The following is a 115,343-nucleotide window of genomic DNA, read 5'->3' on the forward strand; positions in this document are numbered from 1 at the left end:
CCTTTGGTTTACACATTTTCTTTTTGTGATTGTGTAAACTTTTTTCAGTACAAATCATTAACATCAGGCATCTTTTACAGAAATATCAAAATAAAAACCCCAAATCCCTGTATTCAAGAATTTGGAGTTTCATTATTAAAAATTCATTTGTTCCATTTACATTACAGGAGCGTCAGGAACTATCCTTTATAAAAGATATTATTATCAGACCAAATAAACGAGCACAAAGAACAATTAGTATCAATAAGTTAACTATATTTGCTGTCTGATAAAAATTACGCGACACAGATATGAAACAATTTTTTAAAATGATGTTTGCCTCAGCCTTAGGAGTTTTCGTTGCTGTTGGCCTGATTTCCATTGTATTTGTATTTACTCTGATTGGTATTGCCACCAGTATGAGCAGTACACCTGAGTATACTCCCAAAAGTAATACCGTTTATAAATTAACGCTTGACGGCAACTTATCTGATAATATCCAGGAAAACCCTATCGCTATGCTGATGGGTGAGACAGATAAAACTCTTTCTTTAAAAGATATATTATCTACAATCCAAACAGCTAAAGAGAACAAAAATATCAAAGGTATATATATAGAAGCAAAATCGTTGAGCACAGGTTCAGCCAGCCTTGAAGCCATTCGCAGAGCTTTAATCGATTTTAAAGATAGCGGTAAGTTCATTGTCGCTTATTCCGACAATTACACACAGGGTTGTTATTACCTTTGTTCTATCGCCGATAAAGTATTCCTGAATCCTCAGGGTACTTTGGGATTGGTCGGAATGGCATCACAAACAATGTTTTACAAAGAACTGCTCAAAAAAGTAGGTGTAGATATGATGATCTTCAAAGTCGGCACTTATAAAGGAGCTGTAGAACCTTTTATGCTTGACAAACTGAGTGATGCCAATCGCGAACAAATCCAGTCATACATGGGCAGTATCTGGGAAAATGTAACAAACGGCATTGCCGAAGCCAGAAATATCCCGGTAACCGATATTGATAATTTTGCGAACCAGGGTTATGCATTCGCTGCTGCAGAAAAGACAGTAGAATGCGGATTAGTAGACGAATTAAAATATCGTACCGAAACAGAAGAGTTTGTTAAAGAACTGGCAGGCCAAAGCGACAAACGCCTGCAAACGGCAGATATATCCAAAATCAAAAGTATTAAAACGATCGATCGCGAAAAACCTAACCGTATTGCAATTTTATATGCAGAAGGAGAAATCAAACCGGAACTGCCTTCTTCGCCTTACGATACAGAACAAGCTATCACAGAAAAGGTAGCCAACGAACTGATCAAACTAAAAAATGATGAGAACGTCAAAGCGGTTGTTTTCCGCGTCAACTCTCCGGGTGGTAGTGCTTTTGTATCCGAACAAATCTGGCACCAGGTGGTAGAACTGAAAAAGGTAAAACCGATCGTTGTTTCCATGGGTGACGTTGCCGCATCCGGAGGATATTATATTTCATGTGCTGCCAGCAAAATAATAGCTGAGCCTAATACGCTAACCGGATCGATCGGTATCTTCGGTATCTTCCCGAATGTAACGGGTTTATTCAATAAATTATCTCTTACAACGGACATTGTAAAAACCAATACTTATGCCGACCTGGGAGATATGAGTCGTCCGATGCGAGAAGATGAGAAAGTGCTGATCCAGTCGTTCGTTGAAAGAGGATACGATACATTCCTTACCCGTTGTGCCAACGGTCGTGATATGAACAAAGAAGCAATCAACGAAATCGGACAAGGACGCGTCTGGACAGGCGAACAGGCCAAAGAGCGCGGATTAGTCGATGATTTGGGAGGTATTGACAAAGCGATCGAAACAGCCGCTACATTAGCCGACCTCAGCGATTACAGCCTGACCTACGTTTCCGGCTCGAAAGATTTCTGGAAAGAATTTATCGAGAAACAGCTGGGAGAAGTAAAAGTATCCATCGTAAAAAATGTGCTGGGTAACGAATATGAGTATTTCAAAACTCTGAATAATATAAAATCGACAACAGGAATCCAGGCAAGACTTCCTTACGATGTTAAACCTTTATAATCCGAGATGCCGACAGAAAACGACATAAAAATACATCCTCTGCTTTCTCCCCTCTCCTTCTTATACGGACTGGGGGTAAGATTCCGTAACCAGCTTTTCGATTGGAAATGCTTAAAATCGGAATCATACCCGATACCTGTTATCTGTATAGGAAACCTGGCAGTGGGAGGAACAGGAAAAACACCTCATACCGAATACATTATCCGGCTATTGAAAGATGACTACAGGATAGCTGTACTCAGCCGGGGATATAAGCGAAAAACTACGGGATTCATTTTAGCAAACGAACAAAGCACCAGTCTTGAGATCGGAGACGAGCCATATCAGATGAAACATAAATTTTCAGATATTCTCGTAGCAGTAGATGCCGACCGTCGTGGAGGTATCGATAAGTTGCTGGCGCTTCCCAAAGAATTACGACCAGAAGTGATCCTACTTGACGATGCCTTTCAGCATCGTTATGTCGCCCCTTCCTTTGCGATCGTACTGACCGACTATCACCGTTTGTTCTACAACGACAAACTGTTGCCGACAGGCAGGCTACGTGAACCGGCCAGCGGAATACGCCGTGCAGATATGGTGATTGTCACAAAATGCGAAGAAGATATGAAGCCCATTGAATACCGTATTATAGAAGAGAACATGAAACTGCTGGCACACCAGTCGATTCATTTCACTCATATAGCATACGCTGATATTAAACCGGTATTCGACAGTCATGCAAAGCCTCTTTCCCGGAATGATATCCGTAAAGAAGACGAACTATTGATTCTATCGGGTATCGCATCTCCTGACGGATTTATCAGAGAAGCCAGGAAACTATCGGAAAAAGTAACCCCACTGATCTTTTCCGATCATCATACTTTCGAAAAATCCGATATCCGCCGTATGAAAAATGTATTCGACAAAATGAGTTCAACCGGCCGATATATCCTGGCTACAGAAAAAGATGCTGCGCGGTTAATAGACAATCCATATATTCCTGAAGAATGGAAAACATGTATGTATTATCTGCCGATCACGATAGAATTCTGTCTGGACAAAAAATTCGATGATGAAATCAAAAAACATATATCAACATTCCATAAAGATAAATTGTTACGATAAATAAAAGATGAACAAAAGAACAGAAATAGGAACATTAGGCGAGTTTGGTTTAATCCGCCACCTTACAGAGAAAATAGAGTTAAAAAACGAAAGTACGGTAAAAGGCGTAGGTGATGATGCCGCAGTACTCGATTACAAAGAAAAACAAGTATTGGTAACAACCGATCTCCTGCTTGAAGGGATTCATTTCGACCTGACTTATGTCCCCTTAAAACATCTGGGATATAAATCGGCTGTTGTCAACTTTTCCGATATTTATGCAATGAACGGAAAACCGAAACAAATGACTGTTTCACTCGGTATATCCAAACGTTTCTCGGTAGAAGACCTGGATGAATTTTATTCAGGACTTCAACTGGCATGTGATATTTATGGAGTTGACATTGTCGGGGGAGACACTTCTGCTTCATTGACAGGCCTGTGTATCAGTATTACCTGTATTGGTGAAGGCGAGAAAGATAAAATCGTCACTCGCAGCGGAGCCAAAGACACTGACCTGGTCTGCGTATCCGGCGATCTGGGAGCTGCATATATGGGTTTACAGCTTCTTGAAAGAGAAAAGAGAGTGTTTAAAGGAGAAAAAGAATTTACTCCTGATTTCACTGGTAAAGAATACTTATTGGAACGTCAGTTAAAACCGGAAGCCCGTAAAGATATTATCGAATCACTCGACAAAGCCGGTATTGTTCCTACTTCCATGATGGACGTTTCCGACGGACTTTCGTCTGAATTACTCCATATTTCAAAAGAAAGTAATGTAGGTTGCCGTATATACGAAGACCGTATTCCTATAGATTATCAAACAGCTGCTATGGCAGAGCAGTTCAACATGAATTTAGTGACTGCAGCTTTGAATGGTGGTGAGGATTATGAACTTTTGTTCACCGTTCCTCTTACCGACCATGACAAAGTTTCTGAAATAAAAGGAGTTAAAGTCATAGGCCATATTACTCGTCCCGAACTGGGTAACTATCTAGTAGGCCGTGACGGTGGAGAAGTTGAACTAAAAGCCCAGGGATGGAATTCACTTAATGAATAATTTTTGGTATTTTTCTTCACAAACTCTTGCATATTTAAAAAAAGTCCGTATCTTTGCACCCGTTAAACAAAACAATGGTACCATAGCTCAGTTGGTAGAGCAAAGGACTGAAAATCCTTGTGTCCCCGGTTCGATTCCTGGTGGTACCACTGAAAATAAAGCAGTTACATTCAATTGTAACTGCTTTTTTGTGTTAACTCTTCTATATTTTCAATGGTCTATTTAAACCATATTTGCACCAATTATCAAAAGGACTATATTATCACGAATATGGAAATAAATATCAACAATCCTATTTTTTCTGTTGAATTTAATAAAACGACAAAGTATATTGATGTAGATGAACTTAACATAAAAATGCAAGAGTTTTTCTATGACAAATCATATTCTAACAATGTTAAAGAATACTTTATCGGATTGATTTGTGTCAGTCCCGGTTTTGATGAGTTCTTCAAGCCAAAACGTCCTAGATATTATGAAGACAAAATCTTAAAAGCAAGAGGCCTTCCAAGGCCGGAAGATATTCATCTAAAACATCGTTTTTCTTGCGAATTAAAATTGGATTATTCAATTTACTACCCTTCAAATAAGGAAGAAGGATATGATATAATAGCCAAATTCCTTTTGGAATTCCTCGAAGTCTTAAAATACCCATCTGCTATAAAAACTTTCGATAAAAAGAAATTTAATGAGGATATGAAGACTTTTTTTATTCAGGTAGGTTGTTCCTTTTGAAAAATAGTTCATTCTACAAATCATAAAAAGAAAATCGCTATAGCTAATCTAACAAGGCTACAGCGATTTTCTTTTTATACGGGGTTATTAAAGGGCTTACTATTCTAATAAGAAGATATGTATTTTTAAATGTAAACTAAAACAAAGAAAGCTGACCATTGATAAGACTTTTCATCTCTCTATCTTTCACAATATCTCCCTCTCTTACATCACCAATCAGCATAGGGGAATTCTTATCATGTTTCCTGCTGTTAAATTCGGCAGTATTATAGTTTCCCTTAATGGCATAGCAATAAACGCAACCGTTAAGACAGCTTTCGTAAGTACCGATGTCGATACTCTCTATACAATTACATATACTTCGCTGGTTTTTATCTTTCCGGGCAGAAATAGGATAACCGCAAATATTCTCTATCAGCTTTTTATCGACACACATTCCACCAGGTATTCCCAGATGAGTAAGATCTACTTTATTTGTACAGGTATCGAACTCTATGGTAGAAAACTGATCCATAGTCTGCTTAAAGAATACAGCCATTTCCTCTATCTCTTCTTTCTTTAAAGGATGAATATCCAATTTACCGACTTCATTACGAATATGTTGATAATGATCGATAAATCCGAGCATACATCTATTCGTATGATCTTTGAGGGCATAAGCAATCTCTGCAAATGCTTCTTTATGAAAAGAAATATCATACTTTTTATTAGTCAATAGAGGATCATATCGCCAGATGACTTTCTCTTTTCCTATCTTATCTGAAAGCCGCTTAAAAATTTCAATCCGTTTCTGTACGGCAGGTATATGGTTTTCAATATCTTCCCCATAAGGATTCAGGGTAAACTGAAAATAATATTTATAATCCTTCAATCCATCTAACCGATCTATCAAAGGATCCGGATTTTTTGTCCAAAAGACAATACAATCAATAACAGTCGGACTTAAATCTATCCTACTGACCATTTGGGGATTATACGGATTAGGGACTAATACATATTTTTCTTTAATCCTATTAAAAAACCATTCCGAATAAAAGGCCGGAATGTCCGTCCGCCTACTTGCACTTATGATCATACACTCGCTCCATATCAAATAAATTAGTTATGTTTGCAAAGCTAAATAAACAACTGTAATATAAACTATCCGGTTCTGTTAATTTATTGGATTTATAATCATATCCTATGAAATCTACTGATATTACCCGCGAAGAATTGTGGGCACAGCAAAACTTATCTGCGACGGAGATCGACTATTCTATCTGGGAACGTGACAGGTCTATGCTTCATCAAATGTCAAAGGTCAGTCACACTTGCACATTTGTTGTCGATGTATATAAATGTAAATACACCTTTGCCTCTTCCAATTTTGTTGATTTATTAGGATACGACAGCCACAAAATAGCCACTCTGGAGAAACAAGGAGATTATCTGGAATCACGTATTCATCCCGATGACCGCCAACAACTGGCAGACCTCCAAGTTCGGCTGGGACAATTCATCTATAGCCTTCCCGTCGAAAAACGAAATGATTATTGCAATATATACAGCTTTCGTATCCGCGACACCCGGCAACAATATATACGTGTCAGCAGCAAACAACAGGTTCTGGAACAAAGTTCCAGCGGAAAAGCATGGCTCATACTGGGAAATATGGATATATCTCCCAACCAGAAAGAATCCGGACAGGTGGATTGTTCCGTTATCAATCTCAAAAACGGAGACATATTCTCCCCTTCCCTGTTAACCCGTCCGCACACAGACCTTACTTCACGGGAAATAGAAATATTATACCTTATACAACAAGGTTTTTTGAGTAAAGAGATAGCCCATCGGCTTTGTATCAGTATCCATACCGTCAATATCCATCGGCAGAATCTTTTACGCAAATTAGGAGTACAAAATTCTATAGAAGCGATAAAAGCGGGAATAGAATCCGGCTTGCTTAGTTAGAACAGATCTACTGCAGCCTAAAAATAAACGGATATTTTACGGCATCCATTCTACAACCCCTGTTACCGGATGCTGTTTTCTCCATTCTTGAAAATCTGCATAATTCCTAATCCCATCCCGAATAACAGCTTGATAATACTCCACACCTATTATCTTTTCAGTCTCAGGCGTTTCATCTTTCAATTGCAAAATGGCCCACCTTGTTTCATCAGTCAGAAGTAACCCGATCCGCTCAGCTACTTTTTCAAAATAACCGTCATAACGGGAACCTTTCCGAATGTGGATCATATCGATCTGCCAAAGTTCATCATCGGGTTCCTGATACCAGGCATGCCACTCTACACATTCCTCAATAGTATGAAGCAGGTTTACACATTCTATTTTCCTGATAAACGGATTTTCTGCCAACTTAGCCATCGCCTGAAAACTACCGGACAAACTCAATGAAGAAGAATAAATATGAAAATCAATATCCCGGTGTTTCATTAATAAACCAGTACGCAAGGACCCTACCAGATTAACTTCTGCTCCTATGCTCTCCCATGCCTGGATAATACCACTGTTTTCTACGATTTTCCAGGCTTTTTGTTGGTTCAGCCGCGCTATGTCGAGAATATTCATCTTTCATTTTTTTTAATCAGCATGTAAAAGTAAAAAAAAGCCTTGATATATAGCTATAAATAACTATTTCATACCCGGAGATCCCGGACTAACTTTGCCCACCCTTTCGAATTTTTTTTAATGTAAAATGAGACAGTTATGATATTCAACAAAACAGAAGAACAGGAAAAACAATATCTACAACAGATGCTGGAGATCATTAACGATACGATCAACAACACGGATAAGTCGGTTAAAGAACACATTGACACCCTACAGGAACATAAAGACTATCTATGGTCGAACAAAGATATCGACCCTCACGAAATCCGCTCCATGAGAGAAAGTATCCTGAATCATTTTGCCCTGGGCGAGAACGTGATCAATAAACGTAAACGATTGAGTAAGATACTGGACATCCCTTATTTCGGCCGGATAGATTTTTGCGAAAAGAAAGAAGGAAAGCTAACCGCACCTATTTACATAGGAATACATACCTTTTACGATCCTCTAAGCCGTACCAACCTGATATACGACTGGAGGGCTCCGGTCTCAAGTATGTTTTACGACCATGAATTAGGAGAAGCATCTTACATCTCCCCGTCCGGTGAAGTTTACGGCGATATGTCACTCAAACGCCAATACCGTATCCGTAAAGGACGGATGGAGTTCATGATTGAAAGTTCTTTGACCGTTCACGATGATATACTGCAGAAAGAACTCAGTGCTAACGCAGACGACAAAATGAAAAACATCGTCACCACCATCCAACGTGAACAAAACCGGATCATCCGAAATGAAGATGACAACATACTTATCATACAAGGAGTAGCAGGTTCGGGTAAAACTTCCATCGCATTGCACCGTATCGCTTATTTACTCTATGCGTTAAAAGGAAATATTTCATCAAAAGATATTCTTATTATTTCCCCCAACAAGGTTTTTGCCGACTATATCTCCAATGTTCTTCCCGAACTTGGCGAAGAGACCGTACCGGAAACCAGCATGGAACAAATCCTTTCCAGCATACTTTACAACAAATACAAATACCAAAACTTCTTCGAACAAGTATCGGAACTGCTGGAAAGACCGACTCCGGATTTTATTGAACGGATACAATACAAGTCTTCACCAGACTTCGTTCTACAACTGGACAAGTTCATCCTTCACATAGAAAACACTTATCTTCATGCTACAGATGTAAAGCTAAACAGGTACATCACCATCCCGGCTGAATTCATAAAAGAACAGTTCAGACGATTCAACCGTTACCCGATGCGCCAACGTTTTGAGACGATGACGGAATATATTCTGGGAATGATGGCCATTCAATATAACTTCAGTGTAACTACTGCAGAGAAAAACCTGTTGAAAAAAGAAATCAAAAAGATGTTTGCCGGAAACAACGATCTGCAAGTATATAAAGACTTCTTTGAATGGGCCGGAAAACCAAAGATGTTCAAGACACGCAAAAACCATACACTGGAATATACAGACCTTGCCCCGCTTGCCTATCTTCATCTGGCATTGGAAGGGTATCCTCCCTATTCTCCAGTTAAACATCTGCTGATAGATGAGATGCAGGATTATCCCCCCATACAATATAAAATAATCCAAAAACTTTACTCCTGCCGGAAAACAATCCTTGGTGATACATGCCAATCAGTCAATCCCTACGGATCATCGACAGCCGAAATGATTCGAAAAGTATTTGCGACAGGAGAAATTATGAAACTTTGTAAAAGTTATCGTTCCACCTTTGAAATAACAGCTTTTACACAAAACATCCGACCGAACACAGACCTGGAACCTGTTGTACGTCATGGGGAACACCCCCGAATACTCCGGTTTCAGAATTCTGAAAAAGAGATCGACGGCATTACCGAATTGATCTCCCTATTCAGGAAATCCAAATACAAATCACTCGGAATCATCTGCAAAACAGAAACACAAGCCAGAGAAATAGCCGATAAGCTTCTGAAACATACAGATAATATTTACTTCCTGTCCAGTCAAAGTTCTGCTTTCGTGAAAGGCATTATCATCACTTCCTCCCACATGGCAAAGGGCCTGGAGTTCGACGAAGTGATCGTCCCCCAGGCTAATAATAAAAATTACTGCTCGGAAATTGACAAAAGCATGCTCTATGTGGCAGTAACACGGGCAATGCATAAATTAACAGTGACGTATTGGGGTAAACCCTGTGATTTTATCTATATTTCCCCAACACTAAAATCTTCCGACTTGAACCCACAATAATATCTTCCTGAAAAGGCGGTGAACTTCAAGACACAATAATCAGGATCGGTGACACCTTCTTTATAATACATCGTGTCACCGGGTTCCCAAATCATTTCCTTGCTTGCCGGATCTGTCAACACTTCAACCGTACCTTTCAACATAACTCCCCTGAAAAAACGTCTGTCACAAAAGTAAATACTGGCACGATTATTTTCCCGGAACTGTGCCACACGCATAGAGGAAGTATTGGTTGAAAAGTAAAATATCCGGATTCCTTCCCGGTTACGGGGCTGTAGCATCGCTTTGATATTTGGAAATCCTTCCCGGTCGACCGAACCGAGGAATGCCACTTTTTGTTTATCGACGAGGTTTCCTATCGTCTTCTCTGAATCTCTCATAATTAAATTATTATTTGTTCTTGATATGGCAAAGGTATGGTAATGAGACTTTCGGGATACAACACAAAAAATGGAAGAAATGTCACTTTTTACGGTTTATACGTTTTACGATATACCAAAGGTGTTTGGCCGGTATGTTCACGAAAAGAACGGACAAAATAGGAAACCGTATCATAATTAAGTGAAATGGCAATCCCGGATACAGGTATATCTGTATAGGTGAGCATTCTTTTTGCCTCTTCCATTACTTTGCGATGGATATACTGTTTGGCACTTACCTGCAGGGAAATCGTAACGATCTCATTCAGATAATTCGGAGTGATACATAACCTATCGGCATAATATCTGACAGAACGATGTTCTTTAAAAGACTGCCCGACATAATGAATGAATCGGCTGATATGAAGGTTACTGCTTTCTTTAGGAATGCTTTCCTTCGTACCTTTTTCAATATAGATCCTGTCGAGCAGCATAAGTATTTCGTATAATTGCGCCCTCAATAAGTGATCTCCATGACGACCATACAAACCGATCTCTTCTTTTATATTGCCTACCAACTGCAGCAAACGCTTGAAAAGAGATTCTTCCGGATGAAGCCTGGCTGCTATTTTTCCTGGATTGAAATACGAAAGATGCTGGACAAACAAATCATCTTTAAAGAAAGAAGACAAAAACTCATTTTCAAAAATCAATGCATAACCATTCATAATATGATCTTTGTCCCAGTTACGTATTTCGCCGGGTTTAGAAAAAAACACATCACCGGGGCAAGCTTCGTACAGCAGATTGTCGATAGAGAAATCACCTTTCCCCTCGGTAATAAACGTAATATCATGGTAGGTCAGCGTATGAATAGTTCCGGTTTTCAGAAACTTTTTGATATCTTTTAGCTGGACAACATCTATCAATAGCTCACTACCATATTTATTTTTATAGAACGTATATCGTGATATTTCATTTTTCATGATGCCATAGCTATAAAACCAGTTCATAAAGTTGAAACCATTTCAGATGCTCATAAGGCAAACCCAGATCGACTGTACCGACATATCGATAACCAAGTTTTTTATACAGACTTATGCCCGGAACATTATTAACCGATACATCCAAACGGATCGATCTCATTTGGCGGCCAACGGCATATTCCTCAGCAAACTTCATCAGAGAAGTACCAACCTGCCGTTTCAAAAACGAAGGGTGCACAACCAACGTCCGTATGACAAGAATATCTTTATAATCAGCCTCTACCAACCAACTAGCCAACTCATAAGCCTCCTCCGGTTCATGATTAAGAATGACACTTCCCGCAATAACACCGTTCTCCCTGGCAACAAACAGGCTTTCCTCTTCGATTCCCTGCCTAGCAGTCTCCCTCACCGGGTACACATCTTTGATCCATCCCGGATAATTCACCGTAGCTGAAAGATAATCATTTAACCCGTCATAAAGGGATTCCAGTTCATCCAGATGATGTATTGAGCCTTGTTCTATAATCATTATAAGATATTTCTTTTTAATCCGGTATCTGTTTCAAAACAAATTTACAATCGCAAATATACCTATTTATCAATATCCGACGGTTTCTTTGCCAACAAATACTAACTTTATCGCGTTATAATAAGAAAAGATTGAAGGATGATTGTCAGGACGATATTAGATACAGACCTCTATAAGTTTACGACCTCGTATGCTTATATCAAACTATTTCCTTATGCGATGGGACGTTTCAGTTTCAAAGACAGGGACGAAACAGAATATACGGAAGAGTTTCTGGAAAAACTTAAAGCGGAGATCGATAACCTAAGCCGGTTAATACTCACGTATGAAGAACTGGAGTATATGACACGCAGCTGCCGGTTCTTACCCCGTGTTTATTGGGAATGGCTTTCCTCCTTCCGTTTCGATCCCGGAAAGATCGAAGTCTATCTGGACGAGGCACATCACCTGCATGTCGAAGTCGTAGACTATCTTTATAAAGTGACGTTGTATGAAGTTCCTCTACTTGCAATCATCTCCGAAATAAAAAATAGTTTTTCAGGAAATATAGCAGACCCTGAACTTATCTTTTGTAAGCTCTCCGAAAAAACAGAACTCTCCAATGAACGGCAATTACCTTTCTCGGAATTCGGTACGCGCAGAAGATTTTCATTCGATGTACAAGAGGCAGTGATCGGTTATCTCAACAAAAATGCCCGATATTGTACCGGTACATCCAACTGTTATTTCGCCATGAAATTCGGGATGAAGATGATGGGAACGCATCCGCACGAATGGTTCATGTTTCATGGAGCACAATTCGGTTATAAACATGCCAATTACATGGCGCTTGAAAATTGGGTCAATGTGTATGACGGTGACCTGGGAATCGCGTTGTCCGATACATATACTTCCGATATTTTCCTATCCAACCTCAGCCGCAAACAGGCAAAATTATTCGATGGCGTCCGATGTGATTCAGGAAATGAATTTGAGTTTATCGACAAACTGACAGCTCGTTATAAAGAATTCGGCATCGATGCAACCACCAAGACGATCGTATTCAGTAATGCACTCGACTTCGGGAAAGCGCTTGAGATTCTCGACTATTGTCATGGAAAGATCAGATGTGCTTTTGGCATCGGAACGAATCTTACGAACGATACTGGTTTCAAACCGTCCAATATAGTAATGAAATTATCCCAATGCAAAATGAATGTCAACCAGAAATGGCGGGAATGCGTCAAGTTATCGGATGATGTGGGCAAACACACGGGAAATCCACAGGAAGTACAAGCTTGCCTGTACGAATTAGGATTATCCTCCTCTCCAAATTCATAAAAATAGTAAAAAGCGTTGAATATTGGTAGCTTTAGTTATCTCATAAGAGATGAAATATCAAAAATAAGCATTTAATTTGTAGCCACATTGAGGGTAATATTTTGGCTATATAATTTGATATGATCAAAAGCTACATTTGGCGGATACATTTCCGCATAAGCAGACCTGCATTATTAGTCTATCTGATACTGGCTGCTTTTATTTTTACAGTTGAGTTTCCTCTGTATGCAGAAAACACAATTGGTAAAAAGGATATAGAATTGCTGGAAGACAGCCTGGCCAAAGAACTTGATGCCATGCCACGCGATAGTTTTTACCTATATAAAATAACAGGACTGGAACTACTGTTGTTTGATTCTCCCCGTTTCCTATACTATGCGGAATTAAAAGAAAAGGAGGCCTGGCGGCAAAATCGACTGGGTTTCGTATGTGAATCGTTCAGTGACAGAGCTATCTATTATGTAAATAAGAATAATATAGATTCTTTTTATTTCTGGAAAAACAAAATGGACCCTTTGGCTTTGGAAAATAAAGAATACAACTATTATTTCTATCTGGCGAACCTGGAAGTTCAAATGTTACTTGAACAAAAACAAATCCAACAAGCGATCCGGACCGCCCAGAAAATGTATGACACAGCCAGGCAGTACGATAGCCTGGAGGGATTGGTTGCATCCAATATGGGACTTGGATCGGCAATGAAAGAAGCAAAAAGGTATAAAGAGGCAATGGCATCTTTTGAAACAGCCTTCTCACTAATCCCTCTCGAAGAAACCCGGTGGAAAGCCTGGAAAATGGATATCTGCCAGAATCTGATCACAATTTGTAGTATCACCAATGAATATTCAAAGGGATTGGAATTTATCAGGAGCAATGAAGAACTGATAGAATTCATTAGGAAACAAAAGGTTGACAATAGTGAAAAAAAGAGCTTTCTCATGAACGAATGGGTAGATTTACAAATATGGAAAGCTAAATTCTATACCAAACTCGGAAAGACTTCCGATGCATTGAACATTCTTGATGAGATAAAAAGAAATTATCCGGATATAGCAAACCAAAAACAGCAGAATTACTTTTTGGCGATGACCGATTATTTTGAAGCAACCGGCCAATATAACCAAGCCCTGGACACATTCCAAAAAGCTTGTGAGTTTATGAAGCAGACAAACTCCGATCTCAATCCTGCAATCCAGGAACAAAAGGCCAGACTACTGGGTCTTGCCGGATTCCAGAGGGAGGCTATTGAAGAATACCAGAAACTGAATGTTTTAAAAGATTCAATCAATAGTGCATGGCTGGACTCACAGCTGAATGAATTCAGGACAATCTATGAAACAGATCACCTAAAGCTGAAAAACAATGAGCTTGAACTTAAATTCAAACACAATCAATTGACAACAAGCTACGTTTTACTTATTGTAGTAATTATAGCCTTGTTATATATATCCATACTTTACCTTCATATCGCGCGGACGAAAAAGAAACTTGAGAAATCAGAAAGCGAACTGATACAGGAAAAGAAAGAACTGATCAAGTCAAAAGAAAGTTTGCGAATTGCCAAGGAAAAAGCCGAGGAAATAAGAGATATGGCCCTCAAAGTTGAACGAAAAGAGTCATTCTTCGCCAATATGAGCCACGAAATACGTACGCCATTAAATGCAATCGTCGGTTTTTCAAACCTGTTGGCATCCGATGAAGAGATAGATCCGGAAGAACGAATATTATTCATCAATACGATCAACCAGAATTGCGAGTTATTGCTGAAACTGGTAAACGATATACTCGACTTGTCACGCATGGAGTCGGGAAAGATGTCTTTCTCATTCGAAAACTACAATTTATCTCAACTATTATCGGAAATATACAGTGCACATCAGCTCTCTGTCCCCCGGAATCTGGAATTCATAAAGTCTATTCCGGAAAAAGCGATATTCGCCCGTGTGGATAAAACAAGATTAAGGCAGGTTATTTCCAATTTCATTAACAATGCTGTCAAATTCACACAGGAAGGACATATAAAGATCGGTTATCAGCTGGAGGAAATAAACCAAAAGATCGTATTATTTGTAGAAGATACCGGACAAGGAATTCCTGAAGAACATCAAAAAAAGATATTCGAACGTTTCTACAAAATGGACGATACCGACAAAGGGACCGGATTAGGTTTGTCGATCAGCACGGTCATCGCCGAAAAACTCGGAGGTCATCTTGAACTCCGTTCGAAAGTCGGTGAAGGAAGTTGTTTCTCCATCGTACTACCATACGATAAAGAATTAAATATTAATATCTTCCGGTAGGCAGCGTAAAGGTTTCTTTATCCGTCAGATAACCATCCGCAGATTTCAGTCGTACTGAAAGGACTATCTCACCGGTTTTCAATTTTGGAGAAGCATGCAATGTGATCGTATAGCTCACCCGCTTATTCGGTTGTAACTGGCGGATCATAACAGGTTTGGATAGTTTCACATATTTACTGCCCTGCTCTATCTTAATAACCGGTTCGACATTATAAGCCGTCTGTCTGCCTTCATTAGACAGGATAAACGAAATACGACAAGTTTCTCCCGCATCTACGATCTGGTTATTGTTCCTGTCTTCCAAATAAATATCTTCTATAACGACATAAGGTAGTTGATACTCCCTGGCACTTGTCGTGCTTCTGCTATTACGCTGATTTTGAGAAGCAGCCGCAGTAGCACCCAAAACCGTACCTCCAACCGAGCCCACAAACGACCCGATCGCTTCCCCGCGATATCCTCCGGCTGCATGACCGATCACCGCACCGGTAACCGTCCCAGCCAGCATCCCGACTTGAGAACCAACGATCGTCCTCGATGTCGGATCCATTGTCGCACATCCCGTACAAAGTACGGAAGCCATCAGTAACAGGATATAATTCTTCATGCCCATACAAATCAACGTTTTATTTATCCGCTAAAATACATATATTCAGGGAATAAAGCCTAATCAAAAACACGATAATATTCGTCTAAACAGAAAACAGGAGCTTGTATTTACCAACGATTGAAATGAAGAATCTCCGGTTTATACTTATTTTTCGGAGTGTCGTCGTGTAAAGGATAGCCTATCGGAATCAGATTCAGCGGAACGATCAATTCCGGTAAAGCCAATTGCTTACGGACAATCTCAACGCGATCTTCCTCCGGATAAACAGCAGTCCAAACAGCACCTAAGCCCATTGCCTCAGCCGCTATCAGTAAATTTTCCGTTGCAGCAGAACAATCCTGAATCCAGTATTCATCCTCCAAACCATTATAAGCTTTACTCAAATCACCGCATACAACAATTGCAGCAGATACCTTAGCAGCCATTTTCGCATAAGGTAATAGAGCCGCAAGTATGTCGAGCGTAACCCGATCGTCGATCACGACAAATGCCCAGGGTTGTTTATTGACCGCCGAGGGTGCAGACACGGCAGCCTTCACCAATATTTCGAGTTGTTCCCGGCTGACCGGCTGGTCAGTATATTGGCGAACACTTTTACGGCTCATTATCGATTTAAGCACAACATCTTGTTCTGATTTCATAAGATTTGTATCCATACAATTATTCTTTATTACAACTCAACTAAGATCACTATATAGATAAAACGCCGGGAAGACTAATTTTGTTTTGTATCAACCAAAATCAATCCAGCGTCAGGTTAAACTCATCCTTCAACTTGGCAAGAACCGGATTCACGCTTAACAGATGTTCAAACTTTTCAGTAGAAGTATAAGCCAGATGCTTCTCATTGGTTTCCACAATCCGTACATGCATCTGTATACGTGTATTCTTCAACTGGATACGCAGGTAGTTCAATAGATCCACACAGCCATTGCTCAACTCATCCTGCTGGCCCGGATTATGAACACCCACTTCAAAGAAATAATTCTCCTGCAAAACGGGCTTGCAATTGATCATGGTATTTTTCAGGTACACCTTCTTATCAATCATCCCACTAGCAGCATAAGCATCCCAATAATGAACCAGATCTTCTTGCGAAAAAGGGTTTACCATTTCCTGTACGGTCCGGCTCTCTTGCTGCGTCATCTGGTTTTTCGGTTTTTCAACACCGATTTCTTTCAGGGAAGTACTCAAATGAGGCGGACGTGACGTTTTTTTAGGAGAAGAAGCCGAAGGTCCTTGCGGAATAATGGTTGCCGATGAAGGCATGTTCGTCGTTATCACCTGCCCATTACCGCCATTCATTCCGGCAGTTTGCTGAGGCATGTGATTAGCCATTTGCCCGGGCTGAACCTGCTGACGCATCGGCTGTCCCTGAGAGACTGGCTGCGCCCCTTGAGAAACAGATTGTCCGGGAGCACCGGAAGCGATCGGTTCAATTACTCCTTTTTTTTTATCATCGACAGCTTGCCCGGCAGAACTTAACTGGCAAAGCTGGATAAGTGTCAATTCTAGCAACAAACGTTTATTGCGGCTGGCACGATAATTCAGATCACAGGAGTTTGCCAGTTCGATCGCTTTAAAAAGCAATTGATCCGGACAACGTTTTGCCATCTCCTTATATCGTTCGCGGATAGAGGCACCGACCTCAAATAATATCAGTGTCGCTTCATCCTTACAGACCAGCAGATCGCGAAAATGAGCCGCCAGACCGGTTATGATATTCTGCCCGTCGAAACCTTTGCTTAATATTTCATTCAGTATAAGAATAGATGAACGGACATTTCCAGCCAGAATAGCATCGGTAAGACGGAAATAATATTCATAGTCAAGCACGTTCAGGTTGTCGATAACAGCCTGATAAGTAATATTTCCGTTGGTAAAACTGACCACCTGGTCAAAGATAGACAAAGCATCACGCATACCTCCGTCAGCTTTCTGGGCAATCACATTCAATGCTTCCGGTTCCGCCGTTACATTTTCCTGTGAAGAGACATATTCGAGATGCTCCACCATATCCGTTATTGAAATACGGGAAAAATCATAAATCTGGCAACGCGACAAGATGGTTGGCAGCACTTTATGTTTTTCGGTAGTAGCCAGAATAAACAAGGCATGATGAGGCGGTTCTTCCAACGTCTTCAAAAAAGCGTTGAAGGCCGCCGAACTTAACATATGTACCTCATCGATAATAAAAACCTTATATTTCCCGATAGCGGGCGGAATACGCACCTGATCGATCAGCGAACGGATATCGTCCACAGAGTTATTGGACGCGGCATCCAGTTCGTGGATGTTATAAGAGCGTTGCTCATTAAACGCCTGACACGATTCACATTCGTTGCAGGCTTCTCCGTCGGCTGTCGGATTCAGGCAGTTGATCGTCTTAGCAAAGATACGTGCACATGAAGTTTTCCCGACACCACGCGGTCCGCAAAAAAGATAGGCATGAGCGAGCTTGTTACTTTGTATTGCATTTTTTAGTGTAGTGGTAAGAGACTTTTGCCCTACGACACTACGAAAAGTAGAGGGGCGGTATTTTCTTGCCGATACAATATAATTGTCCATTCTTTGCTTTTTTATTAACAACACAAAGATATACAAAATAATTCATTTATCTTTGCGAAAACGAAGTTCCATGTCACGCATAAAAGACTTTTACAACAAGTATCTATCCAGGATAAATGCCTATTGGCTGGTTATCATCGGATTTCTGATCCTCACTTTTACGGTGGGCGACAGCAATTTGTATAAGCGGTATACGTATGACGAAAAGATCCGCAGCCTGGAAAGAGAGATCAAACATTATCAGAAAGAAATTGAGATAAACAGTAAGAAACTGAACGATCTTCACACTGACAAGGAAGGTCTGGAACGGTTCGCCCGTGAAGAATATTTCATGAAGAAACCGAACGAAGACGTCTATATCATCAAAAAGAAATAATGAATCAAAAAGCAAGAACAATCATTTTCAATATTGCCGGTTTACTGATACTGGCAGGTGCCGTTTCATTCCTCACCAAGTGGTTTCTGGCACCCTATCTCTTCGCTCTAGGTGCCGCCGGCATGGCGGTCTGTTTCCTGACATTGTCCACTAAAGAAATGGAGTTTCGCGAACGTCGTCTGCACCGCTTCAACATAATCGCTTCCGTTCTGATGATCTGCGCCTCCGGGCTAATGTTCAAGGATATGAAAGAATGGGTGATCTGCCTGACAATTGCCGCCGTCCTGTTACTTTACTCGTCATTCGTATCCGGAAAAAAGAAATAAATCTCCAATTTTTCCCCACAACATTTTTTCATGTGGGGACTTTTACCCACTGCAATGGGGATAAAGCCCCACCCCGGTGGGGGAAACACCCCACATGTGTGGAACATTTTCTTTACCTTAGCAGAAATAACACGTAAATACATAAAAAAAGCCGTTACAATATGCAACAGCTTTTTCTATATATTATTTTAATCTCTTACTTACTTTCCGCTGGAATAGCTCTTATTCAATAAGTCGATCAATTCGTTTGTGATATCGTAAGCATCGCCGGCCAATAAAATATTATCTTCTGCCGTATTGCTGAAAATTACCTGATATCCTTTATCCTTATTATATACTTTCAATTTTGAAACAACAGTATCACGAAGCTGTTCGTTCAATTTCTGACGTTCCAACAATAAATCCTGTGATAATTTAGCATCCAGATCTTTCAGTTCCTGTTCTTTTTTCATCAAACGTTCCTGTTCCTGTTGTGCTCTTTCACGAGTAAGGAAGGCATTATTTTCCATTTTACGATAGAACTCCTGCACTTCGGTTTGTAAGGTACGTGCCTGCTGCGTTACATTTGCACGTGAATTTTCTTCTTTTTTCAGGAGCTGTTCGTTCAGATCCTTGAAATAATTATAATTAAGCAAAAGCGAATCGACATTCACATAAGCGATAGGGAGCAGACTGGTAGTATCACCATCTCCGGATGCAAATGTTTTTGTTACTGTCGATTCTTTCTTGTCGGAAAATTGCATTATGAACAATATCACGACAGCCACCGCGAGCACACCATTAATTACGTAGTTAATGTTCTTCATAAAGTGTAAATTAAATCCTTATTTTATTCTTCTGTTTCTTTTACTCTATCATATAGATTCCTTTGCCTGGCCTGTTCCCGGTCTTGCGTCTTGGCACAATGTATACCTTTTTTACCTAGTGCTCTGTTACCTCCCACATGCGTATTCGGGAACCTTCCCCCTTTCTTGAATATCACTTTTATAGCAAGTAACACAACACAAATAACAAGAATTATGACCGTAAGCAATATCGTTGTAAGCATTTTCTCTATATTTGTGGACGCAAATATAAGAGTTTAAGTGATTATAAAGTATCTTTTTGGTATTTAATTCTACTTTTTTTCATACATAACTCAGAAAACGATCACATTATTAACTATAGAGTAACATCTGTAATATATTGTAACATTATGAAGATTACTGACTTAAAGCCTGAAATCGTTTGGAAGTTCTTCCATCAGGTAACACAAGTGCCCCGCCCTTCAAAGAAGGAAGGCAAAATGATCCAGTATCTGGAATCGTTCGCTAAAGAGTATAAAATCGTCCTGAAAAAAGATACAGCCGGAAATATCCTGATGTCGAAACCGGCAACGCCCGGATATGAAAACCTGCCGGTCGTTATCCTGCAGTCTCATATGGATATGGTTTGTGAAAAAAACAACGGAACAGTCCACGACTTCGACAACGATCCGATCGAAACAATCGTCGACGGTGACTGGCTGCGTGCCAACGGAACGACACTGGGTGCCGACAACGGCATCGGTGTAGCTGCCGAACTCGCCATCCTGGCTTCCGACGATATCGAGCACGGACCGATAGAATGCCTGTTCACTGTTGACGAAGAAACAGGTCTGACCGGAGCAAAAGCACTTGAAAAAGGATTCATGACCGGCGATATCCTGCTGAACCTGGATAGCGAAGACGAAGGGGAAATTTTCATGGGTTGTGCCGGAGGAAAAGACACACAGGCTGTGTTCCATTGCGAACAACGTGCAACCAATCCTAATATGTTATATTTCAAAATCAATATTAAAGGATTGAACGGCGGACATTCCGGAGGTGAGATTCATAAAGGATTGGGTAACGCCAATAAGGTATTGGTTCGCTTCTTATATTTACTGAACAATGAAGCGGATTTCACCCTATGTTCTATCGAAGGAGGAAATTTACGCAATGCCATTGCCCGCGAAGCACACGCAGTGATCGGTCTGTATCCGGAAGATAAAGAACAGGTTCGCGTCCTGCTCAACAACTATACTGCCGATATAGAAAATGAACTGAAACATGTCGATCCGAACGTGCAGATTACCATGGAATCGACTGACCGTCCGGAATTCTGCATAAGCAATTTCGATATGGAAAAGGTTATCTGGGCATTACATGCCTGTCCTCATGGCGTGATCGGTATGAGTCATGACATCGAAGGCCTGGTAGAGACTTCCACCAACCTGGCTTCCGTAAAAATCAAACAGGATGCGGAATCAGAAATGTTCATCATCACAGTAGGAACCAGCCAACGCAGTTCCATCGAGTCATGTAAGAATATGATCGCCAACCAGGTGGCTTCCGTATTCAAACTGGCCGGCGCTGTCGTTACTCATGGCGACGGTTATCCGGGATGGGCTCCGAATCCGGATTCTAAAATCCTGAAAGTAGCACAAGATACTTATAAACGTTTATTTAATAAGGATGCCAAAATCATGGCTATCCATGCCGGACTGGAATGTGGTTTATTCCTCGAAAAATATCCTAATCTGGATATGATTTCTTTCGGACCGACATTAAGAGACGTTCACTCACCGAACGAACGGATCGAAATTAAAACCGTCGGTTTGTGGTGGGCACATCTTTTGGAATTATTAAAAAGCGTACCGGCAAAATAAATTTTAATATTCTACGTTATAGAAAGAGGATTAACACTTTAATCGTGTTTTTCCTCTTTTTTTATGTTAAGGCCTGAAAACATTCTTTATAAATCGTTTGTTTATAAAGAAACAAGAACACAAAGGCATACATTTTAACATTTAGGAAAAATGAAAAAAATTACAGCGCCGTTGCTGATCATATGTACTCTTTTACTCAACCTGTTGGCTGGATGCGACGGGCTGGACGAAAATTATTCGACCAATCCGAATCACCGGTTGAGTTTTTCGACAGATACCTTATCTTTTGATACAGTCTTTACAACGATCGGTTCCGTTACAAAACAATTCATGGTTTACAACAGAAACAACGAACCACTGAATATAGAAAGAATAATACAAGCCTCACCTGCTAGCAGCGGATTCCGTATCAACGTGGACGGACGCAAAGGGGACAATTTTGACAATGTTAGGATTGCTGCCAAGGACAGTATGTATATATTTGTAGAAGTAACTGTCAACCCTACCGGCAAAGATCAACCGTTATTAATTCAGGATTCCATACGATTCAATTACAATAGTGTGACGCAAACAGTGCTATTGGAAGCATGCGGACAGGATGTTAAACTGATCAAAGGTGGCCAGACATTGAGTGAAGATACCCAACTGACAGCAGAACGCCCGTATCTGATATACGATAGTTTGATGATCGATAAAGGCGTAACCGTAAATATAGAAGAAGGAACAATCTTTTATATGCACGACAAGGCCAAAATCATAGTCGACGGCACAGTTATCGCCAACGGCACAATAGAGAAACCGATCATCTTCCGTGGCGACCGTCTTGATTTCATTCTGGACGACCAACTTCCATACGACCGCACACCAGGACAATGGGGAGGCATCATTTTCAAAAAAGAAAGTTTTGACAATGTATTTAATAATGTAATAGTACGAAACGGAAACAACGGCATTACGTGTGAAGCCTCAGATCCCGAAAAGTCCAAATTAAAGATCAATAATTCGCAGGTCACCAATATGGACGGAAATGTTTTGACGGCTGTCAACAGCAATATAGAAGCTACGAACTGCGAGTTTACGAATGCCACAGTAGACGTCGTGCTGTTAAATGGCGGCAAATATAGTTTTACTCACTGCACGCTGGCTAACTATATATCTGCCAAAAGCAGGCATTCCACTGTTCAGGAAGGAGAACCGAGTTTTACTTTGCGATTAATAGACAATGCTGTCGATAATAAAATAGGTCCGTATGATCTATTGCAGGCCAATTTCGATAATTGTATCATCGATGGTAGTCTGGGAGCCGGTAAAGAAATTGAAATTTCATCAGGAACCAAGACTACTTTATTAAGAAATAACAATCTGAAATATCATTTCAACCATTGCGTGGTTATGATGGACCAAAACGATAGTGAAAATTTTACCGACGTCATTTTTATTAAAGGAAAAGACGACAGTAAAATGGAATACAGAATGACCGGCGGAAAAACGAACAAATTCATGTATGACTTCCGCCCCGGTAAGGATACATCTCCGGGTGTCGGTAAAGCAGACTTATTCATTTCACAAAAATATCCGATTGACCGGAACGGCGTCAACCGGTTAACGAACAACGGCCCGGATATCGGAGCTTACGAGTTTGTACCTCTGGAAGAAGATGAAAAATAAAAACAAGTATATATGACCAGAACCTTAACTATACTCATTTACGTTCTAGCCTTTCTCACCCTTCCGGCAAATGCCCAATCCGGGTTCAGAGTCATGAGTTACAACGTAGAGAACCTCTTCGACACAGAAGACAATCCGGACAAGAACGACAACGACTTCCTCCCGTCGGGCAACCATCACTGGACACGCGGACGGTATTATCATAAACTCCAGCAGGTAGCGAAAGTGATCAGTGCCGCAGGTGAATGGGATACACCCGCCTTAATCGCTCTCTGTGAAGTGGAAAATGATTCCGTCCTGACCCATTTGCTCTACCGGACACCATTAAAACTGCAACAATACCGATATTGTATGACACATGGTTCAGATATAAGAGGTATAAATTCTGCTCTTCTCTACCAACGGGACCGGTTCGGCTACATCGGTCACAAAGAACATCCGGTTATCTTTACGCACAAAAAACATAAACAAACCCGTAATATTCTCCATGTATGGGGAAAGGTCATCACTTCCGACACTTTAGATGTATTCGTCTGCCATCTCCCGTCACGCTACGGAGGTGAAAAAGAGAGCGAAGCAGACCGCTTCGACGCTGCCCGAACAGTACGTGAGCTTTGCGACTCCTTACTGAGAATTCGCACAAATCCTCAAATCCTGATCATGGGTGACTTCAACGATACACCGGAAAATACCAGTATCACACAAATACTGGCTGCCGAAAAAATCACCACAAGAACGGAGGCGAACAAACTTTATAACCTTTTCGCCGATCCCCACGTCCTGAATCATCCGGGAACACACAAATACCAGGGTGAATGGAATCAGCTCGACCATATCATTGTTTCCGGAAATCTGCTTGATAAAAATTCCACCATGCATGTTGCCCCCGGAAGCAACCGGATATTCATACCACCTTTCCTGCTTACCGAAGATAAGACCTGGCATGGCAAACGTCCTTTCCGAACCTATTATGGCTTTAAATATGAAGGCGGTTACAGCGATCATTTACCGATCATTACCGACTTTTTACTATCTTTGCCTGATAAAGATTTGAATTAAAACAAACATGCAGAAACATCATATACTGGCTGGATTTCTTTTCTTCGCCGGAATTACAAGCATTACAGCCGAAGCGCAGCAACTTCGCAAACCGATGGATCATCCGGTCTTGCTTAGCGGCAATTTCGGAGAACTAAGAAGCAATCATTTTCACTCAGGAATAGATTTCAAAACACAAGGAGTGGAAGGAAAACCGATACATTCCGTGCAAGACGGTTATGTTTCGCGCATATCAGTCAGTCCGTGGGGATACGGTAACGGCTTATATATCACACACCCGGACGGTACAACGACTGTTTACGGACATCTACAGAAATTCTCCCCGAAGATCGCAGCCTATGTTAAAAATAAACAGTATGAATCAGAGAGTTTCAATGTAAACCTGGCACTCACTCCCGATGAATTGCCGGTCAAGGAAGGCGAACTGGTCGCTTTAAGTGGAAATACCGGCAGCTCCGGCGGTCCTCACCTCCATTTCGAAGTGCGCGACACGGAAACAGAGGAGCCGATGGACCCGATCGAGTATTATAAAGAGCTGATACAGGACACCAAACCTCCCCGGATACAAGGTATTATAATCTGTCCTGTAGAAGGAAAAGGCGTAGTAAACGGTAGCCGCCGGAAACTGGAACTAAAGCCCGTCACCGCCAAGAACGGCAAACAAACATTGACAGGAAAGATCGAGGCATGGGGAGAGATAGGACTGGCGGTAAAAGGTTACGACTATATGGATAATACCTCCAATATCTACGGTGTTAAAGAAATCACGCTGACAGCAGACAGCCAGGTCATCTATCATAGCAACCTGGACCGTTTTGCTTTCGATGAAACCCGATATCTGAACAGTTTCACAGATTTTGAGGAATGGAAAGAGCATCGCTCTTTCTATATGAAAAGCTTTGTCGATCCGGGTAACCGCCTGCGGTTCATCGAAAGTATTAACCGCGGTATCCTGACGGTCGATGAACCCCGTACGTATCATTTAACCTACCGTCTGGCAGATGCATTCGGCAACACCACCCAGCTAACCCTCCGGATTGAAGGGAAAGAGCAGCCTATACCGGAAATCGACACGGATAATACCGAACTTTTCCATTGGTGGAGTGACAACCGTTTCGGAGCCAAAGGAATCCGCCTGACAATCCCGAAAGGAAATCTCTATGACGACCTGCATTTCCGCTATTCGGTAAAAGAAGACAGCACAGCATTGGGAGCCGTACATACATTACATAATAAACCGGTCGCCTTACACAAATCAGCCAAACTCTCCCTACGCCTGCAGACTGATACACTGGAAAACAAACAACAATACGGAATTATCCGCCTGCAAAACGGACGCAGGTCATGGACCGGAGGTGTTTACCGCAATGGCTGGATCGATGCAGATATACGCGAAATGGGCAGCTACACGCCAGGGCAAGACATTGTACCTCCGACTATTACGCCGCTCAATCCCGCCACATGGGTCAGCAAGCAAGCCATTTCATTCAGGTTGTCGGACAATCTGAGCGGTGTACAAACATACCGGGGAGAAATCGACGGACAATTCGTCTTATTCGAGATGAACAGCCAATCCGTTATCACTTATCACTTCGATAAAGAGCGGCTGTCGAGAGGGAAACACACATTGGAACTGGTCGTAACAGATGCCTGTGGAAATCAAACCTCTTATACTTATCCGTTTACATGGTAAGAAATAACTTGTCTTTTTTCTTGAAAATAAGGATGCAAGCCATTGTTTACAACAATTAATTTGTATCTTTGTTTTCTCATAAATTAAGAAATAACACATATATAAATGCAAGATATTTGGGTATGGAAAACAACGAACTGTTAGAAATGGTAAGAAGTAAAGCTCAAAGCTGGCTTACCAAAAGTTATGATGCCGAAACAAAAGCAAAAGTACAGGAATTACTGGACAATGAAGATCCGACAGAACTGATCGAATCATTCTACAAAGACCTTGAATTTGGTACAGGAGGTTTAAGAGGTATCATGGGTGTAGGAACCAACCGTATGAATATTTATACAGTCGGTGCCGCTACACAAGGTTTGTCAAATTATCTGAAAAAAGAATTTGCCAACCTGGATCAGATCAAAGTTGTTATCGGACATGACTGCCGTAACAACAGCCGTAAGTTTGCCGAAATATCGGCTGACATCTTCTCTGCTAATGGTATCAAAGTTTACATGTTTGAAGACCTTCGCCCGACACCGGAAATGTCTTTCGCTATCCGTAAACTGGGATGTCAGAGCGGTATCATCCTGACAGCATCCCATAACCCGAAAGAATATAACGGCTACAAAGCCTATTGGGACGACGGTGCACAAATGATCGCTCCGCACGACCGTAACACGATTGCTGAAGTAAATAAGATCCGCAACGCCAGCGATATCAAATTCAAAGGAAATAAAGAGCTGATCGAAATCATCGGTTCGGAAATCGACAACCTGTACATCGACGCTTTGACAACTATTTCCCTTTCTCCGGAAGCGATCAAACGTCATCACGACATGAAGATCGTTTATACTCCGATCCACGGTACCGGGGTAAAGATCATTCCGGCTACATTGAAAGCATTCGGATTTACCAATGTCATCCATGTTCCCGAACAGGATGTGGTAAGCGGTGATTTTCCTACGGTAATCTCTCCAAATCCGGAAGAACCGGCTGCATTGGCCATGGCTGTTGAAAAAGCAAAAGAAACAGATGCCGACCTGGTACTGGCTTCCGACCCGGATGCTGACCGCGTAGGTGCTGCCGTAAAGAACAACGACGGTGAATGGGTTTTACTGAATGGTAACCAGACTGCATTGATGTTCGTTTATTACCTGATCACCCGTTGGAAAGAACTGGGTAAGATCAACGGTAAGGAATATATCGTAAAAACAATCGTTACCACAGAGCTGATCCGTACGATCGCCGAACGTAACGGCGTCGAACTATACGACGTTTACACAGGCTTCAAATGGATTGCCGACGTAATGAAGAAAAACGAAGGAAAGAAAAACTATATCGGTGGCGGTGAAGAAAGCTACGGATTCCTTTGCGAAGACTTCGTTCGCGATAAAGATGCTGTTTCTGCATGTGCTATTCTGGCAGAAATCGCTGCATGGGCGAAAGACCAGAATATCACCATGTATCAGTTGTTACAGAATATTTATGTACAATACGGTTTCTCTAAAGAAAAAGGTATCTCTGTCGTGAAGAAAGGCAAAAGCGGTGCTGAAGAGATCGAAGCCATGATGAAGAACTTCCGCGAAAATCCGTTACAGGAAATCGCAGGTTCAAAAGTATCTTTGTTCTATGACTATGCATCTCTGAAAGGTTACAGCTATAGCGATAACGAGACAATCACTTTGGATATGCCGACAACATCCAACGTGCTGCAATATTTCACTGAAGACAATACGAAAGTATCTATCCGTCCTTCAGGTACAGAGCCGAAGATCAAATTCTACTGCGAAGTTCATTCCAAAGTAAACAGCCTGGAAGATCTGCCGGAAGCAGAAAAAGCTGCCGAAGAAAAGATCAACCAGATCAAAGCTTCTCTGGGAATCTGATCGGATAACCGGATCAAGATAAAAAACAGGGCAGGAAGTTCGACTTCCTGCCCTGTTTTTGTTTCCTTCGGATTTCTGTGGCAACAATAGGTTATTCAGTTTTTTTACCGGAGAATTGTTGTTCTTGTCTGAAAGCTTCTCTCAGTTCCTTTGGTGCCATTCCTGAATGTTTCTTCACATATTTCCCGAAAAAGGAGATATCCGGAAAATTCAACTCTATTGAAATAATCTTAATAGTTTTTGGAGTATGTTTCATCAAATACTCGATATCCTTCAGTACATACTTGTCTATCAGTTTAGAAGCCGTTTGCTCACTTACTTTTTTGCATACAGAAGAAAGATATTTAGGTGTGACATTCAATCTGTCAGCATAGAAAGACACATTCCTGCTTTTAGGATAGGAAGAACTCAATAAATCTATAAAATTCTTGAAAAGATATTCTCCTGAACTGAAAGGGCGTGGAATGGTTTGTATTACCCTATTTATAACATTCTGCATATCATAGATAAAAGCCAACATCAAAGCGTCTATTATCTTTTCCTGAGTGCCGGAAGGGAGATGAACCTTAGAACACAAAAGATCGTAATACTGACAGAAAGTTGCCACTTCTTGAGGCAAGAGCGTAGATAATGAATTCTTTTCAAAAAATATTTTAATGTCCCATGTGTTATCAGCCATTGGTAAAATCTTCTGTATATATTTAGGAGACATGCCAACGCAATGGCATTTGAAGTCAACACTCAACAAGCAATTTTCCAGTAAATTATTCGGTGAACAAATAAATATGTCATTTTTATAAGCAACATAGAGATCACCGTTAATATACAACGATGCTTTTCCTTGCAGACACAGAACAATTACATAGATTTCCATTTGGACTGATTCCGGCATATTGATATCACTGAGTTTGTCTAAAAAAGCCAAGTTTCCATTGTTGTATATCTTGATATCCCGTATGTCAGGTGTGTCTAAATTCGCTTTTGGGGCATTCATATGACTTTCTGTTTTATCTTTTGTTTTTGTAGCAAATTAATGAGATATTTAGTACAAAGCAGTAGTCAGAAGGAAGAAAAAAACAGTCCATATTTCCTATTTTACTATTTTGTTCCCAAATAAACCATTTTTGAAGCCATAGCCCTATGTCTTCGAATATAAAAACGCCCTTCTTTTGCACTCAAAATTTGAAATATAAACATTACAGGAAAATGAAGAAAATTTATTTGACGGCATCATTGTTTTCTGTCATTGTTTTGGCATCCGGCCAAAACAATGAAAAACAAGTAATAGAAAAGGAATCTGTAAAGGTTAAGGTTATGCAAGTGACTGCCAGTCAGGACGCATATTATAAGCATTTTTCGGGAACAGTGGAAGAAGAGAATGGAACTGCTCTCAGCTTCTCTGTCATGGGGACAGTAAAGACAACCCATATTTCTCTAGGACAACATGTTACCAAAGGAGCATTGATAGCTACGCTAGATCCCGTTTCCATGCAAAGTAGTTACAATGCAGCAAAAGCCGCTCTGGAGCAAGCCGAAGATGCCTACCGGAGAATGAAAGAGTTACACGACAAAGGGAGTCTGCCGGAGATACAGTGGGTGGAAGTACAAAGCAAATTACAACAGGCCCGTTCCATGGAAGAAATTGCAGGAAAGAACTTGAAGGATTGCAAACTGTATGCCCCTTTCAGTGGTGTGATAGCTGAAAAATCGATTGAAATAGGACAGAATGTGACTCCGAATATACCCATTGCCAAACTAGTCACTGCCAATCTGTTAAAAGTGAAGATTGCAGTACCTGAAACCGAGATAGCTGAAATTTCACTTGCACAAAAAGCTAAAATAGCAGTGTCGGCCTTAGGAAACAGAAGCTTTTCAGGGGTGGTTACGGAGAAAGGCATTGTTGCCAACCCGCTCTCACGTTCCTACGAAGTAAAGATACGTGTGGAAAACGCTGGAGTTGAATTGATGCCGGGTATGGTTACGGAAGTCACTTTGGAAAAGAAGGATACTTCCGTTCCAGAACAGTATATAATTCCTGCCAGTATTGTACAGCTTGATGAAAATAACCGCTCTTTTGTCTGGATTGAGAAGGAGGGAAAAGCCAGCAAATGTGTAATTGATTGCGGTGATTTCACGCCAAACGGTGTTACGGTTGTTTCCGGACTGAAAAACGGAGACCAGATTATCGTCGAAGGTCAGCAGAAGATATGTGAAGGAACTGCTCTTGTCTTTTAGAATAGAAAAGTATTTTTTTAATAGGATATACAATAATGAATACCAAAAATAAGAAACGTAATGCGGTAGAATGGGCGATGCATTACCATAAAATCGTCATCCTGCTAGTGTGCTGTCTCGTTGCCTTTGGCATATACAGCTTACCGGAGATGCGCAAGAATGAATTCCCAGACTCCACTATCCGGCAAGGCATCGTCGTGGCAGTCGTTCCCGGCAATACGGCTCAAGAGATGCTTGAGCAGGTGGCCAAACCATTGGAAGAATATATATTTACTTACAAGGAGGTGAGAAAAGAAAGGACTTTCTCGAAGAGCCGCGATGGTATTGTGTACATACAAGTACAACTCAACGATGAGGTGAACAACAAGGATGAATTTTGGAGTAAGTTCCGTCATGGTGTATCCGATTTCAAAGGACAGCTTCCTTCCAATGTATTAGCTTTGCAGGTGATAGACGATTTTGGCGATACATCATCCCTGCTTATCACCATGGAGAGCGAAGATAAAACCTACCGCGAACTCGATAATTACATGGACGATCTAAAAGGCCGTCTACGCCAGATTTCTACGATAGGACGCATGAGTACGAGCGGGATGCAGCGGGAACAGATATCCGTTTATGTAGACAATGGTCGCCTTTCCAAATACGGTCTGAATGAACAGACACTGGCTCTATCATTGATGCGAAAGGGATTCACTACCACGGGCGGACGTGTCAAGACCGACGAGTACGTGTATCCAATTTATGTAGACAAGTCGCTCAATACGGTTTATGACGTGCAGCAACAAATTGTCTACTCCGATGCACAAGGTAACAACATTCGTCTGAAAGATATAGCCCGTGTGGTGAAAGAATATCCTGTTACCGACAGCTATATCACCAACAACGGACGCAAATGCCTCCTGCTTTCTGTAGAAATGAAAAAAAAGCAGAACGTTGTGCAAATGGGAGAACACATCAACAAAGTGCTGGAAGAGTTCCAAAAGGAACTGCCGGAAGATGTGGGTATCTTTCGTATAACTGACCAAAGCCAGGTGGTAAGTGACAGTGTGGACAATTTCCTACACGAACTGGTTATTGCCGTGATCGCAGTCATTATTGTAGTGATGTTACTTCTACCCTTGCGGGTGGCATTAGTAGCTGCTTCCACTATTCCCGTCACGATATTTATTTCACTGGGACTGTTCCACGCCTTAGGTATCGAATTGAACACGGTGACATTGGCCGCCCTTATTGTAACATTAGGTATGATTGTAGATGATTCCATCGTCATACTCGACAGTTATATGGAACAATTAAGCAGGGGGATATCGCGCTGGCATGCTTCCATTAACAGTACATTATACTTCTTTAAGTCGATTCTCTCGGCTACATTAGCCATCAGCATTACGTTCTTCCCGTTTCTAATCACGACAACAGGGATGGTCAATGAGTTTTTGCAAAACTTTCCATGGGCAATAACTATTATCCTTACCATCTCACTTATAATGGCTACTTTACTAGTGCCCTTCCTGCAGTTCTACTTTATACGTAAACCGATAGAGAAAAAAGAAGGGAACAAAAAGAAGCATTTTTCTTTCCTCCGTTTAATGCAGGGCGGTTACAACCGCGTGCTCGATCGGTGCTTTGCTCATCCAAAGATAACCGTTAGCATCGGTGTACTCGCAGTCTTTGCGGGGATTGTATTGATGGGAAAGTTACCAGAGCAGCTGTTGCCCTATGCCGACCGTAACCAGTTTGCCGTTGAAATATCTCTTCCTACGGGTACCGACCTGACGCAGACAAGCCAGGTAGCCGATAGCTTGGAGCATATTCTCCGGAAAGACCCCCGTGTGGTCAGTGTGGCCTCTTTCAAAGGATGTGCTTCCCCCCGTTTTCAGGATACCTATGCGCCGCAGATAGCAGGGACAAACTTTGCCCAGTTCATAGTGAATACAAATGGTATAAAAGAGACAGTGGAGATACTTGATGAATACGCTCCCCAATATAATAACTATTTTCCCAATGCTCGTATCCGCTTCAAGCAACTAAGCTACATCGAAGCAGTCTATCCCATAGAGGTGCGGCTTGCCGGAAACAAACTGGAGGATTTGACACAAGATGCTGAAAAGATAGAGGCTTTACTGAAAAAAATGCCGGAACTGACATTGGTGCAAACGGATTTGAATGAGCCGCTGGCTTCTTCAAAAGTCGTGTTGCGTGAGGATGAGTCCACCCGTTTAGGCATCAGCAATCTGACAGTAGAGGCGACACTTGCGATGCGTTACAGCAGTGGTATCCCTGTAGCCAATATTTGGGAAGGAGATTATAAAATGCCCATCGTGTTGAAAAGTAACAAGGCAGACAGAGCCTCACTCGTCGACCTGAAAAATGAACTTATCCCTGTAGCCGGTGGATTGACTAATGTACCGTTGCGTCAGGTAGCCGATGTGGTTCCTACATGGAAAAATGGACAGATTGTACGTCGGAATGGAGTTTATACGGTTACTGTGCAAGGAGAACTGCAACGCGGAGAAAATGGTATGGTAGTTACGGCTCTTGTACAGGAAAAATTGAAAGATGTTCAGCTTTCTCCCGGTGTGACACTTTCCTATGGCGGAGTCCAGGAAGACAGTGAAGAAAAGTTACCTCCCGTTATAATCGGTTTAGCCATGTCAGCCACCATCATCTTCTTTATTCTCCTGTTCCATTTCCACAAGGTGAGCATTACAGCCCTGATTTTTTTCAGTATACCACTATGCATATTCGGTACAGCTGTAGGGATTTGGATACAAGGAGTTAATTTCAGTATTACTTGCGTGATGGGTATTGTCGGCCTGATGGGTATCATTGTACGTAACGGTATTATCATGATAGACTATGCAGAGGAACTGCGGACTAAGGAACATTTGTCGGTTACCGATGCCATTTATCATTCGGCCCGCCGACGCATGGGACCCATCTTCCTGACATCTGCTGCTGCCTCAATGGGTGTTGTCCCGATGATTCTTGGGAAAACCGGGTTATGGATGCCAATGGGTACAGTGATCTGTTACGGTACGCTCATCACGATGTTGTTCATACTGACTGTATTACCGGCCGCTTACCTGCTCATATTCCGTGGTACATCGAAGAAGCGCAGTAAGGCTGCTTTATTGGAACTGGAATAAAAACAGGGAATTATAAATCATTCGTATTTTTAAGACATATTCTTATGAAACTTCATATCAGACAGATTTTATTTATTGGGTTGGGTCTTCTGGCATACACAAGTATGTCAGCCCAACATACCTATACATTGGACGAGTGTATTGATAAAGCACTCAAAAACAACGTACGTATCAAAAATGCCGACAATGACCTTTCTGCCGCCAAGCATGGCAGCAAAGAAGCATTTACCAAATACTTCCCCTCGGTTAGTGCCACAGGGGGAGGATTTATGGCGAACAAAGGGCTGATACAAATGGAGATGGTACCAGGAACAGAAATGTCCATGTTGAAGAACGGTATTGTGGGAGGTGTTTCCGCCTCGATGCCTCTTTTCACAGGAGGACAGATAGTCAATGCCAACAAACTTTCCAAAATAAATATAGAAGTCAATCGGTTACAACGTGGTCTATCGGCAAATGCAGTACAACTCACCACGGAACAATACTTCTGGCAGATTGTCATGCTGAAGGAGATGCTAAAGACTCTTTCCTCGGTGGAAGAACAATTGGAGAGTATTCGCAAAGATGTGGAGGCATCCGTCAGTGCAGGTGTAACCAACCGGAATGAACTTCTGCAAGTACAGCTTCGCAAGAACGAGACACGCAGCAGCCGCATTTCAGTAGAGAATGCTCTCTCTGTATCACGTAACCTCCTGGCACAATACATCGGATGCACGTCCGACGGCATTGACGTCGCTTTTAGCTTTGACGAGACATTACCTTCTCATCCTGACGAACTATACCGCACTCCGGAAACCTCCCTTCAGCTAACTCACGAATACAGCCTGCTTCAACAAAATGTAAAAGCAAGTCACTTACAATACAAAATGTCCGTGGGTAAAAACCTGCCGTCCGTCGCTATAGGAGGAGGCTATATGTATGACAACCTAATGGACAAGGATCATCCGTTCTGGGTGGGATTTGCTACAGTCAGTGTACCTCTTTCCGGTTGGTGGGGAGGTTCACACGCCATGAAAAAGCAGAAGTTACAGATACGTAATGCCGAAAATCAGTTTACCGATCAGAGCCAACTCTTGATTATTCGCATGAATAATACATGGAATGATTTGACTGATGCCTACAAACAAGTAGAGATAGCTATAGAGAGCATTGGACAAGCGACGGAGAACCTCCGCCTCCAGAGCGACTACTATCATGCCGGAATTTGTACAATGAGTGATCTGCTGGAAGCACAGACCCTTTACCAGCAAAGCCGTGACAAATATGTGGAATCTTATGCCCAGTATGAAGTGAAAAAGCGAGAATACTTGCAGGCTACAGGTCGATAAATTTTAATTATCAAGGCGTCCAGTGTTATATCCTCGTTTTGGTTTGTTATATAGTAACTGCTACAGACAATACTAAATATAACCCAAACGAGGAGGTAAACTGATATCCAAAAAGAACAAATCAAAGATTATCCTTACCGAAGCAAAGAGGTAATAGAGATGCCGCACTCGGTGCCACTACCACTTCCTTCGTCCCACAAAGCAATACCTTCACCGGTCTGTTATAACGTTGTTCCGTCTCCAGCAAAACCTGGCGACAAGCACCGCAGGGAGAAATACTTTCTACCTGTTTGCCACCTGTAGACGCTGCGATAGCCAAAGCAACCACAGGTACGTCCGGATACTGATGTCCGGCATGAAACAAGGTTACCCTTTCCGCACACAGACCGGAAGGATAAGCCGCATTTTCCTGATTACTGCCCGTCACAATCGTCCCATCGGCCAACAACGCAGCCGCACCGACATGAAATTTCGAATAAGGTGCATACGATTGTCCGGTTGCTTTCAGGGCAGCATTCACTAAAGGTAATTCCTCATCCGGGACTTCGTTCAGCGAATATACTGTTATTGGGGTTTCCAGTTTGATTTCTTTCATAAGCTCAATGATTAGACAAACAAAGATAGTAAATTTGTATCTTTGTCCGATAAAATACGAATAATTCCAATCAGTATATGCAAATACCTCTGCTCACACCTCAAAAAGACCCGATGGGTGCGGCTATCGCCGATTATTTCGCTAACGGTAAAGCCAGTAAACTGCGCGTTTTCTCTTCCATGTTCGACGAAGATGAGATTCCGGTAAAACAGTTGTTCCGTAACTTCGCAGAAATGCCCGCACTCGAACAGGAAGCCCTCCGGATAAGTTGCGGTAACATTCTCGATGTCGGAGCCGGAAGCGGTTGCCATTCGCTGGCATTACAGGAAATGGGCAAGACAGTCAAAGCGATCGATATATCTCCATTATCAGTTGAAACGATGCAACAAAGAGGAGTAAAAGAGGTTAGTCTGGAAAATTTCTTTAGCGAACAGTTCCACGGTTCCTTCGATACGATCCTGATGCTGATGAACGGTTCGGGAATCGTTGGAAAGATCAGTAATCTTCCGGTTTTCTTCGATGCATTAAAGCGCCTGCTTGCTCCGGGAGGCTACGTGTTAATGGATTCCTCCGACCTGCGTTACCTCTTTGAAGACGAAGACGGTAATCTCGATATAGATATGGAAGACGACTATTACGGTGAAGTAGATTTTCGTATGCAATATAAGAATATAAAAGGCGACCGCTTCGACTGGTTATATCTGGATTTTCAAACGCTCTGCCTGCATGCTGCCAACAACGGGTTCAAAGCGGAAAAGATACAGGAAGGTGAGCATTATGATTATCTGGCTAAAATTAGCTGTATATAAACCTGCTTTTTATAGATTATTTAGAAGAATAATATATCCAGCTTCATTATCTTTGCGAAAATAAATACTTTAGAGAGCTCTTTTATGAAACTAACGATACGTATTTTTTGCCTTTTATTTTTCATTGCGACATTTGCGGAAGCAGCAACCCAGAGGAAAATACCTTCCTACGAAAAATATATAAAGACATACAGCACTCTGGCTGTGGAACAACAAAGGCAACACCGGATTCCAGCCAGTATCACACTCGCACAGGGATTACTTGAATCCGGAGCCGGACAAAGCGATCTGGCACGCCGTTCAAACAACCACTTCGGTATCAAATGCCATTCAGACTGGCGTGGCGGACGCGTATATCATGATGATGATTTACGCGGTGAATGTTTCCGGAAGTACAAACGGGTGGAAGATTCGTATGAAGACCATTCCAAATTCCTGAAACGCTCACGCTACGAATCGCTGTTCCGTCTAAAGATCACCGATTATAAAGGATGGGCGAGAGGCCTGCAGAAATGCGGTTACGCAACCGACCGTGCCTATGCCAATAAACTGATCAAAGTGATCGAGGATTACGAACTTTATCGTTACGATTCCGGGAAAATACAGAAAACGACACATCAGGAAAAGAAGAAACAAAAATATCCGTCGGTCAACTACACGATATACAGAACTTTCGGACTGTTGTATGTCTATGCAAAAGAGAACGACAGTTTCGACCAGATCGCACGCAATCTGGACTTCAGCGTCAGAGAACTGAAAAAATACAATGAGGTGCCGGAAGACTTCCCATTGCAGAAAGGCGATATCGTCTATCTGGAAAAGAAGAAGAAAAAGGCAGACAAGCCTAATTACGACCATGTTGTACAGATCGGAGAGTCCATGCACAGCATTGCACAGAAATACGGAATACAGATTAAGAGCCTGTATAAGATGAATAAAAAAGACAAAGATTACATTCCTGAAGAAGGAGATGTGCTTAAACTTAGATAAGTAACATAAAAAAATAGTATCTTTGCAGCCAAATATGTAAAAACAATGAGTGACCAACGTTACAACCTGCGCGGTGTATCCGCTTCAAAAGAAGATGTTCACAATGCGATAAAGAACATCGATAAGGGAATATTCCCTAAAGCATTTTGTAAGATCATCCCCGATATATTAGGCGGTGATCCTGAATATTGCAACATTATGCACGCTGACGGAGCCGGAACGAAATCATCCCTGGCTTACATGTACTGGAAAGAAACCGGAGATCTGTCTGTGTGGAAAGGTATAGCTCAGGATGCACTGATCATGAACATCGACGACTTGCTGTGTGTAGGCGCAGTAGACAATATACTCGTTTCTTCCACTATCGGACGCAATAAACTGCTGATCCCCGGCGAAGTCATCTCCGCCATTATTAACGGAACGGACGAACTGCTGGCCGAACTGCGTGAAATGGGCGTAGGCTGTTATGCAACCGGAGGCGAGACTGCCGATGTGGGCGATCTGGTTCGTACCATCATTGTGGACAGTACCGTTACCTGCCGCATGAAACGGTCGGATGTGGTTGACAACAGTAATATACAGGGTGGAGACGTAATTGTCGGCATGGCTTCTTACGGACAATCTACCTACGAAAAAGAATATAACGGCGGAACCGGCAGCAATGGCCTGACCTCTGCCCGTCACGACGTATTCGCCAAATATCTGGCAAGCAAATATCCGGAAAGCTATGATGCAGCCGTTCCTGACGAATTGGTTTATTCAGGCGGACTGAAACTGACCGACAAGATCGAAGAACTGGGTATCGACGCCGGAAAACTGGTATTGTCTCCTACCCGCACCTATGCTCCTGTGATCAAAGTGTTGCTGGATAAACTGCGTCCGCAGATACACGGTATGGTACACTGTTCCGGCGGGGCACAGACCAAAGTGATGCATTTTGTAGAAAACAAACGTGTAACAAAGAACAACCTGTTCCCTGTCCCTCCCCTTTTCCGCATTATTCAGGAACAGAGCGGAACGGACTGGAGCGAAATGTATAAAGTGTTCAACATGGGCCACCGCATGGAAATTTACCTATCGCCCGAACATGCAGAAGAAGTGATCGGCATTGCCAAAAGCTTCAATATCGACGCACAGGTTGTAGGCTTCGTGGAAGAAGCAGATAAAAACGAATTGATCATTGAAAGCGAAAAAGGTCGCTTCGTATATTAATCTGATAAATGGCCGATAATAATTTATTAGGAAGACTAGACGGATTAGTAAGCCGTTTTGAAGAAGTCGGGACACTGATCACCGACCCGGCAGTGATTGCCGATATGAAACGGTTTGTAAAACTCAATAAAGAGTACCGCGATCTGGAGAAGATCGTGGTTACCCGCAACGAATATGTCAATACTTTAAACGGAATAAAAGAAGCACGCCAACTGCTGGAAACGGAACAGGATCCCGAAATGAGGGAAATTGCCCGTGATGAGTTGGATGCCTGCAACGCCCGTATCCCGGAACTGGAAGAAGAGATCAAGCTATTGCTTGTCCCCAGCGATCCGGAAGACGACAAGAATGCCATCGTTGAAATACGCGGCGGAACGGGAGGCGATGAGGCCGCCCTTTTTGCCGGCGATTTATATCGTATGTACATGAAGTACTGCGAAACCAAAGGTTGGAAAGTAGCTCTGTCGAGTTGCAGCGAAGGTTCGTCGGGCGGATATAAGGAAATTATCTTTACCGTCAGCGGTGAAAAAGCATACGGTACACTTAAATATGAATCGGGTGTACACCGCGTTCAGCGCGTGCCCAGCACCGAAACCCAGGGACGTGTACATACTTCAGCAGCCACCGTGGCTGTGCTCCCCGAAGCAGACGAGTTTGATGTTGAAATTAATGAAGGTGAAATTAAATGGGATACTTTCCGTTCGGGAGGTGCCGGCGGCCAGAATGTGAACAAGGTCGAATCGGGCGTACGCTTGCGTTATGTCTGGAAAAACCCGAACACCGGCGTGAGCGAAGAGATCCTGATCGAATGTACGGAGACACGCGACCAGCCGAAAAACAAGGAACGTGCACTCACCCGCCTGCGTTCTTTTATCTACGACAAAGAACATCAGAAATACCTGGACGACATTGCCAACAAACGTAAGACAATGGTTTCGTCGGGCGACCGATCCGCGAAGATCCGGACATACAACTATCCGCAAGGACGTATCACCGATCATCGTATCAACTACACTATCTATAATTTATCAGCTTTCATGGATGGCGACATACAATCCTGCATCGACCAACTGACTGTTGCCGAAAATGCAGAACGTCTGAAAGAGGCCGAACTATAACAATTTCACTATTTGACACAAGACAAGATGAACAAGCAACAATTATTCGAAAACATTAAAAAGAAACAATCTTTCCTTTGCGTTGGATTGGATACAGATATAAAAAAAATCCCGCAGCATTTACTTTCTGAAGAAGATCCTATCTTTGCTTTTAACAAGGCGATCATCGACGCTACAGCCGACTATTGCGTGGCTTACAAACCGAACCTGGCTTTCTATGAGAGTCTGGGAGTTAAAGGAATGCTCGCGTTTGAAAAGACAGTCACTTACCTGCGTGAAAATTATCCGGACCAGTTCATTATCGCCGACGCAAAACGTGGCGACATCGGTAACACATCTGAGATGTACGCTCGCTCTTTCTTCGATCATATTAAGGTAGACGCCGTTACAGTGGCCCCTTACATGGGTGAAGACAGCGTGAAACCGTTCCTGATCTATCCGGAAGCATGGGTGATCCTGCTGGCATTGACCTCCAACAAGGGTTCACAGGATTTCCAGATGACGGAAGATGCCAACGGCGAACGTCTGTTTGAAAAAGTATTGAAGAAGTCGCAGGATTGGGCTACCGACGAACAGATGATGTACGTTGTCGGTGCAACTCAGGGGAAAATGTTCCTCGATATCCGTAAACAGGCTCCCAACCACTTCCTCTTGGTACCGGGTGTAGGTGCACAAGGAGGCAGTCTGCAGGAAGTTGCCCAGTACGGAATGAACGATCAGTGCGGTTTGCTTGTTAATTCTTCACGTGCGATCATTTACGTAGACAAATCGGAGAATTTCGCATCATTTGCCCGTGAAGCAGCACAGGCAGTACAACGTGAAATGGCAGGATATCTGCATGATAAAGGAATTATTCCCTGCAAAGCATAGGCTATCCCAATAATTTTCACCATTTTTGCAAACTGCTTTGTTCTTAGTGGAGCAGTCTCAATTCAAATACAATATAACAAAATAAGTAATGGAGTTATCAGCCCAACAAATAGCGGACTTTCTTGGCGGAACCGTTGATGGCAACCCGGAAGTGAAAGTCAGCAACTTCTCAAAAATAGAAGAAGGACAACCCGGAACACTGACGTTCCTGGCAAATCCTAAGTACGAACATTATATCTATAATACAGAAGCGAGCATTGTTCTGGTAAATAACGACTTTTCTCCGGCTGAACAGATTACTGCTACTTTAGTAAAAGTAGAAAATGCCTATTCTGCTCTTGCTATGTTACTCAATCTGGTAGAACAGTCAAAACCTAAAAAGACCGGAGTTTCTTCAACCGCATTTATCGCAGCTTCTGCCACACTGGGAGATGGTTGCTTTGTCGGCAATTTTGCCTATATCGGGGATAATGTCAGACTGGGAAAGAATTGTCAGGTATATCCCAACGCATATATCGGGGATAATGTAACTATCGGAGATAACTGCATTCTTTATCCGCACACGACTATTTACAACGGATGTAAGATCGGAAGCAACTGTATCCTGCATGCCGGTTCTGTAATCGGTTCGGACGGATTCGGGTTCGCCCCCGAAGGAGAAAATTACAAGAAGATCCCGCAGCTGGGAAACGTCATACTGGAAGACAACGTAGAAGTTGGAGCCAACACGACGATCGACCGTGCCGTAATGGGTTCTACCATCATTCATAAAGGTGTGAAACTGGACAACCTGGTTCAGATCGCCCATAATGTGGAAGTTGGAGAAAATACGGTAATGGCGGCCCAGGTAGGTATAGCCGGTTCTGTTAAGATCGGCAGTCACTGTATGTTCGGCGGCCAGGTAGGTCTGGCAGGACATATCCATATTGCCGACCATGTAGTATTCGGTGCCCAGGCAGGTGTGATCAGCGACATTAAGGAAGCAAAAACCGTTTTGGGTGCTCCTGCTATCGATGCGAAAAACTTCATGCGTTCGAGTGCCATATTCAACCGTCTGCCGGATATGTACCGCACGATGGGACAGTTACAACGCGAGATCGAACAACTAAAGAAAGAAATCAATAAATAATTATATAATATGCAGAAACAAAAGACGCTAGCCAAAAGTTTCTCGATGCAAGGCAAAGGCTTGCATACCGGACTGGACATTCAGATCACGTTCAACCCGGCACCAGAAAACCACGGATACAAAATTAAACGTGTCGACCTGGAAGGAGAACCTGTTATCGATGCATTGGCAGAAAATGTGGCCAGCACACAAAGAGGTACCGTTCTATCCAAGAACGGCATTCAGATCAGCACTGTCGAACATGCTATGGCAGCTTTATATGCCTATGAGATCGACAACTGCCTGATTGAAGTGAACGCACCGGAATTCCCTATCCTGGACGGCAGCTCACGCTTCTTCTCCGAAGAAATCCAGCAAGCAGGGATCGTTGAACAAAACGCTCCGAAAGACTTCTATATAGTAAAGCATAAGATTGAAGTTAAAGACGAAGAAACCGGCTCTTCACTCATCATCCTTCCGGATGAAAAGTTCAGCGTAAACGTACTGATCTCTTTCGATTCTCCGGTATTGTCCAACCAGTTCGCTACACTGAACGACCTGAGCGAATTTCCGGAAGAAATTGCAGCTTCCCGTACATTCGTATTTGTCCGCGAAGTTGAAATGCTCCGCCAGAACAACCTGATCAAAGGCGGAGACCTGGATAACGCGATCGTTATCTACGACAAGAAGATGCCGCAGGAAACACTTGACAAACTGGCCGACGAAGTAGGTATCCCTCATAAGGATGTACACGACCTGGGATATATCAATAATAAACCTCTGGTGTTCGACAACGAACCCGCCCGCCATAAACTGATCGACGTACTCGGCGACCTGGCATTGATCGGCAAGCCTATCCGCGGACGTATCATCGCAACCCGTCCGGGACATAAGATCAACAATCAACTGGCCCGCATGATCCGCAAGGACATCAAATTAAACGAGGTACAGGCTCCGGTTTACGATCCGAACGCCGAACCGATCATGGATATCAACCGCATCCGCGAATTACTCCCGCACCGTTACCCGTTCCTGTTGGTCGATAAGATCATCGAAATCGGCGGTAACTACATTGTCGGAATAAAAAATATCACCACAAACGAACCGTTCTTTACCGGACACTTCCCGCAGGAACCTGTTACACCGGGTGTTTTGCTGGTTGAAGCAATGGCACAGACAGGCGGTTTGCTTGTTCTCAATTCAGTAGACGAACCGGAACGTTATTCCACTTACTTCATGAAGATCGACGGCGTGAAATTCCGTCAGAAAGTGGTTCCCGGAGATACATTGATCCTACGTCTGGAACTGCTGGCTCCTATCCGCCGCGGTATTTCAACGATGAAGGGGTATATCTTCGTAGGTGACAAACTGGTTTGCGAAGCTGAATTTATGGCTCAGATCATTAAAAACAAATAATAATAAAGAAGGCAATGAATCAATCCCCTTTAGCAGTCGTTCATCCCGAAGCAAAGATCGGTGAGAATGTAACGATAGATCCTTTCGCAGTGATTGAAAAGGATGTAGTAATAGGCGACAATTGTCATATATATTCACATGCAGTCATTCTCGACGGGGCACGGATAGGAAACAACTGTTCCATTTTCCCGGGAGCTGTAATTGCCGGTGTTCCACAAGACCTCAAGTTCAAAGGTGAGCAGACAACCGCAGAAGTCGGAAACAATACGACGATTCGCGAATGTGTCACGATCAACCGCGGAACTGCTTCGAAGGGAAAAACCGTTGTCGGAAACGATTGCCTGATCATGGCATATTCCCATATTGCACACGACTGTGTACTGAAAGATCATATCATCATCGGGAATGCATCCCAGATAGCCGGCGAAGTGGAGATTGACGATTTTGCTATTGTCAGCGGCGGTAGCCTGGTTCACCAGTTTACCCGCATTTCGAAACATGTGATGGTTCAAGGCGGCTCACGTATCGGTAAAGATATTCCTCCTTACACACTGATCGGCCGCGATCCGATCGTTTACTGCGGTATCAATATCGTAGGATTGCGCCGTCGCGGATTTACCAATCAACAAGTGTTCCTGATCCAGGATATCTACCGTACGTTATATACCCGCGGTTTGAACAATACGGAAGCGTTGAAAGCTATCGAGACCGAATACGAACCCAGCGAGGAAAGAGACTTGATACTCAACTTCATCAAGACTTCCGAACGTGGTATCGTCAGAGGTTCCATCGACGAGTAAACGATAAGAAATACAAACTATTTCAAAAGGCTGTCAGCTTCTTTCAGGACTGACGGCCTTTTGTATTTATTTACTTCACGTAATATGCCTCTTTTTTTAGACTGTTATATATGGGTATTGATATTTTTTACTACTTTTGAACCAACAAAAAACTAAAAAGACTATGGTATTCAGATTCCTCATTCTATCAGATGAAGTAGATGACTTCAAACGCGAAATCAAGATTGATGCGGAAGCAACTTTCCTTGACCTGCACGATGCCATCCTGGACTCGGTTGGCTACACGAAAGATCAAATGTGCTCTTTCTTTATTTGTGACGACGATTGGAGCAAAAATACAGAAATTACATTAGTTGAAATGGACACCACTTCGGAAGTGGATAACTATATAATGGAAGAAACTCGCCTGGAAGAATTGCTTGAAGACGAGCATCAGAAACTTATGTTCGTTTTCGACTACATGACTGAACGTGCTTTCTTCATGGAACTCCGCGAAATCGAACCGGGCAAGGATCTCGACAAAGCGATCGTCAGCAAATCGATCGGCCTTCCTCCTGCTCAGACAATCGACTTCGACCAGTTCGAGACCAAGAACGGAAGCACAGAGATCGGCGAAGATTTTTACGGCGATTCAGAATACGACATCGACGAACTGGATAAAGAAGGTTTCGAAGGCTTAGCCGACGGACCGATAGATAACCCGTACGACGACGAGCGTTTTTAATAAATGAATTCCCTTGTCATATTACTCGGGCCGACAGGAGTCGGAAAAACCGAATTGAGCCTGCGTGTAGCAGAACATTTTGGTTCTCCTATTATTTCATCCGACTCCCGTCAGCTATATAAAGACCTTCCTGTCGGGACAGCTGCCCCCACTGCAGAGCTAATGGCAAGAGTCAGGCATTACATGGTCGGGACTTTAAACCTGACCGATTATTACAGTGCCAGTAACTTTGAAGAAGACGTTATCTCCCTTTTAAATACACTTCACCAGACAACACCGACAGTCGTTATGACCGGCGGGTCTATGATGTATATCGATGCCGTATGTAAAGGCATCGATGACATTCCGACTGTTACCCCGGAGATACGCGAAGCCATTTACGCTCAGTTCGAGCGTGAAGGGTTGGAAAATATTCTGCAGGAATTGCAGGAAGCAGACCCGGTGCATTATGAAGAAGTAGACCGGATGAACTACAAACGGGTCATTCATGCGGTCGAGATTTGCCGGATGACAGGAAAACCTTACTCTTCTTTCCGTACAAACAGCCGGAAAGAGCGTCCGTTCAGGATCATCAAAATAGGTTTGACACGCGATCGTGAAGAGCTATGCGACCGTATCAACCGCCGTGTCGACCAGATGATGGCAGACGGTTTATTGGAGGAAGCCCGCAAGGTTTATCCTTTCCGCCATTTGAATTCTCTCAATACAGTCGGTTACAAAGAATTATTCAAGTATTTTGACGGAGAATGGTCACTCGACCTGGCCGTTGAAAAGATCAAACGCAACTCCCGCGTCTATGCCCGCAAACAAATGACCTGGTTCAAGCGGGACGAAGAGATAGAATGGTTTCATCCGGAACAGGAAACAGAGATTATAAACTTCATAGAAACACAAGTGAAGCGATTCTGAATTAACACAGAACCAAAGTTTTTAAAATCTATCTGCCATCTGTCACATATTCTATTATCCAACTGATTATAAATTCAATAAACGTTGCAGACGACTCGTTTTATCTGCAACTGCATCTGTCACCATCTGTCACCTTGCTATCAGAATAACAAATCCCTGAACACCCATCCTTTAGCGATTGACAAACAAACAGTTAGCACCATCATCCTTATTCACTATATCTACCCTCTACATGATAGCAGAATACCCTGTACACCATAGTCGACGATTCTCTACACCTTAGACGATTACCCTGTACATCCTGGTTTTAGTAAACAAGCACCTTTATACTAATTTCAAGGTACCAGGCAGTTACTATTAAACGATGCAATGACTAATTTCACCTATATGAATCAGATTACAAAGAGAGAGTGACAGATGATGGCAGATGAATTTTGAAAACTTTGTGTTAGTTATTATAAGAAATCATATATACTCGTCCGACACCAGCAGCCTCTATAACTTCTCTATTTCCTCTACCGGTAATCCTGTACATTCAGCAATGTCGGCTGTACTTATGCCCAAACGTTTCATATTAGCTGCTGTTTGTTGTAACTTGGCCTCACCTTCTGCTTTTCCTTCAGCCAACCCTTCGATCCGGCCTTCCCATTTGGCAGTGTCGAGCACGTCGTTCTGAATCATGATTACATTCAGATGTTCATCGTATGCATGTCGCTCACTCGTAGACATCGAGTAGTATTTCAGTTTCTCGCGGGCTTCACGAAGGCCCGGCGTTGTCGTGTCCGGACGGATCGTCCCGTCTTTCAGATATTCGATCCATTCGTCCAGAGGGGTCATAGCGACTTTGTCGAACTCGTTTACACGGATCAGGATGTATTCGGGGAAGATCTCAGCCGGCAAGTGGGTGATGACGGCATCACGGTCGCGCATGTTGATTCGCAGGCGGTCACCGGTATGTACACCCGTGAAATGATTCTGCCCGTGGTAAAAATAATCCGTTCCCACACCGAGGTCGAAATAGAGGATACTGATGGAGTAGACTTTCTTCACTTTCTGATAACCTTCACCCAACGAGATATGCTCGGTGATGGCTTTGGCTACGCCGTAAAGGATGCGTTCGAGATAATGCACTTCGCGGGTATTCTGAATTTCGACGATAATGATCTCGCCTTTGCTGTTCTTCGCCTTGATGTCGACACGGTTGAACTTGTCATCGGCACTCTTCTGGTTACCTTCGCTTTCAAGGATTTCGAGGATATGAACCTCTTCGCGCAGCATGACGGTCAGGAAACCTTCGAGCACATCGAAGTTGGCCTTCTGGCGCAACAAGCGCTCGATGGCCCAATCGAAACGGATATACCGGTCCTGCAACTCTTTTCTTTCATTCTCTGCCATGACTTTCGGATCTGAATTTTTCATAATTAAGTGTTTTATGTGTTACGTAATACACAAAGATATACATAATTCATAGATAGATAGCCATTGTTCATGCAATTATTATCATACTTGATTAAACCGTTGTTTACGGTTCACTTTATTAGATACAATTGTTAAGCTTAATTCCTTATTTTCAATTAATCCCCCCATTTACATTCATTTTTATTTGCTTTTCCAAACCCTTCTCTATACATTTGCCTTTGTATTTCCGGCGAAGCGTTGCCGATCAATACATTTTATCGATAACGAGAAGCGTTTTAAAGATATTATCCTATTGTTGAAACTTCGACACTTTCATTAGATCTGGATAGTAGACAACAAAACGCTCACGTTCCTTTCCTTGTTATATATACCTATATGCATTTGTTGTATTATATGTACATTTCAAGATAAAGGGCGTGGGTTGTTGTTTATATCAGATCTAAGGGCAGTCGAAGGCCTCAACAATAGATATATCAACAGTTCCCACGTCTTCTTTATTTTATAACCATCCACTCCGGGAATTGATGGACACTTAAATCCATTGCCTATGGCTAATTTCAGAAAAAACCAATTCAACTAGAAAAGCAACATTTCTTGCTTCAGGGTGAAATTCTCCAGTATTAATATTAAACTAGACAAAATGAAAATAAAATTACAACTACTATTAGTAGCCATAATAATGACTACAAGTGCAGGATGGGCACAAACTTCGACTATTTATGTAAATGGAAGCTCCGGAAACGATGGTAATGCCGGTACCAGCACCGATATTCCCGTCCGGTCGATAGCAAAAGCTATATCATTGGTGAGTGAAGGTGGTACAATAACTGTTGCAGCCGGTCAATATACGGATGATATAGTCATTAGTAAGCCGTTGACCTTAAAAGGTGAAGGCAATAAGCCGACTAAAGAATCGGCTGCATCTTCTAATGCTTCATTTACAGGAAAAATACGAATTACCACTTTAGGGACGACTCACATAGAGAATCTGTTGATGGTAAGAGCCGAAGATGACAACAAATCAGAACATGGCAATCGTACCGCACTGGTAGAACTACCTGTTTCCGGCATTAAACTGACCATTTCGGATTGTTGTTTTATCAATAATAAGCAGGGAACAGCTAATGGAGGAGCAACCAGCAACAGCTGTATCTATGCCTATCCCGAAGTGACGGATTGTACTCTTTCCGTCAATAGCTCTGATTTTTATTTGAACAATAAATTTCAAAGGTGCTTTAATGACGGATCGCAAGGACCTGTTATCTTTAAAATGAGAGATTCAAATATCATAGGAAATGAAGAAAGCGGTAAAAGCTCATATAACCGTCCTTTAGCTTTTTACAGTAAAGGTGCATCGATGGAGATTGTAAATAGCGTGATCTCCGTTCAACATGGTTATGGAATCACATTTGCCGAAGATGAGATGAGTTGCACGATTGATAATTCTGAAATAAAAGGATATGCAGGACTGTATATATTCAATAATAAACATGATATTCAAATCAAAAACAACTCGATCATATCGGGGCGGACTTTTTATAACGGTTCATCGGATAATTTTGGAGCGATCGTATTTGAAGGCAGCCAGGAGTGCAATCTATCGGTTACCAACTCAATAATAACTAATGAATATGGGACTGGAATTACAACTTATATGTGGCCTATTTTATTTAATTCTGTAAAAGACGGGGATTGGCTGGCTGACAAAAATAAGGTTACAATAAATCATTCACGCATCAGAACGACCAGTGAAAATACTCCCTATTTGATTGAATATAATTCAAATACCGAGAATCAAATTATTTTAGGAAACGGGAATAGTTTCTCCTATAACTGGAATGGCGTGATTTCGAAAGGAAATACTCAAGCATTGGAAAAAGACAAGGAATGCATTTATGCTTTGGACAAAGATCACCATATTATCAATGCGGCAGCGAATATCAATGAGTTTTTAAGCCATGTTTCTATAGCAGATGTAGATGAAGTGATTTTCCCGGAAGGCACTTTTGTCCTTCCTTCGGCATTCACACTAGCGAAATCTCTAACAATTAAAGGTGCCGGTAAAGATAAAACCTTTATCAAAGGACATATGGTAGTTAGTCCGGAGACTGGCACAACAGCCACCCTTATAGCCAGCGACCTGACATTGGAAGGAAACAATAATAGTTCTAAACATGGCATTATCGGTATTATTGGTCAGGGTACAGGTAAAGTAGAGCTTACCGACTGTAAAATAGCAGGAGGTACATTAAAAGGACAAACTGCCGCCGTAGGTGTCAGGATGGAATCCGTTGGCGCAGAACTATCAATGACTAATACGAATATTGATGCTTATTATTATGGCATCGGCGTTCGTAATACAGATCAAAAAGTAACGATCGATGGCGGAACAATCGAAGGATGGGCAGCATTGATGACAAGTGCAGGCGGTTTAAGTACCAGCGATGGGTCATTAGCCAAGACGAACACTATAATAGAGATAAGTAATGCAACATTAAATGCCGCTACCATTTCTGATGAAGTCTATGGTGCCGTGGTTTTGCAGGAAAAATATAATGGAGTAACTCTCAGCATTAAAAATTCGAACCTGACTGCCACCGATAAAAGAAACGATGTACATGCAAACGGTGTAAAAATGTTGTCTGCTTTGGATTTGCGTTCTTACGGAAATACCATAACAGTCGAAGGTGGAACTCTGTCTTCTTCGTATGGAGAGAATACATTGGGAGGCGCCATTGTTTCATTAGGTTATAACGGTAACGACACTAACTCCACATTGGCAAACAACACAATCACCATAAACTCGGATTTAAAAAGTAAAGAGGGTGAACTTCCGGTTTACTCCAACCGTAAAGGGAAAGCAAAAGAGTACGACAAACTGACTATCAATGGGACGGACTATTCTATCGCCTCAGGATTAATTTGCTACGGGGCACCGATTACTTCCGGTGAAACATTTGAGCAAGCTATTGCCGGAGCAACGGATGGTGAAGTGATTTCTGTTTCAAAAGATATCACACTCGAAAAACCTTTGGTTATTAACAAAGCTATCACGCTTACTTCTACCAACAAATCCACCATTAAGGGGCATTTGGCAATAGAAACAGAAAACGTTACGGTAAAAGATCTGAAGTTCGAATGTAACTCTACCGGTTATAAATATAATGAAAAGAATGCCATCAGCGTCTTTGCCAACAAGGTAACTTTGACAGGGAATGAGTTTACACAGGCCTCAGGTATCGGAGAAAACTATGTAACGAATGGAATTGTACTCTATCCACAAGGACAGGGGGAAGTCGAAGCTTCGTATACCATTACCGGAAATACATTCGATGGAATTACTAAAAAAACCGAGACAGCCACTTCCACGCCGATCATTATTCGTGAGAACTTCTCAGATAAGAGCCAGTTGGGTGATAAAGGGACTACAGCGACTTTGATCGATTTTACGGAAGATACAGCGATTTCCGCACAGAACAGTTTTAAACAATGTGCCGGAGGTGAATCCTATGTAAGGATAAAAGGAGATAAATATGTATATGCTTCTTTATATAATGAAGATGACGGTAAAGGTATAACAGATGCGTTGACCGCTACGGACAAGAAAAGTATTCTCTCTATAAGCAATCTGAAAGTGAATGATTTGGCCCAATTGATAACCGGCGAATTACCAGCATTTGCCTATGTCGAATGTTCAGACGCCTGGGTTGTCGTAACTAAAGAAGCGACGGAATTGTTGCCCATAAGCAGCAAGCCGGTTGCTCTCCTGGTAAAAGGAACAGGAGAAGCAATTGTCGAATATATTACAAAAATACCTACGATCGATCTGAGTAAGTTGACGGCATCAGGAGTGGATGCCGGAAAAACAATTTCATCCTCTATCCTGAAAGGCGGCTCAGCTGTTTTCGAAGAAAAAGCAATACCCGGAACCTTTGCCTGGGAACACCCTGACACGATAGCAGTAACATCTGTCACAAACTATAACGTCGTATTTACACCATCCGACCTGACACGTTACGGAAAGGTAACGGTTAGTATCCCGGTTGAAGTTACCCGATACTGGACAGTAACAGCCGGTATATGTGATAACGGAAAGCTAACGATCCGTAATGCCAATGCCGGTAACCGGTATGTGGATGGCACCACACTTATACTCGATTATACTCCGGATGCTCATTATAAAATAAGCGCTTCTGCCCCGAAGACCGTCAAAGCAACCAAAGATCAGGAATTAACAGCAACCTTTGAACAGATCATGCATAAAGTGACAATTACATCACCTACAGGTGGAAGTCTGAAAGTGATGAATGGTGACACAGAGGTTAGCGACGGAACAAATGTAGCCGAAGGAACTACCCTTAAAATTATTGCAACTCCGGCAACTACAGGCGGAGAAGGTAATAACGGTTATAAACTGGTAACTTTGACAGCCGGAAATAATCCGGTAAGCAACAATGTCGCAACGGTGAATGGCGATCTAGTGATAACAGCAACATTCAAGGCACTTCCTGCTTCCGAATATACAGTAGGATTCGGCAATGATATCAGGAATGGCAAATTGGCAATGATGGATGCAAATGGCAATACCGTGAATGCCGGTGCTTCGGTAAAGGCCGGTACTAAACTTACTGTCATTGCTATACCTGATAAAGGGTATCTGTTATACGGTAATATTTCCACTTCCGGTTCTTCTATATCCGGTAATATCTGTGAAGTGAAAAAGAATACCACATTTAGTGCCAGCTTTACCAAGAAAACATATAAAGTAACATCTGAAGTCGGAAATAAAGGAACACTCGTTATTAGAAATAAAGAATCCGATTCGGAAATTAGCGGAGATGATTTGAACAATATTCCTTACGGTACCCTGTTAACAGCCCAAGCCACAGTTACCGATACCGACTATAAAGTAGGTCCGTTAGTCGTAAATGGCAAACAGATCGCGAACGGTGCTGAGTTTATCGTAACGGAAGCCACCAAAATAGTCGTTTCAATGATTGAAAAGGCAACTATCAATTTTATTAATCTGAAACAAACTGCAATTTATGACGGTACTGAAAAACAGTTTGTCGTGCAGTCAATCCCTGCCGGATTAGACGGATTCAGTGTATCATACGATGGTATTTCTTCCGGTTCATTACCTGTTAATGCGGCAGATAACAGAGAGAAAGAATACAAAGTAACGATCTGTAGAGATGCGGATGATGTTTATAAAGCCGTAAAAATAACAGATGCATCGTTAACGATTGAAGCAGCAGATTTAAAAGGTGTTTCGGCTCCTGTTTATGGTAGTCAAACAAAAAAATGGGCTTCTACTGCAGGAACTTGTAGCGCAAAGCAGGTGGAAAAATCAACATTCTATAATGTAACTGTTACCCCTACTGACAAAAACTATAAAAAGGCCGTCTTTAATCTACCACAAAATACAGAGGGCTTAACTGTGGTTTCTCTCGGTACATCAGGACTGCGATCTGCGTATCTTAAAAGTACCGGAGCCTCGTTGACTGTCACTGCCCACAATGGTGGTATCTCTTTATGGAACGGTGCAGAAAGACTTACATCGGCTAGTACTGTATATGCCGGACAGAAACTTACTGTGAAAGGTGAACCTGATGCAGGATATACCGATATTGTCGATTGGAGTATCAATAACACATCTGTCACTTCTGATCAGGAAAAGTCCATTACGTTGATAAATGGGAATAATTCGATTAATGTAACTTTCCCGACTAAAGTTATACCCGAAAACAAACCGACGGTAGAGAGTAAAGACTTATCATACACAGGTAATCCTATTCAGCCTGTCATTAAATTAGAGAATAGCGCTATCCTCTGGAATATCCTTGTGAAAAAAGACGGCGTAATTGTAGAAAATCCGACGGATGCAGGAACTTATGAGGTTTGGGCACAGTGTAGCGAACAGGAACAGTTTGCCGCCTTTAACGATAGAATAGGTTCGTATACGATCATCCCTCAGGAACTGGCCAAAGATATTGCTGTAACAGGAGCCACTCCTATCCTAAAAGGACAAAATATCGGACTATCGGAGTTGACCGGTAATGCGCCCGTGGAAGGCATATTCATGTGGTCAGACCCTGAACAAACAGCGGAAGGTAATAATGAAGGAGCTACAACATCAATACCATATGCAGTCACATTTACCCCGGCCAGCAGTAACTACACAGTGGCTGCCTCCATGAATTTGACACAGGCTATCCCATTCCATGCCTCCACTAAAGTAGAAATACGCAAGATCATTTTTACGGAAACGACAAACGGAACCTTTATTGTAAAGGTAAATGGCACGGAAGTAAAGAGTGGAACACAAATTACAGAAGGTGATAAGATGATAGTCGAAACATCACCGGATACGGACTATACGGCATCTGTTTCCATTAATAAGACATCAGTTAGCGGAAATGAATGGACGGTTCCGGCAGAGGGTAATGTTACGGTAGTCGTTACTTTCACTAAAAACGGTTCCGGAGAAGGTGGCGGAGAAGAACCCGAGATAATTGAAATTACCGGTATCTCACTCGCTCCTTCCTCCAAATCATTGATAGTAGGGGAAGAATTTATACTGGAAGCATCGGTTGAACCGGCTTCTGCCGAACAGTCTGTTACCTGGTCAAGCAGTGATGAAACAATTGCCTCTGTAAAAAACGGAACAGTTAAAGCACTGAAAACCGGCAAGGCCACAATCACAGCAACTGCTTCCGACGACGAACATTATACAACTTGTGAAGTGATAGTCAGCGTACCGACAGGTATCGGGAAACTATTAGCTTCAAGCCGCATTTTGGGTCGTGACGGTTGTATCATGATCGAACCGGCAACAGCTATTGAAATAGTAGTTACCGATATGACGGGAAGAATGATATATCATGACCGGATTACAGATAAAGTACAAATCTCTGTATCCGAAGGTTTATATCTGGTTCGTCTGTCGAACAATGAAAAGGCTGTTACAACAAAAGTGATAGTCAGAAAATAATCTTATCCATACAACGAACCCACCTTCAGAAATATATTCATCCAACGAATAAATTCCAAAGGTGGGTTCATCCTTTGCTATTGCTTATTTACTTCTTAAATACCAAATATACGGCCGCTACCAGAAACAAGCAAGCCAGCGCATGATTCCATTTAAAAGACTCTCCTTTAAAAGCAACCGTACTGAAAGCGACAAATACAACAAGCGTAATAACCTCCTGAATTACTTTCAGTTGAATCAAATTGAACGGTCCTCCATTCTCCCTGAACCCCATACGGTTAGCCGGTACCTGAAAGCAATACTCGAAAAAGGCCAGAAACCAACTGAATAAGATCACACCAATCAAGGGTAGGTGCTCAAACCAACTGAACTGTTGTTTCATTTTCAAATGTCCGTACCACGCACATGTCATAAAGATGTTGGATACGATCAATAAAAGAATAGTATAAAATCCTTGCATTTTCTAATTTATATAAGGGTGAGTAAAAACAAAACGTGCACCATTCGTATATTCCGGATCTATATTGACCTCACCTCCCAGGTGTTCCGCTATTATTCTGCAAATGGTAAGCCCTAAGCCAGATCCCTGTGAAAATTCATCCAGCTTTTCAAAACGTTCAAATATCTTTTCCTGTTTATCCAAAGGAATCCCCGGCCCTGTATCGGTAACAGTGAAACGAACGATACGGGCCTCTTCATCTACAAATAAGGACAAGTTGATCTCGCCTTCTTTCGTAAACTTGACAGCGTTATCCAATAAGCGTGATATCAGCTGGCTTAGTTGTTGAGATGCGGTCATTATCATAAAAGAACCTACAGAAGTATCGAATGTTAACTTTATATCTGAAGACAAATAATAACGGATATTACTCAAAGCCTCCCTGCAGCATCCTACCAACTCACAAGGTTCGATAGCCAGCTTGGCCGTTCCGGCTTCCAGACGCGAAAGATCCAGCACATCATTTACGAGGTTGAGCAAAAGGTTTGTGTTTTTACTGATAAGATTGACAAATCCGACCTTTTCTTCTTCTTCCGTTACAGGATCTGACAACAAGCAGGAAAATCCGACAATTGCGTTCAACGGAGTACGTATCTCATGGCTGATATTTGCTATGAACGCATTTTTCAATTGATTGGCTATCTCTGCATTCTTTTTCTCCTGATTCAGATTCTCTCTCGATATAATCAATGAATTGCGTTCCACGATCAAAGCATCCTTCAACTTCTGAATACGACGGTAATACAAAAATAAAACGATGAACAGAATCAGAAGGACCAAAGAAATAAGAATCACACAGGCTGAAAGACGCTGCTTCTCTTCTACCTGTATTTTGTTTAGCTGCAGTTCTTTCTCACGGACATTCTGTTCATTGATGTCATACGCAAGCCTTAAGTTATTGATCTGCCGTATCAGCGACTCATTATTATCTTTCTCTGTGATTTGGTATATCTGATTATATACGTCCAACGCTTCTTCAAATCTTCCCGTTTCAGATAAAATATTTACTTTAAGTTTCATTACTTCAAATTCGGGGTTATCAGCTAAAATGAAATCTATTAAAGCAAGTGCTTCATCATATTTTTTCAATTTCTTATAATAAAAAGCTTTTGTATATAGGAAATAGTAGACTGAGTAATCTTCATGAGGAAACATTCCTTCTTTATAAAAAGAAGAAGCTATAGCCAATTCTTTTTCTGCCTCCTCCAGTTTATCCTGATGTAAGTATAGATTCACCTGAAAAGAAGACATTAACCACTCATACCAGTTTATTTCGTAAACGATATTCTTTTTCTTATTTTCTTCATCCCTCCAACTCAGAACCTGCTCATATTTGGTCAAATATTCTTTTGCGTCATCTATATTCCCTAAACGTAAATTCAAATCGATCAGATAAGATAAAACTCTCAACTGATAGCCCGGATATTCACCCAATTTTTCCAATCCGGACAATACATCCCGGAAAGCGACAAGGGCTGCACTATCCCGGCGGCTGTACAAATAAATCAATCCAAGAATATCCGAACTACAGATCATCCCATAAACATGGTCATTTTTGTGAGCTTTATCATATAAAGATATTGCGTCGGCAATAACCTGCTCATACTGGCCGCTCTCCAACATCATATTCGCCTTATTCAGATGGGCATCATAAGAGATATCCGGATTTATTTTTTTCTCTTCAACCAATGAGTCTATATGGTCTACCCAATAATTATAACGATCCGTCATTCCATGATTATGACAATAGATCATCAACTCCGAGAGCGCCTTAAAACTAAACGTCAGGGAGTCTGCCTGAAAGCTTTCGGATAACAAAGCCTCGATATAAACAATGACCTCAGGCTGGTCGTAGTATTTATTGATATAGTTTTCAAGCTCTGTCAGCGTTTTTGCAGAACCAGCTACCGAGCGAGCATTTTGTAAGCGCAAATCGTCCTCCGATCCTTCCTTCTCTATCACAGCAAATGCGGTTTGAGAAAAAAACATCAATAAGAATAATATATATGTACAGGTACTTCTCATAATCTATACTTTATTGATTCCGGGGACATCGAACGGATGAATGAAAACAAAACGCGCTCCATCAGTATAAGCCGAATCAATGTAAACAGAGCCACCCAGCTGCTCGGCAATCATTTTACAAATAGCAAGCCCCAAACCGGCTCCCTGAACATAATCATCCAATTTTTCAAAGCGTCCGAAAACTTTCTCCTGCTTATCCGGTGGAATGCCGCAACCGGTATCGGTCACTTCAACCCGCACCTGTCGTTGTTCTTCATCTATATAGACTGCCAAATCAATTTTCCCCTGATGGGTAAACTTGGCCGCATTCGTTAAAAGATTCAGTAACATTTGCTGGAAGCGAACAGGGTCTGTATTCAAAACAAATGACTCATCCTGCATCGACAAAGTAAGACTTACCCCCTGCTCGACCCTGTGCAACACACTATCTATGGCGTCTTTACAAATGGAGTATAACCTGCAAGGCTTCAAAGACACGACCAAATTACCGGACTCCATATGTGAAAGATCCAACACATCATTTATCAGATTCAATAACAAATCGGAATTATTCTGGATGATCGATGAATATCCTCTCCTTTCGTCTTCATCACAATCCGGGTCGATAACCAAAGAGGAAAAACCGACTATCGCATTTAACGGCGTGCGTATCTCATGGCTTATATTAGCCATAAAAGCACTTTTCATATGACTGGCATTTTCAGCTTTTACTTTCGCTTTAAATAAATCGTTCTGGGATTCTATCAATAATTGCTTCTCATCCAGCAATTCGTTCTTCAACCGGCGGGAACGTCTTAAGAATTGGAGTAAAATGATAATAAGTATCACCAAAAGTATTAACACACAGCAGGAAATAACGAACAACCGCTGATTCTGCCTCACTTTCAGATGACTGATTTGAAGTTCCTTATCCTGAATATCTTTATCGTTCACATTATGCAAGGTACGGAGTTGTTCCACCTGTCTGATAAAAGCTTTGTCATTCCTTTCATCAACACCCTGAAGATATTTTTTATATAAAGCGACCGCTTCTTCATGCCTGCCTAAATGAGATAAAATATCTATTTTCTGACGGACCACATTGGGATCGTCATGTTGGGAAAGAATAGAATCGACCGCAGCCAAAGCTAAGGAATATGCACCGTTCTCACAATGGAAATAAGCCAGTTCATTAAAATAGGATAAAACGGCAATATTGAACTTTCCTGCACGCTCTATCTGACTTCCATACTCCACCATCTGTTCTAAGCTTTGTCTGGCCTTTTGCATCTCCCCCTTCTTTAAAAACAGATCCACATTAAAAGCATATGACATCCAACGATGCCAGTTAGAACGATTGACTATCTGATTTTTTCTATTTATCTCATCCTGCAGATCCAAACTGATCTCATATTTTTCCAAAGCGTCCCGTGCCTCCTCCAATCGACTGGAGGATAGTGCGGTTCTTATCATATTGGAGAGAATATAAATACGGTACTGCAAATCCCCATTCGATTCTTCCAATAAGCGCAAAGCTTCTTGGAAGAAAGAGAAAGCCAGACTATCCTGCTGGCTTGTCTGGTAAATGATTCCTAATGTTTCGGAACTACAGATTTGTCCATATACCTGCCTGCTCGCTTTTGCCTTGTTCTGCATTCTGACAGCTTCATCGACCGATAACTCTCCATCCCCCTGATATAAAAACTGCTTGCTTACAAAACTATGAACATCATAATATACATCAGGATTATCCTTTCTTTTCAAAATCAGAGAATCGATATAATGCGCCCACAACTGCAGACTATCCATATCCGGAATATTATAATAATAACGGGATAAATTCGATAAAGCATCGTAAACCATAGAGATAGAATCGACCGACGACGCCTTATCCAACATCGCTGTAAGATATTGAACTTCTACTGCTTTATCACGATTCATTGCCGCCAGTTCTTTCAGAGCCTTTAACACGCTTGCCGGATCACGATCTTCATGCAGGATATTTATCAAACTATCCGATTTATGGCTATCCTTCCCATATAGCTGCATAAATAGCATCAAAAACAATAACGGAAATATATAAATTCTTTCCTTTTTCATTTGGAATTCAAGACCTTATTAATAGTCGCAAAGATATGAGATAATTTCAAATATTGATGATTTTCAGAAAGAATACGCAATAGGGTGATAACAAAATTCTACTTATCTATTTTTTGTGGAAGATACTCTTTTTGAATATTGCTCATACTGTTCCAAATACTGTAACGTGCCTCCGGGTTGATAGCCTCCAGACGTGCCAGGACCTCTTTCATATCCGAACGGCTGGACCCCGATTCATACGGGCAGTTTTTGATCTGTTTGCGATATCCCCTCCACCCCGCTATACGGATCAGCTCTTTCTCTTCGACCAGGCACATCGGACGGATGATCTCCATGGCGAATTTATCCATCTTCAAACGCGGAGGCATCGTCCCGATCGCCCCCTGATGTGTCATATTCATCAGCAATGTTTCAAGAATATCATCCTGATGGTGTCCCAAAGCGATCTTGTTGCAGTCCTGTTTTTTCGCAATATCGAACAAAGCCTTCCGACGTGTCCAGGAACAAAGGAAACAAGGCGATTTACGCGTATCGGTAGAAGCGTCGAAACTTGTTTCATGGATGATAAAAGGCAATCCATGTTCGTCGGCACAGCTTTTCAGATATTCCAAATCCGAACTGTAAGGGATGTTGGTCATTACAATATGTGCGACAACCACTTCGAAGCGGGGATGATATATTTTGGAACGCCGTCCCAGCAGATCGACAAGGGCTAAAGAGTCCTTTCCACCCGACAATCCGATCAGGATACGGTCGCCGTCAGCAATCAGGCCATATTCATAAATAGCCTTTTTCACCTTCTCTTCTACTTTTCGGAACAGGAGCTCTTCTGCTGTCAATTTTGCCATATCTATTCTTAAATCGGGCACAAAAATAGATATTTATCCAATGAATTGTATGCTTAACTAAAAATATTATTATCTTTGAATCAGTATAATTATATTATAATAAGAGACATGAGCCGGTTATCTAAGAAACTGTTTTACACAATTGGAATTACATTACTTTGCTGCAGCCTGCAGGCACAGAGCCTGGACCAGGCAAAAAAACTATACAATGAAGGTCAATACGCCGAGGCTAAACCTGCCTTTGAGAAACTGGTGAAGCAAGCTCCCAGCAACTCTTCCTATAACCTTTGGTACGGTGTTTGCTGCTATGAGACCGGAGATATCGCCGGTGCGGAAAAACATTTGAAAGTTGCAGTGAAACGCAAAGTACAGGATGCTTACCGCTACCTGGCAGACGTTTATTATCAAACCTACCGCTTTGATGAAGCTGCCGAAATGCTGGAAGAATACATCGACCTGCTGACAAAGAAGAAACAGGATACGCAGGCTTTTGAAACCAAACTCAACCTGGCAGAGAACGCTCACCGGATGATGGAAAAAACGGAAAATGTGCAGATCATAGACAGCATCGTTGTCGACAAAGAGGATTTCCTGGCAGCCTATACATTAAGCGAAGAAAGCGGAACACTGGTTTCTTTTAAAGACTTCTTCCAGACAAACGAACCTGTCGCTTCCTCTGTTTATATGAATCAGAAAGGTGACAAGATTTATTATGCCCATGCCACGGATAACGACCGCTATTGCCTCTTCACTCAATCCAAACTGATGGACAAATGGGGAGACGAAAAACAGTTACCGATGAATATCAACAGTAATGAAGACGACAATTATCCCTTTGTCCTGTCGGATGGCGTTACGATCTATTATGCATCCAAAGGGAACGGATCGTTGGGAGGATATGACTTGTTCGTAACCCGTTATAACATCAATTCGGACACTTACCTGGCTCCGGAACAGTTGAGTATGCCTTTCAACTCACCGTTCAACGACTACATGATGGTGTATGACGAGACAAAAGAATTGGGATGGTTCGTTTCAGACCGCTTCCAACCGGAAGACAAAGTTTGTGTCTACCTGTTCATCCCGAACAACGAACACAGCCGTGTAGAAAGTGAAGACATCGAGATGAAGCGCGCCCGTGCCGCCATCACTTCCATACAGGATTCATGGAAACCGGGAAGCGATTACAGTAACCTGGTAGAACTGGCCCATAAGGAGATCCCTTACGGTGAAGTGAAGATCGAGAAAGATTTCGAGTTCGTGATAAACAACAGCCTAGTTTACTACAAACTGGATGAGATCAAGAGTCCGGAAGCCAAAAGTTACTACGGCAAAGTTGTTGCACTGAACAAACAAATAAAAGAACTGAATGAAAAGCTGGCAGACCTCAGAGCCTCCTATTCTTCCGGGAATAGTGCTAAAAAGGAACAGCTGAAACCCTCCATTCTGGAAGCGGAAGAACAATTGAACAGCTTGCTCGACCAGCCGGAAGAATTGGAAAAGAAAGCTCGTAACATCGAAATTAATTATTTAAAAAGCAACAGATAGAACACACAACTATTATGATCTGGGAAATAACCATTATTGTCTTCTTAATGCTGGTAGCCATCGTGCTTATCCTGCTGGAAATATTTCTTCTGCCGGGGATAACGATTGCCGGTGTCGGAGGATTCCTTTTCGCTGCAGCAGGTGTAATTTACGCCTATACTGTTGGTGAAATGGCGGGACATATCACCTTGTTCCTGTCGTTAACCGCCTTTGCCGCAGCTTTTGTGTGGTTATTACGCGCCAGGTCGTTCAACAAGGTTGCCCTGAAAACAGATGTCGACTCCAAACTGACGTCGAGCCGTGACCTGGGTATCGAACCGGGCGATGAAGGCATCACCCTCTCCCGCCTTGCCCCTATCGGTAAAGCACGTATCAAAGGTATTACGGTCGAAGCCAAGTCGATGGACGAGTTGATAGATGAAAATACACCGATCGAAGTGCTGCGCGTAGACGGCTACAACGTATTGGTAAAGAGAAAAGAACAAACAGATATTCACGCTTAATTTAATTTATATGGAAGAATTGAACTATTTGCCTTTTATCCTACTGGGTGCAGCGGTATTGCTGCTGGCAATTTTCTTTTACTATGTGCCGTTCCTGCTATGGATCTCGGCCAAGGTTTCGGGTGTAAACATTTCGTTGATACAGCTATTTCTGATGCGTATCCGTAATGTTCCTCCTTATGTTATCGCCCGTGCCATGATTGAAGCGCATAAAGCCGGTTTGAAAACTCTGACCCGTGATGAACTGGAAGCGCATTACCTGGCTGGCGGACATGTCGAGAAAGTGGTTCATGCACTGGTTTCAGCCTCTAAGGCTAATATAGATCTGCCATTCCAGATGGCTACTGCTATCGACCTTGCCGGTCGTGACGTATTCGAAGCCGTTCAGATGTCGGTTAATCCGAAAGTGATCGACACGCCTCCGGTGACCGCCGTTGCGAAAGACGGTATCCAGTTGATAGCCAAAGCCCGTGTTACCGTTCGCGCCAATATCAAACAGTTAGTGGGTGGCGCCGGTGAAGAAACGATCCTGGCCCGTGTCGGTGAAGGTATCGTATCGTCTATCGGTTCTTCCGAAAGCCATAAAACAGTATTGGAGAATCCTGATTCGATCTCTAAGCTGGTGCTCCGTAAAGGATTAGATGCGGGTACAGCTTTTGAAATCCTGTCCATTGATATTGCGGATATCGACATAGGTAAGAATATCGGTGCATTCCTTCAGATGGACCAGGCACAGGCTGATAAGAATATCGCCCAGGCTAAGGCCGAAGAACGCCGTGCAATGGCAGTTGCCCTGGAACAGGAAATGAAAGCAAAAGCCCAGGAAGCCCGTGCGAAGGTGATCGAAGCGGAAGCGGAAGTTCCGAAAGCAATGGCAGAAGCTTTCCGTTCAGGGAATCTGGGTATCATGGATTATTATAAAATGAAGAACATCGATGCGGACACTTCTATGCGCGAAGCCATAGCAAAGCCCGTTAATGCACCTTCAAAACCGCTTAAAGACTAAAAAGATGAGAGTTATTCCCGAATCCGAATTAATTATAAATGCAGATGGAAGCGCTTTCCATCTGCATCTTAAGCCGGAACAGCTGGCAGACAAAGTGATCCTGGTCGGTGATCCTGACAGGGTTTCAACCGTTGCTTCTTACTTCGACACGCAGGAGTGCGAAGTTTCCAGCCGGGAGTTTCATACTATCACAGGGACTTATAAAGGGAAACGTCTTACCGTTGTTTCCCATGGTATCGGTACGGACAATATAGATATTGTTCTGAATGAACTGGATGCACTGGTAAACATCGACTTTGCAACCCGGACTGTAAAACCGGCATTCAAACAATTGACGTTGGTACGTGTAGGAACGTCGGGAGGTCTTCAGCCATTCGTTCCTGTCGGTACTTATGTTGCTGCGGAGAAATCCATCGGTTTTGATGGGGTTATTTATTTCTATGCAGATACCGAACGTGTCAGGGATACAGCTTTTGAAGCAGCGTTGAAAGAACAACTAGACTGGAAACTTTCCGGTCTTTCACCTTATGTCGTTTCAGCCGATCATTCTCTGATAGAACAGATTACAGGGAACGATATTATCCGTGGCGTCACGATTGCAGCAAACGGCTTTTACGGTCCGCAGGGACGCGAATTGCGTCTGCCTCTTGCTGATCCGAAATTGAATGAAAAGATCGAAGCATTCGATTACAACGGACGGCAAATTACCAATTTTGAAATGGAAAGTTCATCTCTGGCCGGTCTCGCCGCCCTGATGGGACACCGCGCTATGACAGTCTGCTGTATCATTGCAGGCCGCGTAGACAAGAATATGAACACAAACTATAAAGGTTCTTTAACCGGACTGATAGAAACTGTACTGGACAGAATATAAATAATGTGGCAATTGCCACATTATTTAATTAGAAATGCCTGCTCTCTCTTTAAATATCTTTAATTGACGCTTTTCTCATATTTCATAAGTTTCTACCATTTGGGAATCTCCAGATTATCTTTATTGGGTAAAGATGGAAATTTAGCATGCGGCTCTGTCTGATACCAAAAAGAAGTGGAAGAAATATCCGATTTTTGGTTATTGTAGCGTCCGTCATGTCTCCAACCCAAATCTTGTATTGTCACTTTCAAATCTTTATCAAACCGGATCGGGTCCAGAATATGCCAGCGATAAAGTCCAAAAGCCGTAACCGCACGATATAAGCCATCAGGCCGGATTACCTGGTGCATCCCGGCATAAGGAGTCGTAAATTCCTGATATTGATGCGTCTTAGGATTTTCAAAATTATATGATCCGCAAAAATAATCTTCCGTTCCCGTTCCACAAATCGTCGGATTATTCTCATCTCCATCCATATAAAATTTAATCTCACCTTCTCCCCACCAACAATTATCATTTACACGCCAGGCCAGATAAGTTCCAACATATTGTCCTTTCCCTTTCACTCCGTCCAACAAAGTATGCAACGAGCCTTCCGTGGGATTTGAACGACGAAATTGAGCATGAAAGTAAGCTTCATCTTCAGGCACATCTGTCAAAGTGTAGTTTATCTGATAATACAATCTCATCTCATCACGATTATTGATATTCTCCAAAGTAATCCGTGCTTTCTTTCTAAAAGGCATTTTCCAATAACAATTAAAGGCACTTCCCGGATTTACACATACAGCTAAAGATGATAGTTGTGCATATTCATTATAAGCGCTACAGAAAAAATCACCTACCGGACACTCTACAGAAGGTTCCGTCTCATCATCCCAATACATCCTGATAATGGAAAAGCGCCAGTTTCCTGTCGGGGTCATCCAAATCTGCTGAATGGCTCCTGAACCTTCAATCTCAGCTATAGTTATCGTTTCTCCTGGTTTTACTATAATAAAAGGATTTACTTTCCATCCTTTACCTAAATCCTTAGAAGCAGCCCAGGCATTCGCTTTATTAATAACATCTTTATCTTTCAAAGGATCGGCGGTAGCTCCATTACCCTTTGCTCCTGTATAATTCTCAGGGCTTATGGAACGAGTCTTCGCATTTGATAATCTGGATAAATTTCCCATATTCATATCTAATCCGTTGAAAGAATAGTTCTGTGCATGGACAGCACACGTCAGCATAAACAAAACATAAGATAAAACACCTAATTTTCTCATTTTCGTAGTATTTAAATTATTGATATCTCAAAGTTTATGACCTTTCAAGGCAAAAAATCAAACAAATAGCATAAAAAACGATTCCCTGTCTTTTCAATATAGCAAATATAACAAATAAAACGTTTAAGTATAAGCCAATCGTTATAAATCAAGAAACAGCCTATTCTATCATATATTTAAAATAAAAATTAAGAGAAAGCAACTAAATCACGAATCATATTGTTTCATAAAAAAAGAATATCATGGAACGGGAGAAAACAATAATTAATTCGTTGGAATGGGGTAAAGAGATTTCCAACCGGGAAGAGAAAGAAAAGGTCGCCGAAAAGATTGCCTCTATGGTAACTGACAATGATATTATCGGTGTAGGCTCAGGTTCGACTGCTTATCTGGCCCTGTTAAAGATTGCCGAACGTATCCGGAACGAACAACTCCATATCCGGGCAATTCCGACTTCCCAGGAGATAAAGATGGCTTGCGCCAAACTCGGCATACCTCAAACAAGTCTCCTTGAACATAAACCCAACTGGACTTTTGACGGGGCAGACGAAATAGATTTCAGCCATAATATGATAAAGGGACGTGGCGGTGCCATGTTCAAAGAGAAGCTGCTGATCAGTTCCAGTCCGCGAACATTTATTATAGCAGACTCTTCTAAGATGGTCTCGAAACTAGGCTCCCGCTTCCCGGTTCCGGTTGAGATATTTCCGGATGCACTGGTCCATGTAGACCAAGCATTACGGTCATTAAGCCCTGTAGAAATAAAACTCCGGATGGCACAAGGCAAAGACGGTCCGGTCATCACAGAAAATGGAAACCTGATACTCGATGTCCGCTTCGACAATATCCCGGATAACCTGGAAAATGCCATCAAATCTATTACCGGTGTGATAGAAAGCGGACTTTTCATGCATTATGAAGTTCTGATATTGAGTAGCGAGCAACTATAAGCCAGGTGATCACCTTTTATTATTCACCTCGATGAACTCTTTCGGAGTACAGCCATTCTTTTTCAGAAAAGCCCGGTAAAAGCTCGTGCGGTTAGAAAAGCCTGATTTGAAGACAATCTCCTGAATGGTAAATTTGGATTTCAACAGTAAGTTTTCTGCTACTGCAAGTCTTCCGTCATATATAATTTCCTGCAGACCTTTATCAGTCACCTCTTTTAATTTACGATACAGGCTACGCACGCTCATCCCTAATTCACTAGCGATAAAATCAGGAGACAGATTCTCGTTTTGTATGTTTTTATTGATGATTGCATGTATTTTCTTTAAAAACTTTCGGTCTTCCGTATGTTGCAATTTACCCATATCCAACTCATAAACGCTTAACGGAGAAGCAAAGTAATCTTTCAAATCTTCTTTACGGTTCAGATGGCTTCTTATTGTCGTTTTAAGATATTCGCTGTCAAAAGGCTTTGTTATATAGAACTCAGCTCCCGCTTGAATCGCTTCTGTCTGTGTCTCAATATCATGTACGGCAGAAATTATGATCAAAGGGATATGAGAGGTACTTTTATCCGATTTCAACAAGGCAGCCAGCGTAATTCCGTCAATTTCTTCCATCATTATATCACATAATATGATATCAGTATGATTTTTAGACAGGAGATCAATCGCCTTAGAAGAGCTGTTTATCGGTAATACATTAAAATCAGAAGACAGGAGATCACATATATACCAAAGCATTTCCGGATCATCATCGATTACAGTGACAGTAGGCCGGTCCTCTATATATTTGTATTTTATCGAAGGTAAAACAAATTCGGGAATAAGAAAGTTACTGATCGTACCTATCCCATTATCTTTTTCTGTTTTAGTAATTTGCAACGGAGGCAAATCAACTGTAAAAGTCGTTGTTTCACCGGGAATGCTCCGGGCATTAATCTTTCCCGAGAGAAGTTTCACCATACTGGCTGTAATGGCTAATCCCAATCCATTCCGCCTCCACCCTTTTTGCTTCCCATAGTTATCCAGAATCGTAAACCGGTTAAAGATATGCCCGATGTCCTCTTCGCTGATGCCTTTCCCTTTGTTTATTACTAAGATCCTGAGATTTCCGTTTTTTGTAGAAATATCGACTGTTACCGGTTCCTCATTACTATATTTTACGGCATTTGATACCAGGTTAATCAGAATCGTAGTCAGAAATCTCTCATCGGAATTCCAAAAGAGATTAGGTTCATACTGCCTTATCACACTTATTTCCGAGCCTGATGTGTTAACCTTAAAGGCCTCGATCACCCGGTCTGCAATTTCTGAAACATTCAGGCTAGTTACCTCTGCCTGTTTATAGCCTGATTCCATCTGCTTAAAATCCATCAAATCACTGATCAACGAATTCATACGCTTTGCATTCCGGTTAATGACATGAACGTATTTTATTACCTGAGGACTTACATTCTTCTGTTCCAGGAGCAGTTTACAGGGTCCAGAAATAAGTGTCAGAGGTGTACTGAACTCATGGGCGATATCTGTAAAAAAGTCAAGTTTGGACTCATATAAGCGTTCTTTCAGTTCAGCTTCAGCCTTTGCTGTATTTACTTTTTTCAGTTCCAGGATCAGAGACTCGAATTTCCTCTTATTATATTCGGCCCGTATAAGTGTATAATAAAACAACAGGATAGGAAGACAAGCTATCACGGAAACCAGGTAATTCATGAAATAATCCGGTACATCTAACAGCCGATGCGTATAGAAAACATAAACGATTATGCCTAACACGAAATAGAATGTCCACAAAAGATACTCTTTCAAAAGACCGTTATAAAACTTATCATAATATATTTCTTTCTCTATATAGGCATGCATCCGCCAGTTTCCATAATATAATATAGGAATAGCAACGATCAGTTCCTTCAAGTGTTGAACCGGGATCATCTCCAGCTTGTTCAATGAGAAGCCGATCACCCAATGTATCGACTGCTGGCAGATAACAGTCAAAAGAATCGGCAAAATCCATTTCCGTATATCAGGCATAAAGTAGAATATCATATTTTCTACAAATGTATATAAATATCAGACTACAAAATGTAACGGAGAGTGACATTTATGTTACCATTTGCGCCAAAGCATATATCATAAATGCTCCTGCTTTTTTTATGTCAAAGACTTAAATACATTTGCACCGTAATTAATATTCAATCATTTCATTTAATAAGCAAAAGTCAACAGAGCCATGAAAACTTTAATAAAGAACTTTTTCAGTGTATTACGCCGTTTCAAGATGGCGACTATACTTAATATATTAGGGTTATCGATAGCCTTTACCGCTTTTATGATCATTTTGATGCAGTTGGATTATGACTGGAGTTTCGACAAGTCTCACAGAAAAGCCGATTGCATCTACCGTGTGGAAAGAACGTTTGGCGACGGAGTAACCATTCCTACGAACCGTCCGCTGGCGGATATCTTTTTTCAATCATCCCCACATATTAAAGCAGGTGCATTGGTTTCTCCCTGGCAAAAGGAAATCTATTTTACCATCGACAAGAATGGAGAAAAGGTCAGTTATCTGGAACCGATGATCAGAGTTTATCCCGAGTACACCGACGTTTTCGAGTTCGAGATGGTTGAAGGAACTACAAATGCGTTGTCACAACCGGAGCATGTATTAATACCGCAAAGTATAGCGAATAAACTGTTCGGAAACGAATCCGCTCTAAACAGGCAAATACAAGCTAACGACATTAATTATACTATTGGCGGAGTATACAAAGATTTCCCATCCAATACAGTGGTGACGAACAATATTTATTTTCCTATTCCCAAAGATGAAAATGCGCATGAATGGAACAATAACAACTATGAGTTATACATAAGGGTGGATGCCCCGGAAAACAGTGAGGATCTGGTAGAAAACTTTAAAAAGAATTTCGACACATCCACGCTGGGCGACGATTATACCTGGATCAGTTCCGTCGGATTACGGTTAACACCTCTCAGAAAGATTCACTTTACAACAGACACGACATACGATACTACACCTAAAGCGAGCAAGAATACACTGGCGGTTTTATTTGCCATAGCAATCATCATTATCGTTATTGCCGCAATAAATTTCACCAACTTCACCATGGCCTTAACACCTGCGCGTATCAAAAATATCAACACGCGGAAAGTACTAGGTGCCGAAGAAAGCACATTACGCCTATCGTTATTGACAGAGGCTGTTTCCGTTAGCATTGTTTCTTATTTGTTGTCTTTGATTTGGATACATATTTTGTCGTTCACATCCGTAACTACATTATTGGATGCCGACTTATCATTGAGCGCACACTTCCCTTTATTGGGAGTTACCGCTCTGATAGCCGTTTGTACAGGTACTCTTGCCGGGGTATATCCATCGTTTTATGTTACCTCGTTCCCTCCTGCACTCGTGTTGAAAGGGAGTTTCGGACTGTCGCCCAAAGGGAGGAAGCTACGCAATGCACTTGTCAGTGTACAGTTTATCACATCGTTTGCTTTAATTATCACGGCTTTGTTCATGTATCTGCAAAACCATTATATGATGAATACTCCGTTAGGGTATGAAAAAGACGAATTAATCGTGATGGATCTGAATAATACGGTACAGAAAAGCCGTGAAGCCTTTACAAACCAATTAAAAACATTCTCAGGTATAGAAAACGTAACCTATGCAGAAGTGTTATTATCCAGTTCCGACCAATACATGAGCTGGATGCGTAAATACAAAAATAAGGATATCGGATTTCAATGCTTGCCAGTCGATGTGTCATTTCTAAAAGTGATGGGTATTGATGTTCCGGAAGGACGTGACTTCAGGGAAGAAGACAAGAACACGGTAAACGGAGTTTATATATTCAATGAAAAAGCCCGCGGACAATACGAGTTGGAGATTGGTGAAAAAGTGGAGAACGGAGAAATCGTAGGGTTTATTCCCGACATCAAGTTTGCCTCTCTTCGCTCGGAAATAGCGCCGATGGCTTTTTATATCTGGGGGACAGATAATTGGGGTATAACACCCCTATATGCTTATATCAAAGTAAAAAGCGGTGCAAACCTGAAGGAATCTATGGAACATATAAAAAAAACCGCTCAATCCTTCGATCCGGCCTATCCTTTTAATATTCGTTTTTTCAACGAAGTATTAAACCGACTTTACGAGAAAGAACAAAAGACAACCACTTTAATAACTCTTTTCAGTATGCTGGCAATCTTTATATCCATTGTCGGCGTATTCGGTTTAGTTGTTTTCGACAGCGAATATCGCCGTAAAGAGATAGGAGTAAGAAAGGTGCTAGGCTCCAACACATTGCAGATAATAATCATGTTTAACAAAACTTATCTGCACATCCTTTGCCTCTGTTTTATCCTGGCTGTTCCTATTGCTTATCATGTAGTTGTCCGCTGGCTGGATAACTTTGCCTATAAAACACCGATGTACTGGTGGGTGTTTCTCATCGCATTCGCTATAGTATCGGTGATTACAGTCATTACCGTAACATTTCAAAATTATTGGGTAGCGAATGAAAATCCGGTGAAAAGTTTGAAAACAGACTAACACTGCCGTTTGATCTCTCTGACCATTTTGTAAAAAAGAAAGCCTCTTGCTTTTCGAACCGTTCGTCAGCAAGAGGCTTTCTTCATCTATATAAAGGATAAATTACCTCATAAATCCCTGGTCTTTCAGTACTTTCAACAGTACTTCAGAGAAATATTCATTATTCTTCTTCGTATAGCGGACATCTGTGAATACCTGTGCCAGCGTCTCTTTGTTATTCTCTTTTACAAATTGCTTATTGACTTCAAGCGCTTCCTTTTCACCATACAATTCATCGATCGATTCCGGAGTATAATCCACATAAGTCTCCTGATGAACCACTGCGGCCAGAGGTAGGCGTTCCACCTGTTCCGGTAGCGGCAGAGCCGGATAACCGACCGTCACCGTAACAATAGGGACAACTAAACGGGGCAGTGACAAAGCCTCGATGATTTTATCGGCATTATAAGCCGTAGTTCCCAGATAACAGATCCCCAGCCCCTTTTCTTCTGCGGCATCACAAAAAGCCTGGGCAAATAACATCGCATCGATAGTCGAAGCAATAAAAGTCTGCAGATTATCAAATCCAGCCTCAGCCTTACGCTGTTCAGCCCACTTGACAAAACGATTGGCATCTGCACAGAAAGTCAGCACAACCGGAGCAGTCCTGATCATCGGCTGGTTGAAGTGAGCCGGAGACAGTTTCTCTTTATTTGCCTTGTCGCGGGTAACAACTACACTGTACAACTGCATATTACCGGTGTTAGACGCACGGGCTGCCACTTCCAGTAATTCATTCAACAATTGCCCGGGAATATCCTGCTCTGTATATTTGCGGATAGTCCTGCGATTTTTCAATCTATCTATCATATCTATATTTGTATAAGAAGTCTATCAATAACAAAGTCCCAGTAACCAGATCGGAAGTTTATTGTTCTGACTTTTCGGTTGGCCGTAAATAGCGGCATAGGCATTTTCCACCTCTTTGATCCGCTCATAATCCATCAAAGGATCACCCACCATAAATGTATATTTGTCATTTACCAGAAAGTCATTGTTCCCGAGCAATTCCACCGTTGCAAAATTCGATAGCTGGTCGACAAAGAAAGTCTCTCCCAGCACAACACGGTCATTCACGTCCTCTTCAAAGGCCATCAATAAATTCGTATTACCTAAATAAGTTTTCTGATAACGATGGTTTGCACTCTTATTCGACTGGTAGAATCTCAAACAAACCGCATCTTTCAGATAATCCAAATACCGTTTTACATCCGTTGCCTCCAACTTCAACTGTGTTGCCAGATCCGCGATATCGGACACATTGGGAATCTGCCCCGAAACCAGCATCATTAACCTCTTGATCTCATTCAATACCTGGTAGCCGACAGGGTAAATGGCAGGCAAATCTATTTCAATCGTATCCCTCACCCGGTCCTGTAAACGGTACGGATAAGCATCAGGATCATCCCAATAAAACGGATATTCGCCATGTTCCAGATAGTTACGGAAAATAGGAGCTACAACAATCTGGTCATTCACGTTCCTCGCGACCTCCGCATGGTTCTCCAGCAAATCGTCCAACGAGATCGGAGGCAAATCCAATACGCACTCGTATGAAAGATATTCCCTGAATGACATCGTACCCAATATATGGCAAGACACTTGGTTCTTAAACCCTCTCATTACTTTCGAGACCGGAAGTAAGGAAGATGTAGCGAAAACGATATGCAGATCCGGACAACGATCCAGTAATTTTCTGGTCTCACTCATCCAGTCGGAATAACGGTGCACGCTATCCAGAAACAGATGCGTACCTCCCTCTTTATAGAACTGCATAGCCACGTTGACCATCTTTTCCCGTTGAAAAAGAATACTATCCAGATCCAGATATAAAGCTTTGTCGGAATCATCAAAAGCCAACTTGATCCGTTGCAGTAATAAGGTTGTTTTCCCGACACCTTGCGAACCAAAAATTCCAATCAGACGATCATCCCACTGTATCTGTTTATAAAGATATCGCTGAAAATTGCATCTTATCCCTTTCAGCAATTGCTGATGGTTTACCCGGTATATGTCCATAAACTAAACTATTTGATACAAATGTAATACTTTATGACAATAATCACGTAAATTTGCATGACAAAAACCAATAAGAGAATGGACAAATCGAAAGTTTACTTTACAAACCTGCGCACAACACCTTCCAGCAATTTACTGGATAAAATGGAACGTCTTGTTAAACGTGCAGGCATTGCAAACATTGATTTTAAGAATCAATTCACAGCGATTAAAATTCATTTCGGAGAGCCGGGAAACCTGGCTTATATCCGTCCTAATTATGCAGCCCGTATGGCTACGTTGCTTCGTTCTTTGGGAGCAAAGCCTTTTCTTACTGATTGTAACACTTTGTATTCCGGACGTCGTTCCAATGCTGTAGACCATCTGGAAAGTGCGATGGAAAATGGCTTCAACCCTATTTCCGCCAAATGTGAAGTGATCATTGCCGACGGTCTGAAAGGTACCGATTACCGGGAAATCGACATAAACGGAGAATACTGCAAAGCACCGAAGATCGGTTCAGCCATTGCAGATGCCGATATTATACTGACGATGAATCATTTCAAAGGTCATGAGCAGACAGGCTTCGGCGGCGCATTGAAAAACCTGGGCATGGGTTGTGCCAGTGTCGGAGGGAAACTGGAACTGCATTCGGCTTCACAGCCGGTAGTCGACCGTGATAATTGTAAAAGCTGTAATATCTGCGTGAAACATTGCGCACATGACGCGATTCACCTGGATACAGACAAAATAGCCACTATCGACTATGATAAATGCGTTGGTTGCGGACAATGTGTGGCTCTTTGCCAGTACGATGCAGCCGTTATGGGTGAAGGCGATACATCCGAACGCCTCAACTATAAAATCGCGGAATATTCAAAGGCCGTATTACTCGACAAGCCTAATTTCCATATCAGTTTTATTATGAATGTCTCACCGGAATGCGATTGCTGGAATCATAATGATGCAGCTATTGTTCCGGACCTTGGCATTGCAGCGTCTTTCGACCCGGTCGCTTTGGACAAGGCATGTGCCGATATGGTAATCAACGCTCCGCTGATCGGAGGTAACAAACTGGCCGAAGCTCATCCGCACGAACTTCTGGAAGGGGAAGATAAATTCCATCTGATCCATCCGGATACCAACTGGCAGGCAGGTCTGGAGCATGCCGAAAAGATCGGACTGGGAACCCAGGAATATGAACTAATAACCGTATAAGTACACATTTATTTATGATCAATCAGGATACTATCTGTGCCGTATCGACAGCCCCCGGAGCCGGAGGCGTAGCTGTCATCCGTGTATCCGGCACTGACGCCATAACAATTTGTGACACAATCTTCGCTCCCAAGACCGAAGGGAAGAATCTTCAGAGCCAGAAGGCTTATACCTTACGCTACGGTAGTATCCGCCGCGGGGAAGAGTTGATCGACGATGTACTTGTCGCCCTCTTCCGCGCCCCTCATTCGTTTACAGGAGAAGACACCGTCGAGATCACTTGCCACGGTTCGGTTTACATCCAGCAACAGATCCTTCAGTTACTGATTGAAAAGGGATGCCGTTCTGCCCTTCCCGGAGAATATACGCAACGCGCTTTTCTGAACGGAAAGATGGACCTGAGCCAGGCAGAGGCTGTTGCCGACCTGATCGCATCCACATCAGCCGGCATGCACAAACTGGCTATAAACCAGATGCGTGGCGGTTTCAGTAATGAATTGACCAAACTACGCAGTCAACTGCTCGATTTCACTTCATTGATCGAATTGGAACTAGATTTCAGCGAAGAAGATGTCGAGTTTGCCGACCGTACCAATCTGAAGCAACTGGCTACAAACATAGAACAGCTGATACACAAATTAGCCGATTCATTCAGTGTAGGCAATGCCATTAAAAACGGTATTCCTGTAGCCATCATCGGCGAAACGAATGCCGGTAAGTCCACTTTACTCAACCTATTGGTCGGAGAAGAGCGTGCCATCGTTTCCGACATCCACGGAACAACCCGCGACGTAATAGAAGACACGATCAATCTATCAGGCATCACATTCCGTTTTATTGACACGGCAGGTATCCGTGAAACCAGCGATACGATCGAAAGCCTGGGTATCGAACGTACTTTCCAGAAACTCCGCCAGGCATCCATCGTACTTTGGGTAATCGACCTGACCAGCCCTGCAAAGCAGATCGAGGAATTAGCACAAACGATCATCCCGCAGACAGAGGGTAAAAAAGTGATTCTTGTATTTAACAAGTCAGACTTGCTTTCACCAGCCGAACTGGAAATCAAACAAGAATTACTTGGTAAAATCCCTGTTGACAGGTTATATATTTCAGCTAAACAGCAGTCCAATACAGAAGTATTGAAACAGCATTTGATTCAGGCCGCCGCCTTACCCGAAGTATCTCAAAACGATGTGATCGTCACCAACGTCCGCCATTATGAAGCCTTAACAAAAGCCCACGAAGCTATCGCCCGTGTAATCAATGGATTGGAAATGAATATCTCAGGGGATTTTCTGAGCCAGGATATCAGAGAGTGCATGCATTATCTGGGAGAAATTACAGGGCAGATCAGTAATGATGAGATATTGGGGAATATTTTCGGGAAGTTCTGCATCGGCAAATAGATAGTGATTACCGACGATTAGCATATGTTATCAATGATCATCAGAGGCTGTCTAACAAATTTAGACTGCTTCTTTTTTAATAGAAAAACAAACAAATCATGTCAGGTAACAGGTGGTAGACATAGAGCGAATTGTTGTAACCTATAAGTGTAGGATAGTTATATTTAGTACTTGTAAAGTAGTAAATAGTGGCAGATATGGTCTTACTATTGTAGATAATAATAAGAAATATCCTTTTTAACTCGATATTTAAAATTTAAACAAGCTCTCAATAATAATTTGTAGAGTTAATAGATAATCTGCATTTTGTAATCAGGGAAACTTTGTTTTTCGTATCTCAACTTTTTTTATTCAGTCCGGCCCTGATCCGGCTAAGAGATTGCGGAGTGACACCTATATATCCGGCAATTTCTTTCAAAGGGACACTATTGAACAACTCCGGCATCTTTTTTATAAAAGTCAGATACCGGTTCTCGGCTTTGGGACTCGACAGGTCGATAAGCAGATCGTCTTCATTGATGAGTATATTCACCAAAAGCTCCTGCATCCATTTCAGGAAAGCCGGAGATGAATCAGACAGTTTTTGTATGGTACTGTTTCTCATCTCGATGGCTATACTGTCACTGGACGAGCTGATCGTATAGCGGGAAGGATGTCCTCGAAAATATCCCCAGGAAGAAAACACCGTTTCTCCGGGGATGGAGAACCAAAGCGTTTGCTGCTCTCCGTCGCGTTCGATGTAAGCCCTCCATACACCTTTCTGTATAAAGTAGATCGAATCGTCCGTCTTTCCTTCTCCGATAACCGTACTCCCTTTCGGAAAATGTAACGTACGGAGAGTCTGCCGGAGCAGAGTTATTTCCGTTTCTTTCAGTTCACACTGTTTGCAGATTCCTTCTATAAATGTTTCCATTGTCACGTACTTTATCCATGATTAATAAACAAACGATTACCAGTGTCGTAGCGATATCACCGGCTGCTACCGCTAGCCAGATCCCTTTGACCTCCATCAACAAAGGTAATGTGAAAAAGAATACCACCGGCAATATCCCTCGCAGGATAGTCAGGGAAATGGCCCGTCTCAGCCGTTCGATACTCGTATAATACCCGATCATGATGATGTTGATGCCGAAAAACAGGTAATCCGTTGCGAATAACGGAAGACCGGTTACCGCATATTTCCATGCATCGCTCGCCGTATCAGGAATGAAAAGCGAAACGATGCTACGGGAAAAACAAGCGAACAAAGCAGTGATGACTAATGCGAATATCAACGTGAACGTCATGGATAAACGCAGCGCGTTGTCCGACCGTTTCATCTGTCCGCATCCGTAGTTATAGCTGATAATGGGCTGTGCCGATTGTACCGTCGCATTGAACACCATGAAAATGATCGGGAACAAGTAGCAGATAACACTGTAAGCCGCTACGCCGTTTGCTCCGAGGTGATCCATAAAGACATAATTACCTGCGATGATCATGACCGATAATGTGATTTCGCTGATGAACACAGAGAAACCCAGTTTGATCATATATCCTACATTCCGGAGTGTCAGTAATAAACTTTTGACACTCATTTTCAGCCAGACGAATTTCACAGTTACCAAACGTGAACGTCCGAACAGATAGATAAGCATGATTGCCGCCCCTACAAACTCACCGATATCGGTTGCTATCGCCGCACCGAACAATCCCCATTTAAATACAAAAATGAACAGATAGTCCAACACGATATTCACAATTGTTGCCGCAAGCATCGCCCACATGGATATTTTCGGGTTGGCAAGCCGTGTGAAAAACGGCAGAGCAACAACAAGTACGGTAAATGGAAGGCTGATGGAGAACCAGAAGAGGTACTCTACGACCATATCCTTCAAATATTCGTCAGAACCGAAAAGAGTTGCTATCTGCCCGGGAAACAAGGTCAGTAGCAATGTTATAATTAAACTGACAACGATCAATGCTATGACTGACTGGGTCAGGTTGATGTTGGCTACTCTGTATTTACCCTGTGACAAGTTGATGGAAGTGAGTATCCCACCTCCCATACCGAACATCAGACCGAGTCCGGCGATGAACATGAAAATAGGTGCTGAGATATTGACAGCCGCCATGGCGTCACTTCCTATCCCGTTCCCCACGAATATACCATCGACTACAGTGAACAGTGCCGATGCGGCCATTCCTAAAATCGTAGGAAAGAGTAGTCTGGTAAATAACTTTCCTACGTCCATTCTTCTAAAATCAAGGCTATCCCTCTGCATATCAATTTGTTTTTAATAATGACGGGCGCAAAGGTAGGACTTTAGATTCCGGATAAACTTACCAATTGGTAATAAATGATATGTGGTATAAATGAGCAATTTAGCCTAAAATATCATCGATAATAGCATACTGTTTTTCGAAGAATAACCGTCTTTCAATACGTCCGCAACCGGAAAGTAATGTGGATATTTTGCAGAGCGACTGGATCCATTCTTTTATTTTTTCAAAACTTTCTACCGAATTGTCGATCATGGAAAAACTGAAGTTGGTCTGGAACAATGCCAGGTGTTTATCTCCCGAAACATAATAGCAACTTGTGAATCCCATATTCATGGACGATACATAAAAGGCTATTTCCGGTGGAGTAGGCATGAAAGGAATATAAGTCCCGTTCAGTGATTTTTCGATTTTGGATAAGATTTCTTTCAGTTCACTTTTGATGTCATTTTTCTCCTGTGTTGTAATGATATGCATCCGGTAGAAATTATATATTTCTTTGGTCAGTGTCCAGATCAGCGAATGATCCCAGATATAGAATACTTTTCGGAATTTATAGACATCATTATACTTCTCTATGATTTGGTTCAACCGATAAGGGACTCTCCATTGAGAAAAGTTACTGAACTCTTCGGATTGTACAAAATAGTTTCCCCACTTGAAAAACATGAACTTGGTTATAAGAGGATGATGAATGTAAAACTCCGGGGGTAATATGTTATACACATTTCCGGCTTCTCCCGGTTCGTGCCGGTTAATCTCTTCCGTCTGTTTCAGATTGAATTCTATCATATCATACAAGGAGTCCATCGACTGAAGTTTGGAAGGAGATTCAAAAACGAACGGAAGCCATTGAAGTTCCACCTCTTTATACAGCAAACTATCCAGCGAGATATTGAAGGCCCTTGCCAGTATACCTATTTCCCTGACAGAAAAGTTTACTTTTCCTGACATTCTCCGATAGACAGATTCTTTTTCTAGCTTTAGGATATCCGATATCTGGTTTATGAGATTAACCTTTTTAGCCTCTTTTCTGTATAAAACCTCTATGAATACATCATGTAAATTTCTCTTTTTCATAATTATCAGATTTTTGTGGATGTCTGTTTATATCAAAACGAAATCTAGCCTGGCGAAATGTAAGAAAAAAACTGTAAAGAAGAACTGAAAGAAATGGATTAATGACGTTTGTTGCAAACTTTGATAATTGATCTTTTTGTTTTCTCTTTTTTAGAGAAAATGAAAAAACATTTTCTCTAAAAAGTACAAGACTATTTTATCCTTTCGACTATTCAGTAAGCCGGGGAAAAGAGAAGGCTTTCCGATTTCTCTGAAATGTAGAAAAGCTACCGGATAATTGGATAAAGTTGTCTTTCTCAATGTATTTCGGTCGCGTACTTTTGCCTTAGGAAAAAGAATATCCTATGCAAACGCAAAAATTAATATTAGTACTGATAGCTGTTCTGTCCTGTGCAGTAACCAGCGCCCAGAAGATTGCTTTAAAGAACAACCTTTTGATGGATGCCATGGCATCGCCTAACCTTTCACTGGAATTTAAGGTCGGAACCAGAATGACGATCGATATCCCTGCCAGTCTGAATTTATGGAGTTTCAGCGATACGAAGAAATTCAAACATTTTGCCGTGCAACCGGAAGTCCGTTGGTGGCTATGCCAGCCTTTTACTGGACATTTCTGGGGAGTGCATGCCCATTATGCTTCCTATAATGTCGGGGGTATCGGACCTTTTAAGACTATAAAGGACAACCGGTACGAAGGATGGTTGACCGGAGCGGGCGTCAGTTACGGCTATAACTGGATACTGGCTCCCCGCTGGTCGATCGAAGCCACTGTAGGAGTCGGTTACGCTTATCTCTCATATGATAAATATCCGTGCGGGAAATGTCAGCCATTGACCCGCCATCGGACGAAGCATTATTTCGGACCGACGAAGTTTGCTCTGACGCTGGTCTTTCTATTAAAATAATCACATTATGGTAACCTGTAACAACATAAAATTAAGAATCTTTTTCTTAGCGGGGATTGCATCCTGTATTCTCTCTCCCTTCGACGTAAACGCGCAACAGAAAGTATCCGATGTTCGTGTGGTTGTACGTGACATAAGGCAAGAAAAAGACAGCGTGCGTGCCATACTTGACATCGAAACCATCGGAATATCCGTAACTCCGAGAGAGCAGTTGTATTTCTTCCCGGTCATTCGTTCCGGAGAGAATGAAAAGAAGTTGCTCCCCGTTGTTATCCGTGGTAAAACCCAGCAGGCAGTCGTAAACAGGGTGGAGAAGCTTTCAGGAGAAGTTGAACCTGTTTATGTCTGTTTCAGTACAGGGCGGCGTAAAGAGATCCATGAGAAAATAACATATAACAGTACAGTTCCTCTGGAAGGATGGATGAAAGATGCAAATGTGGTGATGGTGCAGGAACGACGGAACTGTCGGGGTGAATATCATCGTATCTCTACGGAAATAATAGCAGACAGTATCCGGTTCATGGAAAAGCCGGAACGAGGTTTGGTTTATGTGCTTCCGGTCAGGATTCCCGTTCCTCCTCGTGAAGAGATAAAGACCCGGACTGAGACAGGTGAAGCCCTGATAATCTATCGGGTCGGGAATGCCGAGATCGATCCCGGCATGGGAAATAACCGGAATGAACTGGATAAGATACGACGCAGTCTGGAAGATATAAAGAATGTACAGGGTGTCGATATAAATACGATAAAGATATCGGCTTATGCATCTCCTGAGGGAACATGGCAGAACAACTTACGTCTTTCCGAACGTCGTGCCGCCTCTCTCACCGGATGGCTTCGCCGGAATTATGATCTGGAAGGAATCACTCTTTCTTCACAAGGATATGGCGAAGACTGGAAAGGGTTGGGGAAACTGGTTGAGGAAGACCTGGTCATGACAACTACGGAAAAAGAATATGCTCTCGGTATCATCGGTAAAGAAGAAATGAATGACAGGCGTGAACAGGTTCTGATGCAGTATGACGGAGGAAAGAGCTATCGTTATATGCTGACCCGTCTTTTTCCTTTGCTTCGCCGTTGTGCTTACCGGATCGGTTTTACCGTACCGGAATATTCCGTCGAGACGATAAAAGAGGTTTACCAAACCCATCCGAATATGCTTTCATTGTATGAATTCTATTTGCTGGCGAATCAGTATGAACCGGAAAGCCCGCAGTTCAGCGACGTGATTAAAAAAGCGGCTGTGATGTATCCTGAGGAAAAGATCAACCGTCTCTCTATGGCTGTATTTAGTTATTTATCTGGTGATATGAAAGCAGGATTAGAATATCTCACCGGGCTGGAAGACGATCCGGATGCCTGGTTATACCTGTCCGCCTTCCATGCCCGTAACGGTGAATTGGATAAAGCGGAACAATATGCCCGGCGGGCAGCAGAGTCCGGAAATACCGATGCACAAGAGCATCTGGCTTTGATTGAAAAATATAAAGTTAAAGAAAAACAGTATCAGGATAAACTGAAAGAATATATCAATATGAACACTAAAAAAACAATAAAATGAAACTCAGATTTATGTTTATGTCAGCCTTGGCGATAGTCTTGCTGACCAATTGTAATGACGACGATGGTTACAAAAATACCGAAGTCTCGAATGCGGATGTCGCTTATCTATCGATCAAGATCGAGACACATCCGACGACACGTGCTTCCGGTGAAAACCCTGGTGCCGATGAAAGTGATATCAAAAAACTTTACCTGGTCACATTTGACAATGCCGGAAAAGTGCTGGGCATCCCGTCAACGAGTGGTTATTTCATCGAAATAGCCCCGGCATCATCTACTCTGGAGGCTGTTAAGGTATCTGCTGATGCCACGAAGCTTTTGGTTGTTGCCAATCCGGGAACTCAATTGGCTGGTGTGATCAGCGGTATGGGGGTAACCTCTACTTTCAATTCGATAAATGCGGCAATTGCCGGAGTGGCAGAAGACGAGGTGACAGATAATGTAAAAGATATCAAAAAAGGATTTGCTATGATCAATAGCGGTAATGATGAGGGATTGCCTGCAGGTTCGAAAATAACCGACCTGCTTATCGATATCACTGGTAAGATGATCAAACCGAAAGATGGGGAAAAAGATGAAGACACCAAACTGAGAGCCGAGCTCTCGGACAACCGGTTCGATGTCAGGATTGAACGCCTGACCTCTAAGGTTGAACTGTGGCTGAAAGATAAGATTAAAACATTTCCCGAAGGCGCGAAATTCGATTTTGAAAGCTGGACACTCGATGTAGTGAACACGACTTTCTTTCCTTGCGCAGATAAGACTATACTGGAGGTGGCACATTCTGGCAGTACTCCGTTTTATGAAAGTAACTTTTACACCCACGACCCGAACTTCGAAGGTGTGGTGGGAGACGGTCTTGCGTTTGCCAGCATCGATCCGGACACGTATGCTCCGGTCTTGCTCGATCCTTATGATTGGATGGAACCTTCAAAATCAGATGAACCGGCTATTGCCTATTGTCTGGAAAATACAATGGCAGCAGCCGAACAAAAGTTCGGTAATGCAAGCCGTATCGTGATAAAAGGAACCTATTACCCTAAAGAGCATACTACTAAAACCGGTGACTGGTTCAATTTCGCAGGTAAAGACTATCATAATCTGAAGGATTTGCAGGATGCTTATGATAAAGCTGAAGATGATTCGAACCTGAAAAAAGTTTGCGATAATATGTATGGAAAGATAAGCGATTTCAAAAAGGGAGTAGATGTCGGTTCCGACTTTATGGATCTTACGGAAAATATGCTGAAAGATGTACCTAACGGCGGCGAGTTGATCAAGAATAAGAAAGAAGAGGTTGTCCGCTGGTACCAGAACGGTCTGAATTACTATTACTATGAAATCCGGCATGATAATAAGACGGAGAAGGAAATGGATTTCGGCAAATACGGTGTTGTCCGTAACAACTGGTATCAACTGACGCTTGGTTCCGTGAATGGTGCCGGAACTCCGTGGTATCCTGACCCTAACAATCCGGGGCCCGGCGATCCTGATCCGGAAGATCCGATCGACCAGTCTGCCGGTTATCTGGGTATAACGGTGAAGACTGCCCCATGGGTTATCTGGGAAAATGAAATAGGCATTTAATGCGGTTTGCAGAAGCGAATGATTTCCCAGGTAGGAAACGCCAGTTCCCTCGGCAGGAAATTGCAGTTTCCCTAGGAGGAAACGCTAGTTCCCCGCGCAGGAAACTCAAGTTTCCTTATTAAAAAAATTTAGGAAACTGCAATCGCTTCTGTTTTAGGATACTATGGTGTTTGGTGAAAAATGGAAATAAGATAGAGAACGATAGAGGCAGGAATATGAATACGAAAGGAACATATCGGTATTTGGTCAGGTCGGTTTTAACAGCTTTGATGCCGTTATTCCTGCTATCTTGTGAGAAGATCAAAGACAATATGGATGATTGCGGTATATATCTCGAATTCATTTATGAGTATAATATGGAGTATGCCGACTCTTTCGAGCCACAGGTCGGTTCGGTCGATATATTTGTCTTCGATGCTGAAGGACGGTATCTGTTTACGAAGCAGTCTCTCCGTGAGGAACTTATCGGACGTAAAAGAATGTTCCTCGGGAATGACCTCGCCTTCGGTAACTATAAGATACTGACTGTCGGAGGACTGTCGGACAGTTTCCGGCTCTCTGATGGCAGCGGTAATACACTGATCCCCGGGCAAACGCAGCTGGAAGATATACGACTATCGCTGGTACGCGGATCGGAGATCGTTTCCCATGAATTTCCTCCTGTATGGATAGGCGTAACACAGGACATTCGTTATCAGGCGGATCTGTCGATATATCAGATACCTCTGGTCAAGGAAACCAATCATTTTGATCTGGTACTGGCGAGGGTGGAAGAAAGTCCGAGAGCTGCAGCCGATACGGAAAATGTACCTTATACTTTCGAGATCGTGACTCCCGAAGGTGCTGTATATGGACATGATAATAGGCCGAAAAGGAAGGAGACGGTAACATTCCGCCCTTATCTTCTGACGGCAGGCGGTGGAGCGGACGAGTTATCCGAAGCCCATATCAACTCCAACCGGTTGCTTTATATGAAGGATTATGATTACCGGCTTATTGTGCGTAGCACGTCGACCGGAAAAGTCTTATGGGATTACGATCTGATGTATCTGCTGGAACATACGAAACCGGCTTCGCGTCCTGACGGTAGCCTGCTACCCATGCAGGAATATCTTGACCGTCAGAGCGAATGGCATATCGTGGTGCTGTATAAGGAAGAGCCCGGAGGCGATCCCGGCGGATTCATTGCGGTTAAAGTGATTGTGAACGACTGGATAATATGGATCAATGATATTGGTGTCTGACTTTTTGGATAAAGAAAGAATGAAAAAGATATTGAATCTGATAAGTATATCTATGGCGACCATTTTTCTGAATGCTTGCTCTGTGGAGCAGTCGGTGGATGGTGGCGACGGATTGCGGGGACTGATGGCCGTGGAAGTTCTTACGGACGGAGCCCTGGCAGACGATCATATCCATACTGCCCGCTTTATCGTGTTCGATGATGCGTCAGTCTTTCCTTCCGTCGATATCAATAAAATGATGACACTGGAGAATGACGACCGGGATGCTAAAGAGTTCAGGACTACTTTGAAGGTGCATTGCAATCCGGATAAGATGCTGGTCGTGATATTGAATGAACCGGCTACATTGACCGGCTTTCTGGAAACAGTGACTGCTCCCGGAGATTTGGAGACGGTGACATATCTTATGGCTGAAATATTCAATGAAAATCATACGGCAACCCTTACGAAGGGTATTCCCATGACTGCTGCTTCCTATAATATATCCGTTACGGAGGAAAATGACACCGAGAGTAAAGCCGCCAGGGTGGAAATGGAAGTTAAACGTGCCGTGGCGCGGGTCGAACTCTGGCTTAGAACGGAATTGCCGTTTCAGTCGGAGGTTGGCCGATCGACTGCCGTAAACCTTCTGAAGTCGCATGACGAAGGCTGTCTGATGGCTCCTGATGTGACAAGGAATTTCGGATATATGCAGACGGTCGATGCTCCCGATAAAGAGGTGTCCTGGAGTTATACAGACTCCGATCCGTTGAAACTGGCCGATACATTGCAATTTGTCTGTGCTTTTTATACACCGGAAAGAACCTGTTCGGCTCCGGGCGATGCTGATAAACTGATCCTGGATATCCGGGGAATCGGGACCTCCGACGGAATGAGGAATGCCGTATCGACCTTGTCATCTTTCTCTACCGGAGGCGGTCCACCCCAATATATCACCGAGATCAGGCGTAATAATGTCTATAGGATATCAGGAGTTGTCAGGAAGCAGATAGTAGAGTTTGAACAGAAAGTAGTTCCGTGGACGGAAGTCGGACAGGGAGTAATCATCGACCCTCAGTATTTTCTGACCGTGACCCGTGATAATCTCTACTTGCCGGATGATGGTAATAAAACCAGTATTACGGCAACTACCAATTACGACCGAATCGATGACGACAGAGGTTTCCCTCCGGGAATATGCCTGGGAGAAACCAAATATTACGACAAAACGGGACAACCGGAGGAAGATACTCAAAGTAGCTTATACGGCTGGTTGTCCGTTACCCTTGGCGGAGTGGCGGGAGAACTTGTGCAGGAAATAGAATTTTCCGTATCCGGAACGCTGAATGAAAATGAAAAAGGTTGCTACGCGACGGCAGAGGTCAAAGCCGGCAACCTGATCAAGCTGATCAAGGTGAAACGTTGAACGGCATACCGATAATACACGATGTAATATGGAACGATATAGTAAATGGCTGACATTAATGAGTGCAACTCTCTTTTTCCTCTTGCTCCATGCAACAGCTTGCGTGGATGAGCAGGAGATCGGAGAAGTATATGGAGGATTGGTCTTTATGGAAATGACCGTTCCCGGATTGGAGATACCGACCGTAACGCGTTCCATGGAAGGGAATAAGGGCGAAGCCGTGGTGAAGACAATCGATTTACTGATCTTCGACAAGTCGGCGCCTGCCAGATTGATCCAACATATTGAAGTGAAAAATTTCTCTCAGAATGAGTCGGGGGATGACTACAAGATCGAGTTTAAACTGGATCTGTTGAAAGATGAAAATGCCGGTTCCGTTGTACTCGTTGCCAATGCAGCCAGGGAAGTGAAAGCGGCGTTACCGGATAATCCGGTCGATACGGAAAAACAGGATTTTCTGGAGGAGCTGGTATTTAAAACATCTGCCGGTAAAGACGGCTCTTATAAATGGAATGTGTCGGAGCCGGGATACACTCCGATACCGATGTACGGGGAAACTTCCGTAAGTGGCATTACTCCGGGAATGAGTATTACCGGTGTTGAGCTGATCCGTATGTTGGCACGTATCGATGTGGAGAATAAGGTGGGCAGCGATGTTTTCAATCTACAGGAAATCTATCTGGTCAATTATCATACGGCAGGGTTTATCGCTCCGGCATGGAATGAATCGGACGGAGCTTTATTAAAAGAGTCGGATGAGAAATATCCCTATTCAAGAAACCTGGATCCCCGGATCCCGAGTGCAGCCGGTAAGCCGGACGCAACACAGGATGCAGCCATGAAATATACCTATATGCAGGAAGCCGGTTCTGCCGGACCGCTTCTGGCAGGCGAAATATATGCTTATGAAGAACCCAAAGCAGGCTCTGTAGCAGGCGTCTGTTTGATATTGAAAGGGATTTATCAGGGAACGGAATACTATTACCGTGTCAATTTTACTTCTGATAAGACAGATCCGGGAAGTGGTTCCGGCGTTAAGACCGGCGATGATGTCCCTTTATATCGTAATCATAAATATATCGTAACTGTTACGGCAGCTGAAGGGATCGGTTATACGACTTTCGATCAGGCTCTCAGATCCGCATCTGTCCTGTCTAACCTGAAAACCTCGATCCTGATCGTGGATATGACAGGGATAAAGAATATCGTTTACGACGGACAGTATTTTATGGGAACGGAAGGTAAGATGGTCGATATACCGTGGAGTGTCGATAAATTATTGAATCACCGGGTTAGCTCCGATTATTACGGTGACTGGAAAGCGGAAGTAATAGATTCTATGACTACCGGCTGGCTGAAGTTTGCGAATGGCTATGCAAGTGAAAAGGGAACGGACATAAATTCGGGTTTTAAGCTTGATCTGAAGGTAGTAGACTCTCCCTGGGATGGAAACGATTATGTAAGTGGAAAGATCGTATTTACTGCCGGACGTCTTCGGGATACGATGATCGTCCGGAGAGTAGCGATGGCCGATATGTTTGCCCGCAGTAATATTGTCCTCAGTTCCGGTAAGCTGACATTTGCCGTTACCGAAGAAGATAACAATACGATCCCGGCAAATTCGCAGGGCGTGTTCTGTAAATGGGGATCATTATTCATGTTCGCTCCGGCAGGTATCCCGTACGATCCGGTAAAGCATATTGTTTATTACCCGCCGGAAACTTCGGTAGGGAATTGGGGTGGCGGTCTTGCCGGATGGGATCAGGTTCCTTATGCTCACGATAACTTCGGTTTCGACACACCTCCTCTAGCCGAAAGTGAAAAGGATAGGGAGAAGATGGATACTTTTAGGGAATATGAGGATGAAGCAGGTTTTAATGCGAGTGAAGGTATTGGTGATATCTGTCGCTATATCTCATCCAAAGAGGGTTGGGGGGAAGGTAAATGGCGTTTGCCTACCTCTCACGAACTGGGTCTGCTTTATGATGAAACGCCGACAAAACCTCAGTTGCCAGCCGGTGGCGATTTTGTGAATGTAACAGCCGACTACAATTTACATGCCGATAACCACAGGGATGGAAAGTCCCTTCTGAACAGCGGACTGCAATTGGGGGCCAGGGCGTCAGGTTCTATAGTCCCGGACAGAGATAAAAAGACACCTCCTTCGGGAACGGTGTATCTTCCCGTGTCAGGACATCGTTATCCGAATGGAGATGGAGATGTTGTCCATATCGGGGCATACGGTTATTATTGGTCTTCAGCTCCATACGATGATTTTACCGTCAGCTATCCTTTACTCTATCGGAAAGGTTTGGAGTTTTATGATGCCGACCGTTCGTATGCTTTCCCTATCCGTTGTATCAGAGATTATTAACCATTGCAAATAATGTACAATGAAAAAGAATATTTACCTTATACTGATAATACTTCTGTCGATGATGTCTGCTTCCGGAACAGCTCAAACACGAATAGGAGGTTTCCCTTTTTTCCGTTCTTTTCTGGATGAAATAATGGAAGCGGTTGAAAAACCCGGACCTAATAATCCAACGGCAAAACCGGGAGTAGACAGGAGTAATAAAGCGGATCTTGTCAAAAACCTCGGTTTGCAGCTTACTACCCTTAAAAGTGAAGTAGGAGCATTCTATCTTCCTGGCCATCCTTTTACGACCAATGATGGTTTAAAGATTGAGTTTGAATATATGATGTACACGACTCCGGGTTCAACCGGAGGTATAACCGATGGTATTACTATGTTTCTGATGGATGCCGATAAAACAGGTGAACTGGAATATGGGGCGGAAGGAGCTGGTTTCGGTTATACCTACAGATGGACCAATAAAACATTGGAAGGGAATAATATAGAAGGACAACGGATCAAAGGGATTCTTGGTGGATATCTGGCGATTGCTTTGGATCAGAAGAATTTTAAAACGGTACGTATGGAAGGGCATGAACAGCGGAATGGCGTCTTTTATGATGATGATCCGCGTAAGACTCCCAGTACTAAGCCGGACAAGTATAATACATACAGCAATGTGACAATCCGGGGGGCAGCAGGGCCTGATTATAGGGAAGTCGTTTCCCGCCATCCTAGCGGTTCGTTAAGATATCAGTTGTATGAAGGTGATTGGGGATATCCTGTGTTGGCAACAAGGCATACGGGAGGAAGTCGTAGCTCTGAAGATTTGTGGAATCAGGCTGGGTTTATTCTGGCTACGGATACCGGAGGTTATCTGCAAGGTGGTTTCCAGGCAGGAAATATAATACCTCCTATATTACAGGGGTTTGACATAGCCGGAGGAGGTACATTTACCGATCCTGATGAACCGGAATACCGGAAAGCGATTATAAAACTGGAAACGAATCCCGATGCTTCTGTCGGTGGTTTTAAAATTACGGTTGCCATACAACACGGGAATGAGTCGACGACTGTGATCGAGAATTTTACTTTCCCCAAAAAACTTACCTATATTGAAAATGGTTTGCCGGGAGCTATCAATAATGATTTTCCACTTATAGCTACTGTCCCTCCGCGGATCACGTATGAGGTTGAGACGCCGGATCAATTAGTCATTGGTTTTATGGCTGCAACCGGTACGGAAACAAACTATACGAATGTTATTAAGAATCTTCGCATCACTCCTTTATTCGGAGCTAATACGGCGAACGATGATATAACGGGTCATCGACGCGGACCGGTGACTATAAGACCTTTGGATAATGATTTGGGATATATCGATAGCGGTAGCGGAGTGATAGGTGATAAGGAGTATCTGGATCCTTCCAGTTTCAGGTTCTGGACAGACGAATATACTTGTTTGGGAGACCGGAAATTTGAACATACCGTCAACGGTGAGGGCCGGTGGGTATATGATGAAACAACGGCGGAAGCATTGTTCTTCCCGGAAAAAGGTTATGTGGGCGAAGCTTCTATCATGTACGATATCAAAGGGAAGGAATCTCCTTATGATGGAGAAAAATTCCGTTCGTCCCTGGCAATTATATCGGTGACGTTAGCTAATGAATATCCTTGAGAAACATATTTTATATCTTTGTCTCTTCTCTTCAAAACCAGGACATAAGTGAGGATTTGTTTAAAAAAACCATCGAAAGATGGCAAATATTTACTTATTTTATCATTTTTCTGAATAAACCATTTCTTTTTATTTTAGTCAAACAGAACAATTGACAAAATGGGAAAAAGATTGATTTAGACAATGATGAAAAAAAAGGTAAGTTTTTTGCTGGCCGGTATGCTTATGTGCATGACACCGGCGATGAATGGAGCAACAATAGACGGAGGAATTAAAGGTACTGTAATGGATGGGGAACTGGGCGGACCGTTGGAGTTCGTAACTGTTCAGGTGAAGGCAAAAGGTTCGGATAAAATTCTGCAAGGTTCTGTTACCGGAAGTGATGGAAATTACAGCATTGGCGGATTGAAGAAAGGGGAGTATGTCGTTACCTTTTCTTATATCGGCTATGGGGAAGTCTCCAAAACTATTTCAATCGGTACCAATAGCCAGGTACTCAATTTGGGAGAACTGACACTGGAAGAAGATGCTAACCAGTTAAATGAAGTGGAGATTGTGGCCAAAAGGCCTCAGATGCGTTTTGAGATCGACCGGAAGGTGTTCGATGCGACGCAGGATATTGCTTCCGAAGGCGGTTCTGTCAGTGATCTTTTATCCAATATCCCTTCCGTGGAAGTTGATAATGAAGGATCTGTTTCATTGCGGGGAAATTCCAGCGTAACGATCTGGATCAATGGCAAAGCTTCAGGATTGACTTCAGATAACCAGGCGGATATTCTGGAAATGATGCCTGCCGGAGATATCAAACAGGTAGAAGTAATAACGAACCCTTCTGCCAAATACAGCCCCGAAGGAACGGCGGGTATTATCAATATTATTTTAAAAGATGACCGCAAACCAGGCTATTACGGAAGTGTAAAGGCGGGAGCCGATACGGATGGTGGTTATCAGGCAAGTGGCAATATCAATTATAGCAGTAGCAAGGTCGATGCTTATGCAAATCTGAACTACCGGAACCGTGAATTTAAAGGGGGCGGTATTACCAGCCGGGAGAATACGACAGATCACAGCTTCCTGGATCAGACGAACGATTCTAAGCGGCAGCATAATAACTGGTTTGGTCGCTTCGGTGCTACCTGGCATATGACTAAAAACGATGACTTGTCGCTTAATGTGACGGGTATGACCGGAGGAGGTGATAATAGTGAAACGATCCATTATATTTCTACCGACAGCCAAAGGAATACACTTTATACCAGCGACCGCACAACGAATGGCAACTCGGATATGAAGATGTATAACCTGGAATTGAATTATGTCCATAAGTTCTCGGACAAAAGTAATATCGACCTGACAGTCAGTAATAATCAATGGAAACGCGACGGAATGGACATTTTCCAACAATCGACTAAATATACTGATCCCTCCCTGTCTGCAGATCCTATCTATCAGACCCAGGAGAATGACATAAAAGATAAAACCTGGGAAGTACAGGCAGATTACAGCAATAAGATATCCGATATGTCACGTATCGAAGCCGGTTATAAAGGAACTTTCCAGCGTAATGCCAGTCCGGTAGATACCTATACCGGAACGACTGCCGGAAATATCCAGCAGGATCAGACATTATACAATCGTTTCTTGTATAATCAGGATGTACATGCCCTTTATATGACGTATGGTGGCAAGTGGGAGAATCTTAGCTATCAGGCTGGTCTGCGTGGAGAATACTGGCGTGTGGATACCCGTTCGCTGGATTTTGACCAGGAGTTTAACGGTAAACCTTCCGAGAGCTTTGAAAAGGATTATTTTAAACTGTTTCCAAGTGCTTTCATTTCTTATTCTTTACCTAAAAATAATGAATTACAAGTGAATTATACGCGTCGTTTGCGTCGTCCCTGGGGAGGACAGTTAAATTCGTTCCGGAATATCTCCGATGCTTCCAATATCTCTTTCGGTAATCCGGAACTGACACCGGAATATTCCCACTCTTTTGAATTGAATTATATCAAGTCATGGGAATCAGGACATACGTTGTCACTCTCCGGTTACTATCGTTCGACAGATGATGTAATTCAGCGTATCCGTTTCCTGAATACAGAAGATAATGTGATGTATACCACCAGTGAGAACGTAGCAAAATCGCAGGCAAGCGGTCTGGAGATCGTCGGTAAAGACAAATTGTTTAAGATACTCGATCTGACGACAACGGTCAATCTCTATTATTCCAAATTGGATGGTTTTACTTATCTTCCGGCAGGTGCATCGACACCGGTTACCGGAGAGACGGACGAGAGTTTTGCCTGGGATGTTCGTATGATCGCTAATTTGAGTTTGCCGTGGGGAGTGTCTTTGCAGGGGACAGGCAATTACAATTCCAAACGTCTGATGGCGCAAGGATATCGTAAACCGAATTACTCGGTTGATCTTGGCTTGCGCAAGTCGTTCCTGAACGATAAACTGACATTGAGTGTTAATGCCCGTGACCTTTTGGATTCCCGTAAATTCCGTACGATTACTTCCGGTGACGGTTTCTGGCAAGACTCTGAAAACTGGCGTGGCGGCAGACGTGTCGGCTTTACCCTGACTTACAATTTCGGTAATATGAACAAAAAGAAAGATAAGAGCAAGAGCAGGGATAGAAGCGACGATTCAGAAATGTTTGAGATGGAATAATTACAGTTCACCAATAGAAAGTGACCGTTTGTCAAAAAAAATAGCATCGGAATGTAGAGAGGAATAGCTTTGTACTGTATTTCTGAATCAGGGGTTTAAAATTAAAATAACTCAAATATGCAAAGCACATTCAAAAATTTACTTTACGTTCTGAAGCGTTATAAATTAGCAACGGTCACTAACCTTTTAGGACTTAGTTTTGCTTTTCTGTTATTCATCGTGATATGCATACATGTCAGTCATGAATATAGTTTTGATGCCTCCCTCACAAATCGGGAAAAGATATTTCAGTTGGAAAATATGCGTAATGACGGGATATGGGAGGCTAATTTTTCACGTCCTCAACTTGAACGTTTTATTGCAGCTTCTCCCTATATAGAAGCTGCTGCCGTTACAAATAATCTTGTTTATTCCTCTACACGTTTTGGAGTATCAGCCAGTAAAGGACCTGATGCCCTGAGCTATATGGAACAAGTGGAACGAATCACTCCGGAATATACAAAAGTTTTTGGTTTTGAGTTAGTAGCCGGAAGTTCGGACTGCTTGAAGCGTCCGGAGGGAATGATGGTCTCGGAAAGTATGGCAAGAAAACTTTTTGACAGAGAGAATCCGATCGGTAAACCGGTTTATTTCTCTGAATTTGCTGGGGCGGAAGGTTCAATCGTTTATGGGCTAAGTTTTGAACCTGCATATATAGTGGGTGGCGTTTTCCGTGATTTTCCTGAAAATACCCGTGTGAAAAATGCCTTGTATATTCCGATAATGGAAAAGGAAATGATGGAAGACTGGAATACCGGTCCATATTATTGTTATCTGTTGATGTCATCACCGGAATCAGCATCTGTTACCACTGAAAAGTATATGGCTGACAGCAGGGATTTTCTGAAGGATTTTGCGATTGACGATATTCGTCTCCGGCCTTTGTTCGATCTTTATTTTGGTCAGCAGGTTCGTGCAGATGCGGCTCCTGTCGGCAATAAGTTGCGAACGAATATGTTATTCTTTATTGCCATCCTGATTATCGGTATTGCGTTGGTCAATTATATAAACCTGTCGATAGCATTGGCTCCGATCCGCACCAAATCGATTACGATTCAGAAAGTGCTGGGCAGTTCGGATGCTACACTCCGGAAATATCTGGTTTTGGAATCTTTAGGAGTGTCTGTTCTTGCTTTCTTCTTTGCGCTGCTTTTTGTATTCCTTTTGAATAATGTTCAGTGGATTACTGGTATGTTGGGACATCCGTTAGATTTGTATTCCAATTGGAAGATTCTTGTATGGACATTCCTTCTTGTTGTAGGAAGTGGTATACTGGCTGGCATGTATCCGGCTTTTTATATAACCTCTTTCCCACCGGTTATGGCACTGAACAAGTCTTTTACCCTGAGTGACCGGGCAAAGATTACACGGAAGTTACTCATTGGATTCCAGTTTGTTATTTCGATTACGTTGGTTGTGGGTGCTTTGTTCGTTTTCCTGCAGAACAAATATATAGGAAATGTGGATCTGGGATTTAATAAGGAGAATGTGTTGGAAGTGAGGCTCAGTATGGGGGCGGCTTTGAAAAAAAGTGAATTATTCAAATCACGTCTTTTGGAGAGTCCTGATATCAGTAATGTTTCTTTTAGCGAGTTTAAATTTGTTTCGGATGAATCCCGGTCTTTTATCGGATATAATTACAGAGGTCAGCATTACTACATGAGTTGGCTGGGGGTATCGACAGATTTTCCGGAGTTAATGGATATCAAGATGATTGCCGGTAGGCATTTCCGTCCGTCGGATGAGGCTCCTGATAATACACAGGCGGTTTGTATCCTAAGTGAAACAGCTGCGAGGGAGATAGCATCGCGTTTTACAACCGAAGAACTGGGTGACATATCGGAAATGGTAGGAACGAGTATTATAGATAATGATGTTCCGGTACGGATTGTCGGTATTTTTGAAGATGTACATTATGAATCCCTGTATAAAGAGCTACGTCCGATGGGGCTTTGGACTTCGGCTAAAGATCATTATCGCCGTTCGGTACCGGAAAGATATTCCTATGTTAAGATTGCGGGAGGAAATCCCCGGCCGACAATTGAACATATCCGGAAAGTCACGGATGAACTGATTCCGGGCTATCCGGTCGATATTCATTTTTTTGATACAGCGTTGGATGAACTTTACAGTAAAAGCCAACGGCAAGGAACTCTGGTGACTATCCTTTGTTTTTTGGCTGTCTTTTTATCTTTGGTAGGAGTATTCGGATTGGTAATTTTTGAATTACAGGGACGGGAAAAGGAAATAGCCGTGCGGAAAGTACTGGGTTCAACAGTCCGGCAGATCCTTTGGATGCTGAACTCGTCTTTTCTCCGGATTGCATTTGTTTGTTTTGTTATTTCGATCCCGGTCGCTTATTATGGAGTGAATGTGTGGTTGCAAAGCTTTGCATATAAGACACCGATTTATTTATGGGTATTCTTGGTGGCTTTAGTAATCATTGTGGCGTTGACGGCGTTGACAGTTACTTTCCAAAGTTATCGGGCGGCAATGGCAAATCCTGCTTCTAAATTAGGGCATTGATCCGGAATACAGATGTATTATAGATAAAGTTCCAGTTTTATTTTTCCTGTAGTATTTACTCTTTTAAATAAAAAAAAGCAGTCATCTTTTAGATAACTGCTTGATTTTCAGTGGTACCACCAGGAATCGAACCGGGGACACAAGGATTTTCAGTCCTTTGCTCTACCAACTGAGCTATGGTACCGTTTGTTTTGTTTGACGGGTGCAAAGGTAGGGAAAATATGATACACTCCAAATGTTTCTTGAAAAAAATGTCGAAAAAAATGCATTTAAAGAATTTGAAGGGATGAAAGTAACTTTTTTTGAAAAAAAACGGCAAAAGTATTTGTAGGTTCAAAAATAGTTGTACCTTTGCAGCCGTAATCAAAAACGGGATGTAGCACAGTTGGCTAGCGCGCCACGTTCGGGACGTGGAGGTCGGAAGTTCGAGTCTTCTCATCCCGACTACAGAAGAGGTAAATCAGAAATGATCTACCTCTTTTTTATTCTTATAAATCGTGGATAAAGAACTTACGCATTTTGAAATTAGTCATTTCGATGTCCTTTATTTTAACCGCCTGTTCTTCTTCAACGATGAATCCGTGCTTCTCAAAGAAGGGACGCGCAGTGAGACTGACTTCCGCAAAAAGAGATGGGAGATGATTCCGATGTGCGAAATCTTCTGCATGGTCCAGTAAGATCGTAGCGATCCCTTGTCCCTGAAATTGGGGTAAAAGGAACATACTGTGCAAATATCCCTGCTGGTTGAATGACGTAAATCCTGTGATCCGGAAAGATTCGGTTTCTTCTGCAATGATGAATTGAAGATCACTGCTGAATAACTCCTGCCAGCGTTCGGGTGATGCGCGGTTTATCCAGGCATCTATTTGTTCGGGCGAATAGTTTTTGCGGCAGGAGGTTCTGACACTTTCTTCGAATACACATCGGAGTTCCGGGAGATCTTTAATCTCAGCCTTTCTTAACCGGACAGGCTTTAATTGCATATGCAGGATCGGATAAGGTTTGCCTTGCCCGTCCGTGGCATCCCGGGCGATCACTTCAAATCCTCTGTTTCGGTAAAAACGTAGAGCCTGCTCGTTCTGTTCGTTTACATCTACTTTACGGATATTCTTTTTCTGTATGGCGTATTCTATCAGTTTCTTTCCATACCCTTTGCCTTGTTGTGCCGGGTGAACGAAAAGCATTTCGATCAAATCGTCACTTAACCCCATAAAAGCAACGATTTGTTGGGTTTGTCCGTCTCTTATGAGATGGAGTTCTACAGCCTGGAAGTATTCGTTGCGTATTAAAGGTTTGTAATACTGTATATCATCCTCCGTAAGGAAATGATGTGTGCTCCTAACAGAAGCCTCCCATAGCAGGAGTAATTCGTCGTAATCTTTTGCGGAAGCCATATTCATATTATGTTGATAGTTTTTTGAGCAATTACTGCATAAACCTGTATGGACGGAAATAATACCTCCACATTCCGGACAGGTCCAATATTCTTTCTGTTTTTCTAAAAAGTAATCCATTCCTTTTTCTCTGATCATCTTTAAATTGTTCATGGGCGATTCAGAAAGAGGATATTGATTCATATACCGGTATTCTCTTTCATGTAAGTGTTCGCAAGGATATTGTGGACATTTGTCACAATAATCACCTTGTAGACTCCCCCTGAATTCACAATTGATTATTTTGCAGCAGATGGAACAAAACTCAGGTTTATATTCATTACTGCCGTTACATCCGGGGCACGGATTTTCTCTTTTCAAAGATTCATTGCACAAATTGCAATCCAGGCCGCAAGGGGCAATCATATTTGCTTTGAACATAATTTTTTCGTAAAAGTACGAAATTAATCCACAGAACGGAAGTCCGATTTTAGTCAATAGAGAGCATATCGGTAATGTGTTGAATGGCTGCTTACCGACTAAAAATCAGCTTTCTTTTCAATCCGGATGATTTCTCCAGAGACTGGATGCCGGAATTCCAGAAATTCTGCATGCAAGTAGAGGCGCTCGGCTCCTTTCCCATATAATTCATCACCGATAATAGGGGTGTTGAGACCTTGCGGATGAGAGGCATGCACGCGCAATTGATGTGTCCGGCCGGTAAGAGGATAAAAAGCAATGCGTGTTTGATTATTACTACGGGAAAGGACCTGATATCTTGTCATTGCCGGTTTTCCGTATTTTTCGTTTACGATCTGGCGGGGACGGTCTGACGGATCGAGACAAAGCGGCAAATCTATAATGCCCTTGTCAGCAGTGATCACTCCGTCCAGCAGTGCCGTATAACGTTTCTTTACTGTCCGGTTTTTGAATTGTGCCTGCAGGTTCTGGTGTACTTCTTTCGTTTTTGCAATCAATAAGATTCCGGAAGTAGCCATATCCAACCTGTGTACGATCAAGGGGCCGGTAGCATCGGGATACTGTGTCTTTAATCGTTGATAAACTGAATCGGCATCGGTTTTACCGGGAACGGATAACATTCCTGCCGGTTTATTGATAGCCAACAGCCAGTCGTCTTCAAACAATATTTCAAGTTCCGTATGGCGGTGTAAGTCTGTCAGTAACGGGTTATCCTCCACATTCAGTCCCTGTAGCATATGTTTCAATATCGGTTCACATTTCCCTTTGCAGGCAGGATAGAAATATCCGTGATGGCGTATTTCCATCTTCGGTGAATTTCCCCACCAAAATTCAGCCATTGCAACAGGTTTCAGTTGGTGCAGGTAGGCATATTGCAAAAGCTTGGGAGCAGCACATTCTCCAGCTCCGGCTGGAGGAACTTTCTGTGCCGTATCTTTAAAGATATCGCATAGGTCTCTTATTTCACCTTTACCATTGACTATCCTGAACTGTTCGAAAAGTTGTTGCTGCAAAGCAGCCGAACGGGTTTTACGTTCTGTTTTCAGCCGTTCGATTTCAGATTCAAATTTCTTTACCTCAGCCTGTATGGCAGCGGTACGATCATTCCACTGTTGTTTCAACCGTTTTAATTCTGCTTTCTGGTACTGGCTTTCACGTATCATGGCTGATAGTTCGTTTTCGTCCGGATTGCCGAGCCGCTTTTCTTCACGTCTTAGCTGAGCTTCCTTAAATTCTTCTTTTACCATGTCTATTGTTTTTGCCGCCAGGGCAACGGTGTCCGCCAGTCTTTGTCTGGTGGTCAGATAATTTTCGTCAGCCTGAAGCCGTTTGATGCGGGCATTTATAGCGGATATACGGTCTTCCTCGATACTGAAAAAGCCTTGTGGTTGTTGCAGGTCATAAATGGGAGGAACGAAATAATCATGCAGGTTTTTTCCGGCCAGGATACCGGAAAAGGCGGCGAGATAACCAATTTCACCCGTTGGTGTTCGTACGATCAGGACTCCGAACATTTTTCCCTGTTGCAGGTCGTTTTTCCACTCTTCTTTACTTTGCAGGTATTGCTGCACTTCTTCCGCAGCCATCACACATAAAGGATGAGGCGTGTAATGGAACGGATAAGTGAACTTTTCCGGCAGCCGGATATGGGCGGCAGGAGAAGAGAAACGATGGAACTTACTCATTTTCTTGCCCGGCGTAGTATTTTTTCAGCTTTCTCTTCACTGGAGATGAAACTTAACGATTTGATAATGTCTTCATAGTTTTCGGAATCGACAATGCGTGGAGCTACTATTTCCAGTACTTCCAGTTTATCGTCGTCGAACGTATAGATAGACATAAGGCGTATGCACTGTTTACAGGTGAAATATTTATTGCTAACCCCCATTTCAAGAAGCTCCAGTTGATCGTCTTTAAACGGTTTCTGTTTTACTTTGTTGTATAGCTGTTGAAATTCCCCGTCGCTTACTGCTCTGGAAGGTTTCCCGTGTCCATTCGGATGAGGAGGTGTCGGCTTTCCGTAATCGATATCGCCCGGAGGATAGACCGCAACGGGAGGATTGGGGTGGCTGTCTCCGTTGAAGGAGTTCATGTTACTGACTCTTTCATGAATGAAATCGACGATTATGATCGTTGTTTCTGCTGTTAGCGGATTGACTTTTTTGTATTCCCACTCTTCATACTGTTCATCGAACCGGCGAAAATCAGGATCACCCAACAAGCTGACAATTTCTTTTTTTGTCATCCCTTTCTCTATTTTCATGACAGCACTTTTGCCGGTCATATAGCTACCGCAACTACAAAGGACAACTGAGCAAATGACCAGTGACAGTGCTATAAATGTTTTTGTTTTCATGATCTTGAATCTTTATATACGTGAACGTTGTTTATTTGTGAAAAACAAATATATAAAGGATTCTCAGATTATGACTTATCTTTAAGAACAAACTTATCGGATTTTTGTCATGCCTCCGTCGATCGTTATGTTCTCCCCATTGATGAAGTCGTTTTCTTCCTGGCAGAGAGTCAGGCATATACGGGCAATATCTTCCGGCTTTCCAACTCTGCCGGAAGGCTGTTGGGCATGATCTTCCGGACGAAGTTGTTCGTAGTCGTGTGTTTGTATCCAACCCGGTGCGATGGAATTGACTGTGATATGCCATGGGGCCAATGACAAGGCGAGTGTGTGGGTTAGCGAACGAACGCCTCCTTTGGATGCTGCATATCCTTCACTGCCCGGTTCGTTCATCGGATTACGAGCGGATGATATGTTGATCACCCTGCCGTAAAGATTGGGAGTATCCAATGATTGGCGGTGGATAGCTAGCAGCCGCGATGTGATAAACACCGGTCGCAGGCTTACGGATAAGATTTGGTCAAAATCTTCCACACTTGTTTCCGTGATCGGGGAAAAGTCGCTGATACCTGCATTATTGATAATAATATCCAGATCTCCCCACTCGTCAAAGAGATGTTGCATGCAACTTTCAAGAGCCTCTTTGTCGCTGATGTCAACAGGATAAAAAGTCGTACCTGTTTTTTCAGCAGTCTCTCTTCCTGAAATCTCATTCCGGTCGCAGAAAGCGACCCGGTTGCCTGCCATACGGAATGCCTTGACGATGGCTTTACCGATCCCGTCGGCTCCTTCGGTTACGAAAACTCTTCGCATTTTATGAATAGGACTTGTTTTCTTTTTGCCATAGCTACTTTTTGCCGAAGAAGTTTTTTTAGCCTGAAATTCTTCATATTTTTTTTCAAGATAGTTGTCTGCCATGATGTTATAATATTTATCCGATAAAATAGTTTTTGGGGTTGTCGTGATTGTCTTTTCAAAGGTACGGATAAATTTCTATTCTACATTGAAAAAGAGCTATCCGGCTTCGGAACCGGATCGGACGCCTTCTATTAAAAATCTCAAATAGAAGAAAATGGAACAGTTATAAGGAAATATTCGTTGTTATGCCGGAAAGTTTATCCTTTATCTTTGCTGCAATGATAAGTACTAATATAGAATATGCCGTTATTGAGTATAAATCATTAAGCATTTATTATTCATAATTAAACTGTAGGGGTGTTTGGAAAGGGATTTTAGAACAGTCCGGCTTTTATTTTTAAGAGGTCGCACATTAACCAGGCGGCCTCTTTCTTCCTTTCTTAATAGACTCCGATATTTTCCGGTATATCCCGGTATTTGGTCGGAGATACACCTAAATGTTTCTTTACATATTTTCCAAAGAAAGATAAGTTGGAGAAATTGAAATCATCCGCAATTTCTTTGATTGATTTATCGGAATGTTTCAATTGGTATTTTATTTGTTCTATGGCTGAGTCGTTTATCCACTCCAGGGCGGTCCGTCCGCTGACCTGCTTGACGACAAAGGAAACGTATTTGGGTGAATAACAGAGACGGTCGGCATAATAGGAAACCGACCGGTGGAATCCGTTGTCTTTCGATACTTCCATAATGAAACATTTGAAAACATAAGAAGCCCTTTTTATGCCCGTTTCCGGCTCCTCTTCATTATCCAGTTCGGTGTCTGAATACTTGTAGATAGCGGCCATCATATCACAGAATATGGCTGAAAATAAATAATGTAATACATCTTTCTTATAATGAATAGATGGATCGTTTATTTTCTTTATGATAAGGTCTTCATATAATTTAATGGGAGATTTATCTTTTTCTTCAATATGCCGCAGGGGATTTTTATGAATATGAGATAATATGTTATTGGAAATTTCTTCTCTTTTTACGACACGCTGTAAAAAGTTGGTGGAAAAGCCCATAATTCTGAGCTTATGGCTGCGACTGAATTTTGTCTGGCTTAGTATCGTAGTCGGCAAGCAGATTATGATGTCGTCTTTTTTTAGTAAATAGGTCTTATTGTTCATGTCTAGCTGAATAGATCCTTCCACACAAGAAATAATCAGGAAGAAATTCAATCTGATGGTAATATTATTATAAGAAATGTCTTCCAGATTGCGGGCAGCCACAACATCCTTGTCTACATAATCTATCATGTGACTAAAGTCCTTGAAATCCTCAACGTCTATCGTTGTTATTACGTTATTATCCATACTGTTTGCTTTTATCGGTGTAAAGATGAGCATTAAAAGAGTAACCGGAATATTCTATTTCTCATCTTTTTTATTCCAAAAGTCTACTGATTGGTATTTAGGCTATTAAAAAAGTGTAATAAAGAAAATGGGACAGTATTCGGGAATTTTGTGTTATCACGCTTTTATCCCCATCGCGTACTTTTGAGGCAATTTTTATAAAGAATATAGTATGTTAAAAGTAAATGGGAATTGGATACGACTGATAGGGATTGTCGGTTGTACGATGTGGATGACATCCTGTAAGCAAACACCGGATGTACAAGTGAAACCTTCTTATTCTGTGATGAAAGTGGCGTTGGCTGATAAAGAACTTTCAACTTCCTACTCGGCGACTATCCGGGGGCGGCAGGATATCGATATCTATCCGCAAGTATCGGGAACTATTGAGAAGCTCTGCGTGTCGGAAGGGGAGAAAGTGCGTCGGGGCCAAGTACTTTTTATCATAGACCAGGTTCCTTATAAGGCAGCTTTGCAAACGGCTATAGCCAATATGGAAGCGGCAAAAGCCGGATTGGGGACAGCAGAATTGACGTATGACAGTTCGAAGGAACTATATGCGCAGAAGGTTGTCTCGGAGTTTAGCCTGAAAACGGCTGAAAATACGTTTCTCACAGCCAAGGCACAATTGGTGCAGGCGGAAGCACAGGTTGTGAATGCCCGTAATAATCTGTCTTATACGGAGGTGAAGAGCCCTACGAACGGTGTTGTAGGAGCTTTGCCATACCGTGCCGGAGCATTGGTCGGACCGACCCTCCAGCAGCCGTTGACGACGGTGTCTGATAATTCGGATATGTATGTCTATTTCTCCATGACCGAGAACCAGCTTCTGGCTCTGACCCGGCAGCACGGGACGATGGACGATGCTTTGACGAATATGCCGGAAGTGGATCTTCAGTTGAATGATAACTCGTTGTACGGGAAGAAAGGTAAAATAGAATCTATTAGTGGCGTGATCGACCGGCAGACCGGTACGGTTGTGGCTCGTGCGGTCTTCCCGAATGAGTCGCGCCTGCTTCACAGCGGGGCATCCGGTAGTGTGATCATGCCGAGCACCTATAAAGACTGCATCGTTATCCCGCAGGGGGCGACCGTTCAGATGCAGGATAAGACCCTTGTATATAAAGTTGTAGACGGAAAAGCAACTTCTACGTTAATTACCGTAGCCGGAATAAATGACGGACGCGAGTACGTTGTGCTGACCGGTTTGAAGGCCGGTGATGAAATTGTATCTGAAGGTGCCGGGTTGGTACGTGAAGGAACACAAGTAAAATAAAAGTAAAGCTATGAAAGGTAATATATTTATAAAACGGCCGGTGATGGCTATATCCATTTCCGTGCTGATCCTCGCTGTGGGGCTTATTTCGCTTTTTACGCTGCCGGTGGAGCAGTATCCTGATATTGCACCGCCTACAGTCTATGTAACGGCCAACTATACAGGAGCCGATGCGGAAGCGGTAATGAACAGCGTTATCATGCCGTTGGAAGAGAGTATCAACGGGGTGGAAGACATGATGTATATTACGTCTACTGCTACCAATGCCGGTTCGGCTACCATACAGGTTTATTTCAAGCAGGGAACGGACCCGGATATGGCGGCGGTCAATGTACAGAACCGCGTATCCAAAGCACAGGGATTGTTGCCCGCCGAAGTGACCAAGATCGGTGTGACTACCCAGAAGCGTCAGACCAGTTTTCTGCAGATCAACTCGTTTGTCTGTACGGATGGTAATTATGACCAGACATTCCTTGCCAATTATCTGGACATTAATGTGATCCCTCAAATCAAACGTATAGAAGGCGTGGGCGACGTCATGGAGCTGGGCGATACCTATAGTATGCGTATCTGGCTGAAACCGGAATTGATGGCCCAATACGGGCTGGTTCCGTCGGATGTAACAGCCGTACTCGGTGAACAAAATATCGAAGCACCGACAGGTTCGTTGGGCGAGAACTCGATGAATGTTTTCCAGTTCACGATGAAGTATCGCGGACGTTTGAAGAGTGTGGATGAATTCAGGAACACAGTTGTCCGTTCGCAGAGCGACGGTTCGGTGCTCCGTCTGAAAGATGTGGCTAACGTGGAACTGGGTACACTTACCTATAGTTTCAAGAGTGAGATGGACGGTAAACCTGCCGTTATGTTCATGGTATTCCAGGTGGCAGGTTCCAATGCAACGGCTGTGAATGAGAAGATCACTGCTCAGATGAATATAATGGAGAAGGATCTTCCGAAGGGAACGGAGTTTGTGACGATGATGAGTTCGAACGACTTCTTGTTCGCATCTATCCATAATGTGGTGGAAACGTTGGTTATTGCCATCTTACTGGTAATCCTCGTGGTTTATTTCTTCCTGCAGGATTTCAAGAGTACGCTGATTCCTTCCATATCTATTATAGTCTCGCTGGTCGGAACATTTGCTTGCCTGATGATTGCCGGATTCAGTATCAACATCCTGACCTTATTTGCTCTTGTGCTTGCGATCGGAACCGTTGTGGATGATGCGATCGTGGTGGTGGAGGCGGTGCAGTCGAAGTTCGATGCCGGATATAAATCCTCCTATCTTGCCACTAAAGATGCGATGGGAGATGTAACGATGGCTATCGTTTCCTGTACCTGCGTGTTTATGGCAGTATTTATCCCTGTGACATTCATGGGAGGAACATCCGGTATTTTCTATACGCAGTTCGGCATTACGATGGCGACTGCTGTTGGTCTTTCCATGATTTCGGCCTTGACGTTGTGTCCGGCTCTTTGTGCCATACTTATGCGTCCTTCGGATGGAAATAAGAGTGCGAAAAGTCTTAACGGACGAGTTCGTGCAGCCTATAACGCTTCATTCAATGCCGTACTGGGCAAATATAAGAAAGGTGTCATGTTCTTTATCCATCACCGCTGGATGGTATGGACGCTGACCGCAGCAGCTATTGTTTTGCTGGCATTTCTGATGTCGAGCACCAAGACAGGGCTCGTTCCGCAGGAAGACCAGGGTGTGATCATGGTAAATGTCAGCACTTCACCGGGTAGTACGTTAGGTGAAACGACAAAGGTTATGGATAAACTGGAGGATATATTGAAAAATACTCCTGAAATAGAACATTATGCAAAGGTGGCAGGATACGGACTTATGTCCGGACAAGGAACCTCTTACGGTACGATCGTTATCCGTTTAAAAGACTGGAACGAACGAAAAGGGGAAGAACATTCGTCGGATGCCGTGGTTGCCCGTCTGAATGCGCAGTTCTATACATTGAAGGATGCGCAGATATTCAGTTTCCAACCGGCAATGATCCCCGGTTATGGTATGGGTAACTCCATCGAGTTGAACCTGCAGGACAAAACCGGTGGCGACATGACGGCTTTCTACAACTCGACCATGCAGTTCCTGGGAGCCTTGAATCAGCGTCCGGAAGTTGCGATGGCATATACCTCTTATGCGATGAACTTCCCGCAGGTGTCGGTCGATATCGATGCCGCTAAATGTAAGCGTGCAGGTATTTCGCCGGCTACCATACTCGATGCCCTGGGCAGTTATTGCGGTGGTGCATATATTTCCAATTACAATCAGTTTGGAAAAGTGTACCGTGTGATGATGCAGGCTTCCCCTGAATACCGTCTGGACGAACAGTCGCTGAATAATATGTTTGTTCGCAACGGAACGGAAATGGCGCCGATAAGCCAGTTTGTGACATTGAATAAGGTGCTTGGTCCGGAAGTATCCAACCGTTTCAACCTGTACAGCGCTATCACGGCAAATGTGAATCCGGCTGAAGGTTATTCTTCCGGTGAGGTGCAGAAGGTCATCGAAGAGGTGGCAGCCCAGACACTGCCTACGGGATATGGTTATGAATATGGAGGTATGGCCCGTGAAGAATCGAATAGCGGTGGTGCAAAAACACTGTTTATCTATGTGGTTTGTATATTGCTTATTTATCTGATCCTGGCTTGTTTATATGAGAGCTTCCTGGTGCCGTTCGCCGTTATCCTCTCCGTGCCGTTCGGTTTGATGGGTAGTTTCCTGTTTGCTAAGATATTCGGACTGGAGAATAATATTTACCTGCAGACAGGGGTGATCATGTTGATCGGTTTGCTGGCGAAGACGGCCATTCTGATCACGGAATATGCGATAGAGCGCCGCCGTAAAGGAATGGGTATCGTCGAGTCGGCTTATTCTGCCGCCCAGGTCCGTCTGCGTCCAATCCTGATGACGGTGCTTACGATGATCTTCGGTATGCTTCCGTTGATGTTCTCCTCCGGTGCCGGTGCCAACGGTAACAGCTCGTTGGGAACAGGTGTTGTCGGTGGTATGGCAGTCGGAACGCTGGCGTTGTTATTCGTAGTTCCGGTGTTCTATATTATCTTCGAGTTTTTACAGGAGAAGATCCGTAAGCCGATGGAAGAAGAAGCCGATGTGCAGGTGGCCCTGGAGCAGGAGAGAAGTAATGCGGAGCGTGGCACGTCTGATATAAACAACTAAAATAATAAAATATGAAGAAGATAATCCTGTTATCCGCAGTTACTGTTCTGTTGAGCAGTTGTGGTATATACAGTAAATATAAACCGGAAACGGCCGTACCCGACAATTTGTACGGAGAAGGGATAGAGACGGCCGACACTGCTGGAATAGGTGACAGAGACTGGCATGAGCTTTTCTCCGATCCGAAGTTGCAGGCCCTTATCGAACAGGGATTGCAAAACAATACTGACTATCAGTCGGCACAACTCCGTGTGAAGGAGGCTGAAGCGGCTTTGATGTCCGCCCGTCTGGCGTTCCTGCCTTCCTTTGCCTTGTCTCCGCAAGGGACCGTGAGCAGTTTTGATGCCCGCAAGGCGACACAGACTTATTCGCTGCCTGTCACTGCCAGTTGGGAACTCGATATATTCGGGCGTATGCACAACGCTAAACTGCAGGCAAAAGCGGTTTACGCACAAAGCGAGGATTACCGGCAGGCCGTGCGGACCCAGCTGGTAGCCGGAATCGCCAATTCCTATTATACGCTGTTGATGCTGGACGAACAGCTTGCCATCACGCGTGAGACGGAGGAGGCATGGCGTGAAACGGTTTCTTCTACCCGTGCCTTGAAGAATGCGGGCATGGCTGATGAGGCGGCCGTATCACAGATGGAAGCTACTTATTATCAGGTACAGGCATCCGCCCTCGATCTGAAAGAGCAGATCAATCAGGTGGAGAACAGTCTGGCTTTGCTGTTAGCCGAGACGCCCCGTTATTTTGAACGGGGCACATTGGATGAGCAACAGTTTCCGGAGGACTTGTCGGTAGGTGTTCCTGTTCAGATGTTATCCAACCGTCCTGACGTCCGTTCGGCAGAGCGTTCACTGGAAGCAGCGTTCTATGGAACCAATCAGGCCCGTGCCTCTTTTTATCCTTCCGTAGTGCTGAGCGGGAGTGCGGGTTGGACCAACTCGGCCGGGGCGATGATTGTCAATCCGGGTAAGTTCCTGGCTTCGGCAGTCGGTTCGCTGACACAGCCTTTGTTCAACCGTGGACAGGTCATTGCCCAATACCGCATCGCGCAGGCACAGCAGGAAGAAGCCAGCCTGGCTTTTCAGCAGACTTTGCTGAATGCCGGAAGCGAAGTGAACGATGCGTTGGTTGCTTATCAGACAAGCCGGGAGAAAACGATCTTGTTCGACAAACAGATCGTTTCGCTGGAAAAGGCGTTGAAAAGCACCTCTCTACTGATGGAGCACGGTACTTCTACTTATCTGGAAGTCCTGACCGCCCGCCAGTCTTTACTGAGTGCGCAACTGTCGCAAACGGCTAACCGTTTTTCTGAGATACAGAGTGTGGTAAACCTTTATCATGCACTGGGTGGTGGAAGAGAAAAGTAACATCTATCTAAGAACAGAAAATGATGAATCAAGCTGTTATAGGTACAAATGCCGGCATAATTTGGAGGACAATGGATGGAGTTCGTATACGGCAACGCTGGAGTTTTTCTGAATTGAAAAGGGCTACCGGTCTTTCGGATATGGACTTGTATGCCGCTGTCGGCTGGCTGGCACGGGAAAATAAAGTAGAGTTTTTCACTGATTCCCAAACAGAAGATGATAATTTTTTTTTGAGTTTGCATTATTCTTATTGAAACCGTAAACCTTCTCTATTATTTATTCTAGATTTGGAGCGGGATTGTATCTTGGGAAAGATAGCAGTCCCGTTTTTTTATTTTCCTTTCACCTTCGTACTTCGGAGCACTGTTTGCGACACCAAATTATCCGTTTTATTCCTGTAACAGTAAAACCATATAACCTTCCCACGATGATAAAACATGTGTGGAAAGGCTATACTTCATTCTTTATATTATTATTTTTTCCAAATACAACGATAATTAAATCTACGGTTCGGTGCAGCATCACCATTCACACACAAAGAAATCGGGTCTTTCAATTCCGACGGGTTATCAACCCATTTAAAATCAAAGACAAAAGTATCACCGACCAATCCCAGAACATCACGATTCACGGCCAATTCCAGACACTTATCTTTTATACAATAAGGAAGAACACCGACAGTCACCCATTCCCCACTCTTTTCGTCATACCGTTTCAACTCGGTCGATTTCCCATCTACCACCGTTTTGTTTATCAAATAATCATAGCCATACCAACCTGTCGAAGAATTATTATCCGCATCAATCAACAACAACATCCAGTTCGGATCCGTTGAAGGAGTCATATTATTCATTGTCTCCACATAGAAATAAATATTTTCTTTATCTACTGCCACTTTGGATAAGACAATATCATTCCTTCCGGAGTTATTTACATAATGGTTTCCACCATATCCTTTATAATCGCGATGAGTTATATCGCCTTTAGTGTCACGATACTCGACTTTAACTTTATTCCATTTATCAAACTTTCCATTTACAGGCATCGTTTGATAGCCTTTATTCTCAGGTATCGGACGGACTCCTTTATAACGACGGATATTCTGTGCCATCTGCATATAGTAGTTATCGGTATAGCCTCCCTTCATCGGTTGAATCGTACGGTTAAATTCTGCATTATACTGGTCTACAAAATAAAATGGATTTTTACGTCCCAGAAATTCCGTCGGTCCCGGTAATTCCGATCCCGGCGCTTTTCCTGAGCTGTATTTTCCGGCAGTCCATTCATTCCAGTCATTCAAATACAGAAACTGAGGATCGTTTTTTAAAGCTTCTTCCCAACGATCCTGAAAATAGATTCCATACGCAGTAGGATCATCCACTGTCTTTCCCAACCACGGGACATAAGTTGGTGCAGGCATATCATGGTCATTTAATCGAGGTTCTTTATGATCACGAGTCCAGGATTTTCCAACAATGGAAGTTGGATGCTGGGCGGGAGTAACGGCTGCCTGTTCATTTTTCCCCTGAAAAGTAGCAACCAAATCAGACGGATGCATTTTACAAACCCGTTCGTCTCCCAAATCATAACCGAAACTCCAGTTTCCTTCTGTTCCGACAAAACGTTCGCCAGCCCATTCATAATATCCCCACCACATGGTTCTAAGCGTAAAGAAATCCTTTACTTCCCGGGTATAATCTGTATAGAACTCATTCGTATAGTCCGGATCATTATAATGGGGATGCGAAGAATCGGTCAAAGCTTTCGGATCATAATGAGGATTCGGATTCTTTACACCGCCGCCATTGGCATCCATTGCCGGTTTTCCATTATATAATAATAAAGGTTTATCTCCCCAATAAAACCATAAATCTTTATATTTATTTTCTTTATACACTTTATCATACAAATCCTGCACAACCGAAATTACCGGTCCGTTAAAAGCCCAGAAACAAAATTGAGGAACTTTATTCCCTTCTGCCTTCATTTTTTGCATGGTGGTAAATAAAGTCTCCCATTCGTCCCAGTAACGAACGGCATTTGTTACATCCATAACTAAGACATCCACACCAGCATCAGCCAACATAGACATATCTTTACGGATCACATATTCATCCCGGCTCAGAAAATAGCCGACCTCCGGTTCTCCCCAATGGTAGGATCCCTCCGTCCATGCCGGATGATTAGCATCCAAACGAGCTTCCGGTGCTTCTTCCAATACTTTACTGACATCTGCACGATAAGGAGATTTCAGATTAGCCAAATTATCCGAATGCCATGTAATATAAAAAATACCGACTACACGACGTTTGTCATCCTTAACATTACCAACCTCTTCCTGGCTCGGCATAGTCCGTCCCAAAGCATCGGTCGCCACCCATGTATCAGAATAAATATCCCTGTAAGAATCAGCAATATCAATATTCGATTGAATAGTATCCTTTTGATTTCCACATCCGGATAAAGTCGTTAGTAATCCTAAAATACCAAGCAGGTTTATACAAAGTTCATTAACAAGTTTCATAATCTATAAATTCAAAGTTTATAAAAATAAGACACAACAAAACCGATCCAAGATTCAAAAACGAATCCCGCATTCATTCGGTAACAAAAGATTATTATCAGGAAAAGCAATACGGGTTACTTTTCCTGATAAATTTCTATCTGGTATATTCCTGACGGAAATCTGTAAAAAGAGACATCTCCCTTGTTTTCAATAAGCGGATAATCGTCTTTATCAAAAACTCGTTTATTGACATCTACCTTTTTATTATCGGGTAAAGCAACAATACCTGAAGTATTGGGAGGTAATGTTATTTTCCAGATCAACCGATCATTTTCCTGAAACCACTCGCTTTCTGTTTTCCCATAAGACGTATCTATCGATGCCTTCGCCCAATCTAAAAAGGAGGTCATTGTCGGTTCAAAGCGTATTACTTTAAATCCCGGTCCTGATATATCCGGGCGTATCCCAGCTATATCTTCATAAAACCAGGTATCATAACCTCCTTGCATGGGATGATTCAGTGAAGATCCGGTTAAGCATACCTCCTTACTCTTCTTGTTTATCGGAAGAACTTCCCAAAGAGAGGTTGCATCTGCATCCGTCCACATATAAGCAAAACTATTTTCGCCTGTTTTAGTGAACATATCCCATGCAGCTTTACCATTGCCAAAACGCGATAAGGCTTGTCCGATACGTCCCAAACCAAAGATCCCGGTATGCATGAAATTATGATACTTCTCCTTCATATTTCTGGCTATTGCATCAGAAACAGCTCTCTCATCTCCTACAGGAACCAATCCAAAATCAAGAGCCATCGCATCAGCAGTCTGACTTCCGAACGTTTTATTTTCTTTGTCATAAAATTCAGCAACAAAAGCTGCAGCTATCTTGTTTTTCAAATCGTTAAAATATTCAGCATCGTCATCATTACCTAATATAGCCGCTGTTTTAGCCATAATGGATGCATCTAAATAATGAAAGGCGGTAGAACTTAATGGGACAGGACAATCAATCGTATTGTTTCCTTCCGGCGGACACCAATCCCCCAAACCATAAGGCACAATATGTCTGGTTGGAAGCGTATCGTTAACCGACAAATGTTCCACATGCTCCACCCATTGTTTCATTTCATGATAATATGTACGTAAAGGTTCCTCATTTCCAAAGTACAAATAAGTATACCAGGGTAATTGAACAACAGCTGTCCCCCAATCCGGAGAAGCAACCCCGCAAAGACGTTTTCCCGGAGCGATCATATATGGGATTCCCGGTGCTTTATCTGCAAAATAGAAGATCGTATTGAAAAGCTTTTGATGAAGTGTATTTTTTTCAAAAACGGAAGAGGTGGAACTTATGTCCTTCATATATTTCATCCAGAAATTATTCAGGTCAAAATTATAATTCTCGAAAGGAGCTACGGCATGTGCATCTCCTAACCAGCCACATCGTTCTCTATGGGGGCAATCTGTCGGTAGACCATGCGTATTACTTAGCATTGTCCTGATCGCCAGCTCATGCAACTTATTGATCTGTTGATCCGAACACTCAAATTCTCCTCTCTTGTTAACATCGGTTTGTACAAGTATCGTTTTTATCCAATCCAATTCGGGTTCCGTCACCATACCGGAAAGTTCTAAATAACGATAACCATGGTATGTAAAACGGGGATTCCAAACCTCCTGCCCATTTCCGGCACAGATGTATTCGTCCGTTTGTACGACACCTGTTGCAAATACGCCAGTCGTATTATATTCTACCGAACCGTCCTCACGAAGAAGTTCTCCCATCCGCATTTTCAAATGCGTCCCTTTGGGTTGCTTTACCTTTATTTGTGGCACACCGGCAATATTCACTCCAAAATCAAATACCCAGTTACCGCAAGGATCTTTCCATTTCTTCACAGCTTTGATCTCATTTTTTAAACGGATAGGTTCTATAAGCTGAGGATATAAATCTACCGGAATATTACTTTCAGCCAGCACAGCCTCATTCCAATTATCCGCTAAAATTCCAGCCTTTGACCAGTCTTTGATTTCCTTTGTTGCATCATAAACTTCACCTGCATAAATATTACCTTTTAATACCGGTCCGGGAATCCATTGCCAGGATTCATCCGAAACGATCGTTTCCTTAGAACCATCTTCATAAGTTATTTCCATTTGCAATCTGAAAAGAGGATCGCCATACTTCGCCCAGGCCCCCCAGACTTTGTCTTGTCCGTACCAGCCTTCACCGAGCATCACGCCTAAACAGTTTTCGCCTTTTACCAATCCGGATGTGATATCAAATGTTGAATACAAAGCATACTGCTCATAATTCGTTTGAGCAGGATCGAGAATCCTCTTTTTATCAACAAGTCGACCATTCAAATAAAGATCACCACATCCCAAACCACAAAAATAAACAACAGCTCTCTGTAGTTGCGTTCCTGTCTTCTCTGTATTAAATTCCTTACGAAAATAAGGCATCGGACTATCTTGCTTCCAAACAGAAGTTATCCATTTCGCTTTCCAATCAGACGTATTTAGTCCCAGGGAAAAAGATGCTGGTTCACTCCAGCTTGTCACTTGCCCTTTTCCATCCCAAATACGTAAACGCCACCAATAAAGCGATCCTTTTTCCAGTATAGCGACATCCGGACGAACATTCACTTGTTGCTCCGATTCCCTCTTTCCTGAACTCCAAATATTATTTCCCTTCTCTAAGTCTTTTCGGGAAGAAGCAATCTCTATTTCCCAGGCAGATTGAGTAACATTATTCTTTTCTGACTCAATGCGCCAACTAAGAACAGCTTCATCAACCCCTTCCGGGTTGACCAAACCGCGACACTTTAAATCCACCACTTTCACTTTACCTCCGGAATAGCCTTCAGTACATCCCATAAACCCAAAAAGAGAAATAAAAAACAACAAAAAACAAACACTCTTTGACTTCATATATTCCTTGATTTATTATATCTGATGAAAATAACATCTAAAGATATATTTAAATTACTTTTCATAGATATAAATGAGGGTGCTACAAAGTTTTTTTTCGGAAATTATCTGTATACACCCTCTTCTACTATTCAGATTTATCGAAAAATCATTTAAATCGTATATTTCTGATGTTTATTGTCACATCTGCATTAGTGCCGAAATCACAACGCATATAATCACCAGAACTACCCCAGCCGACAGTAGCCATTCCTGCTGTATAATCTTGTTCAAATGTTGTCCATTCCTCTGCTGCCGGAAACTCTATCGTCGTCGAATTGGCTTCAGACGGTCCGGAAGAAGAAGTACACCAGAATATCTGAAGTTTAATACTCTTAGTAGACTTATATCGGAACACCATAGTAGAACCTTCTTTTGCCGCAGACAAACCGTTTGAATAAATATAAGGATCCCCTCCGGTCGTAACAATTGTATATTCATTCGAATTTTCCGGATTAGAAGCAACTAATGTCATATCATTCATATTTGCCTGGAAAGTGACATATTCCACATCCGGATAAACGATATCATCCGGATCTATGGTCGGAGTGATCATAAACTCTCTTTCAACAGACTTACTGCCATCTAACTGATTCACTGCACAAACCGTCAATTTTGTTTCAGCAATAAAACCGGTAACAGTATATGCCCCTGTTTGAGTTGCATTAATCGTAACTACCTGCTCCACATTCTTTTTATCTAAATATGAAACTATTAAGTCGACACCAACGAATGTCTCATTCGTCCAGGTAATTTTAGCACCTCCACTGGCAGACTCTATTCCAACAGTTTCAATCACATAATCTTTTGCCTTCTCTATGCCTAGAGGAATGCCTTTCACCGTTACGGACGAAGAGGACGCTCCACTATAGCCATAAGAGGTTAAAACAAACTCATGTTCTTCCGTATCCGTAAATCCTCCAACAACTACCGATACGTTATTACTTGTATCAGCACTATATTTACTAACCTTTTTATTCACATTTTCTCCCTGAGAATTTTGATAAGAAATCAATGTATAATAATAATCGGCCTCTGTCGAATTCGTCCAATTCAATGTCACAGAACCAATAAAAGGTGTACACTCCACATTGGTGACAGGATCTATATTTCCCTTATTATTGTCATCATCGTCGCATCCATATATAAAAAGCGAGATGAACATTATGAATAGAATATATTTCTTCATTGTATGCTTTTTTTAATTATATTCTCAATTACCATCCCGGATTCTGCCAGTTAGTACCCGTATGTTTCAGCATCTTAGCTACTTCTGTTTGTTTAATCGGGTAAAGCAAATATTTTTCAGTATTTGTTCCGCGGGATGCAAGTTTGATTCGATTATAAGTGAAAGTTCCATCATCTTCTTTTACAATTTTCATTCCTGTCACAAAATTGTCTGTCTCACTTAAAATTTTCCAACGACGAACATCAAAGAAACGATGTTCCTCGAATGCCAATTCCACACGCCGTTCATTTCTATAACGTTTTTCAAAAGCTTCTTTCGACATACCGGCAGATAAAACCGGCATACCGGCACGAGTTCTAATCTTATTAACCGCATCTCTAGCAGACAATGCTTCTGCCCCTACTTTTGAAGCGACCTGAACATCCGGGCCTACAGCCTGATAAGCCGCCTCTGCAAAATTCAAATACAATTCCCCCAAACGGAAAATACGCATAAGCCCATCTGCATCCTGCCCAATTCCGGATTTGAAATTATTGAATTTACGCATGTAATATCCAGTACGGGTATAACGAATATCTGTCACATTATCAGATATACCACAATTTCCACCCACATATGTTTCTACAACATCTCCAGTCGGTTGATCCAAATAACGGATTGATTCGTTATGATAGATCGATGCATAAAAACGAGGATCACGATTTGCATACGGATTTTTCGGATCATAAGAGGAAGCCGTATTCAGAATAGGTTGTAAATGTTCAGCATCCGAATAACCTAAAATAGGTTGAGTACCATCAATCATCTCATAACTATCTATCAATTCCTGCGAAGGTCCGGCACCAGCCTTCTCCATACCACTTGTGATAGGAGTACCTGCAAATTTCCAAACATTTGTACGCCAGGAAGTCGTTTCATAAATAGTTTCCTTATCCCACGAACGGCTTGGGTCCGACCGGGTAATAAAATAATATGCATATGCATTTTGGGCGATTGTAGGATCCGGAGTCTGGCTATACAACTCAAAACCATGTTTCAAACAAAGATCTAAAGTTTCTTTTGTTATTTCTGTTGCTTTTTCCCAGGTATATTTACCAGCACCGTTATCATTCCACAAAGGACTTGCTGCATACAAAGCTGTCTGAGATTTTACAGCACAAGCAAAAGCCCGTGTCAGTTTCCCTCTTTCATTATCATTAATTTGCCAACGGAAACCAACTGATTGTCCCTCAGATTCTGCTGTAGCCAAAGCTTTATCACATTCTGCAATAATAAAATCCGCACATTCTTCAAAAGAGGAACGTTTGTCTGTTGAGAAATCATGATTTGTCTCGTAAGGAGTCTCAATTAAAGGAACTCCCCCATAACGTTTTATCAGTTGTAAATAATAAAATGCACGTGCAACACGGACCTCTGCAATCCAACCGTTCTTTTCCACTTCATTAAAAGCATAAGTGGCCATTTCCGGATCATCGATACAAAGTAAAAATGTATTACAACGGCGAATACCCTCAAAATAATGCGACCAGGGATCCATATAACTGGCTGTTAACGGATTATATTCAGAAGTTATATACCCTTTATACCATTTGGATACAGGACCATCCTGATTGTCATTCGCATCATGAGCTTCATCACAAAAAGAAGCCAAGGGTGTATTGGTATTTTCATACGTAAATCCAACCTGAGGCATATATCCCAGGCAATTGGAGTAATAAGCAGATGTACGTTCGTACCGATTGAAAATATCATTCAACGACACACGACCATCGGAAGCTATATCCAAGTCCGCACAGGAAGAACAACACAACGCGAAAGCAGCAACTATCAATATATTAATCAGATTCTTCATAATATCTATATTTAAAATGTTAAGCTCACCCCAATATTATACACTCTATACGGTTGGAAAGTACCCATGTTGGCCACTTCCGGATCTATATGTTTAGAGCGCATATTATCGATCGTAAACAAATTCTGTCCGCTTAAAGAAAAACGGATTTTTTCTGCAAAAACTTTCTTTGATGTATTCAAAGGCAATGTATAAGCGATCTCTGCGTTTTTTAAACGCAAGTAAGATGCATCCATAATAAAGAAACTGTTCGGCTGATGATTAGTAGATGCTTTCAATGATAAAGCCGGGTAAGTAATCTCTTCTCCATTATTCCAACGCTCAGGAGTCCATGCTTTTAAATGAAGATCAGTAAATACACCCTGATATTCAGATTCATATGCACCTACACCACTGATCGTTCTGGAAAATTTACCTACACCCTGAAATAATAGATTTACCTCAAAACCCTTATATTTAAAACCTCCGGAGAAGCGATAGTACTGCTGCGGAATTGAAGTATTCAAGATTGGAGCCTTATCCTTTTCATCTATTATTTTATCACCGTTTAAATCCTGATAAATAAAATCACCGA

At 42.5% G+C, this 115,343-nt stretch carries 83 protein-coding genes, 3 tRNA genes and 1 pseudogene (1 of these 87 running past the window's edge); 52 read left to right on the forward strand and 35 right to left on the reverse strand.

Going from position 1 to position 115,343, the window contains the following annotated elements; all coding sequences use genetic code 11:
• The first annotated feature begins 290 nt into the window (after positions 1 to 290).
• The 5 genes from sppA to DWW23_RS12990 all read left to right on the forward strand — a co-directional run bounded on the left by sppA (position 291) and on the right by DWW23_RS12990 (position 4,938).
• On the forward strand, positions 291 to 2,057 hold the full coding sequence (gene sppA, locus DWW23_RS12970) for a signal peptide peptidase SppA (protein WP_187576623.1): 1,767 nt from the start codon (positions 291 to 293) through the stop codon (positions 2,055 to 2,057).
• Between the two features lie 6 nt (positions 2,058 to 2,063).
• Positions 2,064 to 3,164: a tetraacyldisaccharide 4'-kinase gene (gene lpxK, locus DWW23_RS12975; protein WP_122353717.1), complete on the forward strand. Its 1,101-nt coding sequence runs from the start codon at positions 2,064 to 2,066 to the stop codon at positions 3,162 to 3,164.
• A gap of 7 nt (positions 3,165 to 3,171) precedes the next feature.
• On the forward strand, positions 3,172 to 4,203 hold the full coding sequence (gene thiL, locus DWW23_RS12980; protein WP_122353718.1) for a thiamine-phosphate kinase: 1,032 nt from the start codon (positions 3,172 to 3,174) through the stop codon (positions 4,201 to 4,203).
• A 76-nt stretch (positions 4,204 to 4,279) separates the two neighbouring features.
• Positions 4,280 to 4,352 (forward strand) — tRNA-Phe (locus DWW23_RS12985).
• A 121-nt stretch (positions 4,353 to 4,473) separates the two neighbouring features.
• Positions 4,474 to 4,938, forward strand: a complete 465-nt coding sequence (locus DWW23_RS12990) for a hypothetical protein (RefSeq protein WP_122353719.1) — start codon at positions 4,474 to 4,476, stop codon at positions 4,936 to 4,938.
• A gap of 136 nt (positions 4,939 to 5,074) precedes the next feature.
• Here the strand turns inward: DWW23_RS12990 and DWW23_RS12995 are convergent, their stop codons facing one another.
• A complete protein-coding gene (locus tag DWW23_RS12995) occupies positions 5,075 to 6,013 on the reverse strand; it encodes a DUF1848 domain-containing protein (protein ID WP_122353720.1) in 939 nt (312 codons plus the stop codon).
• 107 nt (positions 6,014 to 6,120) lie between these two features.
• Between DWW23_RS12995 and DWW23_RS13000 the strand changes: the two genes are divergently transcribed.
• On the forward strand, positions 6,121 to 6,888 hold the full coding sequence (locus DWW23_RS13000) for a LuxR C-terminal-related transcriptional regulator (protein ID WP_187576622.1): 768 nt from the start codon (positions 6,121 to 6,123) through the stop codon (positions 6,886 to 6,888).
• 36 nt (positions 6,889 to 6,924) lie between these two features.
• On the opposite strand, the gene DWW23_RS13005 is transcribed toward DWW23_RS13000, so the two are convergent.
• The gene (locus DWW23_RS13005; protein ID WP_122353721.1) at positions 6,925 to 7,509 is read right to left on the reverse strand and encodes a phosphoglycerate mutase family protein; all 585 of its coding nucleotides are present in this window, start codon (positions 7,507 to 7,509) and stop codon (positions 6,925 to 6,927) included.
• Between the two features lie 138 nt (positions 7,510 to 7,647).
• Here DWW23_RS13005 and DWW23_RS13010 point away from each other — a divergent pair, with 138 nt between their 5' ends.
• Positions 7,648 to 9,747: a 3'-5' exonuclease gene (locus DWW23_RS13010; RefSeq protein WP_122353722.1), complete on the forward strand. Its 2,100-nt coding sequence runs from the start codon at positions 7,648 to 7,650 to the stop codon at positions 9,745 to 9,747.
• Here the strand turns inward: DWW23_RS13010 and DWW23_RS13015 are convergent.
• The 3 genes from DWW23_RS13015 to DWW23_RS13025 form a co-directional block, all read right to left on the reverse strand.
• Complete coding sequence (locus DWW23_RS13015; RefSeq protein WP_122353723.1) at positions 9,702 to 10,127, reverse strand: pyridoxamine 5'-phosphate oxidase family protein; 426 nt, start codon at positions 10,125 to 10,127, stop codon at positions 9,702 to 9,704. The genes DWW23_RS13010 and DWW23_RS13015 overlap by 46 nt on opposite strands.
• Before the next feature lie 89 nt (positions 10,128 to 10,216).
• The gene (locus DWW23_RS13020) at positions 10,217 to 11,092 is read right to left on the reverse strand and encodes an AraC family transcriptional regulator (RefSeq protein WP_122353854.1); all 876 of its coding nucleotides are present in this window, start codon (positions 11,090 to 11,092) and stop codon (positions 10,217 to 10,219) included.
• Between the two features lie 10 nt (positions 11,093 to 11,102).
• The gene (locus tag DWW23_RS13025) at positions 11,103 to 11,624 is read right to left on the reverse strand and encodes a GNAT family N-acetyltransferase (RefSeq protein ID WP_122353724.1); all 522 of its coding nucleotides are present in this window, start codon (positions 11,622 to 11,624) and stop codon (positions 11,103 to 11,105) included.
• Positions 11,625 to 11,762: 138 nt separating this feature from the next.
• On the opposite strand from DWW23_RS13025, the gene pncB reads away from it, so the two are divergent.
• Both pncB and DWW23_RS13035 read left to right on the forward strand, forming a co-directional pair.
• The gene (gene pncB, locus DWW23_RS13030; protein WP_122353725.1) at positions 11,763 to 12,944 is read left to right on the forward strand and encodes a nicotinate phosphoribosyltransferase; all 1,182 of its coding nucleotides are present in this window, start codon (positions 11,763 to 11,765) and stop codon (positions 12,942 to 12,944) included.
• 119 nt (positions 12,945 to 13,063) lie between these two features.
• Positions 13,064 to 15,244, forward strand: coding sequence for an ATP-binding protein (locus DWW23_RS13035; RefSeq protein WP_122353726.1), 2,181 nt, complete (start codon positions 13,064 to 13,066; stop codon positions 15,242 to 15,244).
• On the opposite strand, the gene DWW23_RS13040 is transcribed toward DWW23_RS13035, so the two are convergent.
• The 3 genes from DWW23_RS13040 to DWW23_RS13050 form a co-directional block, all read right to left on the reverse strand.
• The gene (locus DWW23_RS13040; RefSeq protein ID WP_122353727.1) at positions 15,228 to 15,857 is read right to left on the reverse strand and encodes a glycine zipper family protein; all 630 of its coding nucleotides are present in this window, start codon (positions 15,855 to 15,857) and stop codon (positions 15,228 to 15,230) included. The genes DWW23_RS13035 and DWW23_RS13040 overlap by 17 nt on opposite strands.
• A gap of 104 nt (positions 15,858 to 15,961) precedes the next feature.
• Positions 15,962 to 16,510, reverse strand: a complete 549-nt coding sequence (locus DWW23_RS13045; RefSeq protein WP_122353728.1) for a nitroreductase family protein — start codon at positions 16,508 to 16,510, stop codon at positions 15,962 to 15,964.
• 85 nt (positions 16,511 to 16,595) lie between these two features.
• A complete protein-coding gene (locus DWW23_RS13050; RefSeq protein WP_122353729.1) occupies positions 16,596 to 18,422 on the reverse strand; it encodes a DNA polymerase III subunit gamma/tau in 1,827 nt (608 codons plus the stop codon).
• 70 nt (positions 18,423 to 18,492) lie between these two features.
• Here DWW23_RS13050 and DWW23_RS13055 point away from each other — a divergent pair, with 70 nt between their 5' ends.
• Both DWW23_RS13055 and DWW23_RS13060 read left to right on the forward strand, forming a co-directional pair.
• Positions 18,493 to 18,798: a septum formation initiator family protein gene (locus DWW23_RS13055; RefSeq protein WP_122353730.1), complete on the forward strand. Its 306-nt coding sequence runs from the start codon at positions 18,493 to 18,495 to the stop codon at positions 18,796 to 18,798.
• Positions 18,798 to 19,124, forward strand: a complete 327-nt coding sequence (locus DWW23_RS13060) for a hypothetical protein (RefSeq protein ID WP_122353731.1) — start codon at positions 18,798 to 18,800, stop codon at positions 19,122 to 19,124. The genes DWW23_RS13055 and DWW23_RS13060 overlap by 1 nt, the downstream gene beginning before the upstream one ends.
• 200 nt (positions 19,125 to 19,324) lie before the next feature.
• Here the strand turns inward: DWW23_RS13060 and DWW23_RS13065 are convergent, their stop codons facing one another.
• Positions 19,325 to 19,930, reverse strand: coding sequence for an OmpH family outer membrane protein (locus DWW23_RS13065; RefSeq protein ID WP_122353732.1), 606 nt, complete (start codon positions 19,928 to 19,930; stop codon positions 19,325 to 19,327).
• A gap of 389 nt (positions 19,931 to 20,319) precedes the next feature.
• Here DWW23_RS13065 and DWW23_RS13075 point away from each other — a divergent pair, with 389 nt between their 5' ends.
• The 5 genes from DWW23_RS13075 (at position 20,320) to DWW23_RS13095 (ending at position 28,083) form a co-directional block, all read left to right on the forward strand.
• On the forward strand, positions 20,320 to 21,792 hold the full coding sequence (locus DWW23_RS13075; protein WP_122353734.1) for an aminoacyl-histidine dipeptidase: 1,473 nt from the start codon (positions 20,320 to 20,322) through the stop codon (positions 21,790 to 21,792).
• 150 nt (positions 21,793 to 21,942) lie between these two features.
• On the forward strand, positions 21,943 to 23,460 hold the full coding sequence (locus DWW23_RS13080; protein WP_122353735.1) for a hypothetical protein: 1,518 nt from the start codon (positions 21,943 to 21,945) through the stop codon (positions 23,458 to 23,460).
• A gap of 12 nt (positions 23,461 to 23,472) precedes the next feature.
• Positions 23,473 to 24,519, forward strand: a complete 1,047-nt coding sequence (locus DWW23_RS13085; protein WP_122353736.1) for an endonuclease/exonuclease/phosphatase family protein — start codon at positions 23,473 to 23,475, stop codon at positions 24,517 to 24,519.
• Positions 24,520 to 24,526: 7 nt separating this feature from the next.
• On the forward strand, positions 24,527 to 26,212 hold the full coding sequence (locus tag DWW23_RS13090) for a M23 family metallopeptidase (protein WP_122353737.1): 1,686 nt from the start codon (positions 24,527 to 24,529) through the stop codon (positions 26,210 to 26,212).
• Positions 26,213 to 26,334: 122 nt separating this feature from the next.
• Positions 26,335 to 28,083 carry a phospho-sugar mutase gene (locus DWW23_RS13095; RefSeq protein WP_122353738.1) on the forward strand — a complete coding sequence of 583 codons (1,749 nt, stop codon included), beginning with the start codon at positions 26,335 to 26,337 and terminating at the stop codon, positions 28,081 to 28,083.
• 91 nt (positions 28,084 to 28,174) lie between these two features.
• Here the strand turns inward: DWW23_RS13095 and DWW23_RS13100 are convergent, their stop codons facing one another.
• Complete coding sequence (locus tag DWW23_RS13100; protein ID WP_122353739.1) at positions 28,175 to 29,077, reverse strand: helix-turn-helix domain-containing protein; 903 nt, start codon at positions 29,075 to 29,077, stop codon at positions 28,175 to 28,177.
• 212 nt (positions 29,078 to 29,289) lie between these two features.
• Between DWW23_RS13100 and DWW23_RS13105 the strand changes: the two genes are divergently transcribed.
• From DWW23_RS13105 to DWW23_RS13115, 3 genes are all read left to right on the forward strand, one after another.
• Positions 29,290 to 30,318, forward strand: a complete 1,029-nt coding sequence (locus DWW23_RS13105) for an efflux RND transporter periplasmic adaptor subunit (RefSeq protein ID WP_122353855.1) — start codon at positions 29,290 to 29,292, stop codon at positions 30,316 to 30,318.
• A gap of 35 nt (positions 30,319 to 30,353) precedes the next feature.
• Complete coding sequence (locus tag DWW23_RS13110) at positions 30,354 to 33,467, forward strand: efflux RND transporter permease subunit (RefSeq protein ID WP_122353740.1); 3,114 nt, start codon at positions 30,354 to 30,356, stop codon at positions 33,465 to 33,467.
• 104 nt (positions 33,468 to 33,571) lie between these two features.
• Entirely contained in the window at positions 33,572 to 34,795 is a 1,224-nt protein-coding gene (locus tag DWW23_RS13115) for a TolC family protein (protein WP_370449266.1), read from the forward strand.
• A 121-nt stretch (positions 34,796 to 34,916) separates the two neighbouring features.
• Here the strand turns inward: DWW23_RS13115 and DWW23_RS13120 are convergent, their stop codons facing one another.
• Positions 34,917 to 35,390: a cytidine deaminase gene (locus DWW23_RS13120; RefSeq protein WP_122353742.1), complete on the reverse strand. Its 474-nt coding sequence runs from the start codon at positions 35,388 to 35,390 to the stop codon at positions 34,917 to 34,919.
• Between the two features lie 77 nt (positions 35,391 to 35,467).
• On the opposite strand from DWW23_RS13120, the gene DWW23_RS13125 reads away from it, so the two are divergent.
• The 10 genes from DWW23_RS13125 (at position 35,468) to miaA (ending at position 45,346) form a co-directional block, all read left to right on the forward strand.
• Entirely contained in the window at positions 35,468 to 36,199 is a 732-nt protein-coding gene (locus DWW23_RS13125; protein WP_122353743.1) for a bifunctional 2-polyprenyl-6-hydroxyphenol methylase/3-demethylubiquinol 3-O-methyltransferase UbiG, read from the forward strand.
• An 84-nt stretch (positions 36,200 to 36,283) separates the two neighbouring features.
• Positions 36,284 to 37,189 carry a glucosaminidase domain-containing protein gene (locus DWW23_RS13130; RefSeq protein WP_122353744.1) on the forward strand — a complete coding sequence of 302 codons (906 nt, stop codon included), beginning with the start codon at positions 36,284 to 36,286 and terminating at the stop codon, positions 37,187 to 37,189.
• A gap of 45 nt (positions 37,190 to 37,234) precedes the next feature.
• Positions 37,235 to 38,401: an AIR synthase related protein gene (locus DWW23_RS13135; RefSeq protein WP_122353745.1), complete on the forward strand. Its 1,167-nt coding sequence runs from the start codon at positions 37,235 to 37,237 to the stop codon at positions 38,399 to 38,401.
• 8 nt (positions 38,402 to 38,409) lie between these two features.
• Positions 38,410 to 39,519 (forward strand): peptide chain release factor 1, encoded by a 1,110-nt coding sequence (gene prfA / locus DWW23_RS13140; RefSeq protein WP_122353746.1) that lies wholly within the window; start codon positions 38,410 to 38,412, stop codon positions 39,517 to 39,519.
• A gap of 27 nt (positions 39,520 to 39,546) precedes the next feature.
• Positions 39,547 to 40,389 carry an orotidine-5'-phosphate decarboxylase gene (gene pyrF / locus DWW23_RS13145; RefSeq protein ID WP_122353747.1) on the forward strand — a complete coding sequence of 281 codons (843 nt, stop codon included), beginning with the start codon at positions 39,547 to 39,549 and terminating at the stop codon, positions 40,387 to 40,389.
• 88 nt (positions 40,390 to 40,477) lie between these two features.
• On the forward strand, positions 40,478 to 41,518 hold the full coding sequence (gene lpxD / locus DWW23_RS13150) for a UDP-3-O-(3-hydroxymyristoyl)glucosamine N-acyltransferase (protein ID WP_122353748.1): 1,041 nt from the start codon (positions 40,478 to 40,480) through the stop codon (positions 41,516 to 41,518).
• Positions 41,519 to 41,527: 9 nt separating this feature from the next.
• The gene (locus DWW23_RS13155; RefSeq protein ID WP_122353749.1) at positions 41,528 to 42,913 is read left to right on the forward strand and encodes a bifunctional UDP-3-O-[3-hydroxymyristoyl] N-acetylglucosamine deacetylase/3-hydroxyacyl-ACP dehydratase; all 1,386 of its coding nucleotides are present in this window, start codon (positions 41,528 to 41,530) and stop codon (positions 42,911 to 42,913) included.
• A 14-nt stretch (positions 42,914 to 42,927) separates the two neighbouring features.
• Positions 42,928 to 43,713, forward strand: a complete 786-nt coding sequence (gene lpxA / locus DWW23_RS13160; protein WP_122353750.1) for an acyl-ACP--UDP-N-acetylglucosamine O-acyltransferase — start codon at positions 42,928 to 42,930, stop codon at positions 43,711 to 43,713.
• A 163-nt stretch (positions 43,714 to 43,876) separates the two neighbouring features.
• Complete coding sequence (locus DWW23_RS13165) at positions 43,877 to 44,437, forward strand: hypothetical protein (RefSeq protein WP_122353751.1); 561 nt, start codon at positions 43,877 to 43,879, stop codon at positions 44,435 to 44,437.
• Positions 44,438 to 44,440: 3 nt separating this feature from the next.
• Positions 44,441 to 45,346 carry a tRNA (adenosine(37)-N6)-dimethylallyltransferase MiaA gene (gene miaA / locus DWW23_RS13170; protein ID WP_122353752.1) on the forward strand — a complete coding sequence of 302 codons (906 nt, stop codon included), beginning with the start codon at positions 44,441 to 44,443 and terminating at the stop codon, positions 45,344 to 45,346.
• A 495-nt stretch (positions 45,347 to 45,841) separates the two neighbouring features.
• Here the strand turns inward: miaA and DWW23_RS13175 are convergent, their stop codons facing one another.
• A complete protein-coding gene (locus DWW23_RS13175; RefSeq protein WP_122353753.1) occupies positions 45,842 to 46,765 on the reverse strand; it encodes an Rpn family recombination-promoting nuclease/putative transposase in 924 nt (307 codons plus the stop codon).
• Positions 46,766 to 47,405: 640 nt separating this feature from the next.
• On the opposite strand from DWW23_RS13175, the gene DWW23_RS13180 reads away from it, so the two are divergent.
• Complete coding sequence (locus tag DWW23_RS13180) at positions 47,406 to 53,759, forward strand: Ig-like domain-containing protein (RefSeq protein ID WP_122353754.1); 6,354 nt, start codon at positions 47,406 to 47,408, stop codon at positions 53,757 to 53,759.
• A gap of 88 nt (positions 53,760 to 53,847) precedes the next feature.
• Here DWW23_RS13180 and DWW23_RS13185 read toward each other — a convergent pair whose 3' ends face one another.
• The 4 genes from DWW23_RS13185 to DWW23_RS13200 all read right to left on the reverse strand — a co-directional run bounded on the left by DWW23_RS13185 (position 53,848) and on the right by DWW23_RS13200 (position 59,210).
• Positions 53,848 to 54,219 carry a DMT family protein gene (locus tag DWW23_RS13185; RefSeq protein WP_122353755.1) on the reverse strand — a complete coding sequence of 124 codons (372 nt, stop codon included), beginning with the start codon at positions 54,217 to 54,219 and terminating at the stop codon, positions 53,848 to 53,850.
• A 3-nt stretch (positions 54,220 to 54,222) separates the two neighbouring features.
• Positions 54,223 to 56,220, reverse strand: a complete 1,998-nt coding sequence (locus tag DWW23_RS13190) for a HAMP domain-containing sensor histidine kinase (protein ID WP_158583184.1) — start codon at positions 56,218 to 56,220, stop codon at positions 54,223 to 54,225.
• Positions 56,221 to 56,286: 66 nt separating this feature from the next.
• Positions 56,287 to 58,362 (reverse strand): HAMP domain-containing sensor histidine kinase, encoded by a 2,076-nt coding sequence (locus DWW23_RS13195; protein ID WP_122353757.1) that lies wholly within the window; start codon positions 58,360 to 58,362, stop codon positions 56,287 to 56,289.
• A 98-nt stretch (positions 58,363 to 58,460) separates the two neighbouring features.
• The gene (locus DWW23_RS13200; RefSeq protein ID WP_122353758.1) at positions 58,461 to 59,210 is read right to left on the reverse strand and encodes an ATP-binding protein; all 750 of its coding nucleotides are present in this window, start codon (positions 59,208 to 59,210) and stop codon (positions 58,461 to 58,463) included.
• Positions 59,211 to 59,318: 108 nt separating this feature from the next.
• Here DWW23_RS13200 and DWW23_RS13205 point away from each other — a divergent pair, with 108 nt between their 5' ends.
• The 4 genes from DWW23_RS13205 to DWW23_RS13220 are packed head-to-tail and all read left to right on the forward strand — an operon-like array spanning position 59,319 to position 63,141.
• The gene (locus DWW23_RS13205) at positions 59,319 to 60,758 is read left to right on the forward strand and encodes a tetratricopeptide repeat protein (RefSeq protein ID WP_122353759.1); all 1,440 of its coding nucleotides are present in this window, start codon (positions 59,319 to 59,321) and stop codon (positions 60,756 to 60,758) included.
• Positions 60,759 to 60,772: 14 nt separating this feature from the next.
• Complete coding sequence (locus DWW23_RS13210; RefSeq protein WP_122353760.1) at positions 60,773 to 61,261, forward strand: NfeD family protein; 489 nt, start codon at positions 60,773 to 60,775, stop codon at positions 61,259 to 61,261.
• A gap of 10 nt (positions 61,262 to 61,271) precedes the next feature.
• Complete coding sequence (gene floA / locus DWW23_RS13215; RefSeq protein ID WP_122353761.1) at positions 61,272 to 62,267, forward strand: flotillin-like protein FloA; 996 nt, start codon at positions 61,272 to 61,274, stop codon at positions 62,265 to 62,267.
• A gap of 4 nt (positions 62,268 to 62,271) precedes the next feature.
• Positions 62,272 to 63,141, forward strand: coding sequence for a nucleoside phosphorylase (locus DWW23_RS13220; RefSeq protein ID WP_122353762.1), 870 nt, complete (start codon positions 62,272 to 62,274; stop codon positions 63,139 to 63,141).
• Positions 63,142 to 63,233: 92 nt separating this feature from the next.
• Here DWW23_RS13220 and DWW23_RS13225 read toward each other — a convergent pair whose 3' ends face one another.
• Positions 63,234 to 64,412: a glycoside hydrolase family 172 protein gene (locus tag DWW23_RS13225; protein WP_122353763.1), complete on the reverse strand. Its 1,179-nt coding sequence runs from the start codon at positions 64,410 to 64,412 to the stop codon at positions 63,234 to 63,236.
• Positions 64,413 to 64,654: 242 nt separating this feature from the next.
• Here DWW23_RS13225 and rpiA point away from each other — a divergent pair, with 242 nt between their 5' ends.
• A complete protein-coding gene (rpiA, locus tag DWW23_RS13230; protein WP_122353764.1) occupies positions 64,655 to 65,362 on the forward strand; it encodes a ribose 5-phosphate isomerase A in 708 nt (235 codons plus the stop codon).
• 9 nt (positions 65,363 to 65,371) lie between these two features.
• Here the strand turns inward: rpiA and DWW23_RS13235 are convergent, their stop codons facing one another.
• Entirely contained in the window at positions 65,372 to 67,408 is a 2,037-nt protein-coding gene (locus tag DWW23_RS13235; protein WP_122353765.1) for an ATP-binding protein, read from the reverse strand.
• Between the two features lie 184 nt (positions 67,409 to 67,592).
• Here DWW23_RS13235 and DWW23_RS13240 point away from each other — a divergent pair, with 184 nt between their 5' ends.
• Positions 67,593 to 69,938 carry an ABC transporter permease gene (locus DWW23_RS13240; protein ID WP_122353766.1) on the forward strand — a complete coding sequence of 782 codons (2,346 nt, stop codon included), beginning with the start codon at positions 67,593 to 67,595 and terminating at the stop codon, positions 69,936 to 69,938.
• A gap of 102 nt (positions 69,939 to 70,040) precedes the next feature.
• Here DWW23_RS13240 and DWW23_RS13245 read toward each other — a convergent pair whose 3' ends face one another.
• Positions 70,041 to 70,787 carry a nitroreductase family protein gene (locus DWW23_RS13245; RefSeq protein WP_122353767.1) on the reverse strand — a complete coding sequence of 249 codons (747 nt, stop codon included), beginning with the start codon at positions 70,785 to 70,787 and terminating at the stop codon, positions 70,041 to 70,043.
• Between the two features lie 24 nt (positions 70,788 to 70,811).
• On the reverse strand, positions 70,812 to 71,996 hold the full coding sequence (locus DWW23_RS13250; protein ID WP_122353768.1) for an AAA family ATPase: 1,185 nt from the start codon (positions 71,994 to 71,996) through the stop codon (positions 70,812 to 70,814).
• 78 nt (positions 71,997 to 72,074) lie between these two features.
• Between DWW23_RS13250 and DWW23_RS13255 the strand changes: the two genes are divergently transcribed.
• Together DWW23_RS13255 and mnmE are read left to right on the forward strand one after the other, a co-directional pair.
• Positions 72,075 to 73,193 carry a DUF362 domain-containing protein gene (locus tag DWW23_RS13255; protein WP_122353769.1) on the forward strand — a complete coding sequence of 373 codons (1,119 nt, stop codon included), beginning with the start codon at positions 72,075 to 72,077 and terminating at the stop codon, positions 73,191 to 73,193.
• A gap of 17 nt (positions 73,194 to 73,210) precedes the next feature.
• Complete coding sequence (gene mnmE, locus DWW23_RS13260; protein ID WP_187576627.1) at positions 73,211 to 74,602, forward strand: tRNA uridine-5-carboxymethylaminomethyl(34) synthesis GTPase MnmE; 1,392 nt, start codon at positions 73,211 to 73,213, stop codon at positions 74,600 to 74,602.
• Positions 74,603 to 74,939: 337 nt separating this feature from the next.
• On the opposite strand, the gene DWW23_RS13265 is transcribed toward mnmE, so the two are convergent.
• From DWW23_RS13265 to DWW23_RS13275, 3 genes are all read right to left on the reverse strand, one after another.
• Positions 74,940 to 75,515, reverse strand: a complete 576-nt coding sequence (locus tag DWW23_RS13265) for a Crp/Fnr family transcriptional regulator (RefSeq protein ID WP_122353771.1) — start codon at positions 75,513 to 75,515, stop codon at positions 74,940 to 74,942.
• Positions 75,478 to 76,866 (reverse strand): MATE family efflux transporter, encoded by a 1,389-nt coding sequence (locus DWW23_RS13270; protein WP_122353772.1) that lies wholly within the window; start codon positions 76,864 to 76,866, stop codon positions 75,478 to 75,480. Before DWW23_RS13270 ends, DWW23_RS13265 begins: the two co-directional genes overlap by 38 nt.
• Before the next feature lie 100 nt (positions 76,867 to 76,966).
• Positions 76,967 to 77,944 (reverse strand): helix-turn-helix domain-containing protein, encoded by a 978-nt coding sequence (locus DWW23_RS13275; protein WP_122353773.1) that lies wholly within the window; start codon positions 77,942 to 77,944, stop codon positions 76,967 to 76,969.
• A gap of 344 nt (positions 77,945 to 78,288) precedes the next feature.
• On the opposite strand from DWW23_RS13275, the gene DWW23_RS13280 reads away from it, so the two are divergent.
• The 9 genes from DWW23_RS13280 (at position 78,289) to DWW23_RS13320 (ending at position 93,923) form a co-directional block, all read left to right on the forward strand.
• Entirely contained in the window at positions 78,289 to 78,849 is a 561-nt protein-coding gene (locus DWW23_RS13280; RefSeq protein ID WP_122353774.1) for a DUF3575 domain-containing protein, read from the forward strand.
• Positions 78,850 to 78,856: 7 nt separating this feature from the next.
• Positions 78,857 to 80,410: a hypothetical protein gene (locus DWW23_RS13285; protein WP_122353775.1), complete on the forward strand. Its 1,554-nt coding sequence runs from the start codon at positions 78,857 to 78,859 to the stop codon at positions 80,408 to 80,410.
• Complete coding sequence (locus DWW23_RS13290; RefSeq protein ID WP_122353776.1) at positions 80,407 to 81,999, forward strand: Mfa1 family fimbria major subunit; 1,593 nt, start codon at positions 80,407 to 80,409, stop codon at positions 81,997 to 81,999. Before DWW23_RS13285 ends, DWW23_RS13290 begins: the two co-directional genes overlap by 4 nt.
• Positions 82,000 to 82,214: 215 nt before the next feature.
• Positions 82,215 to 83,243 (forward strand): FimB/Mfa2 family fimbrial subunit, encoded by a 1,029-nt coding sequence (locus DWW23_RS13295; RefSeq protein WP_122353777.1) that lies wholly within the window; start codon positions 82,215 to 82,217, stop codon positions 83,241 to 83,243.
• A gap of 19 nt (positions 83,244 to 83,262) precedes the next feature.
• A complete protein-coding gene (locus tag DWW23_RS13300; RefSeq protein ID WP_147382611.1) occupies positions 83,263 to 84,648 on the forward strand; it encodes a hypothetical protein in 1,386 nt (461 codons plus the stop codon).
• A gap of 28 nt (positions 84,649 to 84,676) precedes the next feature.
• Positions 84,677 to 87,022 (forward strand): hypothetical protein, encoded by a 2,346-nt coding sequence (locus DWW23_RS13305; protein ID WP_147382612.1) that lies wholly within the window; start codon positions 84,677 to 84,679, stop codon positions 87,020 to 87,022.
• Positions 87,023 to 87,041: 19 nt separating this feature from the next.
• Complete coding sequence (locus DWW23_RS13310) at positions 87,042 to 88,682, forward strand: hypothetical protein (protein ID WP_122353780.1); 1,641 nt, start codon at positions 87,042 to 87,044, stop codon at positions 88,680 to 88,682.
• Between the two features lie 183 nt (positions 88,683 to 88,865).
• A complete protein-coding gene (locus DWW23_RS13315; protein ID WP_122353781.1) occupies positions 88,866 to 91,358 on the forward strand; it encodes a TonB-dependent receptor domain-containing protein in 2,493 nt (830 codons plus the stop codon).
• Between the two features lie 117 nt (positions 91,359 to 91,475).
• Positions 91,476 to 93,923 carry an ABC transporter permease gene (locus DWW23_RS13320; RefSeq protein ID WP_122353782.1) on the forward strand — a complete coding sequence of 816 codons (2,448 nt, stop codon included), beginning with the start codon at positions 91,476 to 91,478 and terminating at the stop codon, positions 93,921 to 93,923.
• Positions 93,924 to 94,034: 111 nt separating this feature from the next.
• Here DWW23_RS13320 and DWW23_RS13325 read toward each other — a convergent pair.
• Positions 94,035 to 94,107: transfer RNA gene (locus DWW23_RS13325), tRNA-Phe, on the reverse strand.
• A gap of 186 nt (positions 94,108 to 94,293) precedes the next feature.
• Here DWW23_RS13325 and DWW23_RS13330 point away from each other — a divergent pair.
• Positions 94,294 to 94,367: transfer RNA gene (locus tag DWW23_RS13330), tRNA-Pro, on the forward strand.
• A gap of 44 nt (positions 94,368 to 94,411) precedes the next feature.
• Here the strand turns inward: DWW23_RS13330 and DWW23_RS13335 are convergent.
• The 6 genes and pseudogenes from DWW23_RS13335 to DWW23_RS13360 all read right to left on the reverse strand — a co-directional run bounded on the left by DWW23_RS13335 (position 94,412) and on the right by DWW23_RS13360 (position 100,354).
• Positions 94,412 to 95,437 carry a GNAT family N-acetyltransferase gene (locus tag DWW23_RS13335; protein ID WP_370449269.1) on the reverse strand — a complete coding sequence of 342 codons (1,026 nt, stop codon included), beginning with the start codon at positions 95,435 to 95,437 and terminating at the stop codon, positions 94,412 to 94,414.
• Positions 95,438 to 95,530: 93 nt separating this feature from the next.
• Positions 95,531 to 95,737: pseudogene (locus tag DWW23_RS27050) on the reverse strand (DUF3795 domain-containing protein); the annotation flags it as partial.
• A 98-nt stretch (positions 95,738 to 95,835) separates the two neighbouring features.
• Entirely contained in the window at positions 95,836 to 97,461 is a 1,626-nt protein-coding gene (locus DWW23_RS13345) for an RluA family pseudouridine synthase (protein ID WP_122353783.1), read from the reverse strand.
• Positions 97,458 to 98,132 carry a DUF4476 domain-containing protein gene (locus DWW23_RS13350; protein ID WP_122353784.1) on the reverse strand — a complete coding sequence of 225 codons (675 nt, stop codon included), beginning with the start codon at positions 98,130 to 98,132 and terminating at the stop codon, positions 97,458 to 97,460. The genes DWW23_RS13345 and DWW23_RS13350 overlap by 4 nt, the downstream gene beginning before the upstream one ends.
• A gap of 93 nt (positions 98,133 to 98,225) precedes the next feature.
• Positions 98,226 to 99,050: an SDR family NAD(P)-dependent oxidoreductase gene (locus tag DWW23_RS13355; protein ID WP_122353785.1), complete on the reverse strand. Its 825-nt coding sequence runs from the start codon at positions 99,048 to 99,050 to the stop codon at positions 98,226 to 98,228.
• Between the two features lie 380 nt (positions 99,051 to 99,430).
• A complete protein-coding gene (locus DWW23_RS13360) occupies positions 99,431 to 100,354 on the reverse strand; it encodes an AraC family transcriptional regulator (RefSeq protein WP_122353857.1) in 924 nt (307 codons plus the stop codon).
• Positions 100,355 to 100,565: 211 nt separating this feature from the next.
• On the opposite strand from DWW23_RS13360, the gene DWW23_RS13365 reads away from it, so the two are divergent.
• From DWW23_RS13365 to DWW23_RS13380, 4 genes are read left to right on the forward strand one after another with little or no spacing between them, the layout of a single operon-like run.
• Positions 100,566 to 101,669, forward strand: a complete 1,104-nt coding sequence (locus DWW23_RS13365) for an efflux RND transporter periplasmic adaptor subunit (protein ID WP_122353786.1) — start codon at positions 100,566 to 100,568, stop codon at positions 101,667 to 101,669.
• A gap of 10 nt (positions 101,670 to 101,679) precedes the next feature.
• Positions 101,680 to 104,871, forward strand: coding sequence for an efflux RND transporter permease subunit (locus DWW23_RS13370; protein ID WP_122353787.1), 3,192 nt, complete (start codon positions 101,680 to 101,682; stop codon positions 104,869 to 104,871).
• A gap of 11 nt (positions 104,872 to 104,882) precedes the next feature.
• Positions 104,883 to 106,247 (forward strand): efflux transporter outer membrane subunit, encoded by a 1,365-nt coding sequence (locus DWW23_RS13375; protein WP_122353788.1) that lies wholly within the window; start codon positions 104,883 to 104,885, stop codon positions 106,245 to 106,247.
• A 20-nt stretch (positions 106,248 to 106,267) separates the two neighbouring features.
• A complete protein-coding gene (locus DWW23_RS13380) occupies positions 106,268 to 106,501 on the forward strand; it encodes a winged helix-turn-helix domain-containing protein (protein ID WP_316251411.1) in 234 nt (77 codons plus the stop codon).
• A 218-nt stretch (positions 106,502 to 106,719) separates the two neighbouring features.
• On the opposite strand, the gene DWW23_RS13385 is transcribed toward DWW23_RS13380, so the two are convergent.
• The 5 genes from DWW23_RS13385 to DWW23_RS13405 form a co-directional block, all read right to left on the reverse strand.
• The gene (locus tag DWW23_RS13385; RefSeq protein WP_122353789.1) at positions 106,720 to 108,771 is read right to left on the reverse strand and encodes a hypothetical protein; all 2,052 of its coding nucleotides are present in this window, start codon (positions 108,769 to 108,771) and stop codon (positions 106,720 to 106,722) included.
• 116 nt (positions 108,772 to 108,887) lie between these two features.
• Complete coding sequence (locus tag DWW23_RS13390; protein ID WP_122353790.1) at positions 108,888 to 111,689, reverse strand: alpha-L-rhamnosidase; 2,802 nt, start codon at positions 111,687 to 111,689, stop codon at positions 108,888 to 108,890.
• Between the two features lie 148 nt (positions 111,690 to 111,837).
• A complete protein-coding gene (locus tag DWW23_RS13395; RefSeq protein ID WP_122353791.1) occupies positions 111,838 to 112,917 on the reverse strand; it encodes a DUF4959 domain-containing protein in 1,080 nt (359 codons plus the stop codon).
• A gap of 28 nt (positions 112,918 to 112,945) precedes the next feature.
• Positions 112,946 to 114,769: a RagB/SusD family nutrient uptake outer membrane protein gene (locus tag DWW23_RS13400; RefSeq protein ID WP_122353792.1), complete on the reverse strand. Its 1,824-nt coding sequence runs from the start codon at positions 114,767 to 114,769 to the stop codon at positions 112,946 to 112,948.
• 11 nt (positions 114,770 to 114,780) lie between these two features.
• A protein-coding gene (locus tag DWW23_RS13405; protein ID WP_122353793.1) for a SusC/RagA family TonB-linked outer membrane protein crosses the window boundary here: on the reverse strand, positions 114,781 to 115,343 show its 3' end. Its footprint extends 2,530 nt past the window's final position; the window shows 563 of its 3,093 coding nt (coding positions 2,531-3,093); its start codon lies off the right edge, out of view; its stop codon occupies positions 114,781 to 114,783.

This window comes from Parabacteroides sp. AF14-59 (assembly GCF_003479515.1).
In the GTDB taxonomy this organism is placed as follows: Bacteria; Bacteroidota; Bacteroidia; order Bacteroidales; family Tannerellaceae; genus Parabacteroides; species Parabacteroides faecis.

What these genes read in the sequence shown, in the direction of transcription:
- DWW23_RS13010 (WP_122353722.1), top strand. Translation starts at nt 7,648, where the DNA reads ATGATATTCAACAAAACAGAAGAACAGGAAAAACAATATCTACAACAG.
- DWW23_RS13390 (WP_122353790.1), bottom strand. Translation starts at nt 111,689, where the DNA reads ATGAAGTCAAAGAGTGTTTGTTTTTTGTTGTTTTTTATTTCTCTTTTT.
- DWW23_RS13295 (WP_122353777.1), top strand. Translation starts at nt 82,215, where the DNA reads ATGAATACGAAAGGAACATATCGGTATTTGGTCAGGTCGGTTTTAACA.
- DWW23_RS13380 (WP_316251411.1), top strand. Translation starts at nt 106,268, where the DNA reads ATGATGAATCAAGCTGTTATAGGTACAAATGCCGGCATAATTTGGAGG.
- DWW23_RS13365 (WP_122353786.1), top strand. Translation starts at nt 100,566, where the DNA reads ATGTTAAAAGTAAATGGGAATTGGATACGACTGATAGGGATTGTCGGT.
- DWW23_RS13220 (WP_122353762.1), top strand. Translation starts at nt 62,272, where the DNA reads ATGAGAGTTATTCCCGAATCCGAATTAATTATAAATGCAGATGGAAGC.
- DWW23_RS13360 (WP_122353857.1), bottom strand. Translation starts at nt 100,354, where the DNA reads ATGGATAATAACGTAATAACAACGATAGACGTTGAGGATTTCAAGGAC.
- DWW23_RS13015 (WP_122353723.1), bottom strand. Translation starts at nt 10,127, where the DNA reads ATGAGAGATTCAGAGAAGACGATAGGAAACCTCGTCGATAAACAAAAA.
- DWW23_RS13280 (WP_122353774.1), top strand. Translation starts at nt 78,289, where the DNA reads ATGCAAACGCAAAAATTAATATTAGTACTGATAGCTGTTCTGTCCTGT.
- DWW23_RS13155 (WP_122353749.1), top strand. Translation starts at nt 41,528, where the DNA reads ATGCAGAAACAAAAGACGCTAGCCAAAAGTTTCTCGATGCAAGGCAAA.
- DWW23_RS13350 (WP_122353784.1), bottom strand. Translation starts at nt 98,132, where the DNA reads ATGAAAACAAAAACATTTATAGCACTGTCACTGGTCATTTGCTCAGTT.
- DWW23_RS13385 (WP_122353789.1), bottom strand. Translation starts at nt 108,771, where the DNA reads ATGAAACTTGTTAATGAACTTTGTATAAACCTGCTTGGTATTTTAGGA.
- DWW23_RS13065 (WP_122353732.1), bottom strand. Translation starts at nt 19,930, where the DNA reads ATGAAGAACATTAACTACGTAATTAATGGTGTGCTCGCGGTGGCTGTC.
- DWW23_RS13245 (WP_122353767.1), bottom strand. Translation starts at nt 70,787, where the DNA reads ATGATAGATAGATTGAAAAATCGCAGGACTATCCGCAAATATACAGAG.
- DWW23_RS12995 (WP_122353720.1), bottom strand. Translation starts at nt 6,013, where the DNA reads ATGATCATAAGTGCAAGTAGGCGGACGGACATTCCGGCCTTTTATTCG.
- DWW23_RS13125 (WP_122353743.1), top strand. Translation starts at nt 35,468, where the DNA reads ATGCAAATACCTCTGCTCACACCTCAAAAAGACCCGATGGGTGCGGCT.
- DWW23_RS13115 (WP_370449266.1), top strand. Translation starts at nt 33,572, where the DNA reads ATGTCAGCCCAACATACCTATACATTGGACGAGTGTATTGATAAAGCA.
- DWW23_RS13310 (WP_122353780.1), top strand. Translation starts at nt 87,042, where the DNA reads ATGAAAAAGAATATTTACCTTATACTGATAATACTTCTGTCGATGATG.
- DWW23_RS13320 (WP_122353782.1), top strand. Translation starts at nt 91,476, where the DNA reads ATGCAAAGCACATTCAAAAATTTACTTTACGTTCTGAAGCGTTATAAA.
- DWW23_RS13045 (WP_122353728.1), bottom strand. Translation starts at nt 16,510, where the DNA reads ATGGATACAAATCTTATGAAATCAGAACAAGATGTTGTGCTTAAATCG.
- DWW23_RS13180 (WP_122353754.1), top strand. Translation starts at nt 47,406, where the DNA reads ATGAAAATAAAATTACAACTACTATTAGTAGCCATAATAATGACTACA.
- DWW23_RS13210 (WP_122353760.1), top strand. Translation starts at nt 60,773, where the DNA reads ATGATCTGGGAAATAACCATTATTGTCTTCTTAATGCTGGTAGCCATC.
- DWW23_RS13050 (WP_122353729.1), bottom strand. Translation starts at nt 18,422, where the DNA reads ATGGACAATTATATTGTATCGGCAAGAAAATACCGCCCCTCTACTTTT.
- DWW23_RS13135 (WP_122353745.1), top strand. Translation starts at nt 37,235, where the DNA reads ATGAGTGACCAACGTTACAACCTGCGCGGTGTATCCGCTTCAAAAGAA.
- DWW23_RS13275 (WP_122353773.1), bottom strand. Translation starts at nt 77,944, where the DNA reads ATGAAAAAGAGAAATTTACATGATGTATTCATAGAGGTTTTATACAGA.
- DWW23_RS13025 (WP_122353724.1), bottom strand. Translation starts at nt 11,624, where the DNA reads ATGATTATAGAACAAGGCTCAATACATCATCTGGATGAACTGGAATCC.
- DWW23_RS13185 (WP_122353755.1), bottom strand. Translation starts at nt 54,219, where the DNA reads ATGCAAGGATTTTATACTATTCTTTTATTGATCGTATCCAACATCTTT.
- pncB (WP_122353725.1), top strand. Translation starts at nt 11,763, where the DNA reads ATGATTGTCAGGACGATATTAGATACAGACCTCTATAAGTTTACGACC.
- DWW23_RS13290 (WP_122353776.1), top strand. Translation starts at nt 80,407, where the DNA reads ATGAAACTCAGATTTATGTTTATGTCAGCCTTGGCGATAGTCTTGCTG.
- DWW23_RS13095 (WP_122353738.1), top strand. Translation starts at nt 26,335, where the DNA reads ATGGAAAACAACGAACTGTTAGAAATGGTAAGAAGTAAAGCTCAAAGC.
- lpxA (WP_122353750.1), top strand. Translation starts at nt 42,928, where the DNA reads ATGAATCAATCCCCTTTAGCAGTCGTTCATCCCGAAGCAAAGATCGGT.
- DWW23_RS13370 (WP_122353787.1), top strand. Translation starts at nt 101,680, where the DNA reads ATGAAAGGTAATATATTTATAAAACGGCCGGTGATGGCTATATCCATT.
- thiL (WP_122353718.1), top strand. Translation starts at nt 3,172, where the DNA reads ATGAACAAAAGAACAGAAATAGGAACATTAGGCGAGTTTGGTTTAATC.
- DWW23_RS13200 (WP_122353758.1), bottom strand. Translation starts at nt 59,210, where the DNA reads ATGGCAAAATTGACAGCAGAAGAGCTCCTGTTCCGAAAAGTAGAAGAG.
- DWW23_RS13110 (WP_122353740.1), top strand. Translation starts at nt 30,354, where the DNA reads ATGAATACCAAAAATAAGAAACGTAATGCGGTAGAATGGGCGATGCAT.
- DWW23_RS13120 (WP_122353742.1), bottom strand. Translation starts at nt 35,390, where the DNA reads ATGAAAGAAATCAAACTGGAAACCCCAATAACAGTATATTCGCTGAAC.
- DWW23_RS13080 (WP_122353735.1), top strand. Translation starts at nt 21,943, where the DNA reads ATGAAAAAAATTACAGCGCCGTTGCTGATCATATGTACTCTTTTACTC.
- DWW23_RS13255 (WP_122353769.1), top strand. Translation starts at nt 72,075, where the DNA reads ATGGACAAATCGAAAGTTTACTTTACAAACCTGCGCACAACACCTTCC.
- DWW23_RS13195 (WP_122353757.1), bottom strand. Translation starts at nt 58,362, where the DNA reads ATGAAAAAGGAAAGAATTTATATATTTCCGTTATTGTTTTTGATGCTA.
- DWW23_RS13315 (WP_122353781.1), top strand. Translation starts at nt 88,866, where the DNA reads ATGATGAAAAAAAAGGTAAGTTTTTTGCTGGCCGGTATGCTTATGTGC.
- DWW23_RS13165 (WP_122353751.1), top strand. Translation starts at nt 43,877, where the DNA reads ATGGTATTCAGATTCCTCATTCTATCAGATGAAGTAGATGACTTCAAA.
- DWW23_RS12990 (WP_122353719.1), top strand. Translation starts at nt 4,474, where the DNA reads ATGGAAATAAATATCAACAATCCTATTTTTTCTGTTGAATTTAATAAA.
- lpxK (WP_122353717.1), top strand. Translation starts at nt 2,064, where the DNA reads ATGCCGACAGAAAACGACATAAAAATACATCCTCTGCTTTCTCCCCTC.
- DWW23_RS13055 (WP_122353730.1), top strand. Translation starts at nt 18,493, where the DNA reads ATGTCACGCATAAAAGACTTTTACAACAAGTATCTATCCAGGATAAAT.
- DWW23_RS13100 (WP_122353739.1), bottom strand. Translation starts at nt 29,077, where the DNA reads ATGAATGCCCCAAAAGCGAATTTAGACACACCTGACATACGGGATATC.
- DWW23_RS13000 (WP_187576622.1), top strand. Translation starts at nt 6,121, where the DNA reads ATGAAATCTACTGATATTACCCGCGAAGAATTGTGGGCACAGCAAAAC.
- DWW23_RS13355 (WP_122353785.1), bottom strand. Translation starts at nt 99,050, where the DNA reads ATGGCAGACAACTATCTTGAAAAAAAATATGAAGAATTTCAGGCTAAA.
- DWW23_RS13235 (WP_122353765.1), bottom strand. Translation starts at nt 67,408, where the DNA reads ATGATATTCTACTTTATGCCTGATATACGGAAATGGATTTTGCCGATT.
- DWW23_RS13060 (WP_122353731.1), top strand. Translation starts at nt 18,798, where the DNA reads ATGAATCAAAAAGCAAGAACAATCATTTTCAATATTGCCGGTTTACTG.
- DWW23_RS13105 (WP_122353855.1), top strand. Translation starts at nt 29,290, where the DNA reads ATGAAGAAAATTTATTTGACGGCATCATTGTTTTCTGTCATTGTTTTG.
- DWW23_RS13005 (WP_122353721.1), bottom strand. Translation starts at nt 7,509, where the DNA reads ATGAATATTCTCGACATAGCGCGGCTGAACCAACAAAAAGCCTGGAAA.
- DWW23_RS13345 (WP_122353783.1), bottom strand. Translation starts at nt 97,461, where the DNA reads ATGAGTAAGTTCCATCGTTTCTCTTCTCCTGCCGCCCATATCCGGCTG.
- sppA (WP_187576623.1), top strand. Translation starts at nt 291, where the DNA reads ATGAAACAATTTTTTAAAATGATGTTTGCCTCAGCCTTAGGAGTTTTC.
- DWW23_RS13205 (WP_122353759.1), top strand. Translation starts at nt 59,319, where the DNA reads ATGAGCCGGTTATCTAAGAAACTGTTTTACACAATTGGAATTACATTA.
- DWW23_RS13240 (WP_122353766.1), top strand. Translation starts at nt 67,593, where the DNA reads ATGAAAACTTTAATAAAGAACTTTTTCAGTGTATTACGCCGTTTCAAG.
- miaA (WP_122353752.1), top strand. Translation starts at nt 44,441, where the DNA reads ATGAATTCCCTTGTCATATTACTCGGGCCGACAGGAGTCGGAAAAACC.
- DWW23_RS13090 (WP_122353737.1), top strand. Translation starts at nt 24,527, where the DNA reads ATGCAGAAACATCATATACTGGCTGGATTTCTTTTCTTCGCCGGAATT.
- DWW23_RS13265 (WP_122353771.1), bottom strand. Translation starts at nt 75,515, where the DNA reads ATGGAAACATTTATAGAAGGAATCTGCAAACAGTGTGAACTGAAAGAA.
- DWW23_RS13285 (WP_122353775.1), top strand. Translation starts at nt 78,857, where the DNA reads ATGGTAACCTGTAACAACATAAAATTAAGAATCTTTTTCTTAGCGGGG.
- floA (WP_122353761.1), top strand. Translation starts at nt 61,272, where the DNA reads ATGGAAGAATTGAACTATTTGCCTTTTATCCTACTGGGTGCAGCGGTA.
- pyrF (WP_122353747.1), top strand. Translation starts at nt 39,547, where the DNA reads ATGAACAAGCAACAATTATTCGAAAACATTAAAAAGAAACAATCTTTC.
- DWW23_RS13300 (WP_147382611.1), top strand. Translation starts at nt 83,263, where the DNA reads ATGAAAAAGATATTGAATCTGATAAGTATATCTATGGCGACCATTTTT.
- rpiA (WP_122353764.1), top strand. Translation starts at nt 64,655, where the DNA reads ATGGAACGGGAGAAAACAATAATTAATTCGTTGGAATGGGGTAAAGAG.
- DWW23_RS13270 (WP_122353772.1), bottom strand. Translation starts at nt 76,866, where the DNA reads ATGCAGAGGGATAGCCTTGATTTTAGAAGAATGGACGTAGGAAAGTTA.
- DWW23_RS13395 (WP_122353791.1), bottom strand. Translation starts at nt 112,917, where the DNA reads ATGAAGAAATATATTCTATTCATAATGTTCATCTCGCTTTTTATATAT.
- DWW23_RS13375 (WP_122353788.1), top strand. Translation starts at nt 104,883, where the DNA reads ATGAAGAAGATAATCCTGTTATCCGCAGTTACTGTTCTGTTGAGCAGT.
- DWW23_RS13305 (WP_147382612.1), top strand. Translation starts at nt 84,677, where the DNA reads ATGGAACGATATAGTAAATGGCTGACATTAATGAGTGCAACTCTCTTT.
- DWW23_RS13250 (WP_122353768.1), bottom strand. Translation starts at nt 71,996, where the DNA reads ATGGACATATACCGGGTAAACCATCAGCAATTGCTGAAAGGGATAAGA.
- DWW23_RS13085 (WP_122353736.1), top strand. Translation starts at nt 23,473, where the DNA reads ATGACCAGAACCTTAACTATACTCATTTACGTTCTAGCCTTTCTCACC.
- lpxD (WP_122353748.1), top strand. Translation starts at nt 40,478, where the DNA reads ATGGAGTTATCAGCCCAACAAATAGCGGACTTTCTTGGCGGAACCGTT.
- DWW23_RS13035 (WP_122353726.1), top strand. Translation starts at nt 13,064, where the DNA reads ATGATCAAAAGCTACATTTGGCGGATACATTTCCGCATAAGCAGACCT.
- prfA (WP_122353746.1), top strand. Translation starts at nt 38,410, where the DNA reads ATGGCCGATAATAATTTATTAGGAAGACTAGACGGATTAGTAAGCCGT.
- DWW23_RS13225 (WP_122353763.1), bottom strand. Translation starts at nt 64,412, where the DNA reads ATGAGAAAATTAGGTGTTTTATCTTATGTTTTGTTTATGCTGACGTGT.
- DWW23_RS13075 (WP_122353734.1), top strand. Translation starts at nt 20,320, where the DNA reads ATGAAGATTACTGACTTAAAGCCTGAAATCGTTTGGAAGTTCTTCCAT.
- DWW23_RS13130 (WP_122353744.1), top strand. Translation starts at nt 36,284, where the DNA reads ATGAAACTAACGATACGTATTTTTTGCCTTTTATTTTTCATTGCGACA.
- DWW23_RS13175 (WP_122353753.1), bottom strand. Translation starts at nt 46,765, where the DNA reads ATGAAAAATTCAGATCCGAAAGTCATGGCAGAGAATGAAAGAAAAGAG.
- DWW23_RS13040 (WP_122353727.1), bottom strand. Translation starts at nt 15,857, where the DNA reads ATGGGCATGAAGAATTATATCCTGTTACTGATGGCTTCCGTACTTTGT.
- DWW23_RS13020 (WP_122353854.1), bottom strand. Translation starts at nt 11,092, where the DNA reads ATGAAAAATGAAATATCACGATATACGTTCTATAAAAATAAATATGGT.
- DWW23_RS13335 (WP_370449269.1), bottom strand. Translation starts at nt 95,437, where the DNA reads ATGGATTACTTTTTAGAAAAACAGAAAGAATATTGGACCTGTCCGGAA.
- DWW23_RS13400 (WP_122353792.1), bottom strand. Translation starts at nt 114,769, where the DNA reads ATGAAGAATCTGATTAATATATTGATAGTTGCTGCTTTCGCGTTGTGT.